The 113,782-nt window shown below is 68.5% G+C and carries 98 protein-coding genes, 1 tRNA gene, 1 other RNA gene and 5 pseudogenes (2 of these 105 running past the window's edge); 66 read left to right on the top strand and 39 right to left on the bottom strand.

Going from position 1 to position 113,782, the window contains the following annotated elements; all coding sequences use genetic code 11:
* The 8 genes and pseudogenes from ABH915_RS03730 to ABH915_RS03695 all read left to right on the top strand — a co-directional run.
* Window positions 1-467: the 3' portion of a LacI family DNA-binding transcriptional regulator gene (locus tag ABH915_RS03730; protein ID WP_018774297.1), read on the top strand. The gene continues 544 nt to the left of window position 1, outside the view; only the last 467 of its 1,011 coding nucleotides appear in the window; the start codon falls outside the window, past its left edge; its stop codon occupies window positions 465-467.
* Between the two features lie 25 nt (window positions 468-492).
* On the top strand, window positions 493-1,092 hold the full coding sequence (locus ABH915_RS03725) for an SRPBCC family protein (RefSeq protein ID WP_370117932.1): 600 nt from the start codon (window positions 493-495) through the stop codon (window positions 1,090-1,092).
* 158 nt (window positions 1,093-1,250) lie between these two features.
* The gene (locus ABH915_RS03720) at window positions 1,251-1,496 is read left to right on the top strand and encodes a hypothetical protein (protein ID WP_026539239.1); all 246 of its coding nucleotides are present in this window, start codon (window positions 1,251-1,253) and stop codon (window positions 1,494-1,496) included.
* Window positions 1,483-1,617: a hypothetical protein gene (locus ABH915_RS03715; RefSeq protein ID WP_275450882.1), complete on the top strand. Its 135-nt coding sequence runs from the start codon at window positions 1,483-1,485 to the stop codon at window positions 1,615-1,617. Before ABH915_RS03720 ends, ABH915_RS03715 begins: the two co-directional genes overlap by 14 nt.
* A gap of 143 nt (window positions 1,618-1,760) precedes the next feature.
* Window positions 1,761-2,393: a DUF4232 domain-containing protein gene (locus ABH915_RS03710; RefSeq protein WP_370117927.1), complete on the top strand. Its 633-nt coding sequence runs from the start codon at window positions 1,761-1,763 to the stop codon at window positions 2,391-2,393.
* Window positions 2,394-2,525: 132 nt separating this feature from the next.
* Window positions 2,526-3,185 (top strand): annotated as a pseudogene (locus tag ABH915_RS03705) (DEAD/DEAH box helicase); the annotation flags it as partial.
* Window positions 3,186-3,354: 169 nt separating this feature from the next.
* Window positions 3,355-7,674 (top strand): helicase-related protein, encoded by a 4,320-nt coding sequence (locus tag ABH915_RS03700; RefSeq protein WP_370117924.1) that lies wholly within the window; start codon window positions 3,355-3,357, stop codon window positions 7,672-7,674.
* Window positions 7,667-8,533: a DNA-formamidopyrimidine glycosylase family protein gene (locus ABH915_RS03695; protein ID WP_370117922.1), complete on the top strand. Its 867-nt coding sequence runs from the start codon at window positions 7,667-7,669 to the stop codon at window positions 8,531-8,533. The genes ABH915_RS03700 and ABH915_RS03695 overlap by 8 nt, the downstream gene beginning before the upstream one ends.
* Window positions 8,534-8,548: 15 nt before the next feature.
* Here ABH915_RS03695 and ABH915_RS03690 read toward each other — a convergent pair whose 3' ends face one another.
* Window positions 8,549-9,247: a YitT family protein gene (locus ABH915_RS03690; RefSeq protein ID WP_370117919.1), complete on the bottom strand. Its 699-nt coding sequence runs from the start codon at window positions 9,245-9,247 to the stop codon at window positions 8,549-8,551.
* A 61-nt stretch (window positions 9,248-9,308) separates the two neighbouring features.
* On the opposite strand from ABH915_RS03690, the gene ABH915_RS03685 reads away from it, so the two are divergent.
* Entirely contained in the window at window positions 9,309-10,862 is a 1,554-nt protein-coding gene (locus ABH915_RS03685) for a PLP-dependent aminotransferase family protein (protein WP_370117916.1), read from the top strand.
* 225 nt (window positions 10,863-11,087) lie between these two features.
* Here ABH915_RS03685 and ABH915_RS03680 read toward each other — a convergent pair whose 3' ends face one another.
* Together ABH915_RS03680 and ABH915_RS03675 are read right to left on the bottom strand one after the other, a co-directional pair.
* Entirely contained in the window at window positions 11,088-11,780 is a 693-nt protein-coding gene (locus ABH915_RS03680) for an SRPBCC domain-containing protein (protein ID WP_370117914.1), read from the bottom strand.
* Window positions 11,773-12,522 carry a helix-turn-helix domain-containing protein gene (locus ABH915_RS03675; protein ID WP_370117911.1) on the bottom strand — a complete coding sequence of 250 codons (750 nt, stop codon included), beginning with the start codon at window positions 12,520-12,522 and terminating at the stop codon, window positions 11,773-11,775. The genes ABH915_RS03680 and ABH915_RS03675 overlap by 8 nt, the downstream gene beginning before the upstream one ends.
* 384 nt (window positions 12,523-12,906) lie before the next feature.
* Between ABH915_RS03675 and ABH915_RS03670 the strand changes: the two genes are divergently transcribed.
* Both ABH915_RS03670 and ABH915_RS03665 read left to right on the top strand, forming a co-directional pair.
* Window positions 12,907-13,857, top strand: coding sequence for an RluA family pseudouridine synthase (locus ABH915_RS03670; protein WP_370124925.1), 951 nt, complete (start codon window positions 12,907-12,909; stop codon window positions 13,855-13,857).
* A 27-nt stretch (window positions 13,858-13,884) separates the two neighbouring features.
* The gene (locus ABH915_RS03665) at window positions 13,885-14,520 is read left to right on the top strand and encodes a DedA family protein (protein ID WP_370117909.1); all 636 of its coding nucleotides are present in this window, start codon (window positions 13,885-13,887) and stop codon (window positions 14,518-14,520) included.
* A gap of 12 nt (window positions 14,521-14,532) precedes the next feature.
* On the opposite strand, the gene ABH915_RS03660 is transcribed toward ABH915_RS03665, so the two are convergent.
* From ABH915_RS03660 to ABH915_RS03650, 3 genes and pseudogenes are all read right to left on the bottom strand, one after another.
* A complete protein-coding gene (locus ABH915_RS03660) occupies window positions 14,533-14,838 on the bottom strand; it encodes a hypothetical protein (protein ID WP_018774310.1) in 306 nt (101 codons plus the stop codon).
* Between the two features lie 136 nt (window positions 14,839-14,974).
* Window positions 14,975-17,789, bottom strand: a pseudogene (gene ppc / locus ABH915_RS03655) (phosphoenolpyruvate carboxylase).
* A 238-nt stretch (window positions 17,790-18,027) separates the two neighbouring features.
* Window positions 18,028-18,708, bottom strand: a complete 681-nt coding sequence (locus ABH915_RS03650; protein ID WP_026539250.1) for an NADPH-dependent F420 reductase — start codon at window positions 18,706-18,708, stop codon at window positions 18,028-18,030.
* A 164-nt stretch (window positions 18,709-18,872) separates the two neighbouring features.
* On the opposite strand from ABH915_RS03650, the gene ABH915_RS03645 reads away from it, so the two are divergent.
* The 4 genes from ABH915_RS03645 (at window position 18,873) to ABH915_RS03630 (ending at window position 22,077) form a co-directional block, all read left to right on the top strand.
* A complete protein-coding gene (locus ABH915_RS03645; RefSeq protein ID WP_370117904.1) occupies window positions 18,873-19,889 on the top strand; it encodes an aldo/keto reductase in 1,017 nt (338 codons plus the stop codon).
* Window positions 19,886-20,479 carry a TetR family transcriptional regulator gene (locus ABH915_RS03640; protein WP_370117902.1) on the top strand — a complete coding sequence of 198 codons (594 nt, stop codon included), beginning with the start codon at window positions 19,886-19,888 and terminating at the stop codon, window positions 20,477-20,479. Before ABH915_RS03645 ends, ABH915_RS03640 begins: the two co-directional genes overlap by 4 nt.
* Before the next feature lie 100 nt (window positions 20,480-20,579).
* The gene (locus tag ABH915_RS03635; protein WP_370117899.1) at window positions 20,580-21,200 is read left to right on the top strand and encodes a TetR/AcrR family transcriptional regulator; all 621 of its coding nucleotides are present in this window, start codon (window positions 20,580-20,582) and stop codon (window positions 21,198-21,200) included.
* A 16-nt stretch (window positions 21,201-21,216) separates the two neighbouring features.
* The gene (locus ABH915_RS03630) at window positions 21,217-22,077 is read left to right on the top strand and encodes a DUF1684 domain-containing protein (protein ID WP_370117897.1); all 861 of its coding nucleotides are present in this window, start codon (window positions 21,217-21,219) and stop codon (window positions 22,075-22,077) included.
* Between the two features lie 20 nt (window positions 22,078-22,097).
* Here ABH915_RS03630 and ABH915_RS03625 read toward each other — a convergent pair.
* Both ABH915_RS03625 and ABH915_RS03620 read right to left on the bottom strand, forming a co-directional pair.
* Window positions 22,098-23,280 (bottom strand): annotated as a pseudogene (locus ABH915_RS03625) (acyl-CoA dehydrogenase family protein).
* Window positions 23,281-23,366: 86 nt separating this feature from the next.
* A complete protein-coding gene (locus ABH915_RS03620) occupies window positions 23,367-24,179 on the bottom strand; it encodes an SDR family NAD(P)-dependent oxidoreductase (protein ID WP_370117894.1) in 813 nt (270 codons plus the stop codon).
* 194 nt (window positions 24,180-24,373) lie between these two features.
* Between ABH915_RS03620 and ABH915_RS03615 the strand changes: the two genes are divergently transcribed.
* From ABH915_RS03615 to ABH915_RS03585, 7 genes are all read left to right on the top strand, one after another.
* Complete coding sequence (locus ABH915_RS03615) at window positions 24,374-25,564, top strand: glycoside hydrolase family 76 protein (RefSeq protein WP_370117892.1); 1,191 nt, start codon at window positions 24,374-24,376, stop codon at window positions 25,562-25,564.
* Window positions 25,565-25,744: 180 nt separating this feature from the next.
* Entirely contained in the window at window positions 25,745-26,800 is a 1,056-nt protein-coding gene (locus ABH915_RS03610) for an iron ABC transporter substrate-binding protein (protein WP_018774320.1), read from the top strand.
* A gap of 110 nt (window positions 26,801-26,910) precedes the next feature.
* Window positions 26,911-28,410, top strand: coding sequence for an ABC transporter permease (locus ABH915_RS03605; protein WP_370124924.1), 1,500 nt, complete (start codon window positions 26,911-26,913; stop codon window positions 28,408-28,410).
* Entirely contained in the window at window positions 28,407-29,597 is a 1,191-nt protein-coding gene (locus ABH915_RS03600; protein ID WP_370117888.1) for an ABC transporter ATP-binding protein, read from the top strand. The genes ABH915_RS03605 and ABH915_RS03600 overlap by 4 nt, the downstream gene beginning before the upstream one ends.
* 195 nt (window positions 29,598-29,792) lie before the next feature.
* Window positions 29,793-30,074 (top strand): DNA gyrase subunit A, encoded by a 282-nt coding sequence (locus ABH915_RS03595; RefSeq protein ID WP_370117885.1) that lies wholly within the window; start codon window positions 29,793-29,795, stop codon window positions 30,072-30,074.
* 153 nt (window positions 30,075-30,227) lie between these two features.
* A complete protein-coding gene (locus ABH915_RS03590) occupies window positions 30,228-31,250 on the top strand; it encodes an LLM class flavin-dependent oxidoreductase (RefSeq protein ID WP_370124923.1) in 1,023 nt (340 codons plus the stop codon).
* Window positions 31,251-31,294: 44 nt separating this feature from the next.
* Window positions 31,295-33,235, top strand: coding sequence for a glycogen debranching N-terminal domain-containing protein (locus ABH915_RS03585; protein ID WP_370117882.1), 1,941 nt, complete (start codon window positions 31,295-31,297; stop codon window positions 33,233-33,235).
* On the opposite strand, the gene ABH915_RS03580 is transcribed toward ABH915_RS03585, so the two are convergent.
* Window positions 33,188-33,970 carry a phosphatase PAP2 family protein gene (locus ABH915_RS03580; protein ID WP_370117879.1) on the bottom strand — a complete coding sequence of 261 codons (783 nt, stop codon included), beginning with the start codon at window positions 33,968-33,970 and terminating at the stop codon, window positions 33,188-33,190. The two genes, ABH915_RS03585 and ABH915_RS03580, sit on opposite strands and share 48 nt — an antisense overlap.
* Before the next feature lie 89 nt (window positions 33,971-34,059).
* Window positions 34,060-34,659, bottom strand: a complete 600-nt coding sequence (locus ABH915_RS03575) for a YdeI family protein (protein ID WP_370117876.1) — start codon at window positions 34,657-34,659, stop codon at window positions 34,060-34,062.
* 92 nt (window positions 34,660-34,751) lie between these two features.
* Between ABH915_RS03575 and ABH915_RS03570 the strand changes: the two genes are divergently transcribed.
* The gene (locus tag ABH915_RS03570; RefSeq protein WP_370117873.1) at window positions 34,752-35,531 is read left to right on the top strand and encodes a VOC family protein; all 780 of its coding nucleotides are present in this window, start codon (window positions 34,752-34,754) and stop codon (window positions 35,529-35,531) included.
* A gap of 65 nt (window positions 35,532-35,596) precedes the next feature.
* Here ABH915_RS03570 and ABH915_RS03565 read toward each other — a convergent pair whose 3' ends face one another.
* The 5 genes from ABH915_RS03565 to ABH915_RS03545 are packed head-to-tail and all read right to left on the bottom strand — an operon-like array spanning window position 35,597 to window position 43,079.
* The gene (locus ABH915_RS03565; RefSeq protein ID WP_370117870.1) at window positions 35,597-36,859 is read right to left on the bottom strand and encodes a M20 family metallo-hydrolase; all 1,263 of its coding nucleotides are present in this window, start codon (window positions 36,857-36,859) and stop codon (window positions 35,597-35,599) included.
* A gap of 9 nt (window positions 36,860-36,868) precedes the next feature.
* Window positions 36,869-38,644, bottom strand: a complete 1,776-nt coding sequence (locus ABH915_RS03560) for an amidohydrolase (protein ID WP_370117867.1) — start codon at window positions 38,642-38,644, stop codon at window positions 36,869-36,871.
* Between the two features lie 20 nt (window positions 38,645-38,664).
* Window positions 38,665-40,092 (bottom strand): gamma-aminobutyraldehyde dehydrogenase, encoded by a 1,428-nt coding sequence (locus tag ABH915_RS03555; protein WP_370117865.1) that lies wholly within the window; start codon window positions 40,090-40,092, stop codon window positions 38,665-38,667.
* 12 nt (window positions 40,093-40,104) lie between these two features.
* Entirely contained in the window at window positions 40,105-41,745 is a 1,641-nt protein-coding gene (locus ABH915_RS03550; RefSeq protein ID WP_370117863.1) for a thiamine pyrophosphate-dependent enzyme, read from the bottom strand.
* On the bottom strand, window positions 41,742-43,079 hold the full coding sequence (locus ABH915_RS03545; RefSeq protein ID WP_370117860.1) for an MFS transporter: 1,338 nt from the start codon (window positions 43,077-43,079) through the stop codon (window positions 41,742-41,744). The genes ABH915_RS03550 and ABH915_RS03545 overlap by 4 nt, the downstream gene beginning before the upstream one ends.
* 223 nt (window positions 43,080-43,302) lie before the next feature.
* On the opposite strand from ABH915_RS03545, the gene ABH915_RS03540 reads away from it, so the two are divergent.
* From ABH915_RS03540 to tgt, 9 genes and pseudogenes are all read left to right on the top strand, one after another.
* Window positions 43,303-44,496: a PucR family transcriptional regulator gene (locus tag ABH915_RS03540; protein WP_370117857.1), complete on the top strand. Its 1,194-nt coding sequence runs from the start codon at window positions 43,303-43,305 to the stop codon at window positions 44,494-44,496.
* Window positions 44,497-44,629: 133 nt separating this feature from the next.
* Complete coding sequence (locus tag ABH915_RS03535) at window positions 44,630-46,018, top strand: MFS transporter (protein WP_370117854.1); 1,389 nt, start codon at window positions 44,630-44,632, stop codon at window positions 46,016-46,018.
* A complete protein-coding gene (locus tag ABH915_RS03530; protein WP_370117852.1) occupies window positions 46,015-46,473 on the top strand; it encodes a RidA family protein in 459 nt (152 codons plus the stop codon). Before ABH915_RS03535 ends, ABH915_RS03530 begins: the two co-directional genes overlap by 4 nt.
* A pseudogene (locus tag ABH915_RS03525) lies at window positions 46,404-46,697 on the top strand (hypothetical protein); the annotation flags it as partial. The gene ABH915_RS03530 and the pseudogene ABH915_RS03525, both read left to right, overlap by 70 nt.
* A gap of 16 nt (window positions 46,698-46,713) precedes the next feature.
* Entirely contained in the window at window positions 46,714-47,100 is a 387-nt protein-coding gene (locus ABH915_RS03520) for an RraA family protein (protein WP_370117849.1), read from the top strand.
* Between the two features lie 44 nt (window positions 47,101-47,144).
* Window positions 47,145-47,684, top strand: coding sequence for an NUDIX hydrolase family protein (locus tag ABH915_RS03515; RefSeq protein ID WP_018774344.1), 540 nt, complete (start codon window positions 47,145-47,147; stop codon window positions 47,682-47,684).
* Window positions 47,685-47,804: 120 nt separating this feature from the next.
* Window positions 47,805-48,890: a DUF6707 family protein gene (locus ABH915_RS03510; RefSeq protein WP_370117846.1), complete on the top strand. Its 1,086-nt coding sequence runs from the start codon at window positions 47,805-47,807 to the stop codon at window positions 48,888-48,890.
* Between the two features lie 52 nt (window positions 48,891-48,942).
* The gene (locus ABH915_RS03505; protein ID WP_370117844.1) at window positions 48,943-49,668 is read left to right on the top strand and encodes an SRPBCC domain-containing protein; all 726 of its coding nucleotides are present in this window, start codon (window positions 48,943-48,945) and stop codon (window positions 49,666-49,668) included.
* A 33-nt stretch (window positions 49,669-49,701) separates the two neighbouring features.
* Window positions 49,702-51,000, top strand: a complete 1,299-nt coding sequence (tgt, locus tag ABH915_RS03500; protein WP_370117841.1) for a tRNA guanosine(34) transglycosylase Tgt — start codon at window positions 49,702-49,704, stop codon at window positions 50,998-51,000.
* 155 nt (window positions 51,001-51,155) lie between these two features.
* Here the strand turns inward: tgt and ABH915_RS03495 are convergent, their stop codons facing one another.
* Both ABH915_RS03495 and ABH915_RS03490 read right to left on the bottom strand, forming a co-directional pair.
* Window positions 51,156-52,175, bottom strand: coding sequence for a sugar phosphate isomerase/epimerase family protein (locus ABH915_RS03495; RefSeq protein ID WP_370117838.1), 1,020 nt, complete (start codon window positions 52,173-52,175; stop codon window positions 51,156-51,158).
* Entirely contained in the window at window positions 52,172-53,350 is a 1,179-nt protein-coding gene (locus tag ABH915_RS03490) for a Gfo/Idh/MocA family protein (RefSeq protein WP_370117835.1), read from the bottom strand. Before ABH915_RS03490 ends, ABH915_RS03495 begins: the two co-directional genes overlap by 4 nt.
* Before the next feature lie 154 nt (window positions 53,351-53,504).
* On the opposite strand from ABH915_RS03490, the gene ABH915_RS03485 reads away from it, so the two are divergent.
* Together ABH915_RS03485 and ABH915_RS03480 are read left to right on the top strand one after the other, a co-directional pair.
* A complete protein-coding gene (locus ABH915_RS03485; RefSeq protein ID WP_370117832.1) occupies window positions 53,505-54,518 on the top strand; it encodes a LacI family DNA-binding transcriptional regulator in 1,014 nt (337 codons plus the stop codon).
* 201 nt (window positions 54,519-54,719) lie between these two features.
* Entirely contained in the window at window positions 54,720-55,661 is a 942-nt protein-coding gene (locus tag ABH915_RS03480; protein ID WP_370117830.1) for a type IV toxin-antitoxin system AbiEi family antitoxin domain-containing protein, read from the top strand.
* A gap of 182 nt (window positions 55,662-55,843) precedes the next feature.
* On the opposite strand, the gene ABH915_RS03475 is transcribed toward ABH915_RS03480, so the two are convergent.
* Together ABH915_RS03475 and ABH915_RS03470 are read right to left on the bottom strand one after the other, a co-directional pair.
* On the bottom strand, window positions 55,844-56,539 hold the full coding sequence (locus ABH915_RS03475; protein ID WP_370117827.1) for a queuosine precursor transporter: 696 nt from the start codon (window positions 56,537-56,539) through the stop codon (window positions 55,844-55,846).
* 285 nt (window positions 56,540-56,824) lie between these two features.
* Window positions 56,825-58,258 (bottom strand): MFS transporter, encoded by a 1,434-nt coding sequence (locus ABH915_RS03470; RefSeq protein ID WP_370117824.1) that lies wholly within the window; start codon window positions 58,256-58,258, stop codon window positions 56,825-56,827.
* 157 nt (window positions 58,259-58,415) lie between these two features.
* Between ABH915_RS03470 and ABH915_RS03465 the strand changes: the two genes are divergently transcribed.
* Entirely contained in the window at window positions 58,416-59,288 is an 873-nt protein-coding gene (locus ABH915_RS03465; RefSeq protein ID WP_370117821.1) for a hydroxymethylpyrimidine/phosphomethylpyrimidine kinase, read from the top strand.
* Between the two features lie 99 nt (window positions 59,289-59,387).
* On the opposite strand, the gene ABH915_RS03460 is transcribed toward ABH915_RS03465, so the two are convergent.
* The 3 genes from ABH915_RS03460 to ABH915_RS03450 form a co-directional block, all read right to left on the bottom strand.
* Entirely contained in the window at window positions 59,388-60,656 is a 1,269-nt protein-coding gene (locus ABH915_RS03460; RefSeq protein ID WP_370117818.1) for a serpin family protein, read from the bottom strand.
* A gap of 177 nt (window positions 60,657-60,833) precedes the next feature.
* Complete coding sequence (locus tag ABH915_RS03455; protein ID WP_370117815.1) at window positions 60,834-62,582, bottom strand: pyruvate dehydrogenase; 1,749 nt, start codon at window positions 62,580-62,582, stop codon at window positions 60,834-60,836.
* A 128-nt stretch (window positions 62,583-62,710) separates the two neighbouring features.
* On the bottom strand, window positions 62,711-64,195 hold the full coding sequence (locus ABH915_RS03450; protein ID WP_370117812.1) for a helix-turn-helix domain-containing protein: 1,485 nt from the start codon (window positions 64,193-64,195) through the stop codon (window positions 62,711-62,713).
* Between the two features lie 168 nt (window positions 64,196-64,363).
* Here ABH915_RS03450 and aceA point away from each other — a divergent pair, with 168 nt between their 5' ends.
* The gene (gene aceA / locus ABH915_RS03445) at window positions 64,364-65,707 is read left to right on the top strand and encodes an isocitrate lyase (protein ID WP_370117809.1); all 1,344 of its coding nucleotides are present in this window, start codon (window positions 64,364-64,366) and stop codon (window positions 65,705-65,707) included.
* A gap of 250 nt (window positions 65,708-65,957) precedes the next feature.
* Window positions 65,958-67,622, top strand: a complete 1,665-nt coding sequence (gene aceB / locus ABH915_RS03440; RefSeq protein ID WP_370117806.1) for a malate synthase A — start codon at window positions 65,958-65,960, stop codon at window positions 67,620-67,622.
* 219 nt (window positions 67,623-67,841) lie between these two features.
* Here aceB and ABH915_RS03435 read toward each other — a convergent pair whose 3' ends face one another.
* Together ABH915_RS03435 and ABH915_RS03430 are read right to left on the bottom strand one after the other, a co-directional pair.
* Window positions 67,842-69,026, bottom strand: a complete 1,185-nt coding sequence (locus ABH915_RS03435; protein WP_370117804.1) for a CynX/NimT family MFS transporter — start codon at window positions 69,024-69,026, stop codon at window positions 67,842-67,844.
* Between the two features lie 152 nt (window positions 69,027-69,178).
* Complete coding sequence (locus ABH915_RS03430) at window positions 69,179-70,390, bottom strand: ROK family transcriptional regulator (protein ID WP_370117801.1); 1,212 nt, start codon at window positions 70,388-70,390, stop codon at window positions 69,179-69,181.
* A 182-nt stretch (window positions 70,391-70,572) separates the two neighbouring features.
* Here ABH915_RS03430 and ABH915_RS03425 point away from each other — a divergent pair, with 182 nt between their 5' ends.
* The 13 genes and pseudogenes from ABH915_RS03425 (at window position 70,573) to ABH915_RS03365 (ending at window position 83,886) form a co-directional block, all read left to right on the top strand.
* Entirely contained in the window at window positions 70,573-71,670 is a 1,098-nt protein-coding gene (locus ABH915_RS03425; RefSeq protein ID WP_370117798.1) for a Gfo/Idh/MocA family protein, read from the top strand.
* The gene (locus tag ABH915_RS03420) at window positions 71,667-72,521 is read left to right on the top strand and encodes a hypothetical protein (RefSeq protein ID WP_370117795.1); all 855 of its coding nucleotides are present in this window, start codon (window positions 71,667-71,669) and stop codon (window positions 72,519-72,521) included. Before ABH915_RS03425 ends, ABH915_RS03420 begins: the two co-directional genes overlap by 4 nt.
* Before the next feature lie 114 nt (window positions 72,522-72,635).
* Window positions 72,636-73,961: an ABC transporter substrate-binding protein gene (locus ABH915_RS03415; protein WP_018774365.1), complete on the top strand. Its 1,326-nt coding sequence runs from the start codon at window positions 72,636-72,638 to the stop codon at window positions 73,959-73,961.
* Window positions 73,962-73,972: 11 nt separating this feature from the next.
* Complete coding sequence (locus ABH915_RS03410) at window positions 73,973-74,932, top strand: carbohydrate ABC transporter permease (protein WP_370117791.1); 960 nt, start codon at window positions 73,973-73,975, stop codon at window positions 74,930-74,932.
* A complete protein-coding gene (locus ABH915_RS03405) occupies window positions 74,932-75,825 on the top strand; it encodes a carbohydrate ABC transporter permease (RefSeq protein ID WP_370117788.1) in 894 nt (297 codons plus the stop codon). Before ABH915_RS03410 ends, ABH915_RS03405 begins: the two co-directional genes overlap by 1 nt.
* 81 nt (window positions 75,826-75,906) lie before the next feature.
* A complete protein-coding gene (locus tag ABH915_RS03400; RefSeq protein WP_370117785.1) occupies window positions 75,907-76,662 on the top strand; it encodes a sugar phosphate isomerase/epimerase family protein in 756 nt (251 codons plus the stop codon).
* Complete coding sequence (locus ABH915_RS03395) at window positions 76,659-77,801, top strand: Gfo/Idh/MocA family protein (RefSeq protein WP_370117782.1); 1,143 nt, start codon at window positions 76,659-76,661, stop codon at window positions 77,799-77,801. The genes ABH915_RS03400 and ABH915_RS03395 overlap by 4 nt, the downstream gene beginning before the upstream one ends.
* Before the next feature lie 9 nt (window positions 77,802-77,810).
* Window positions 77,811-79,005 (top strand): annotated as a pseudogene (locus ABH915_RS03390) (Gfo/Idh/MocA family protein).
* 1 nt (window position 79,006) lies between these two features.
* Window positions 79,007-80,002: a sugar phosphate isomerase/epimerase family protein gene (locus ABH915_RS03385; protein WP_370117779.1), complete on the top strand. Its 996-nt coding sequence runs from the start codon at window positions 79,007-79,009 to the stop codon at window positions 80,000-80,002.
* Between the two features lie 153 nt (window positions 80,003-80,155).
* A complete protein-coding gene (locus ABH915_RS03380; protein ID WP_370117776.1) occupies window positions 80,156-81,067 on the top strand; it encodes a TolB family protein in 912 nt (303 codons plus the stop codon).
* A gap of 27 nt (window positions 81,068-81,094) precedes the next feature.
* Window positions 81,095-81,631 carry an N-acetyltransferase family protein gene (locus tag ABH915_RS03375; protein ID WP_370117773.1) on the top strand — a complete coding sequence of 179 codons (537 nt, stop codon included), beginning with the start codon at window positions 81,095-81,097 and terminating at the stop codon, window positions 81,629-81,631.
* 55 nt (window positions 81,632-81,686) lie between these two features.
* Entirely contained in the window at window positions 81,687-82,433 is a 747-nt protein-coding gene (locus ABH915_RS03370; RefSeq protein WP_370117770.1) for a DsbA family oxidoreductase, read from the top strand.
* A 130-nt stretch (window positions 82,434-82,563) separates the two neighbouring features.
* A complete protein-coding gene (locus ABH915_RS03365; RefSeq protein ID WP_370117767.1) occupies window positions 82,564-83,886 on the top strand; it encodes a nicotinate phosphoribosyltransferase in 1,323 nt (440 codons plus the stop codon).
* Window positions 83,887-83,937: 51 nt separating this feature from the next.
* On the opposite strand, the gene ABH915_RS03360 is transcribed toward ABH915_RS03365, so the two are convergent.
* A complete protein-coding gene (locus ABH915_RS03360) occupies window positions 83,938-84,480 on the bottom strand; it encodes a transcriptional regulator (RefSeq protein WP_026539307.1) in 543 nt (180 codons plus the stop codon).
* A gap of 74 nt (window positions 84,481-84,554) precedes the next feature.
* Between ABH915_RS03360 and ABH915_RS03355 the strand changes: the two genes are divergently transcribed.
* Window positions 84,555-85,805, top strand: a complete 1,251-nt coding sequence (locus ABH915_RS03355) for an MFS transporter (protein ID WP_370117763.1) — start codon at window positions 84,555-84,557, stop codon at window positions 85,803-85,805.
* Here the strand turns inward: ABH915_RS03355 and ABH915_RS03350 are convergent.
* The 3 genes from ABH915_RS03350 to ABH915_RS03340 form a co-directional block, all read right to left on the bottom strand.
* Window positions 85,765-86,106 carry a hypothetical protein gene (locus tag ABH915_RS03350; protein ID WP_370117760.1) on the bottom strand — a complete coding sequence of 114 codons (342 nt, stop codon included), beginning with the start codon at window positions 86,104-86,106 and terminating at the stop codon, window positions 85,765-85,767. The two genes, ABH915_RS03355 and ABH915_RS03350, sit on opposite strands and share 41 nt — an antisense overlap.
* 87 nt (window positions 86,107-86,193) lie before the next feature.
* Complete coding sequence (locus ABH915_RS03345; RefSeq protein WP_370117757.1) at window positions 86,194-87,057, bottom strand: SDR family oxidoreductase; 864 nt, start codon at window positions 87,055-87,057, stop codon at window positions 86,194-86,196.
* Window positions 87,050-88,012, bottom strand: a complete 963-nt coding sequence (locus ABH915_RS03340; protein WP_370117754.1) for a helix-turn-helix transcriptional regulator — start codon at window positions 88,010-88,012, stop codon at window positions 87,050-87,052. The genes ABH915_RS03345 and ABH915_RS03340 overlap by 8 nt, the downstream gene beginning before the upstream one ends.
* Window positions 88,013-88,182: 170 nt before the next feature.
* Here ABH915_RS03340 and ABH915_RS03335 point away from each other — a divergent pair, with 170 nt between their 5' ends.
* Window positions 88,183-88,821: a TetR/AcrR family transcriptional regulator gene (locus tag ABH915_RS03335; RefSeq protein ID WP_370117751.1), complete on the top strand. Its 639-nt coding sequence runs from the start codon at window positions 88,183-88,185 to the stop codon at window positions 88,819-88,821.
* Window positions 88,822-88,844: 23 nt separating this feature from the next.
* Here the strand turns inward: ABH915_RS03335 and ABH915_RS03330 are convergent, their stop codons facing one another.
* Complete coding sequence (locus ABH915_RS03330) at window positions 88,845-89,522, bottom strand: LytR C-terminal domain-containing protein (protein WP_370117748.1); 678 nt, start codon at window positions 89,520-89,522, stop codon at window positions 88,845-88,847.
* A complete protein-coding gene (locus ABH915_RS03325) occupies window positions 89,515-89,814 on the bottom strand; it encodes a type II toxin-antitoxin system VapB family antitoxin (RefSeq protein WP_026266597.1) in 300 nt (99 codons plus the stop codon). Before ABH915_RS03325 ends, ABH915_RS03330 begins: the two co-directional genes overlap by 8 nt.
* A gap of 179 nt (window positions 89,815-89,993) precedes the next feature.
* On the opposite strand from ABH915_RS03325, the gene ABH915_RS03320 reads away from it, so the two are divergent.
* Window positions 89,994-90,908 (top strand): hypothetical protein, encoded by a 915-nt coding sequence (locus ABH915_RS03320; RefSeq protein WP_370117745.1) that lies wholly within the window; start codon window positions 89,994-89,996, stop codon window positions 90,906-90,908.
* A gap of 189 nt (window positions 90,909-91,097) precedes the next feature.
* Window positions 91,098-92,636, top strand: a complete 1,539-nt coding sequence (locus tag ABH915_RS03315; protein ID WP_018774384.1) for a stealth family protein — start codon at window positions 91,098-91,100, stop codon at window positions 92,634-92,636.
* A gap of 43 nt (window positions 92,637-92,679) precedes the next feature.
* On the opposite strand, the gene ABH915_RS03310 is transcribed toward ABH915_RS03315, so the two are convergent.
* From ABH915_RS03310 to ABH915_RS03295, 4 genes are all read right to left on the bottom strand, one after another.
* Window positions 92,680-93,621 carry a phosphodiesterase gene (locus ABH915_RS03310; protein WP_370117743.1) on the bottom strand — a complete coding sequence of 314 codons (942 nt, stop codon included), beginning with the start codon at window positions 93,619-93,621 and terminating at the stop codon, window positions 92,680-92,682.
* Window positions 93,622-93,865: 244 nt separating this feature from the next.
* Window positions 93,866-95,077: a formaldehyde dehydrogenase, glutathione-independent gene (fdhA, locus tag ABH915_RS03305; RefSeq protein ID WP_370117741.1), complete on the bottom strand. Its 1,212-nt coding sequence runs from the start codon at window positions 95,075-95,077 to the stop codon at window positions 93,866-93,868.
* Window positions 95,078-95,297: 220 nt separating this feature from the next.
* A complete protein-coding gene (locus ABH915_RS03300) occupies window positions 95,298-95,783 on the bottom strand; it encodes a glutathione peroxidase (protein WP_018774387.1) in 486 nt (161 codons plus the stop codon).
* A 139-nt stretch (window positions 95,784-95,922) separates the two neighbouring features.
* A complete protein-coding gene (locus ABH915_RS03295; RefSeq protein ID WP_370117738.1) occupies window positions 95,923-97,356 on the bottom strand; it encodes a M23 family metallopeptidase in 1,434 nt (477 codons plus the stop codon).
* Between the two features lie 285 nt (window positions 97,357-97,641).
* Between ABH915_RS03295 and ABH915_RS03290 the strand changes: the two genes are divergently transcribed.
* Window positions 97,642-98,553, top strand: coding sequence for an oxygenase MpaB family protein (locus ABH915_RS03290; protein ID WP_370117736.1), 912 nt, complete (start codon window positions 97,642-97,644; stop codon window positions 98,551-98,553).
* A 56-nt stretch (window positions 98,554-98,609) separates the two neighbouring features.
* Here the strand turns inward: ABH915_RS03290 and ABH915_RS03285 are convergent.
* Window positions 98,610-98,694: transfer RNA gene (locus tag ABH915_RS03285), tRNA-Ser, on the bottom strand.
* Window positions 98,695-99,567: 873 nt separating this feature from the next.
* Between ABH915_RS03285 and ffs the strand changes: the two genes are divergently transcribed.
* The 4 genes from ffs to ABH915_RS03265 all read left to right on the top strand — a co-directional run bounded on the left by ffs (window position 99,568) and on the right by ABH915_RS03265 (window position 105,296).
* Window positions 99,568-99,664, top strand: an RNA gene (gene ffs / locus ABH915_RS03280) — signal recognition particle sRNA small type.
* Window positions 99,665-99,691: 27 nt separating this feature from the next.
* Complete coding sequence (locus tag ABH915_RS03275; RefSeq protein ID WP_370117733.1) at window positions 99,692-102,832, top strand: DNA polymerase III subunit gamma and tau; 3,141 nt, start codon at window positions 99,692-99,694, stop codon at window positions 102,830-102,832.
* 51 nt (window positions 102,833-102,883) lie between these two features.
* A complete protein-coding gene (gene recR / locus ABH915_RS03270) occupies window positions 102,884-103,483 on the top strand; it encodes a recombination mediator RecR (protein WP_018774392.1) in 600 nt (199 codons plus the stop codon).
* A 460-nt stretch (window positions 103,484-103,943) separates the two neighbouring features.
* Window positions 103,944-105,296, top strand: coding sequence for an aspartate kinase (locus tag ABH915_RS03265; RefSeq protein ID WP_018774393.1), 1,353 nt, complete (start codon window positions 103,944-103,946; stop codon window positions 105,294-105,296).
* A 228-nt stretch (window positions 105,297-105,524) separates the two neighbouring features.
* On the opposite strand, the gene ABH915_RS03260 is transcribed toward ABH915_RS03265, so the two are convergent.
* Both ABH915_RS03260 and ABH915_RS03255 read right to left on the bottom strand, forming a co-directional pair.
* The gene (locus tag ABH915_RS03260; protein ID WP_043466742.1) at window positions 105,525-105,719 is read right to left on the bottom strand and encodes a hypothetical protein; all 195 of its coding nucleotides are present in this window, start codon (window positions 105,717-105,719) and stop codon (window positions 105,525-105,527) included.
* A 156-nt stretch (window positions 105,720-105,875) separates the two neighbouring features.
* Window positions 105,876-106,100, bottom strand: coding sequence for a hypothetical protein (locus ABH915_RS03255; RefSeq protein WP_018774395.1), 225 nt, complete (start codon window positions 106,098-106,100; stop codon window positions 105,876-105,878).
* Between the two features lie 175 nt (window positions 106,101-106,275).
* Here ABH915_RS03255 and ABH915_RS03250 point away from each other — a divergent pair, with 175 nt between their 5' ends.
* From ABH915_RS03250 to ABH915_RS03235, 4 genes are read left to right on the top strand one after another with little or no spacing between them, the layout of a single operon-like run.
* Window positions 106,276-106,725 carry a MarR family winged helix-turn-helix transcriptional regulator gene (locus ABH915_RS03250; RefSeq protein ID WP_370124922.1) on the top strand — a complete coding sequence of 150 codons (450 nt, stop codon included), beginning with the start codon at window positions 106,276-106,278 and terminating at the stop codon, window positions 106,723-106,725.
* Window positions 106,726-106,752: 27 nt separating this feature from the next.
* On the top strand, window positions 106,753-107,334 hold the full coding sequence (locus tag ABH915_RS03245; protein ID WP_370117729.1) for an SSI family serine proteinase inhibitor: 582 nt from the start codon (window positions 106,753-106,755) through the stop codon (window positions 107,332-107,334).
* Window positions 107,303-108,283, top strand: a complete 981-nt coding sequence (locus tag ABH915_RS03240) for a 3-methyladenine DNA glycosylase (protein WP_370117726.1) — start codon at window positions 107,303-107,305, stop codon at window positions 108,281-108,283. The genes ABH915_RS03245 and ABH915_RS03240 overlap by 32 nt, the downstream gene beginning before the upstream one ends.
* A complete protein-coding gene (locus tag ABH915_RS03235) occupies window positions 108,280-108,660 on the top strand; it encodes a serine protease inhibitor (protein WP_370117723.1) in 381 nt (126 codons plus the stop codon). Before ABH915_RS03240 ends, ABH915_RS03235 begins: the two co-directional genes overlap by 4 nt.
* Window positions 108,661-108,750: 90 nt before the next feature.
* Here the strand turns inward: ABH915_RS03235 and ABH915_RS03230 are convergent, their stop codons facing one another.
* Window positions 108,751-111,834 carry a S8 family serine peptidase gene (locus ABH915_RS03230; RefSeq protein WP_370124921.1) on the bottom strand — a complete coding sequence of 1,028 codons (3,084 nt, stop codon included), beginning with the start codon at window positions 111,832-111,834 and terminating at the stop codon, window positions 108,751-108,753.
* A gap of 407 nt (window positions 111,835-112,241) precedes the next feature.
* On the bottom strand, window positions 112,242-112,427 hold the full coding sequence (locus ABH915_RS03225) for a hypothetical protein (RefSeq protein WP_018776109.1): 186 nt from the start codon (window positions 112,425-112,427) through the stop codon (window positions 112,242-112,244).
* A 276-nt stretch (window positions 112,428-112,703) separates the two neighbouring features.
* On the opposite strand from ABH915_RS03225, the gene purS reads away from it, so the two are divergent.
* The 3 genes in view from purS to purL are tightly spaced (at most 1 nt apart) and all read left to right on the top strand, a layout consistent with a single transcriptional unit that may run on beyond the window.
* The gene (gene purS, locus ABH915_RS03220) at window positions 112,704-112,955 is read left to right on the top strand and encodes a phosphoribosylformylglycinamidine synthase subunit PurS (RefSeq protein ID WP_018776110.1); all 252 of its coding nucleotides are present in this window, start codon (window positions 112,704-112,706) and stop codon (window positions 112,953-112,955) included.
* A 1-nt stretch (window position 112,956) separates the two neighbouring features.
* The gene (gene purQ, locus ABH915_RS03215; RefSeq protein WP_370117719.1) at window positions 112,957-113,715 is read left to right on the top strand and encodes a phosphoribosylformylglycinamidine synthase subunit PurQ; all 759 of its coding nucleotides are present in this window, start codon (window positions 112,957-112,959) and stop codon (window positions 113,713-113,715) included.
* Window positions 113,712-113,782: the 5' portion of a phosphoribosylformylglycinamidine synthase subunit PurL gene (gene purL / locus ABH915_RS03210; protein WP_370117716.1), read on the top strand. Its footprint extends 2,263 nt past the window's final position; only the first 71 of its 2,334 coding nucleotides appear in the window; the start codon lies at window positions 113,712-113,714; the stop codon falls past the right edge of the window. The genes purQ and purL overlap by 4 nt, the downstream gene beginning before the upstream one ends.

The raw sequence follows: 113,782 nt of genomic DNA, 5'->3' as shown, positions 1-113,782 counted from the left end.
CGTTCGTCGGCGGACCGGCCAGCATCCGGCAGGTCGCGGACCGTTTGGCAGGGGCGCGGAAGGCCATCGATGCCGTTGCGGGTGCAACCCTCGAGGTCATCGCCACCGAATCCCTGACCGTGCTTTCGGGCCGGGCGGCCGGCGAGTCCATCCGGTCCCGCCCGGAAGCCGAACGCCCGGATGCGATATTTGCGGCCAATGACCTCCTTGCCGTGGGTGCCCTGCAGGGGCTGATGCTCATGGGCGGCGTCAAAGTGCCGCAGGAGATTGCGCTGATCGGCTACGACGACATCGAGTTCGCCGCCGCCGCCGTCGTACCGCTGTCCTCGATCCGGCAGCCCAGCGCCCTCATCGGCTCCACCGCCCTGGAACTGCTGCTCCGGGAAGCGGAGTCCGAGGATGGCTTTGCACCCAGCCAGGTGGTCTTCCCGCCCGAATTGATAGTGAGGGCCTCCACGCAGGGTTGACAAGCAGGGCTGAAAGGAGGCCCCGATGGGCAGCACAGATTACGAGTTCCGGACCGTCTGGCGGGTGGCGGGTACGCCGGAGGAGGTCGCGGCCGCCCTGGGCGACGCCACCACCCTGCCCCTGTGGTGGCCGTCCGTGTACCTCAGCGCCGAGCCGGTGGCCGGCAGCCCCGAACCCCTGCCCGGCATTCCGCGCCCCACGCGCCTGCACACGAAAGGCTGGCTGCCCTATACGCTCCGCTGGACCCTGACGGTCAAGGAGCCAGTCACGCCCCGCGGCTTCGCCCTCACCGCGGCCGGCGACCTCAACGGCACCGGCCGCTGGAGCTTTGAAGCGGACGGACCGGAAACGGTCATCACCTACGACTGGCACGTCCGTGCCGCGAAGCCCCTGCTGCGGCGGCTGAGCTGGCTGCTGAAGCCGGCCTTCGCCGCTAACCACCGCTGGGCGATGGCCCGCGGCCAGGAGAGCCTCGCACTGGAGCTGCGCCGGCGCCGCGCGGCAGCGCGGAGCACCGCGGGGAGCGCGGCGGGGAGCACGGCGCCCGGGGCGCCGGCTGTTCCACCGCCGCCGCCGCCCACCTTTGCCTGGCTGACCCGGCGCGCAGCCCGCACAGATACGTAGCCGGCCGCCTAGCGTCCGGACGTCTGCCCGGGCCCTCCGCCCTTGGACTTGTGCACAACGGGACGGGGGTGTCTCATACAATTGACCATTGAGGCCAGAGGGCATTCCACGGTTAGCTAAGTCACATCCTCGTTTCCCGTGACCGTTCAGGACTCCTCATGACCTTGCAGAAAAACCGGCCTTCCGGCAGCACCACCCACTGGGACGACGTCGAGATCGGCGACGCCGTCCACCTCCACCGGGGCGGGCGCCTTGAGCACGCGGGCCTCGTCGACAACCGCACGCCCGACGGCGACGTCGTATGGGTGCTCTCCGACGGCGGGCACCGGCAGCTGTTCCACGTTGCCGACGGCTTCGAACTGAGCGTGGCAGACCCCGAAGGAGCCGGCCATGCTGGCAACTGACCGGCCGACGGCCCTGGCGCGGCAGCCGGAAATCCTGTCCGGCTCCGCGGCCGGGACGGACCCCTGGGCCGCTTCCTGCCCCGACGACTGCCACTACTGCTCGGGACCCGAGACCGACTAAGGCAGCGGCTCTCCGGCTCCGGGAAACAGCACGCAACGCAGTTGACCTCGGCCGACGCCCGGGAAATCACAATCCGGACATCATTCGGGCTCCGTCGCAGTGGCATCGTTGACTAAGGCAACGGCGGGCATAATGGTTGAGCCATGAGGTCTCAACGAATGAAGCATGCACTGGTTGTGACAACGGCTGCCGCGGTGGCCCTACTCCTCAGCGGTTGCGGGGGCAGCTCGACGCAGGTCCAGTCGGCCACGTCCCCGCCCAGCCCGTCTGCCACCGAAACAAGCCAGCCGCCCGCGACGTCTGACGCCGCGCCGGAATCCCCTGCGGCCGCCGCACCGTCCACCGCCAAGGGCGGTCCCGAGCTGTGCAAGGCCGCAAGCCTGACCGGCACCACCGACGCCACGGGCGGCGGCGCGGCCGGCAGCATTTACATGCAGCTGATCCTGACCAACTCCGGCACCGCACCGTGCCTGCTGAAGGGCTTCGCGGGCGTCTCCCTCACAGCAGGGGCCGACGGTGAGCCGATCGGCGCCGCCGCCACGCGCGACGATTCGGGCCCGGTCACCGACGTCACGCTTGCCCCGGGCAAGGCCGGCACTGCCACCTTGCGCTACACCCAGGCCGCCAACTACCCGGACTGCACCCAGACGCCGGCGGCAGGATTCCGGGTCTACCCGCCCAACGACACAGCGTCGCTGTTCATCCCGCAGCCACTGGACGCCTGCACCAACACGGAGATCAACCTGTTGACCGTCGGTGCCTTCCAGCCCAAGTAACGCCGGTCCCGGCGTCTCTGCTCGGGCGTCTGCGCGCCCGTCCGTCCCGGGGCACCCGGCCGCTACGGGACCCGCCGGGGCCGAGGATCGGGCCCGGCTAATAGTGTCGGCGGGGTAGGGCATGATGGAGGAATGAAGGGGCAGGAGCTGACCGGAGGCACACTCGCGGCCGACGCCATGGACCGGTTCAGCCGGCCGACCCGGGACTGGTTCCTGGGCGCTTTTTCCGCGCCCACCCCGGCCCAGAACGGCGCCTGGAATGCCATCTCCTCCGGTGCGCACGCCCTGGTCGTCGCACCTACGGGCTCCGGCAAGACGCTCGCCGCGTTCCTCTGGGCGCTGGACCGGCTGCTCGTCTCCGCCCCCGCAGAGCCCGAGGCCCTGCCCGGTCTGGACCCGGCGGCAAAGGGCGGGCGCCGGAAAACTGCCCAGGGCAAGGCGCCAAAGCGCAAGACGCGGGTGCTGTACATTTCCCCGCTCAAGGCTCTTGGCGTCGACGTCGAACGGAACCTCCGCGCGCCGCTGATCGGCATCACGCAGACCGCCAAACGCCTGGACCTGCCCGCCCCGCTCATTACCGTGGGCGTCCGGTCCGGGGACACGACGGCGTCCGACCGCCGCTCGCTGCTCAGCCACCCGCCCGATATCCTCATCACCACCCCGGAATCGCTCTTCCTGATGCTGACGTCCAAGGCCCGCGAGACGCTCAGCGAGGTGGACACGATCATTGTCGACGAGGTCCACGCCGTCGCCGGAACCAAGCGCGGCGCGCATCTGGCGGTGTCGCTGGAACGGCTGGACGCGCTGCTGCCCAAGCCCGCCCAGCGGATCGGGCTGTCGGCCACCGTGGAACCCCAAGGAGCTGGTGGCGCAGTTCCTCGCCGGTTCGGCGCCGGTGGAAATTGTCGCCCCACCGTCACGGAAGAACTGGGACCTGACCGTCTCCGTCCCGGTGGAGGACATGTCCGACCTCCAGGGTGCCGCCGGGGCCTTCGACTCCGGCCCGGCCTCCGGGCTGCAGCCGCAGGCCTCCATCTGGCCGCATGTGGAGGAAAAGATCGTGGACCTGGTGCTCGCCAACCAGTCCACCATCGTGTTCGCGAATTCCCGCCGTCTCGCCGAACGGCTCACCGCCCGGCTCAATGAGATCTACGCCGAACGCCAGCTCCTGGCAGCCGGCGGCGGCTGGACGGATTTTGGCGCCGGCGCCCCGGACTTCAACGCCGTGCCGTCCGGCGGCGTCGCAGTGCCATCCGGCGGTGCTGCCGCGCAGCCCACATCCACCGCCACACCGGCCCACATGATGGCCCAGGCCGGGAGCACCGCCGGCGCCGATCCCGTGCTGGCCCGCGCCCACCACGGCTCCGTGTCCAAGGACCAGCGGGCGCTGATCGAGGACGACCTGAAATCCGGGCGGCTGCGCTGCGTCGTGGCCACGTCCTCACTCGAGCTTGGCATCGACATGGGTGCCGTGGACCTGGTGGTGCAGGTCGAGTCGCCGCCCTCGGTGGCCAGCGGCCTGCAGCGGGTGGGCCGTGCCGGCCACCAGGTCGGCGAAATCTCCCAGGGCGTCCTGTTCCCGAAGCACCGGGCAGACCTCGTCCACACAGCCATCACCGTGGAGCGGATGCTCGCCGGCAAGATCGAACGGCTGAGCGTGCCGGCCAACCCGCTGGACATCCTGGCCCAGCAGACCGTCGCCGCCACCGCCCTGGGCGCCATCGACGTGGAGGACTGGTTCAGCACGGTCCGGCGGTCGGCGCCGTTCGCCTCGCTCCCCCGCTCCGCGTTCGAGGCCACCCTGGACCTCCTGGCCGGACGGTACCCCTCGGACGAATTCGCCGAACTGCGCCCCCGGGTCATCTGGGACCGGAACGCCGGGACCATCGAGGGCAGGCCCGGCGCGCAGCGGCTCGCCGTCACTTCCGGCGGCACCATCCCGGACCGCGGGCTGTTCGGCGTCTACATCATCGGCACCGAAGTCGAGGGCACCGGCGGTGGCGGCTCTTCCGGCGGTGCCAGTGCGGACGGCAGGGCAGCCAGCCCGGCCGCCGCCGCGGCCAAGGGCGGGCGCCGGGTGGGCGAACTCGACGAGGAAATGGTCTATGAATCCCGGGTTGGCGATGTCTTCGCCCTCGGCGCCACTAGCTGGAAGATCGAGGACATCACGCACGACCGTGTCCTGGTCTCGCCGGCGTTCGGCCAGCCCGGCAAGCTCCCCTTCTGGAAGGGCGACTCCCTGGGCCGGCCGGTGGACCTGGGCCGCGCCCTCGGCGCGTTCATGCGCGAACTGGCGGCGTCCGACGTCGGGCCGGCAACTGAGCGGTGCAAGGCCAGCGGACTGGACGACTACGCCGCGAACAACCTGATCCAGTACCTCGCCGAACAACGGCTCGCCACCGAGGTGGTCCCCAGCGACACCACCCTCGTGGTGGAGCGCTTCCACGACGAGCTCGGCGACTGGCGCGTGGTGCTGCACAGCCCCTTCGGCATGCCCGTGCACGCACCGTGGGCCCTGGCCGTGGGCCAGCGCCTGCAGCAGCGCTACGGGATGGACGGCTCGGCCATGGCCGCCGACGACGGCATCGTGCTGCGCGTGCCCATGATGGAGGATGAGCCGCCGGGCGCCGAGTTGTTCCTGTTTGACCCGGAGGAAATCGAGCAGATCGTGACGGCGGAGGTCGGCGGCAGCGCCTTGTTCGCCTCCCGGTTCCGCGAGTGCGCGGCCCGCGCGTTGCTGCTGCCCCGGCAGAATCCCGGCAAGCGGCAGCCCTTGTGGCAGCAGCGGCAGCGCTCGGCGCAGCTGCTGGATGTTGCCCGGAAGTACCCGACGTTCCCGATTGTCCTCGAGACGGTCCGCGAGTGCCTGCAGGATGTCTACGACCTGCCGGCGCTGAAGGACATCGCCGCGTCGGTGGAGCGCCGCGAGCTCAGGATCGTCCAGACCACCACCCAGCAGCCCTCCCCGTTCGCGAAGTCCCTGCTCTTCGGCTACGTGGCCCAGTTCCTCTACGAAGGCGACTCCCCGCTGGCGGAGCGCCGGGCCGCCGCCCTGGCCCTCGATTCCACCCTGCTCAATGAGCTCATGGGCCGCGTGGAGCTGCGCGAACTGCTGGACGTGAAGGTCATCGAGGCCACCGAGCGCGAACTGCAACGGCTGGCCCGCGACCGCCAGGTGCGCGGGCTGGAAGGCGTCGCGGACCTCCTGCGCCTCCTGGGTCCGCTCGCGCCGGACGAGGTCGCGGCCCGCCTGGAGCCGGTGGCGGGCCCGGCCCAGGCCAGCGAAACCGCCGAGACCGCCGGGACCATTGAGACCGCCCAAGGGAGCCTGCCTGTCGAAACCCCGGCGACGGAGGCCGACGCCGCCGCCCACCTCACCGCGCTGCAGCGGGCCAACCGGGCGATCAAGGTCAACATCGGCGGCATCGAACGGTTCGCGGCCGTCGAGGATGCCGCCCGGCTCCGGGATGCCCTCGGCGTACCGTTGCCCATGGGTGTGCCGCTGGCCTTCATCGAACCGGTCGCGGACCCGCTCGGCGACCTCGTCTCGCGCTACGCCCGCACACACGGGCCCTTCACCGCCGCCGAGGCCGCCGCGCGGCTGGGACTCGGCGTCGCCGTCGTCGGCACGGCACTGAAGCGGCTGGCCGCGGACGGCCGCGTGGTGGAAGGAGAGTTCCGCCCGCACGCTGCGCCACCGGCAGTCACGGCGGGCAGCACGGCAGCCGGCGTTGAAGAGGCCGGTGTTGAAGAATCCGGGGTTGAAGAGGCCGGCGTTGAGGCGTTCCAGCCCGCTGTTTTGCCTGTTGTTCTGCCTGTCGTTTTGCCTTCGGCCGCCGTGAGCGAATGGTGCGACGCCGAGGTCCTCCGCAAGCTGCGCCGCCGCTCGCTCGCCGCGCTCCGCGCCGAAGTCGAGCCGGTGGACGCGGCCGCGTACGGCCGGTTCCTACCCGCCTGGCAGAACGTGCGGACCCCGGGCGGCCGCGGGCAGTCCGCGCTCCGCGGCCTGGACGGCATCATCACGGCCATCGACCAGCTCTCCGGCGTGCCCATTCCGGCCTCGGCATGGGAGCCGCTTGTCCTGGCCAGCCGCGTCTCCAATTACCAGCCGGCCATGCTGGACGAGCTCATGGCCGCCGGCGAGGTCCTCTGGTCCGGTGCCGGCTCGCTGCCCGGCAACGACGGCTGGGTGAGCCTGCACCTCGCCGATTCGGCCGAACTGACGCTGAACCCGTCCATCGACTTCGAACCGGGCGACGCGCAGCGACGGCTCCTCGAGCACCTGCAGAACAACGGCGGCGGCTACTTCTTCCGGCAGCTGACCGAGGTTGCCGGTGGCATGGATTCGGTGCTGAGCGACCAGGATGTGGTGGCCGCGCTCTGGGATCTCGCCTGGGCGGGCCGGATTACCGGCGACACGTTTGCCCCCGTCAGGGCCCTGATCGCCGGCGGCCACACCGCGCACCGGCAGGTGGGGCGCGCCCCGCGGGCCCGCGCGCCGAGGCTCAGCCGGCTCGGACGGGCGCACGGCACCGGCCTGCTCGGATCACCGGGACTCACCGGCGGCCGGTATGGGTCCGTGACCGGCACCGCGCCCGCTCCCCCGCTCGCCGCGGGGCGCTGGTCCGCGCTGCCGGCCCCGGAGCTCGATCCCACCATCCACGCCCGGGCCACCGCGGAGCTGCTCCTGGACCGCTACGGCGTAGTCACCCGCGGCTCGGTCATGGCAGAAAACATCCTCGGCGGCTTCGGCCTCATGTACAAGGTCCTGGCCCGGCTCGAGGAAGCCGGACGCTGCCGCCGCGGCTACTTCATCGAACACCTCGGCGCGGCGCAGTTCGCCGTCCCGGCCACGGTGGACCGGCTGCGGTCCTACGTCGAGGACGCCGAGCTGCACAAAGCCGAGCCGGTGGCCCTGGCCCTCGCCGCCACCGACCCCGCCAACCCGTACGGCGCCGCGCTGCCGTGGCCTGCGCTCAACGTCGACGCCGGCACCGGCCACCGCCCGGGCCGGAAGGCCGGGGCCCTCGTGGTCCTCGTCGACGGCGCCCTGGCGCTGTACGTCGAGCGGGGCGGCAAGACCCTGCTCGCGTTCAGCGACGACCCCGAAATCCTGGCCGCGGCCGGTTCGGCCCTGGTGGGCGTGGTGACCCGCGGCGCGGTGGACAAACTGATCATGGAAAAGGTCAACGGCCACGGCATCCTGGACACCCCCGTGGCGGCCGCCCTCGCCCAGGCCGGAGCCTATTCCACTCCAAAGGGACTGAGGATCCGTGCCTGAGGGCGATTCGGTCTTCCGCGCCGCCGCCCAGCTGCACGCAGCACTGGCCGGGAAGGAACTGGTCTCGTCCGACTTCCGGGTCCCGCGCTTCGCCACCTTGAAGCTCGGCGGCTGGACCGTGGCCGAGGTGGTGCCCCGCGGCAAACACCTGCTGATGCGCGTCCAGGGCCCGACGCCGAGAGACCGGCTCACCATCCATTCGCACCTGAAGATGGAGGGCAGCTGGCAGGTCTACCCGCCGGGGGGCCGCTGGCGGAAGCCCGGCTTCACGGCCCGCTGCGTGCTGCGGACCGCCACGGCCGACGCCGTCGGGTTCTCCCTGGGCATCCTTGAGGTGGTCCGCACCGACCAGGAAGACACCATTGTGGGGCACCTCGGCCCGGACCTGCTGGGCCCGGACTGGGATGCTGCCGAGGCCGAACGCCGGCTGCTCGCGGCCCCGGACGTTCCGATCGGCGTGGCCCTGCTGGACCAGAGCAAGCTGGCGGGCATCGGAAACATCTACCGGTGCGAGGCCTGCTTCCTCGCGGGGGTCCATCCGGCGTCGCCCGTCTCGGCGGTGCAGGATCTGGCCGCCATCATCACCGACGCCCAGGTCCTGCTCTCCGCCAACCTCGGGCCGGGCCGCCGGACCACCGTGCTCAACGCGCGCGGCGTGCCGGTGGGCCGCACCGCCGGGCGGCCCGGTTACTGGGTTTACCGCCGCGAGCACCAGCCGTGCCTCAAATGCGGCACCCCGATCCGCCGCGGCGTCCTTGGCAAGGACAACGGCGCCGGCACCTTCACCGAGGAACGGGACATCTACTACTGCCCCACCTGCCAGCCCCTGCTCGGCCCGGGAACAGAAGGCGCCAGCTGACGGGGCCCGCTGGAATCAATCGGCCGGGCCGCTGGCTGCCGCCGCGGGGACGGCCGTCCGGGCAACGGCGGCTTCCGTTTCAGCACCGGCCGCTTCAGTTCCGGCCGCCTCAGTTCCGCACGCCGGGACGGGACGCGCTTCCGGAACGGTGAACCGGGGCAGCAGCAACTGCACCAGGGGGCCGATGGCCAGCGCGTAGAGCACCGTGCCCACACCGACCGAGCCGCCCAGCAGCCAGCCCGCGCCCAGGACAACCACTTCAATGCCGGTGCGGCAGACCCGGACCGGCCAGCCCGTCCGCCGGGCGAGGCCCGTCATGAGCCCGTCCCGTGCGCCCGGGCCCAGGCGGGCGCCGATGTAGCAGGCGGAGGCGACGCCGTTGAGCAGCACGGCACCGACGAGCAGGCCGATCTGGCCGCCAAGATGCGAAAACTGCGGAATCAGGGCCAGCCCGACGTCCGCGAAGACCCCCACCAGCACGGCGTTGCACAGGGTTCCAACGCCGGGCCACTGCCGGAGCGGGATCCACAGCAGCAGCACCAGGAAGCTGACCACAACCACCACCGTTCCGAGGCTGAGCCCGGTCCTGGCCGCCAGCCCCTGATGGAGCACGTCCCACGGCGCCGTGCCGAGGCTGGCACGGATGACCATGGCGAGGGAGATGCCGTACAGGGCGAGGCCGATCAGGAGCTGGAGGAGTCTGCGGGTCAACATGGTCTCCATCCTCCACGAAAACTGGCCTTGCAATCCATAGCCAGTTTGAAATACTGGCTCTATGTCCGTCTCACTGACTCCGGGGTCGCTGGCCCGCCTGCTGGGCGAGTGGAACGTCGGCGCCGCCCCCGCTTACCGCGAGCTGGCCGACGTCGTCCGCCTGCTCATCCTCGACGGCCGCGTCGGGCTCGACGTCGCCCTGCCGAGCGAGCGCTCGCTGGCGGCGGCTCTTGGCATCAGCCGCACCACGGTGACAGCGGCCTACGCCCTGCTGCGCGAGCAGGGTTTCCTCAGCAGCGGCCAGGGCAGCCGGAGCCGGAGCTGCATCCCGAGCCAGGGGCCCGGGCATGCCGGCGGCCACGACGGCGCCCTGCGGCTGAGCGGCGCGCCCGGACTGGCCGTGCCGGAGGGCATCCTGGACCTGGCCTACGCCTCCCTGCCCGCCAGCGGCGAAGTGGTGCACCGGGCCTTTGCCGCGGCCCTGACCGAATTGCCGGCCCTGCTGCCGGGCTTCGGCTACGACGCCCTGGGCGTGGGCCCGCTCCGGGAAGCCATAGCGGCCCGGTACACCGCCGCCGGGGTCCCGACAACGGCCGCACAGATCCTGGTCACCTCCGGCGCCCAGCATGCCCTGAACATTGTGCTCCGCACGTTGGCCGGGCGGTCCGGGACCAAGGTGCTGGTGGAACATCCGAGCTACCCGAATGCCCTCGACGCGATCCGGGCTGCGGGCTGCCGCCCGGTCCCGGTGGCCATGCCTGCCGCAACCGCCAGCGGCGCACGCCCCAGCGGCAGAAGCCAAGGCGGCAGAGTCCACAGCGCCCCTGCCCGCAGCGGCACGGGCGGCTGGGACCTCGAGGCCATGGAAACGGCGCTGCTGCAGCAGCGGCCCGCGATGGCCTACGTGGTCCCGGACTTCCACAACCCCACCGGCCGGCTGATGCCCGATTCCGAGCGGCGCCGGCTCGTGAAGGCGGCCGCCGCGTCGGGCACTGTGCTGGTGGCGGATGAGACGCTGCGGGAGTTGAACCTCGACGGCGCCGCATCGACCCCCATGGCCGCTTTCAGCCCGGCGGTGGTCTCCCTCGGGTCCCTCAGCAAGTCGCACTGGGCAGGGCTGCGCACCGGCTGGATCCGCGCCAGCGAGCCCCTCATCCAGCGCTTCGCCGCTGCCCGCACCACCCTGGACCTGGGCGGGCCGGTGGTGGAACAGCTCGCCGCGGCACATCTGGTCAATGCCATGACGGAGCCGCTCCCCGCCCGGCTGGCCGCGCTGCGCGAGAACCGGGACGCACTGGTGGAACTGATGCGGACGCACCTGCCGGGCTGGGAGCCCGAATGGCCCGACGGCGGCCTGTCCGTCTGGTGCCGACTCCCGGCGCCGATCAGCACGGCCCTGGCAGTAGTGGCCCCCGACGTCGGGATCCGCCTCGCCGCGGGGCCACGGTTCGGCGTCGGCGGCGCGTTTGAGCAGTACTTGAGGTTGCCATTCACCCTGCCCCCGGAGCAGCTGGAGACGGCCGTACTGGCATTGCGTGCGGCGCAGGACCGGCTGGAGGCCGCGCCGCAGCTTCGCCGCAACCTGTCGGCCCCGCCGGCCGCGGCCATCGCCTGAGACTGGGCGCCCGCGGGCCCGACCTGCGGCACGCATAGGCCCTGGCGACGCCCGTTGATTCCCGCGACGCGCATGTGCCCTGGCGACGCCCGTTGAATCCTGCGACGCGCAACGTTTCCTGCGACGCGCGTTGAATCCTGCGACACGCATAGGCCCTGGCGACGCCCGGTTTCGGGTGTCGCCAGGGCGCATGCGCGTCGCCAGATGGGATCCGCGTCGCAGGACCTAGGCGTAGACCTTCGCCAGGAAGCCGGACCAGGCCTGGGCCGTCGCCCCGGCGTCCCCGCTGCCGCTGAAGTCGTGCACGGTCATGCCCACCGGCGCGCCAAAGGCGTTGCGCCCGAAGAAGCGGTACATCGTGTCCGCAGTCCGCAGGCCGAGGAAGTTCTCGTTGGCGAAGTCGACCTCGCCGGCCAGCGGCCCGACGCCGTCGAGCTCCAGCTCCACCGTCTCCCCCTGGGCGGCAGCGTCGACGCCAAGGGCCCTCTTCAGCCGGTCGAAGCCGTCCGGGGTCTGCGACGCCGCGGGTGCCTGGATGTCCGTGAAGACCACGGACTTGCCGTCGAAGTACTTCAGGTACTGGCCCAGGGTGTGCAGGTAGAAGGCCGTGTGCTTGCTGGCGCCGTCGTACTGTTCATCCCAGTTGTCCGCGAAGATGCCGCTGTGCACATAGTGCAGCCGGGCCCGGCCGCCGTCGAGCGGTTCCAGGACGTGCTCCAGCTGGTTGAACCAGCCGTCCGGACCGTCCATCCGGGACACCAAGTGGGAGGGGTATTCGTCCACGGTCCTGACCGCCGGCCATTGGTCCGTGGGGAACATCCAGGCCGGGGTGTCCTTGGTGACGGCCTCCCATACCCGTTCCGGGGTGCCGGGCAGTTCGGTGTCGTAGACGATTTCAAATTTCCGTTGGTCAGTCATTGTCCTGCTCCTTGGCTTGTCGGTTTGTTTGTGGGTCTGTTTGTGGGTTTGCTTGTGGACTGGCTGTTTGTGGGTCTGCGTGCGCTTCCTTGCGTTGCGGCGCCTTCAGCGACGGGTGCAGCGCGACGACCAGCCGGTGCTTGCGTCCCTCCGGCCGGCGACCGTGCGGCGCCCCCGGCGAATCTGCCGGGGAACCAGCCGGAGTTGCCGGGAGGTCGCGTCCGCCGTCGTGGTACTTGTCCACGAGCCGGGTCACGGCGACGCCGAGCTCCTCGGCGAAGGCTGCCCGGTCCGCCGCTGAACGGAAGGTGATCTCGCCGTCGATGGCAAACGTGGCGAGTTTCTGCCTTGCCGCTGCCGCCCCGGCGATCAGCTGCCCCATCTCCTGGACCATGCGGGCGGCGAGCGCCAGCAGCCAGAAGGCGGAAAAACGGTCCGAGAACCGGTGCGGGTCCGGCGCCACCGAGGCCAGCGCCGCCGGCGAAATCAGATACGACGCCGCCGTCGCCTGCAGGATGCGTTCGGTCATGTTGCCGCGCCGCCGCTCCTCGACGAGCTCGACGAGCCCATGCCGCTCAAGTGCTTTGAGGTGGTAGTTCACCTTCTGCCGCGGCAGGCCCACCTTCGCGGCGAGCTGCGTTGCGGAGCCGGGCTCGGCCAACTCGCGCAGGATCCGCGTCCGGATAGGATCCAGCGAGGCCTCAGCTGCGGCCGGATCCTCAATCACTCCGATGTCCAACATGCTTCAAGTTTGCCCGCCGACAATTTTATTTGTCAAGAACTTTTTTCTCGTCGGCTCTCTGGGTGGCGGGTGGGTGAGGCCTCGCGAGTTCGCCGGAAGCCTCCGAATTCGCCGGACGTTTCCGGCGACCTGGCACGCGTCCGGCGAACTGGGCCGCGATGTGCGGGGAGCGAGGTGCGGGGCGGGCGCAGGGCAGGGGTGGGGCGGGGCGGGGCGTGGGCAGGGGTGCCGCCTCGCGAGTTCGCCGGAAGCCACCGAACTCGCCGGACCTTTCCGGCGATCTGGCACGCGTCCGGCGACCTGGAGCTCGCGAGGGCGCGGGGGCGCGGGGGGACGGGCTCGGGGGCGGGGCGGAAGAGGCCGGGCCCGTAGAATGGTCGGGTGATGCAATCCCCCCTTCCCGTGCGCGACGGCGTCAACGCGACGCGCCTGCGCCTGCCGGACGAGGGCCCCTGGGAAACCGCACTGGACTACATGATGCACCGCTGGGGTCACATTGATCCGCAGGGCATCGAGGACCGGTTCGACGCCGGCGAGATCGTCGGCGAGGCGGGGATCGCCCTGGACCGCAGCACGCCGATGCAGGACCACACGTTCATCTGGTACTACCGCACCCTGCCGCCGGAGACCCGGATCCCGGTGGAGCTGGACATCCTGCACCAGGACGATCACCTGCTGGTGGTGGACAAGCCGCACTTCCTGCCCACCACCCCCGGCGGGACGTACATCCAGGAATCGGCCCTGGTCCGGCTCCGGAACCAGCTCGGCCTCCCGGACCTGATCCCCATGCATCGCCTGGACCGCATGACCGCCGGCATCCTGCTGCTCTCCACGAACCCCGAAACCCGGGGCAAGTACCAGGTGCTCTTCGAAAAGCGCCAGGTCCAGAAGGAATATGAGTGCGTGTCCGCCGCGGTGCCCGCACCGGGCCATCCCGCGGTGGACTTCCCCGTGGTGGTGCGGAACCGGATGACCAAGTCCCGCAGCTACCTGCTGGCCGAGGTGGTCGACGGCGAACCCAACGCGGAAACCCGGATCGAGCGGCTGCACACCTTCGACGGTTCCGGCGCGCCCGGCGTCGACGGCGGCCCCCACCGCCGCGCGCTGTACCGGCTGGAGCCGCACTCCGGGAAGACCCACCAGCTCCGCGTGCACATGGCCTCACTGGGCCTCGGGATCGTCAACGATGCGTTCTACCCGGAGCTGCTGGACAAGGCCCCGGACAACTACGCCAAGCCGCTGCAGCTCCTGGCCCGCGGGATCCGCTTCGTGGACCCCATCTCCGGGAGCCCGGTGGAATACCGCAGCAGGCTGGAACTCAGCGAGGCACGCTAGCAGCTGGAAGTGCGGTACCTTGTGCCCATGGACTTCGGAAATGCGGACAGCTGGGGCGCCGCGATCTATTTCTGGATCTTCCCCTTCGTGATCGGCGATGCGATTTTCCCGCCCGTCCCCTCGGAAATGCTGGTCATCACCGGCGGCGCACTGTCCGCGGAGGGCCGCATCAACGGTTTCCTCGTCGTGCTCCTCGCCGCCGCGTCCTCCTGGCTTGGTGACCTTCTCGTATTCCAGCTCTTCAAGCGCCGGCTGAGCCACGTGCTCGACCGCTGGAAATGGGGTCTGGGGTTCCACGCGGCCGTGCACGCGGCGATCGCGAAGGCCGGCCGGTCCTCCACCTACGGTGCGATCATCGGCCTCCGCTTCATCCCCGGCGGGCGGCTGGCCACGACGGCCGCGGCAGGCATCGCCAACGTCTCGACCCGCGGGTTCAGCCTCTGCGCGGCCCTCGGCGGCCTGCTCTGGGCAGTCTGGTCCGTGGCATTGGGCTATTTCATGGGCTCCGCCACCGGGCTGCCGTTCTGGGCGAGCTCCCTGATCGGCGTCGGCGTCGGGCTGTTGGTCGGTGCGGTCGTGGGCGTGATCGTGACGCGGCGCCGGGGCAGCCCCTCCCCCGTGGAGTCCGCCGCGGTCGACCCGGACGAGGAACTGGACTTCTAGACGCCCGACTTCTTATACAGGCGCCCAGCGGCCGCGGCTGCGGCGCAGCACGGTGAGCGCACCGGTGAGCGCAACGCGTTCGACGGCGTCGCGCATCATGGCTGCCGACTCCAGCGCCTGGCTGTTTTCGGCGCTGTAGGCGGTGGCATCGACCAGGAAGCGCAGGTTCAGCTGGGGTACGCCCCCGGCGAGCTCCAGCTGGTGCGACTCGACGTGGTGCCGCGTCCCGAGCGCCTCGATGGCCGCGGCCATGACGGCTTCAGGAGCGGTCCCCGGCTTGAGCCCGGTGATCTTCAGTCTGGTCTGGAACGACGGCATGGAACAACCCTAGCCGCCGCCACACCCTCCCGTTGCGCTATCATTCTTGGCTGCCAAAAGGCCGAAATGGCCGCCACAGATGATAGGGCAACGGAGGGGTGGGCAGAGGCTGGGCGCGCGGGAGCCAGGGCGCAGGTTACCCCGTGTTGCGCAGCCCGGCGGCGACTCCGTTGACCGTGATCAGCATGGCGCGCTGGAGCCGTTCGTCGATCTCGGCCCCGGTCATGCCCTCCGCGGCCTCGGCCCGGACGCGGCGCAGCAGTTCCACCTGCAGGTAGCTGATCGGGTCGAGGTACTGGTCCCGGATCTCGAGGGAGCGCTTCAGGGTGGGCTGGGCATCGAGGATCACGTGCTCGCCGGTGAGGTTCTGGATTTCCTCGACGGTGAGCTCGTATTCGGCCCGGATGGCGCGGAACAGGTGGTGCAGTTCCGCCGGCACCAGGGTGGAGACGTAGTAGCCGGCAATGTCCATGTCCGTCTTCGCCAGGGTCATCTCAACGTTGGAAAGCACCGAGCGGAAGAAGTGCCAGCCCTCGATCATCTCCTTGAGCTGGGCCGAGTTGCCGGCCTCGCGCGCGGCTTTGAGGCCGGAGCCCACACCGAACCAGCCCGGCACGATCTGCCGCGACTGCGTCCAGCCGAACACCCACGGGATGGCCCGCAGGCCCTCGAGGCCGGCGCCCGAATCGGGCCGCTTGGACGGGCGGGACCCGATGTTCAGGGACCCCAGCTGCTCCACCGGGGTGGAAGCCATGAAGTAGGCGGGCAGGTCGGGGTCATCAATCAGGGTGCGGTAGCGCGCAAACGCGGCGTCGGAGACGGTTTCCATGACGTGGCCGTAGCGCACCCGCTGGTCCTCCGAGGTGCGCGGCGTGCGGTGCAGGGCCGAGCCCTGCAGCACCGCGGCCAGGGAGAGTTCGAGGTTTTCCCGGGCCAGCTCCGGCAGGGAGTACTTGTCCGAGATGACCTCGCCCTGCTCGGTGAACTTGATCTCGCCCTCGAGCACGCCGTTGGGCTGGGCCATGATGGCATCGTAGGTCGGCCCGCCGCCGCGGCCCACCGAGCCGCCGCGGCCGTGGAAGAGGCGCACGCGGACGCCGTGCTTGGCGGCCACGTCGCGGAGCTTGCGCTGGGTCTTGTAGATTTCCCACTGGCTCGTCATGACGCCGGATTCCTTGTTGGAGTCCGAGTAGCCGAGCATGATCTCCTGCACGTCGCCGCGGAGCCGGACGAGTTCGCGGTAGGACGCATCAGAGAGCAGCCGGTCCACGATCTCGGCCGAGGCGCGGAGCTCGTCCACGGTCTCCAGCAGCGGTGCGAAGCCGATCTTGGCGTAGGGCGCCTCGCCGAAGAGGCTGACCAGGCCGGCCTCGCGGGCCAGCACGGCCGCGGCCAGGACGTCGTCCGCGCCCGCGGGTCATGGAGATGATGTAGGTCTCGATCACGTCGGGACCGTAGGTGCGCAGGGCCCGCCGGATCTCCCGGAAGACGTCGTAGGTGCCGTCGGCGACGCCGTCGAGCTTGATCGGGTGGCCGGAGAGCGGGCGCCGGGACGCGAGTTCGGAGCCCAGCACCTCGAGCCGCTCGGCGCGGCTGAGTTCCGCGTACCGGACACCGGGCCCGCCTAGGCGGTCCATGAGCTGCCCGACGGCGTCGTGGTGGTGGTCGGCATGCTCGCGGATGTCGAGGGTGGCCAGGTGCAGGCCGAAGGAGGCGATGGCGCGGCGGACCCGGGACAGGGCGCCGTCGGCGGCGAGGGCCGCGTGGTGGTTCCGCAGCGACCGTTCCAGCAGGCCGAGCTCGGCGAGGAGCTCCGCGGTGGCGGTGTAGTCGCGGCCGGGCTCGTGCGCGGATCCGGCCGCGACCCGGCGGCCGGTGTTGATCAGCTTGGCCTTGATGCAGGTGAGTTTGAGCCGGTAGGGCTCCTGCGCGTTCAGCTCGAGGACGCGGCGGTCCAGGCCAGGCAGGTTCCCCAGGTCGACGTCGATCGAGTCCAGGAGCTCCTGGTCGGCCCCCGCCAGCGCGGTCGAGTTCGACAGGATGGAGATGAGCCCGTCGATCAGGCCGATGCTGATCCGTACGGCGTGCTGGTTCTGGATCTGGAGGATTTCGCGGGTGACGGCGGCCGTGACGTTGGGGTTGCCGTCCCGGTCCCCGCCGATCCAGGAGCCGAAGCGGATCGGGGCTTTCTGCGGCGGCAGCGTGACGCCGTGCTCGGCGAGCAGCTCGGAGAGGTCCGAAAGCATTTCCGGCATGGCGTCGCTGAGGATCCCGGTGAGGTAATAGATGGCGTTCCGGGCCTCGTCCACGGGGGTGGGCCTGACCTGGCGCAGCTCGTCCGTCTGCCACATCTGGTCGATCACTTCGGACAGGTGGCGGTCCTGGCGGCGGCGGGCGGACGTGCCCTCGCCCGTGGACTCCGACAGGATGTCCGAGAGCCGGCGGATCTTATCCAGCACGGACCGGCGAGAGGCCTCGGTGGGGTGCGCGGTGAAGATGGGCCGGACGTCGAGCTCGTTGACGACTTCCTGCAGCACGGAGTTGCCGGCCTGGTCCGCGATCTCCTCCACGGCTTTGGCGAGCCAGCCGTCCTTCTCCTGCCGGGTGCGCAGCCCGCGGACCCGGTGGACCTGCTCGGCGGCGTTCGCCAGGTGGAAGTAGAACGCAAAGGCGCGGACCAGGTCGGTGGCCTGCTCCAGCGGCAGGGAACCGAGCAGTTCGCGGACCTGGGCGACGACGTCGTACGAGCTCCAGGGCCCGGTGGCGTCGGCGCCGCCGCGGGCGGCTTCCTTGGATTCCTTGGTCAGCAGGCGCACCTGCTCCACCAGGTCCAGGAGTTCGGGGCCGTGCTGGCGGACCAGGGATTCGCCGAGGAGGGTGGAGACCCGGCGGACATCGGCCCGGAGTTCGGCGGCAAGATCGGTGTCGGAATGCATTGCAGTGTCAGCCATGGAAACTATCTTTCGAGGGTTCGACGTGGCTCGTACACTGCGCTGGATACTGTGAGCCTGATTACTTCTTCCCATGGGATGTTACCCGCAGGCACTCCCGGCCGGAATTCCGTCTCAGATAGTGTCGGGCCCCGCCGCGGCGCCCCGACGTCTTTTCCCCCGACCCCAACCAGCCCGCAGCAGGGGCCGTTCTGAACACTCAGAACGGTCCCTGCTGCGGGCTTGGCGGGTGAAGCGGTTAGCGCGCGATCTTGAAGTTGAACTCGCCGGTGCCCAGCGCGCCCCAGAGCCGCAGCCAGATCGGCAGGATCATTTCCGCGCCGCGGGCACTCGTGATGTCGCCGAGGTCGATCACGTCGCGGTGGCCGAAGCCCTTGAGGATATCGGTCACGGCCGCCTTGGCGTCGGCGTCATTCCCGGAGACGAACACCGAGTGCTCGCCGCCGGCCACGCGCGCCGGATCCACCATCACTGACGCCGTCATGGTGTTCAGCGTCTTCACCACCTTGGCCTCCGGGAAGGTCCGCTGGATCTGCTCGCCCAGGCTGTCCGTGTTCACCGGGTTCAGCGACGGCGGCATCCCCTGCGAGAAGTCCAGCGGGTTGGAGATGTCCATGATGACCTTACCGGCCAGGTTTTCGGTACCAGCGGCGGACAGGGCCGCCAGCGAGCCGCCGCCGTTGGTGGCGTTGACGATCAGCTCGGCGCCGGCCGCGGCGTCGGCAAAGGCGGCGACACCGACTCCGGTGTTGGCGGCGTGCCACTGGGCGAACGGCCCGGTGCCCATCATGTCCGGCTCGGTCCGGGCCAGCGTTGCCTGCGGGTCGCGGGTACCGATCACGACGTCGTGACCCAGACCCGCCAGTGCGCCGGCAATTGTGCGCCCGACCATGCCGGTTCCCAGTACTGCAATCTTCATCGTGTCCTCGTTCTGAAGTCGTGGAGTAGACAGGTTCGTCTACGTGTGGCCTCGACGCTATCAGACAGATCTGTCTACGGCAATAAGCGCAGTTCCGCGACCTCTCGGACACCAGCGACTGACAAAGATTGAAATCTGTCATCTGATTGTTGTATCGTCATTCCATGACAACTTCCACTCTCGGCACCACCCGCACCCTGGGCTCCACCGGTCCCAGCACCGCCGCCATCGGCCTCGGCCTGATGGGCATGTCCGATCTTTACGGCCCCGCCGACGACGCCGAGAGCGTCGCCACGATCCAGGCCGCCCTCGACGCCGGCGTGACCCTGCTGGACACCGGGGACTTCTACGGCATGGGCCACAACGAAATGCTGCTGCGCGACGCGATCCGCGGCCGGCGGCGCGAGAACGCCCAGATCAGCGTGAAATTCGGGGTCCTGCGCGATGCCCGGGGCGGATGGAACGGCGTGGACACCCGACCCGCGGCCATCAAGAACTTCCTGGCCTACACCCTCCGCCGCCTCGGCACCGACTACGTGGACATCTACCGGCCGGCCCGCCTGGATCCGTCCGTCCCGGTGGAAGAAACCGTGGGAGCGCTGGCCGAGCTCGTGCAGCAGGGCCTGATCCGCCACATCGGCCTCTCGGAGGTCGGCGCCGACACGCTGCGCCGCGCCAACGCCGCCCACCCGGTCTCCGACCTCCAGATCGAGTACTCCCTCCTCTCCCGTGGCATCGAGCAGGACATCCTGCCGGCGGCCCGCGAACTGGGCATCGGCATCACGGCGTATGGTGTGCTGTCGCGCGGCCTGGTGTCCGGCCACTGGCCGGCCGCCGGCACTGGGAACCGGCGCGACTTCCGGGCCCACCTGCCCCGCTTCTCCGGCGAGAACCTGCAGCGGAACCTCGAGCTCGTCGAACGGCTCCGCGCGATTGCCGACCGCAAGGGCGCGACCGTCGCCCAGCTCGCCATCGCCTGGGTCCTGTCCCGCGGCGAGGACATCGTCCCCCTCGTTGGCGCCCGCCGGCGCGAACGGCTTGCCGAGTCCCTGGGCGCGGTCGACCTGCTCCTCTCCGCCGAGGACCTGGCAGCAATCGAGGCCGCCGTCCCCGCCGACGCGGCCGCGGGCGCCCGCTACGACGCCGGCCAGATGGCCATGCTCGACAGCGAACGCCGGTGACCCCTGTGGCCGTCGTCCTGACCGAGGAGCGCATCCTTGATGCCGCCGAGGATGTGCTGCGGCGCTTCGGACCGGCCAAGGCCACGGTGGTGGACGTCGCGAAGGCCTTGGGCGTCAGCCACGGCAGCGTCTATCGGCACTTCCCCACAAAGGTGGCGCTGCGGGACGCGGTGGCCCGGCGCTGGCTGGACCGCCTCGCGGAGCCGCTGGATCCTGCCCGCGATCCGGACGGCCCGGCCGCGGAACGCCTGCTCCGCTGGCTCGAACGCCTCGCGGCCATCAAGCAGGGCCTGGCACTGAACGATCCCGAGCTGTTTGCCACGTTCGGCCAGCTGACCGCCGAGGCGCGGGAAGTGGTGGCGGCCCACGTTGACCACCTGGCCGCAGCGCTCACGGAGATCATCGCCGACGGCGTCAGCAGCGGCGAATTCGCCGTCCCGGATCCGGTGCCGGCCGGCCGTGCCGTCCTGCACGCCACGGCGCGGTTCCACCACCCGCTGCACGCGGCGGAATGGGCGGACCCGGCCATCGGGTCCGAGCTGCGGGAGGTCTGGCGGCTGCTCGTGCGGGGCTTGGCCGCCCGCCCGTAGCCGCCTGATCAGCCGGGGGCGGGCCGGAGGTGCGTCATTCACGGGGTACGAAGCGAACGACAAAGCGGCATAGACAGACTTGTCTGTGTACGATTGAGCCATGACCTCGCCAGCAGCAACCGCCCCGCCGGCTGCCCGCACGCCCGCCGGGCACGCCCGGGAGAAGATCCTGGCCACTGCCTTCCGGCTCTTCTACGCGCAGGGCTTCCGGGCGGCCGGCATCGACACCATCATCGCGGAGTCCGGCGTCGCGAAAGCCACGTTCTACAAGTACTTTCCGGCCAAGGACGACCTCATCCTGGCCTACCTGGAGAAGGTGGACGGCGTCTGGACCGGGCAGCTGCACGCCGCCGCCGAGGCAGCCGGCGAGGACCCGGCCGCGCAGCTCGTGGGTCTGTTCGATGCCCTGACAGCTGCCTGCCGGCGCGACGGCTACCGCGGCTGCGCCTTCATCAACGCGGCCGCCGAGTCGACTGCCGGCACCCGCGTCCACGACCGGACCGTGGCCCACAAGCGGCAGATCCGCGCCTGGATCCGGGACCTGGCCGCACGCGCCGGTGCCCGGGACCCGGACCAGCTCGCCCGCAGCCTGACCCTGCTGCTCGACGGCGGCCTGGCCAGCGGGGTGCTCGACGGCGACCCGGACGCGGCCGCCGCAGCCGGAACGACCGCGGCCCAACTCGTGGCGGCCAGCCTCAACACACCGCCCACCCCCAACTGATCCCCTGGAGGTGCCCATGACTACGTCTGAACCTGGCACTGGCTCGAAGCCCACACCCGATGCAGCGCAGAACCCGCAGCTGGCCCGCTGGCAGCGCTTCCGGAACAGCCGCAACACGGCCCTCGCCAGCGAGCACGGCTGGCTCACGCTGACCTCCTTCCAGTGGCTCGAAGGCGAGCCGGCCGCCGTCGAGCTCGCCCCCGGCCTCTGGTCCACGGACGGCACCGCTGCCTTCCTCACCGCCGCCGCGTCCGACGGTCTGGCCCTCGTGGAAACCGGCGAACCCGTGGACGGGACCATCAGCGCCGTGCTCGCCGACGAGGAATCACTGATGTGGGTCCAGTACGGCGGCGACGACGGCCGCCAGGTGGTGGTGGAGCTCGCCATGCGGGCGGACAAGTACGCCATCCGCACGCGCGACTCCCAGTCGCCAGTGTTCACGGAGTTCGACGGCGTGCCCACCTTCGACTTCCGCCCGGACATGGTCATCGAGGCCCGGTTCGTGCCCTATCCCGAGCCCGTGGATGTCCCGATCGGCACGGCCAACCCGCTCGTGGACGGGGTCCACCGCTCGGTCGGCGAGCTGGTCTTCCGGCTGCCCGGCACGGACCACGAGTTCCACCTGCAGGCCGAGGAGGAGAAGCTCGGTGCCCTGACGGTGACGTTCCACGACGAGACCAACGGGGAAAGTACGGACGAGTGGCGGAAGGTGTCCACTGCAAGGCCGCGGCCAGACGGCTCCGTCATCCTGGACTTCAACCGGGCCATCAACTACCCCAGCGCCTTCACCCCGTACGGCACCTGCCCCATGCCGGTGCGGAACAACAGCCTCGACGCGAAGATCGAGGCCGGCGAGAAGGAACCCGGCCTCTTCTAAACGGTCTTCTAGGCGGCCTTCTAGACGATCGCGGACACGCCGGTGACGGCGCGTCCCGTGATCAGGGTGTTGATCTCGAACGAGCCCTCGTAGGTGTAGATCGCCTCGGCGTCAGAGAAGATCTTGGCCATCCGGTAGTCGGTGACGATCCCGTTGCCGCCCAGCAGGGACCGGGCCCATCGCCACGGTTTCGCGCATCCGGGCGCTGACATAGGACTTTGCGAGGGCCACCTGCGGCATGTCCGCGGCGCCGGCGTCCTGCAGCTGGGCGATCCGGACCATCATGCCCATGCTGGCCACGGCGTTGCCGAGCATGGTCACCAGCTGCTGCTGGACCAGCTGGAACTTCGCCAGCGGGCGGCCGAACTGCTGGCGTTCGACGGCGTACTGCCGGGCGACGTCGAACGCCGCGAGCTGCTGCCCCACGCCCTGCCAGGCCACCATGATCCGGGAACCGCGCAGGAGCTCGTTGGTGTCCTCGAAGCTGCTGATCCCGGCGAAGCGGTCCGTTTCGGCCACCCGGACGTCGGTGAAGACGATGTCCGCGTTCTGCACCGTACGCAGGGCAATCTTGTTCTCGATCCGGCGCCGGCTCACGCCCGGCAAGGTGGCGTCGACGATGAAGCCGCGGATGCCGCCGTCGGCCTCGTCCCGGGCCCAGACCAGCATGTAGTCGCAGAACGTCCCGTTGCCGATCCAGCGCTTGGCGCCGTTGAGCACCCAGGCGTCGCCGCCGCCGGCCGCGCCGCCGGGGACCCGCCGGGCCCGGGTTTCCATCCCGCCGGCAACGTCCGAGCCGTGGTCCGGTTCGGTGAGGGCAAAGGCGCCGGTGGTGCGCAGGCTTGCCGCGTCCTCGAGCAGGCGCGCCTTTTGCTCCTCGGAGCCGAAGCCGTAGAGCGATTCCACGAAGAGGTCATGGTGGACCAGGAAGAAGGTGGCTAGCGAGGTGTCCACCCGGGTCATCTCGGCGATGACGATCCCGGCGAACAGGTTGCTGTAGCCGCGCTGGGCCGGGGCGCTGAGCTCCAGGGCGGCCAGCTTGGGCAGGATGTGGGCCGGGAATTCGGCCTTGTTCCACCAGTCCGTGGCGAAAGGGGCGACCTCGGCGGCCAGGAACTCGCGCAACTGCGCCAGTTTGGCCCGTTCCGCCGTACTGAGCAGTGCTTCGTAATCGAAGAAGTCCGCCGTGGGCAGCCCCGCCACAGACGGTGCAGATACAGACGGCGCGGACACAGACGGCGCGGCCGCGGCCGCGGCGGCCGGCCCGGCAGCGGTCATCCCCGACCCGGTCATTTCGGGCCCATCCGGATGGCACCGTCGAGGCGGATCGTCTCGCCGTTGAGCATGGCGTTCTCCACAATGTGCGCGGCGAGGTTCGCGTATTCGGCCGGCCGGCCCAGCCGCGAGGGGTGCGGCACCTGCTGGCCGAGGGAGTCCTGCGCCTCCTGCGGCAGGCCGGCCATCATGGGGGTCTCGAAGATGCCCGGCGCGATGGTGACCACCCGGATCAGCGAGCGCGCGAGTTCGCGGGCAATCGGCAGCGTCATGGCGGCGACGGCCCCCTTGGAGGCGGCGTAGGCGGGCTGGCCGATCTGGCCGTCGAACGCGGCAACGGAGGCGGTATTGATGATGACGCCGCGTTCGGGGCCGCCGAGTTCCGTGGCGGCGGGCTCGGTGGCTGCCATGGCGGCCGCGGCGAGGCGGATCACGTTGAAGGTGCCCACCAGGTTGATCTGGATGACGCGGTTGAAGGCCTCCAGCGGGAGCACGCCGTCGCGGCCCAGGACCTTGCCGGGGGTCGCGATCCCGGCGCAGTTGACCACGATGCGCAGCGCGCCGAGGGCGGCAGCGGCGTCGACGGCGGCCTGCACCTGCGCCTCGTCCGTGACGTCGGCAGGGACAAAGACGGCGCTGCGCCCGTCCCCGGCGGCAGCGCCGGCAGCGGCTGATGCGGCCAGTTCGGCGGCAAAGGCGTCCCCGGCGGAACCCGGCAGGTCCACGAGGACCACCGACGCGCCGGCGTCGAACAGGCGCCTGGCCGTGGCCGCTCCGAGACCGGAGGCCCCGCCCGTGATCAGCGCGACAGTACCCTTGATGTCCATCCATCCTCCTTGATGTGGAACCGAACCCCGGCCGCGAAGCCTCGACGCGGGCGGGCGCCTGCAGAGGCGGCCCGCGGGGAACATTAGTTAGTGAATGTTAACTGGAATGCGGCCAATGCGCACCTTTGGGCCGCACCCGCCGGGGCGCGGTCACGGTCGCGGTCCGGACGGGCTCCCGCGATTAGGCTTGAGCCATGACCCGAGCCGACGCCTCCGCCCCCAACTGGTCCTTCCGCGCGGACGAGGCCGCCCGCTCGGTGACCAGGCTCTTCGGGCAGCGGCTCTTCTTCCTGCCCGGCACCCACATCGCCGCGATCCTCCGGCCCTCGGGCCGGCTGAAGAACCTCTCCCGGCCCTGGCACTACTGGTGGCAGGCACACTACCTGGACTGCCTCGTGGACGCCGGCCGCCGGGAACTGGGATCCCCCGGGAATCCGGGAGCCAAGTTCGACGGCGAGAACCGGCCCAGCGCCGGCCGGCTCGCCTCCCGGCTCGTCACGGGCATCCGGCTGCGCAATTTCCTCACGGTAGTCAACAACTACTACGACGACATGGCCTGGCTGGCCCTTGCCACGCTCCGGCTGGACAAGCTCGCCGAGGACACCCGCAAGCACACCGGCCGGGAACGCAACGCCAAGGTCCTGCAGAGCCTGACCCTGCAGTTCGACTCCGCCTCCACGGACGACCTGGGCGGCGGTACGTTTTGGAGCACGAAGCGCGACTTCAAGAACACACCCGCCACCGCACCCGTGGCCCTCTACTACGCGCGGACCGGCAACCGGGCCAAAGCGCAGTCCCTGCTGGACTGGCTGGACGCCAGGCTCTACGAGCCCGAACAGGGCCTCTACCGCGACGGCCTGCGGATTTCCGGGACGGGCGACGCCGTGCTGGAAGAGACCATCTACACCTATAACCAGGGGCCCGTCCTCGGCGCCCTGCTCGAACTCGGGGGCGAGTCCAACCTCGGGCGTGCGGCGGCACTGGTCGACGCCGTGGCGCGCAACCTGACGCAGCCGGCACCGCTGCTGGGCCGCACCGCCGCCGTGCTGCGCTGCGAGGGAACCGGCGACGGCGGACTCTTCACCGGGATACTCGTCCGCTACCTGGCCCTGGCCGCCGTCGCCGAACGCCTCCCGGCCGAAACCCGGGCCACGGCGGCGGCACTCGTGAACGATACGGCCGAGGCCCTCTGGGAAGGCCGCCGGATCCTCCCCGCGCACGACCGCCTCGCCCGCCCCGGCAGCCACCTGGTCTTCTCCGACCGCACCGACGCGCCGGCACGCCGCAGCTACCCGGAAGGCGCCGCCGTCGAACTCTCCACGCAGCTCCAGGCCTGGATGGTGCTGGAGGCGGCCGCATCGATCGCCCCGGCGCCCGCCCCGTAACCGGGCGACAATTACGTCACGCAACAGTATCGTAATTCATGTGATCCTCATCACTTAAACCAGCCTCAGGTTGGTCGCTTAGGTTTGGCTAACCTACAGTCTTTCTTAGTGAGCATGCCCTAACTTCCCCGCTCACGGGGGGCAGGGCACTACGACGACTTCCTTGAAGAAAGTAGCCCCATGAAGATCCGCACCAACGCGCTGGCGGGCATCGCCCTGGCCGCCACTGCCGCCCTGGGCCTGGCCGCCTGCGGCTCCGGTTCCTCCGCCCCGGCCGGCAGCAGCGCAGCCGGCAACGGCTCCTCCGCCGGCGAGATCACGGTCTATAACGCCCAGCACGAATCCCTGACCAAAGAGTGGATCGACGCCTTCACCGCCGAAACCGGCATCAAGGTGACCGTGCGCCAGGGCGACGACACCGAGATGTCCAACCAGATCGTCCAGGAAGGCCAGGCCTCACCGGCGGACGTCTTCCTCACCGAGAACTCCCCCGCCATGGCCCAGGTGGAAAACGCCGGCCTCTTCGCGGATGTGGACAAGGCCACCGTGGACCAGGTCCCCGCCGAATTCCGCCCCTCCACCAACAAGTGGACCGGCATCGCGGCCCGCTCCACCGTGCTGGTCTACGACAAGAACAAGATCAGCGACGACAAGCTGCCCAAGTCCATGCTGGACCTGGCCAACCCCGAGTGGAAGGGCAAATGGGCCGCCTCACCGTCCGGCGCCGACTTCCAGGCGATCGTCTCGGCCCTGCTGGAACTCAAGGGCGAAGCCGCCACTGAGGCATGGCTCAAGGGGATGAAGGAAAACTCCAAGCCGTACAAGGGCAACAGCACGGCCATGAAGGCCGTCAACGCCGGCGAGGTCGACGCCGCCCTGATTTACCACTACTACTACTACGGCGACCAGGCCAAGACCGGCGAGAACTCCAACAACGTCACGCCGTTCTACTTCAAGAACCAGGACCCGGGCGCCTTCGTCTCCATCTCCGGCGGCGGCGTGCTGAAGTCCTCGAAGAACGCCGCAGCGGCCCAGTCCTTCCTGAAGTTCATCACCGGCAAGAAGGGCCAGGAAGTGCTCCAGAAGGGCACCTCCTTCGAATACGCCGTCGCTTCGGACGTCCCGTCCAACGACAAGCTGGTTCCGCTCAAGGAGTTGCAGGCCCCCACCGTGGATCCCGCCAAACTCAATTCCGCCAAGGTCACCGAACTGATGACCCAGGCAGGACTGCTGTAGCAGCAGTGACTAACAAGCTGGCGGTCTCCGGTCCCTCTGCGGATTTGACGACTGACACGACGACGGCGGGCAGGGGCAAACGCCCCCGCCCGCCTTTCGGCGTCTCCGTTGTGTCCATCATCGCGGTCCTTATCGCCCTGTTTTCCCTGGTGCCCCTGGCCTACGTGGTCTTCATGACAGCCTCCACCGGCTGGGACACCGCCATGGCCCTGATCTTCCGGCCGCGCGTGGGCGAGCTCCTGCTGAACACGGTGCTGCTGACCGTGGTGACGGTGCCGCTGTGCCTGGTCCTGGGCGTCGGCGGCGCGTGGCTCGTCGAACGCACCAGCCTTGTGGGCCGGAAATGGTGGGCCGTGCTGCTTGCCGCCCCGCTGGCCATCCCCGCGTTCGTCAACAGCTACGCGTGGGTTTCCGCCGTGCCGTCCCTCGGCGGGCTGTGGTCTGGGGTCCTGATCGCCATCCTGTCCTATTTCCCCCTCGTGTACATCCCGGCCGCCGCGACGCTCAGCCGCCTGGATCCGGCGATCGAGCAGTCCGCCGCCTCCCTCGGCCTCGGCGCCTGGCGCGCGTTCTTCCGCGTGGTGCTCCCGCAGTTGCGCATCGCCATGACCGGCGGCGGGCTGCTGGTCGCCCTGCATCTGCTGGCCGAATACGGGGCCTTCGCGATGATCCGCTTCGACACCTTCACCACCGCGATCATGGTGCAGTACCAGTCCACGTTCAACGGCACCGCCGGGAACATGCTGGCCAGTGTCCTGGTGTTCCTCTGCCTGATCCTGCTGCTCGTGGAGGTCCGCAGCCGCGGCAGCGCCCGCTACGCCAGGATCGGCTCCGGGGCCCAGGCGCGCGCCTTGCGCCTGCCCCTGCACGCCTACCAGCTCCCCGCCCAGCTGTCCCTGATCGCCCTCACCGCGCTGGCTTTCGGGCTGCCGCTGACGTTTGTGCTGCGCTGGATCGTCGCCGGCGGCCCGGAAATCTGGGCTGCCGAGGAATTCATGCCGGCCCTCCTGCAGACCTTGGCCTACGGCCTTGCGGCGGCCGTCGCCACCACCGTGGTCGCGTTCCCCATGGCCTACCTGGCCGTAAGGCGGCCCGGCTGGTTCAGCAAGTCCCTGGAGCTGTCCAACTACATCACCAGCTCCATGCCCGGGATCGTGGTGGGCCTGGCCTTCGTGACCGTGAGCATCCGGATGGTGCCCAGCATGTACCAGACCTCGGCGCTGCTCATCGCGGCCTACGTGCTGCTGTTCCTCCCCCGGGCCCTCGTGAACATCCGCTCGGGGCTTTCCCAGGCACCGAAGGAACTCGACGAGGCCGCCCAGGTGCTCGGCAAGCCGCCGCTGCTGGCCTTCCTGCGCGTGACGCTGCGCCTCACGGCCCCCGCCGCGGCAGGCGGCGCGGCCCTGGTGTTCCTGGGGATTGTCAACGAGCTCACGGCCACCCTCCTGCTCTCACCCAACGGGACCCGCACACTCGCCACGGAGTTCTGGAGCAAGAGCAGCGAGATCGACTACGCTGGCGCCGCCCCCTATGCGCTGCTGATGATCCTGATCTCGGCGCCCATGACCTATCTCCTCTTCCAGCAGTCCAAGAAAGTAGCCGGACAGTGACCGATATTTACCCGTCGCGTGAGGCCCCCTCGCGTCTCCCCGAGCCGCGGGTCGCGGCTTCCGTGGCCACCAGCACCAACAGCCACCTGGAAATCGACGCGGTCACCAAAAACTTTGGGCCCCAGGCCGTCCTCAAGGGCGTCAACCTTTCCGTCGCCAAGGGCGGAACGACGGCGATCGTGGGACCCTCCGGCTCCGGCAAGACCACGCTCCTGCGCCTGATTGCCGGCTTCGAACACCCGGACACCGGCAGCATCTCGCTCAACGGGATCAAGGTGGCCGGGGAGAACGCCTGGGTCCCGGCCCACAAGCGGCACGTCGGCTACGTCGCCCAGGACGGCGCCTTGTTCCCGCATCTGACGGTCGGACAGAACATCTCCTTCGGGCTGGACGCCGCGCAGCTCCCCGGCGGGCGCCGCGGGGTCAAGGCGCGGGTGGGCGAGCTGCTGGAAATGGTTTCCCTGGACCCGGCGATGGCCAAGCGCCGTCCCCACCAGCTCTCCGGCGGGCAGCAGCAGCGGGTCGCCCTGGCCCGGGCGCTGGCCCGCAAGCCCGCGCTCATGCTGCTGGACGAGCCCTTCTCCGCCCTGGACGCCGGCCTGCGTGTGGCCACCCGCCGCGCCGTGGCCCAGGTCCTGAAGGACGCCGGCGTCACCACGATCCTCGTCACGCATGACCAGGCCGAGGCGCTGTCCTTCGCCGACCAGGTGGCCGTCATGCGCGGCGGCAAGCTGGCCCAGATCGGCAACCCGTTCGTCGTCTACACGCGCCCGGCGGACCGTGCCACCGCCGAGTTCCTGGGCGACGCCGTGATCCTGGATGCCTGGATGGAAGGCTCCCTGGCCACGTGTTCGCTCGGCGGGATCCCCGTGCGCCGCCCGCCGGCCCAGGGCCGGGTCCAGCTGATGCTGCGGCCCGAGCAGATCCGCATTTCCGAGGACGGCCCCATCCGCGGCACGGTGGTGGACACGGACTACTTCGGCCCCGAGACCACGGTGCGGCTCCAACTCCCCGTCCCGCCGGTCCTTGCCGCCGGCGCCGTCCCGGACCACCGCTACCCCGGCGGCGGGGAAATCATCACCATCCGGCACTGGAACGCCTCGATCGCCCGCCCCGGCACGGAGCTGCGGCTTCGCGTGGTGGGCGAGGCCGTCGCGTTCCCGATGGATGAGCAGCAGTCCCAATAGTCCGCTGCTTTAGGGAGACGTGGTCGTAGTGGTCAACGAGCCTGGCATCGTAATCGCTCACAGCTGGACCCAACCCACGAGCGACATACATCCGGAGCGTGCGTCCGATAGTCGATCGGCCTGCACATCACGTGCGCTGCGCCGCCCTCGGAGGTCCCCGCCGCCGGCAATAGCCGTGCATGGAAGAATCGCACCATGGATGCGGAGCAGCGGAGGCGTGTTGAGGACACCCTGAGTTTCGTGGACGCCCTCGTGAAGGCGATGGATCGGCGGGAGGAAGTCTTCCACGTGGTCGAGGACTCAAAGGACCCAGACGAAGCGATCCGTCGTCTGGTGGAACTCTTGGAGCTGGACGAACAGTCCTGCCGGAGAACCCTGTACCTGCAAGTCAGAAGATTCACACGCGAACAGCGCCTGGCTTTGGCTGCTGAAGCGGAAGAACTCAGATCGAGCCTGTCGTCTGGCGGGGAGCCATAGAAAGCCGTAATGCAGGGGCTCTCTGTTCCCGTGTGACCCGCTCGAAAATATGCCCCGCCCGAAAAACTGCCCGGTCAAGGTACCCGAAACGGGATGGGGCGAGGCTGAGGCCCCGCGGGAATAAGAACCGCGGCCACCATGTTCGTTTCCGGTGTGAAGAACATCGGATTCCTGTCCTTCGGCCATTGGACCGACCACCCGGATTCCGGCACGCGCACCGCGTCGGACGCGCTGTTGCAGGCGATCGACCTCGCGGTCGCGGCCGAGGAGCTGGGTGCGGACGGCGCCTACTTCCGAGTCCACCACTTCGCGCAGCAATACGCCTCACCGTTCCCGCTGCTCGCTGCGATCGGGGCCCGGACAAACCGCATCGAGATCGGCACCGGCGTGATCGACATGCGCTACGAGAACCCGCTCTACATGGCGGAGGACGCCGGCGCGGCCGACCTGATCTCGGGCGGCCGGCTGCAGCTGGGCATCAGCAGGGGTTCACCCGAGCAGGTCATCGACGGGTGGCGTCATTTCGGCTTCGCCCCCGCCGAGGGCGAGTCGGACGCCGACATGGGCCGCAGGCACACCGAGCGGCTGCTCGAGGTGCTCACTGGCAAGGGCTTCGCTGCGCCGAGCCCCCGCCCGATGTTCCCGAACCCTCCGGGCCTGCTGCGCGTGGAGCCGCACTCGGAGGGCCTGCGCGAGCGCATCTGGTGGGGCTCCGGCTCGAACGCCACGGCCATCTGGGCGGCGAAGCTCGGCATGAACCTGCAGAGCTCCACGCTGAAGGATGATGAGACCGGCAAGCCCTTCCACGTCCAGCAGGCCGAGCAAATCGAGCACTACCGGCAGGCCTGGAAGGAGGCGGGGCACGAGCGAGCGCCGCGCGTCTCGGTCAGCCGCAGCATCTTCGCGCTGACGGACGAGCGCGACTGGCACTACTTCGGCCGCGACCGCCACAGCTCCGACCAGGTGGGCAACATCGACGAGAAAACGCGCGCGGTCTTTGGCCGCTCCTACGCCGGTGCCCCGGACGAGCTGGCCGCGAAGCTGGCCGAGGACGAGGCGATCGCCGCGGCAGACACCCTGCTGCTCACGGTCCCGAACCAGCTCGGTGTCGACTACAACGCCCACGTCATCGAGTCGATCCTGAAGTATGTGGCGCCGCAGCTGGGCTGGCGCTAACCCCTCGCATTGAGACCGCCCGGTGCCCGGCATAGGGTAGGCGGATGACTGTTCAGCCAGGCCTGCACCGCCAACACTGCTCCGTTGCCGCCCCCACCCAGCTGTGGCTCGATCCTGACGGCCGCCTGGCCGGCGAGGTCAAACCGCCCGGCGCCGGCGACCCTGCTGAGCCGGCCGGGTTCACCGGGCTGCTCCACGGCGACACCCGGATGCTGTGCCGGGCGCTCGTGCGCGTCAACGGCCTGGAGCCCGAACCGGCGGCCGTCGAGACGGAGCCCGGCGGCGTCCTGCGCGTCCGGGGACTGGTCCGGGGCATCCCGGGACCCACGGAGGATCCCGCCGTCGAGCTCCTCCAGACCTGGACCGTGACGCCGGGCCTGGTGCGGCACACCCTGCAGCTGCGCACCTCCCTGGATTCCCTCGACGTCGAAGTCGACGTCGAGCTCGCCGCCGACTTCACCGACATGGCCCAGATCCGCCTCAGCCGCTTCCGTGACGTGTCCGGGCCGGTCTCTGCCGATGAGTCCACGCTGCGCTGGCAGGAGGGCGGCAAGACCCTGGCGGTCGCGGCCGCCGGCGCCGTCACCCCGGAAGGCCACCTCGCCTGGCGCGGAACCCTGGGCCGGGGCCGGCCGTTCGAGGCCGAATGGCAGGCCGTCCTGACCGATCATGAGGACGCCGTCGTGGCTGCCCGTCCGCCCGCGGCCCGGCCCACGCGGACCGGGCCGGTGGGGGCCCTGGGCCTGCTCCTGGATAACTCCCTCGATGACGTGGCCGGGCTCCGGCTGGCGACCCGCCAGCTGCCGGACGCCCCGTTCATCGCCGCCGGGGCGCCGTGGTACTTCACGCTGTTCGGGCGGGATTCGCTGTGGGCGGCGCGGCTGCTGCTGCCCTTGGACAGCGGCCCGGACAACGGGCTGGCGGCGGGCACACTGCGCGCGCTGGCGGCTTTCCAGGGCACCCGGACGGACGCGGCGGCCGCCGAGGAGCCCGGCAAGATCCTGCACGAGCTGCGGTCCAAGGAACTGGTGCTGGAGAGCCAGAACCTGCGCCTGCCGCCGGTGTACTTCGGGGCCGTGGATTCCACCCCGCTGTGGCTGTGCCTGCTCGGGGAACTCTGGCGCACCGGCCGGGACGAGGACGCCGTCCGGTCGCTGCTGCCGAACGCGGCACGCGCCGCGGAATGGCTGCTCGCCGCCGGCGCCCCCGGAACGGACGACGCAGCGGACGGCGCAGCCGGCAACGGCGGGTTCCTCAGCTACCGTGACTCCACGGGCCACGGCCTGAGCAACCAGGGCTGGAAGGATTCCCGGGACGCCATGCAGTTCCGCGACGGCCGGCAGGCGGAGGGGCCCATCGCCCTGTCCGAGGTGCAGGCCTACGCGTACCAGGCAGCCATGGAAACGGCCGACCTGTTCGACGCGTTCGGGGAACCGGGCGCCCAGGCGCTGCGCGACTTCGCCGCAGCCCTCCGGCTCCGGTTCCGGGAGCGCTTCTGGGTTGAGGACGACGGCGGGCCGTTCCCCGCCATGGCCCTGGACGGGCACGGGGTCCCCCTGGACATCCCGGGCTCGAACATGGGGCACCTGCTGGGCACGGGCATCCTGGACGCGGCCGAAGCCCGGATCGTCGCGGACCGGCTGGTGAGCCCCGAGCTGTTCTCCGGTTACGGCGTGCACACGATTTCGCGGCGGGCCGCAGGGTTCTGGCCCTTCAGCTACCACTGCGGCTCGGTCTGGAGCCACGACACCGCCATCGCGATCCGCGGCCTCCTGGCCGACGGTTTCATCGCCGAGGCACGGATCCTCGCCGACGGTCTGCTCGCGGCGGCGGCCTCCTTCGGGCACCGGTTGCCGGAGGTGTTCGCCGGGGTGCGGGCCGAGGACTCGGGCGTCGCGGTGCCGTATCCGGCGTCGTGTCACCCGCAGGCGTGGTCCTCAGCCTCGGCGGTGGTGATCGCCCAGGCGATGGGTGTCGGGCTCTGACGGTCCCGCTGCCGCTGGATGTTCCCCGGACGGGGCCGCGGCGGCGCGCAGCCCGTCGGCCAGGATGACGGCGCCGGTCACGGCGAGCGCCAGGCCCATGGAGGCGAGCACGTCGGTCAGCCAGTGGTACCCCAGGTACAGGCAGCTGAAGGCGACCACCAGTGTCCCGGCAGCCGCTGCCGCGAAGCCGAGCACCGACGTCGACCTTTTGCCTGTCCGCGTGCCGCGGGCCGCCAGCAGCAAGTAGCTGAGGACGCACAGGAAGACGCCGGCCCCGAAAGTATGGCCGGAGGGAAAGGACAGGGCGTCGTCCGGTCCCAGCATGAAGCCGCTGGCGGCGGGCCGGCTCCGGCCGACGTCGTGCTTCACCAGCGTGGACACCGCGAAGGTGGCCGCCATGGCGCCGACCAGCAGGGCGGGACGCCAGACTTCACGCTTGAAGACCGCCCAGGCCAGTGCCACGGCGCAGCCGATCACCGTCATCCACAGCGGCGACGCCACCGTGGTCACGGCCGCCAGGACGGCGGTGGCGAGGGGGTTCCGGGACGCCACGAGTCCGTCGTGTACCGGCGCGTCCAGGTCGGCCAGGCCGCTGTTCGACTGCACGGCGGCGAGCACGGTCCAGAAGATCGCCTCCCCGGCGATCAGCAGGCCCGCAGCCACGAAGAAGAGCCGCCGCTGGGACGGCAGCGGCAGGGGTGCAGTGGGTCGCGGGGCACGCTGGGCAAGGAGCATCGCCCAATCCTTCCAGCTTCAACTCCCTGCAGCCCGGAGGGCTGCTGGGAATTCTCTGGGATGCGCCCCGGGGCGGCTACCGTTCTCTGCTACGGTTTTCCGGGCCGCCTGGTCTGTGGGTACGGCGTTTCGAACCGGGCCAGCATCTCCACGAACCCGGCGATCTTCCGCTCCCGGGTCGAGGCCTGCTTGACCGAGTTGGTGCGGTAGATCAGGGCAAACCGGTTCACGGACGTCAGGACCTCGAACATCGCCTGCGCCCGCGGGTCCGCCGCGATGGCGGCGGCGAGGTCATCCGGGACTTCCGCCGTCGCCGAGCCCGAATAGGCGGCCTCCCAGCGCCCGTCCGCCTTGGCGGCGGCGACGGCCGCCTGCCCGGCGGGTGCCATCCGCCCCGCCGCCTCCAGGCGGTCAATCCGCTCCACGTTCCGGGCCGACCACACGCTCTTGGGTCCCCGCCGGGTCATCCGCTGGAACGAGCTTTCCTCGTCCCGGCGCCGCCCCTGCCCGTCGATCCAGCCGAAACACAGCGCCTCCTGCAGCGCGGCCTCGTAGTCGAGCTCCGTCACCGATCCGCCCTTCTTGTGCAGCACGAGCCACACGCCGGGACTCTGCGCGTGGTGTTGCTCCAGCCAGGCGCGCCACTCGGCGGCGTCCTTCACCAGCAGTTCCTCCAGTTCAACAGCCATGGGCCCATTGTGCCCTGCTGTGCTGACCGGAGGGGTGCTTTGGTGGCACCATGTCAGGAGGAGCCAAAAACCGTCCCTCGCAAGGAGATCCCATGCTGCGCGTCCGCCCGATCCACTACACCTCCCGCATGGACCAGTGGGAGGGCCTGCTGTCCGCCCTCGGCATGGTCCGGACGGTCGACGACGGCGACTGGCAGGAGTTCGACGCCGGCTCGGGCCGCCTCGCGCTGCACCGGGTGGCGGCGGTCGCCGCCGGGGCGGATGCCGGGGACGGAGCCGGTCAGGACGGCACTGCCCTGGATGGAAAGACGGACTTCGGCGTCGAGGTCGGGGATCTGGCGGAGTTCGCACGCCGCACCAACGCCGCCGGCGGGGAGGACGGGACCGCCCCGGCCGAGCTGGTCAGCGCCCGCCACGGCGATACCTGCCGCATCACGGGCGGGGACGGCTTCGCTTTCTTCGCGGACAAGGCCGCCCACGGCGCGCAGTGTGCGGACGCCGATCCTGCCCTCGCCGTCGTCGAAGTCTGGTTCACGCCGGACGCGGCCGCCGCCGCGCAAACCCTGCGGAACATGGGCGCCCGGCTGCGGCCGGCCCCGGACGATGACGAAACGGCGGATTTCACTGCGAAGAACGGCGGTGTGCTGATGGTCCGGCCCGCCAGCGGCGCCGCCCGGACCGGCCTGGGGTTTGAATACACCGGCGATCTCGCCGGCCTGCGGGACCGCCTCGCGGCCGCCGGCCACCGGGTCAGCCTGACGGAAGAGGCCTTCGGGCGGACCCTGCACGTGGCCAACCCGGACGCGGCCGACCTGCCGGAGAACCCCCACGGGGCGATGCTCTGGATCTCGCATAAGCCCGAAGGCGCTTGAGGCGGTCCTGGTCAGGCGCCTGGGGGTTCCGCCGCTGCGGCAGCGGAGGAACCCCGGGTCCTCGGTCAGTCCTCCAGCGCCCCGTTGCAGAGCCGGTTCACTACCTCGGTGAGCATCGCCAGGCCAGCCACGATGTCCTCGTCCGTGGTGTATTCGTGCTCGTTGTGGGAGATCCCGTCCACGCTGGGCACAAACAGCATGACCGTCGGGACGAGGTCCTTCATGTTGGTCGAATCGTGCCCGGCCAGGGTCATGACCTGCTTGTTGGCCAGGCCCAGGTCCGCCGCCACCTTGGCCGCGAGTTCCACGCCCTCGGGCTGGTAGGGGGTGACGGGCCAGGTGTGGGCGTGGTTGCGCTCCACTGTGACGTTCGCCAGCCGTTCGATCCCGGCGATCCGCTCGTCCAGCAGGGCGTCGGCCTCGGCAAGGACGGCTTCGTCGGCGCTGCGCAGGTCCAGCAGCAGGCTCACCCGGGACGGCACCACCACGGGCGAGTTGGGGTAGACGTTCAGTTGCCCCACGGAGGTGTGCAGCACGCCGGGGAAGGTGTCGGCGAGTTCCCGGGCGGCGACCACCATCATGGACGCGCCCAGCAGTGCGTCCTTCCGGTCGGCAATCACGGTGGAGCCGGTGTGGGCCTGCTCGCCGTGGACCACGAACTCGTATTTATTGGCCGCCCAGTTGGAGTTCACCAGGCCGATGGTGATGCCTTCGCGTTCCATGCTCCGGCCCTGTTCAATGTGGATTTCGGCGCAGTACGCGGCTTCGGGGCCCTCGTAGGTGCCCCGGCAGCCGATGGCGTCCAGTGCCTCGCGGACCGAGACTCCGGCCGCGTCCGTGGTGGCCAGCGCGGTTTCGAGTTCGAGCTTTCCGGTGTAGACGGAGGAGCCCATCATGGACGGCTTGAAGCGGGAGCCCTCCTCGTTGAACCAGTTGACCACCGCGATGTTGAACCGGGGCTGCCCGGCGTCTCCGGCCGCGGCCCACTGCTCCACGAGCCGGAACGCCGCGTGGGCTGCGGCGAGCACGCCGTACGCGCCGTCGTAGCGTCCCGCCGTCGGCTGGGAATCCATGTGGGAACCCACCACGACGAACGGGGCACCCGGCACGGCCTCGTACAGGCCCCACTGGTTGCCGGCCCGGTCGAACCGGACGGTGAAGCCGTTGGCCTCCAGCAGGCCGGTGAGCCATTGCCGCTGCTGGCCGTCCGGCACGCTGGCGGCCTGGCGTTCCACGCCGCCGTTCTCGGTGGCGCCGAATTCGCTCATGATGTGGAAGTCCCGCACGAACGCGGCGTCGCGGGTGCTGAAAGAGGTCTGAGTGGTCACGGTGTTCCCCTATGAACGGTTGGTGGCTGCGCTGAAGAATGGACCGGTTGCGGCCGAATCGACCGCAACCGGGGACGTGAGGCCGGGGCTCCGGAACGTGAAGTTCCCCCCGACGGCGGTGGCCAGCACCTGGAGTTCGGCGATGCTGGCCGCGGTGAGCGGGGACCCGGACAGGACGGCGAAGTCGGCGAGCTTCCCGGCGGTCAGTGAACCCTTGACGCCGGAGGCGCCGGTGGCTGCTGCGGCGCCGGTGGTGTAGGCCGCCAGGGCCTGGAGCGGGCCCAGCCGCTCGTCCGGGTTCCCGAACACGGCCCCGGAGGCGGTGCGCCGGTCCACGAAGGCCTGCATCCCGCGGAGCACGTTTCCGTCCGCCACGGGCCGGTCGGAGCTGCCGGCGAGGGTCACCCCGGCGGACAGGAACGACGCCGCCCGGTAGGCCCAGCCGAGCCGTTCCGGGCCGAGGGACAGCGTCATGCCGTCCCCGCCTCCGGCGAAGAAGCTCGCCTGCGGGGTGACGGCGATGTCCGCAGCGGCCAGCCGTTGCAGCTGTTCCGGCCGGGTCATCGAGGCATGTTCGATCCTGTTGGGCACGGCCCGGGGGCCGTATTTGGCGGCGCAGGCGGTGATGATGTCGATCGCGAGGTCAACGGCGCGGTCGCCGATGGCGTGCGCCGCGATCGACCAGCCGGCCGCGTAGGCGGCCTCGATCTTTGTCCGCAGCGCGTCCGGCTCGGCCTGGAAGTAGCCGGTGTTCCCGGTGTTGTCCGTCCCGCCGTGGCTGCAGTAGTCCTGGCTGACCGCCGCTGTTTCGCCGAGCAGTGACCCGTCCAGGAACACCTTCGCCGGGCCCAGGGACAGGAAGTCGCCGCCGAAGCCGCTGGCGATGCCCAGGTCCAGTCCGGCCGGCGCGGTGCCCGGCGGGTGCTGCCCGCCGAGCGGGTGCAGCACGTCCAGGACGGGCATCAGCTGCGCCCGGGCGTGGAGCCTGCCCGCGGCCGCCGCCCGCTGGTAGGCGGCCAGCTCGACGGGGCTGTGGCCGATCCAGCCGCCGCCGATCCCGGCCTCGGTGAAGCTCGTGATGCCCTCTGCGGCGTAGTGGCGGGTGGCCCGGTCCAGTGCGGCTTCGATCGCCTCGGACGGGTACGGCAGGATCAGCTGCTGGATCAGCTGTTGCGCGGTTTCCTGGACCAGCCCGGTGGGGCGGCCGTCGGCGTCGCGGACTATGACGCCGCCGTCGGGATCCGGAAACGACGCCGGTTCCGCGCCGGCCAGCCGGAGCGCGGCAGTGTTGACCACGGCCATGTGGCCGGAGTTGTGCCGTATGAACAGCGGCCGGCTCCCCGTGATCCGGTCCAGGACGGTGATGTCCGGAAACTCGCCGCCGTGCTGGGTCTGGCTGAAGCCGGTGGCCAGCAGCCAGCCCGGCGCCTGGCCGTCCCCGGGCTCCGGCTCAGCCCCTGCCTCAGCCTGTGCCTCTGGCTCTGCATTGCTGTCTGCCGCCATGCCGGCCTCCAGCAGGGCGTAGAGCTGGTTCAGTCCGCGCGCCCCGGAGACGTCCAGTTCACCAAGGCCCAGCCCGAACCAGGTGGTGTGGCAGTGGGCGTCGATGAAGCCGGGGGTCACGGTGGCGCCGCCGAGGTCCAGGACCTCGGCGGCCTCCAGCCCGTCCAGGTCATCGTCGAGGCCCACAATCCGGCCCTGCCAGACCCCCAGCGACGTGGCATGCGGGCGGCGGGCGTCCATGGTGATGATGTCCGCGTTGCGCAGCAGCAGATCGAGTTTCATTGGTTACCTAGCGTGGTTCTTTAGCGGTGGGAGGTGGTGACCGACTTGATCCGGGTGTAGTCCTCCAGGCCGAAGACGGAGAGGTCCTTGCCGGTGCCGGAGTGCTTGAAACCTCCGTGCGGGGCCTCGGCCGGGATCACCTGGTGGCAATTGATCCAGACGGCGCCGAAGTCCAGTTCGTTGGAGACCCGGGTGACCACTCCGTGGTTGTTGGACCAGACGCTGGAGGCCAGCGCGTACTTGGTCCCGTTGGCGAGCCCCACGGCTTCGGCCTCGTCCCGGAAGGGCTGGATGGTGACGACGGGTCCGAAGATTTCCTCGCAGACCACCTCGTCGGCCTGGAACACGCCGTCGATCACGGTGGGTTCGAAGTGGAAGCCGGCGCCCGTCCGCTTGCCTCCGGCCAGGACCCTGGCGTTCGCGGGCAACCGGGACATGAAGCCTTCCACCCGGTCCAGCTGGGCGGCGCTGTTCAGCGGACCGAGGTCCGCGGCGTCGCCGCCGACCTGCAGCGCTGCGGCCGCTGCGGCGAGCGCGGCACCGAATTCCTGGTGGATGGATTCCTCCACGAGCACACGGGTCACGGCGGTGCAGTCCTGCCCGGCATTGAAGAACGCACCGAGCGCAATCTCCCTGGCGGCCAGGTCAATGTCGGTGTCGGCGAACACGATTGCCGGCGCCTTGCCGCCGAGTTCCAGGTGGACGTCCTTGAGGGTCTTCGACGCCGCGGACATCACCTGCGCCCCGGCCCGGGTGGAGCCGGTGATGGACACCATTTCCGGGATCTCGTGATCCACCATGGCGGCGCCGGTCCCCCGGCCGCCGCAGATGACGTTGACGACGCCCGCCGGGTAGGCCTCCTGTGCCAGCTCGCCCAGCACCAGGGTTGACCAGGGCGTGGTGTCGGCCGGCTTCAGGACGAGCGTGTTGCCGGCGGCGAGCGCAGGTCCGATCTTCCAGATGGCCATCATGAACGGGTAGTTCCACGGGGTGATCTGGGCGACCACGCCGAGGGGTTCGCGCCGGACGGTGGAGGAAAAACCGCGGACATATTCGGTCTGCGCGGTCCCGGACACCACGCGGCAGGCGCCGGCGAAGAAGCGCAGCTGGTCGGCGCCGCGGAGGATCTCGATCTCGCGGGTGATCTGGCGGGGCTTGCCGGTGCAGGCCACCTCGGCGTCCAGGAGCCTGTCGACGTTGGCCTCGATGAGGTCGGCGAGTTTGAGCATCATGGCCTGGCGTTCGGCCGGGGTGGTCCGCTTGTAGCTCTGGAAGGCGGTGTGGGCGGCCTGGAAGGCGCGGTCCACGGTGGCGGCATCGCTGTCCGGGGCGGTGCCGAGCTGGACTCCGGTGGCGGGGTCGAAGAACGGCAGGGTGGCCGCGTCCGAACCGTCGGCGGCACTGCCTGGGACGATCTCACCGTTGATGATGTTGTGCAGGGTGATCATGACGGGCTCCGGTCAGTTGCTGGCGGTCTTGGGTGAGCGGGTGGCGGGGTCCTGCGGCAGGTGCAGGACAGCCGGCAGGCCGGAGTCGACGGCGCGGCGGAAAGCGGCACCGAAGTCCTCTGCCTTCTCGACGCGTTCGCCGTAGCCGCCGTAGGACCGGGCCAGTGCGGCGAAGTCCGGGTTGGTCATGTGGGTGCCCGAGGGCCGGCCCGGGTAGTGGCCTTCCTGGTGCTCACGGATCGTGGCGAAGATGCCGTTGTCCACCACGAGGGCGATGAATTTCCCGCCGTGGCCCATGGCGGTGGCCATTTCCTGGCCGTTCATCATGAAGCAGCCGTCGCCGGCGATGGAAATCACCTGCCGGCCGGGGTAGGCCAGTGAGGCAGCCACCGCCGCCGGGATCCCCATGCCCATGGCCCCGTTGCGGGGTGCCGCGAGTGAGTTCGCGGTGTTGTGCCTCAGGTAGCGGGCCGGCCACAGCGAGTGGTTCCCGGCCCCGTAGGTGATGACGGCGTCGTCGTCCATTTCCTGTTTGAGGATTTCCATGACGACGTCGAGGTCCACATATTTCGAGTCCACTCCGTTGCCGCTGTCCGGCTGCGCGGTGGAAAACTTCTCGTAGTCGGCGCGGGCCCCGGCCAGCCAGCCGGCCGCGGGATCCACCGCGGAATCGGCGGCGGCGAGTGCCGTGGCGAAGGACGCGACGTGGGCCGGGATGTGCTGGTCCAGCCGGCCGAAGTGGCCCAGCAGATCGGCGCCGGGGTGGACGACGACGGTGACGGCATCCAGTCCGCGCTTGTAGCCGTCGGAGAGCACGTCGGCGCGGACGCAGCCGACGAAGACCAGCAGGTCGGCCTCGTCGAGGCGGCGGGCGTTGGCGTCGCTGCGGGCGTAGCCGAGGTAGCCGGCGTAGGCGTCGCTGTTGTGCGGGACGGCGTCGTAGGCGCGGAAATCCGCGAGCACGGGGACTCCGTGGCGGGCGGCCCAGCCGGCCAGCGCGTCGGAGGATGCCTGGTCCCAGCCTTCGCCGCCCACCACGATCAGGGGCTTCCTGGACGCGGCCAGGCGTTTCTCGAGGCCGGCGAGATCGGCTGCTGCAGGTGCCGGGCGGGCGACGGTCCGGGGCTCCACCGTGGCGGATTCGATGGCGTGGACCAGCACGTCCTCGGGGAGGCCGATCACCACGGGACCCGGCCGGCCGCTGAGGGCTGTGAAGATGGCGTCGTCCACCACGCGGGCGGCGGAGGCGGCGTCGTCGAGCGTCACGACCTTCTTGGCGGTGCTGCCGAACCAGGCGTTGATGTCGAATTCCTGGAACGACTCGCGGCCGCGGTCCGCGACCGGGATGAGGCCCACGAACAGGATCATCGGGGTGGCGTCCTGGTGCGCGGTGTGGATGGCGATGAAGGCGTTGGCCGCGCCCGGACCCCGGGTCACCATGGCCACGCCCGGAAGCTCCGTGAGCCGGCCTTCGGTGAGGGCCATGAATCCGGCGCCGCCCTCGTGGCGGGTCACCACGGTTTCAATGGAGGATCCGTGCAGTCCGTCCAGCACATCCAGGAAGCTCTCCCCGGGTACGCCGTAGACGCGCTGGATGCCGGCTCGTTCCAGCTGGGCAACAATCAGGTGCCCGGCGGTGGTTGTGGTGCTCAATGCTTCATTCCCTTTTCTTCGATGCTCAGTGCGGGGAGGAACAGGCCGGACAGCGCGGTCAGCGCGGAGACCACCAGCAAGATGATGGCGCCGGGCCAGAACGAATTGCCGTTGGCGGCCACGAGGGCCGTCGCGATCAGCGGCACGAAGCCGGAGATGACGCCGGCGCTGTTGGAGGTGATGGCGACGCCGGTGTACCGGACCTTCGTGGCGAACAGTGCGGTCAGGGCCGTTCCGGACACGGCGTACGGGACGGACAGGGTGGACACTCCGACGATCATGGCCAGGATGACCAGGCCGGGGTTGGCGGTGTCGATGGCCAGGAAGACGGGTACGGCGATGACGGCGGAGGCGACGCCGCCCCAGAGGATGACCTTGCTGGCGCCGAACTTCTCGCCCATGCGTCCGGCCCAGACCAGCGCGAAGATTTCCACGACGGCGGCCAGCAGCGAGCCGAGCAGCAGCGTTTCGTAGGGCATCTTGAGCACCTTGGTGCCGTAGAAGACCACGAAGCTGGTGATGAGGTAGAAACCGCCGATGCCCAGCAGCGCGGAGCACATGCCCACCAGGATCTGGCGCCAGCTCTTCGTCAGGACGCCGCGGATGGGGGCGTGCTCGGTCTCGCCGGACTCCATGAGTGCTTCGAACTCCGGGGACTCGCTGAGCTTGCTGCGGATCCACATCGAGACGGCCAGCAGCGGGATCGCCGCGATGAACGGGATGCGCCAGCCCCACGCGTCGAAGTTGGCCTGGCCCACCAGATACAGCATTCCGAAGAACCCGCCGGAGGACAGGATGGTGCCGATCGGCGAGCCGAGCTGCGGGAGGGCGGCGTAGCGGGCGCGTTTGGCGACCGGGGCGTTTTCGACGGCGATAATCACCGCGCCGCTCCACTCGCCGCCGACGGCGAGGCCCTGCAGGATGCGCAGCGCGACCAGCAGGATGGGCGCTGCGACGCCGATCGTCATGTAGTTCGGCAGCAGGCCGATGAGACCGGTCACGAGGCCGATGCCCACGATGGTGACCATCAGGATCTTCTTGCGCCCCACCTTGTCGCCCAGGGCGCCGAAGATGAAGCCGCCGATCGGACGGGCCACGAAGCCCACGGCCAGGGTGGCGAAGGAGCTCATGGCCGAGACGAAGGGGTCCTGGGACACGAAGTACTGCGCGTTGAAGACGAGCGCCGCGGCGGTGGTGAACAGGAAGAAGTCGTACCACTCCAGCGCGGTGCCGACGAGGGCCGCGAGGGCGACTTTCTTGGCCACGCTCTCATCGACAACCCCGGGCAACTGCGGACTGGCGGTGGTAGTGGCGTTGCTTGCGCTGCTTGCCATGATTACTCCAAAGAAATGTGACTGGTCTTGACGGCGGCCCCTGTGCGGTCACCCCCATCCGGGGACAGTTCCGTCCGTGGCGATTCGGGCCGAGACGATTCGGGAGCCGACGCTTCCGGCGGGTGTGAGTGGGCTCACGCCTGGTGCTTCATTCCATTCTGCCAGTAGCTTTTTCCAAAATAACTAGCAGTGCGCCACGCTTTGTCGACCCTAGAATGTGAGAATGCACAATTTTGAATCGCCGGGCGACGCTTTCCGCTGGAGTGAGCTGGTGGACCAGCTCGAAGGCCGGCTGGACCTCCTGGCCCAGGCGTTCACCGCCCGGGTCCGGCAAATCCCGGAATACGGCGACAGCCAGGTGACTGTCTTGGAAATCCGGGACACTGCGCGGGAAACGTTCCGCCGGCTCATCCATGGGCTCCGGGGCGGCCCGGCGGACACAGCACGGGACGGGCTGCTCGCCTTTGCCTCGGACCTCGGGTCCAAACGGGCGAGGGCCGGGATACCGCCGGAGTCCCTGACGTCGGCGGTGCGGCTGGACTTCAGCATCCTGTGGGCAGACCTCTTGGAGATCGCCGCACCCGAGGATGCCGGGCTGCTGGCCTCCCGGGTGGACCAGGTCTGGCGGGTCGTCGACGAGTTCGCCACCCGCACCCACATGAGCTACCTGACCGAGCGCGTGCGCATGGCCCAGGAGGAGTCCAGCATCCAGCACGAATTCATCGCCCGGCTGTTCAACCAGAGCACGCCCTCGGCCGAGACGTCCGCGCAGGTTGGCTCCGCCCTGGGCATCGGGCCGGATGCCCGCTGCGGCCTCGTGGCTGCCAGCGGCGACGCCGGCGCCCGCCTCCGTGCGGCCGCAACCCAGTTCGGCGCCGCCCAGCGCCGGCAAAAGATCTTCCTGCACGAATCCGGTGGAAACACGTACCTGTTCTGGCCGCTCCTGTTGTGGACACCGTCGGGGAGGCCCGGGGACACGCGGAACGCGCCCCAGCCGCCGCCGCTCGTGGCGGATATTCCATCCGGCTATGTCCCGGAGGTGCACGGGCTGCGCGGCCTGCCCGCCGCCGCCCGGACCGCAGAGAGCCTCGCGGCCCTGTTGCGCCCCAGCGACGCCGGTCCCCTGTCCGCGGATGCCGCATGGGCCCGGTTTGCCCAGCAAAACCTCCAGGACGCCGGACTCGACCTCGCCGCCCAACTGGAGGAAGCCATGGAGGAATGCCGCGGCGGGGAACGGGAGCGCCTCCGGGAAACGGTGCAGCACTATCTCTCCACCGGCAACATCACGGCCACGGCGGAACAGCTGTTCTGCCACCGGAACACCATCCTGAACCGGCTCAACCGCTTCCAGGAACTGACCGGGATCGACCTGACCATTCCGGCCCAGGCCGCGCGGCTGGTGGTTGCCTGGGCCTGAAAGTTGTGTGAACACACACTGCGGGGCCTTTTTTGGTGGGGTTTTCGCCATTGAGCTGTGATCACCAACACAGAATAGTGGGCTACTACCTTGCACTGGACATTCGTCCCCGCACCCCCATCTGGAGATATTGATGGCTCAATCGGTAGAAACCACCTCCCACGCGGCTGCCCGTCTGGACTTGGCCAAGATGCGTAAGATCGCCCTTGCCAGCGTCATCGGCACCACCGTCGAGTGGTACGACCTCTTTGTTTTCGGCACAGCGTCCGCGCTCGTGTTCAATAAGATCTTCTTCCCCAGCTTCGACCCCATCGTGGGCACCATGCTCGCCTTCGGAACCTTCGCCTCCGCATACATTGCACGCATGGTCGGCGCCATCATCTTCGGCCACTTCGGCGACCGCCTGGGCCGCAAATCCATGCTCCTGATTTCACTGCTGACCATGGGCGCCGCCACGTTCGCCATCGGCCTGCTGCCGGACTACAACAGCATCGGGATCATGGCGCCGCTGCTGCTGCTCTTCCTGCGCGTCATCCAGGGCCTGGCCCTGGGCGGCGAATGGGGCGGCGCCGTCCTGATGACGGTGGAACACGCTCCCGCGTCCAAGCGCGGGTTCTACGGCTCGCTGGTCCAGGTGGGCGTGCCCGCCGGGACCCTGATCGCCAACGTGGCGTTCCTCATTGTCGCCTCGAGCGTCAGCACCGAAGAGCTCCTGGCCTGGGGCTGGCGCATCCCGTTCCTGGCCTCCGCGCTGCTCGTGGCCGTGGGCATCTACATCCGGCTGCACATCGAGGAAACCCCGTCCTTCCAGGCGGTCAAGGAAGCCGGCGCCAAGGCCAAGCTGCCGTTCGCGGCCCTCATGGCCAAGTACTGGAAGCAGGTCATCCTCGGCGGCGTTGCCACCCTGTCCACCGGCAGCACCTTCACCCTGCTCGTCGCCTCCGGCGTCTCCTACGGCAAGAAGGAACTGGGCCACTCGGAGGCCCTGATGCTGTGGGTCGTGCTGGCCGCCTGCGCCCTGTGCTTTGTCCTGATCCCCTTCTTCGGCCGGCTCTCCGACAAGCACGGCCGCAAGCCGATCATCTACGCAGGTGTTGCCGCCGAGGCAGCCCTGGCGTTCCCGATGTTCTGGCTCATGGACACCAAGTCCGTGCCGCTGCTCTTCGTCGCGTACCTCGCCATGATGACGGCCTTCGCCGCGAACTACGGCCCGATCGCCACGTTCCTCGCCGAGCTCTTCGGTTCCAAGGTCCGCTACTCGGGACTGTCCGTGGCCTACATGCTCTCCGGGCTCCTCGGCAGCGCCGCCACGCCGTTCATCACCACCTGGCTGCTGGGCATGACCCACCAGAGTTCCTCCATCGCGTGGTACATCATGGCCGCCGCCCTCGTCTCGCTCGGCGCCTTGTTCGTCCTGACCGAGACCCGGCACGGCAACATTGACGCCGTCGACTCCGCCCCCACCGACGCGGCTACCGACGCGAGCACGGGCCCGTCCGCCGAAGCGGTGGCCGCCAAATGACAGCGCCGCAGGCCGTGCTCCCCACTGTCGATCCCGCGGTTCATCCCGTAAACGGGGCGGTCCGCCGGATCGCGCAGATCCCGGGCGGCGCGGCCGCCGTCGGCCCCTTCTCCCAGGCGGTCGTCGCCAACGGGTTTGTGTTCACCGCCGGCCAGATCCCCGCGATCAGCGGGCTGGATGACCAGCCGGACACGTTCGAGGACCAGGTCCGCCAGACCATCATCAACCTCCGGTCCGTGCTTGAGGCGGCCGGGTCCGGCCTGGAGCACGTGGTCAAGGTCAACGGCTACCTCACGGATCCCAGCCAGCTCGAGGCTTACAACCGGGTCTACTCGGAGTTCTTTGGCGCGGCCAAGCCGGCGCGGACCACCGTCTGCGTGAGCCTGTGGGGCGTGGCGCTGGAGATCGAGTGCGTGGCCGTGGTTGCCGGCGCCACGGCGCCGGACGCTCCGTGAACGCGGTGAACGCCGGGCTTGCCGGCGGGCTCCGCGAGCGGCTCGCCGCCGTCAGTTATCCCACGATCGGGCACTTCCTGGAGGACGGATTCGTGGAGCCTGCCATCCGGTCGCTGCTCGACGGCGTCAAGGTGGCCGGCCCCGCGGTCACGGTTCGCATCGCGGACCACGACGCCTACGCCATGAACCGTGCCCTGCTGCAGCTGTACCCCGGCGCGGTGCTGGTGGTGGACATGTCCGGTGACCACCGGCACGCGCCGGTGGGCGCAGTCACCGCCCGCAGCGGCCACCGCGCAAGGCGCCGCCGGCGTCGTCGTCGACGGCGTGGCCACCGACATCCTGGAACTCCGCGCGACCGGCCTGCCGGTCTTTGCCCGCGGGACCTCGTGCCTGACCACGAAGCGGGTCCGCAGCGCCGGCTCCGCCGTCAATGTTCCGGTGCGGTGCGGCGGCGTCCAGGTCAATCCGGGCGACTGGGTGCTCGGTGACGACAACGGCGTGATCGTCCTGTCCGCGGAGGCGGCAGCCGATGTCCTGGGCCAGGCCCTGGCCTCGGACGCCGCCGAGCCGGCGCTGCTGGCACGGATTGCCGCCAGCGAGCCGCTGGAATCGGTGCTGGCGATCTGAGTGACGGCGCGGGGTTCGGGGACGGGATGGGGTAGAACTTAACCATGAATGTGCGCACCCCTGACCCGAATCCCGGCTGGCTCTCCGACGACGACCTGTTCGAAGCGCGGGGCAGGCTGCCGATGGTCTACGTCGAGGCCGTACCGGTCCGGCTGGACCCCCTCGGATTCGTGAACGAGGTCGGCACCCTCCTGCAGGCCGACGAGGACGGCACCATGGTCCGGTCCCTGGTCTCCGGCCGCGTGCTCTACCGCGAGACCATCCGCGCCGCGCTGCTCCGCCACATGGAGAAGGACCTGGGCCCGCTCGCCTTCCCGCAGCTTCCGGTCAGCCCGGTGCCGTTCACCGTGGCCGAGTACTTCCCGTCCCCGTCCCATACCGGCTTCACGGACGACCGCCAGCACGCCGTTGCCCTGGCGTACATCATTCCTGTGACCGGCGAATGCTCCCCGCGGCAGGACGCCCTCGAGCTGACCTGGATGACCCCGCAGGAGGTCATGAGCACGGACGTGCAGCTGGAATTCAGCGGCGGCCGGGGGGCCCTGATCCGGCAGGCGCTGGCTTTCGCGGGAGTCGGCAACTAGCCGGCACCCTGGGGTCCCGGGCCGTCCGGGGACGCTCGCGGCGTCCCCGGCGTCCCCGACTTCATGCACCCGATTTTGTAGACTGTTGGGCGGACCGCAAGAGAACTTTAAGGACTCCCGATGACCCACCCCCCAGCCTCCCGGAACTACAGTGAACAGCAGGCTGGATCTCTGCGGGCCGGCGACCACCTGATCCTGCCCGACGGAAACCGCTCCGCCGAGATCCATCGCGTGGATGTCGAAACCGACGATTTTGGTACTCCCGCCATGGTCTTGGCGACCCTCAGCGGCGGCGGTGTGCTGCGGATCGCGGCGGGATCACTGGTCCGCGTCACCGACGACGCCGAGCCCGGCACCCCAGCTTCCGACGGCGGCGCGCCCGGCCCCGTCGCCCCCGAACCCCCGGCGCCTGGCGCCCCCGAACTTCCAGCGTCCGGCCCGTCTCCCGAACCGGACGAGGCTGCCTCCGACACAACTGGGTCCGACGCAATTGGGTCCGCAAAAACTGAGCCCGACAACACGGCGGCCGCCGCCGTCGTCGTCCCTCCCCAGCCTGTTGCGCCGCCCGCGGTGAGCGGACCCAGCGAAGCGGACCTGGCACTCATCCCGGCCCCCGACGGCACGCCGGAGTCTGTGGTGGAGGCCGCGGCCGAGGCCCATCCGGGCGCCGTCGGAGTGCTCCTGCTCAGTGAACGGCTCGCCAAGGGCATCAACACCAAGTCCGGGAGCTGCCTGAAGGACCTCAGCGACCTCGCACATGAACTCTTCGTCACCCTCAAGGACCCCGACAACGCCCTGGCGGTCGCGGACCTGCTCAACGTCCTGCCGTTCGACGGCAACCCCGACCGCTGGGCTTCGGTGGAGGCAGCCCTGGCGCTCTCCAGCTACATCTGCCGCCAGCTGGGGCAGGACCAGCGCGCCGGGATCTACGAGAAACTGCTCCGGGCGCCCGAGGCCATGGAAACGGACCCGTTCAAGGCCAGGATCAACGCCAAAGTGCGCCAGCGCTCGCTCAACGAGCCCAACCTGTACGACAAGGAAATCTTCCGCTCGATCGACAACGCGAACCCGGACGCGGAACGCGACTGGCGCCTGCTGCGGCTGGAGGCGCTCCTGTTCCTGCGCGCGCACGGCGGCTCCGAAACGATTGGTGCGGCCGAGCTGGAACGCCGGATCGGCAACGAACTCGAATCAGTCCGCGCCTGAGGTCTTGCGTTGGGCCCTACCCGTGGCGGGCACGGAGTTGTAGATTCACCCCATGACGAACAATCTGAGCGTTGTGATCAATTCCGACGCGCAGCAAGTTTGGACCATGCTGCGCGAACCCGCCAAAATCGCCCAATGGCACGGCTGGGTGGCCGATGACCAAGAGGCCGAAATCAACGAAATCTACTTCGGCCCCAATGTGGTCGAAGGCGCCGACCACACCTCCCTGGTGGTCGACGGCGGCGACGTCTTCACCTTGAAACCTGTCCCCACGGGCACGGAGGTCAGCGTCACCCGGGCGGCAATCGACCACAATTCCGAGTGGGCGGCCTGGGACGAGGACATCACCCAGGGCTGGCTGACGTTCCTCCACCAGTTGCGGTTCGCCCTGGAACGGCACCCGCACGGCAAGCGCCGGACTTTCTTCTTCTCCGTGCCCGGCTCCGGCGGGTCCGCGATAGAGAAACTGGGGCTCAGCGATGTCCCGTCGCCGGGGGACCCGTATTCGCTCACCCTGCCCACCGGCGAGGAAATCTCCGGCAAAGTGTGGTTCCGCAGCAACCACCAGGTGGGTCTGACCGTCCACAACTACGCCGAGCACGGGGACGGCCTGCTGATCGTGGCGGACCAGCCCGCCATCGCCGACGTCCGGCCCGACGGCGGATCCCTCGCGATCGTCTCCACCTACGACCTCGGGGCCCACCAGCTGGAGGCGGTCCGCAATTACTGGGACAAGTGGCGGGCTGAGAACTACCCCACATCGGATCCCGTCCACTGAGTCTTGGGCAGGGTTAGCTGGCACACTTGAACCGTGCCAGCCAATCCTGACTTCCCGTCTTCGTCCCCCGCGCCTGCCCGGCAGTCCGAGTTCTCCTTCCGCGTGGGCAAACGCCTGAGCGAGGCGTGCCCGCCGTCGGCCGGGCAGATTGCCGCCAACGGCGGTGAGTTCCTGGGCCGGACCGGCACCATCGCCACCCCGCACGGGGAGATCCAGACTCCGGCGTTCATCGCCGTCGGCACCAAGGCCACGGTCAAGTCCGTGCTGCCGGAATCCATTGCCGAACTCGGCGCGCAGGCGGTGCTGGCCAACGCCTACCACCTATACCTGCAGCCGGGCGCGGACATCCTGGACGAGGCCGGGGGCCTGGGTGCCTTCATGAACTGGCGCGGTCCCACGTTCACCGATTCCGGCGGTTTCCAGGTGATGAGCCTGGGCTCCGGGTTCAAGAAGGTCATCGACATGAAGTCGATCGACAATTCGGGGCCGGACGACGCCGTCGCCCCCGGCAAAGAACGCCTGGCCCACGTGGACGAGGAAGGCGTGTGGTTCAAGAGCCACCTCAACGGCGACCGGCACCGCTTCAGCCCCGAGATCTCCATGAACGTCCAGCACCAGATTGGCGCGGACATCATGTTCGCGTTCGACGAGCTCACCACGCTGCAGAACTCCCGCGGCTACCAGGAGGAGTCCCTGGAGCGGACCCGGCGCTGGGCCGAACGGTGCATCACCGAGCACTTCCGGCTCACGGAGGAGCGCGCCGGCAAGCCCTACCAGGCCCTGTTCGGGGTGATCCAGGGCGCCCAGTACGAGGACCTGCGGCGCAAGGCCTGCCGCGACCTCGGCGCCATGAACTTCGACGGCTTCGGCATCGGCGGAGCGCTGGAGAAAGAGAACCTCGGCACGATCGTGCGCTGGTGCAACGAGGAGCTGCCGGAGAACAAGCCGCGGCACCTGCTGGGCATCTCCGAACCGGACGACATCTTCACGGCCATTGAGAACGGCGCGGACACCTTCGACTGCGTCTCCCCCACCCGGGTGGCCCGGAACTCGGCGTTCTACCACCCCACCGGCCGGTACAACCTCTCCGGCGCCAAGTACAAACGCGACTTCGGCCCGCTGCAGGAAGGCTGCGACTGCTACGCCTGCCTGAACTATTCGCGGGCCTACATCCATCACCTGTTCAAGGCCAAGGAGATGGTCTCGGCCACCCTGATCTCGATCCACAACGAACGCTTCGTGGTGAAGATGGTCGACGACGCCCGGCTCGCCATCGAGGCCGGAAACTTCTTCGAATTCAAGGCCGAAACCCTGGCGAACTACTACTCGTAGGGCGACCCGGCGTCGGGGCGTCCCGGCGTGGGGGCGTCGGGGTCGCCGGAACCGTGCCAGATCGCCGGAAGTTTCCGGCGATCTGGCAGCTTTCCGGCGACCTCGAATTTCCAAGGTACGACGGCGCAGAAGTCGGTTGCCGGGTCGCCGGGCCGTCAGTTTGTGAGGTGCAGCGACGCCGCGAGTGCCGAATCGGCGTCCCGCAGGACCTTGGCCGCCACCTGGAGGCCCTCGATCCGGCCCAGGGAGACGTCCTCGTGCTCGATATTGACCAGCATGTCCGGGTCCACCTCGTAGAGCGCTCGCAGGAACTCGGTCCAGTAGGTGGTGTCGTGCCCTCGGCCCAGGGCCACAAAGTCCCAGGCAGAGTCCTTGGGCCATTCATTGGCCCACTCGTCGCCGCCGAGGTTCGTGCGGTTTTCGTCCGGGGAGAGCCGCCGGAAGCTGTTGTCGAGGACACCGTAGAGCGCTGCGTTCGCGGTGTTGACGCGGACGTCCTTCGCGGCCGCCTGGAAGACCAGCGGGCCGAGTTCGCGGACCACCGCGACCGGATCCATCTGCTGCCAGAACAAGTGCGAGGCGTCCAGCTCGACGCCGACGTGGGTCGCGCCGGTGAGCTCGATGAGCTTGCGGACATCGGCGGTGTTGAACACGATGTTCTGCGGGTGCAGCTCGAGGGCCACCTTCACGCCATGGTCGGCGGCCAGGCGGTCGGTTTCCTTCCAGAAGTCCGCCGCGATGCCCCACTGGTAGTCGAGAACGTCCAGGGCCGCCGAGTTCCAGGCGTTGACGACCCAGTTGACCGTGGTGGCCCCGGGTTCGCCGCCGGGCAGGCCGGACATGGTCACCACACGGTCCTGTCCCAGCCGCTGCGCCAGCCGGATGGAGCGGCGGATGTCCTCGGCATGCTTCTCGCCGATCTCACGCTTGGGGTGCAGCGGGTTGCCATTGCAGTTCAGGCCGGCAATCGAGACGCCGGTGCCCTCGAAAATCCCGAGGTAGTCATCGCGGGCCGCATCGCTTTGAAGGATCTGGTCCATGGTGGGGACATGGACGGCCGGCAAGAACCCGCCCGTGTTGATTTCGATGCCGGTCAGTCCCAGGTTGGCGATGACCTTGAGGGCCTCGGGAAGGGGCCGGTCGTGCAGGATTGCGTTGTAGACGCCGAGTTTCATAGCGTGATTTTCTTTCCGTTGTTGAGGGCGGATTCGGTGACTGCGCCGAGCAGCTCCATGTTGCGCACGCCCTCCTCGAACGTGGCGCAGCGGGGCAGGGAGTCCGCCTCACTGAGGCCGGCGACCTCCTCGAGGAAGGCCCGGGCCTGGTAGCCGAAAGCGTCGTTCTGGCCGAAGCCGACGCTGGGCGCGTCCATGGCCAGCCCGCCCGCGATATAGGGGTGTCCGGGGCCGAGGATGACCTGGCGGTAGCCGTTTTCGTTGGCCGGGCCGTCGTTGAGGAACAGCTCGATCTCCGCGGGGCGGCGCTGGTCGAACCGGGCGGCGCCGTTCTCGCAGAAGACCTCGAAGATGAGGCTGTTGGCGTGCCCTGCCGCGACCCGCGAGACCTCGAAGCCGCCGGCGCCGTTCTCGAATTCGGCGGAGAACACCGCGTAGTCGTCGTTTTCGACCGGCTCGAAGGTGTCGCTGACCGCGGCATGGTCGTGGCCCATGACGGCGCCCAGCGGCAGCGGGCGCTTGCCGATCACGGTGCTGAGCCGTCCGCCGCTGATGGACTTGATGTCGCCGCAGAGGAACTCGGCGACGTACGTCAGGTGGCTGCCGACGTCGGCCAGCGCACCGGAACCGGGGCCGCCCTTGTAGCGCCAGCTCATCGGCGCCGAGGGGCTGAATCCGTAGTCGGTCCAGTAGCGGCCGCTGAAGTGCAGGACGTTCCCCAGCACGCCGGTGCGGATGAGGTCGCGGATGTAGGCGATGCCCGGCGTGCGGCGGAAGGTGAACCCGATGCGGGCAATCGAGCTGGCGTTGCGGGCCGCCTCGGCCATGGCGCGGGCGTCCTCGATCGAGTCACTCAGCGGCTTCTCACACAGCACGTGCTTGCCGGCGGCCAGCAGGCCTTCCACGACTTCGCGGTGGAGGGAGTTCGCGATCACGACGCTCACGACGTCGATGTCATCGGCCTCGGCGATCGCCTGCCACGAGGTGTCATTGCGTTCGTAGCCGAAACGCTTCGCGGCCAGGGAACCGAACTCGGCGTTGACGTCGCCGATGGAGACCAGCCGGATAGGAGGAAGAACCGGGCTGTAGAGCGCCGATGCCGTGCGGTACGCGGCCGCATGCGCTTTTCCTGCCATTCCGGCGCCGATTACGGCAACTCCCAAACTGTCAGCCATCGATTTCTCCTTTGAAATTCGGCCAGGCCGACGGCCCGACGCTAGAAAATTGGAGCGCTACAAAAACTGGCGCTGAACAAAAGCGTAGCTATGTGCATATGTCCTGTCAATGGTTGACCGGTTATCCTCGGATGAGACGTGAAAGGCCCTCCAGATGTCGTTGAATACCCCCAGAACCCGCCGCCCGACGATCTACGACGTCGCCAAGAGCGCCGGCGTCTCCCCGTCGCTGGTCTCGCTCGTGCTCCAAAACCCGTCCAAGGTCAGCGAGAAGCGCCGGGAGGCCGTCCGGGCGGCCATGTCGGAGCTGGGGTACCGTCCCAGCCGGGCGGCGACCACGCTGGCCAGCAGCCAGACGAAAAGCATCGGGCTGGTCATTGACGACTTCCGGAACCCCTGGTTTGTGGACCTCCTGCGCGGCATCGAATCCGTGCTCTCACCCCACGGCTACCAGGTCACCCTGGCCGATTCCCGCCCGGGCGAGAACCGCATCACGGAGGCCGTGGACGGCCTGCTGTCCATGCACGTGGAGGGCCTGGTCATCGCCGCCGAGCCGAGCGAGTCGATGATGGCCGGGACCTGGGTTCCCGCCGTCGTTGCAGGCTGGCGGAACGGGGTTCCCGCCGGCGCCGGGCTCATCACGAACGACGACGACGGTGGCGGCCGCATGGCGGCGGAGCACCTGATCGGGCTCGGCCACACGCGCATCGGACACCTCTCGGGCTCCGGCGGCGCCGCAGCCCACCGGCGGGAGGGCTTCCGCGGCCGCATCCTGGAGGCCGGCGTCGAGGTCCGGATCGCCGGCGAGTCCCACGGGACCTCCGAGGAGGACGGCTACGCGGCAGCCTGCTGGGTCCTTGACCACCACCCCGACACGACCGCCCTGTTCGCCGCCAACGACACCATGGCCCTGGGTGCCTTAGCCGCAGCCAAGGCCCGGGGCCTGTCCGTCCCGGAAGAGCTCTCCGTGATCGGCTACGACAACTCCCCGCTGGCCAAGTCGCGGTACCTGGACATGACCTCGGTGGACAACCGGAGCGACATTGTCGGCTCCGGCGTCGCAAGCGCCCTGCTGGCACGGATCCAGGACCCCACCCTCGAACCTGAGCGCAAGCTGATCGAGCCGGACCTCATCGTCCGCGGCACCACCGCCCGCGTTTCCGGCTGACGCCCCGCCCACTCCTACCGTCGAAATCGCGGGAAACCACCGAGTTCGCCGTAAGTTTGCGGCGATTCCGCCGCTGTCCGGCGAAGTGGGCGCTGTCCAAGGCAGCCGTCCCCGAAAAAGCCTAGGTGCAGCGCCCTCGTGTTTTCCACATGGCGACGGCGGGGCCTCCCGCCCGCTCCTACGGGGGCCGAAGCTGGTGGCATGACGCATAACCCCCCGCTGCAGCTGCCGCCGACCGGTAACCTCTGGCGCACCGAACAGCTCCTGGATCTCGGCTTCGGCTCGCGCGCCATCCGCTCGCTCCTCGATTCAGGCACCCTCGTCCGGCTCCGCCATGGCTGCTACATCCGCGCCAGCCTCTGGAACGCCCAATCCGCCACCGTCCGGAGCAGGCAGCTCATCTACGCGCATGCCCACGGAACACTTACGACGTCGACAGCCGCCTTCCACTACAGCCACACCTCCGCAGCGCGCCTCCGCCTCCTCTACCTGTGGGATGTGGATGACACGATTCATGTCCTCCAGAAGGTGCGCCCCTCGAACGAGCGTCACGGCAGGGACGTCCGCTGCCACACGCGTCCCTTCGCCGACCACGACGTCGCCGTGGTGAACGGTCTCCGGACCACTTCCCTGGAGCGCACGACGGCCGACTGCGCCATGCTGCTGCCCTACAGGCAGGCGTTGATCCTCACCGACCACGCGCTTCGGCTCGGCGCGGACGCGGTCGCCCTGCAGGCATTGGCAGATGGTCTGGACGGCCGCCGGGGCATTCGGACTTTCCGCCGCGTCCTTGCCGCGGCCGATCCGCGCTCCGAATCTCCCGGCGAGACCTTGGCCCGCGACCTGATCCTGCGGCTGCGGATCCGACCCCCTGAGCCGCAGGTGGAGGTGTCCAGCCGCGCCGGGCGCCATCGCCTGGACTTTGCATGGAAGGAGGAGAAGGTCGCCCTCGAGTTCGACGGCAAAATCAAGTACTTCGACTACAGTCCCACGGCCGAGGTGCTCTTCGAGGAACGGCGCCGGGAGAAGGCCTTGGTTGAAGAGGGCTGGCGGTTCGTCCGCGTGGAGTGGAAGGACCTCTTCCGCGAGCAGGAATTCAAAAGCCGCCTGCTTCGTGCACTGGCCGGCCGCCGGCACCCCTGAGCGTCGAATGCGCTGCGGCGGCCGGCACCCCCGACCCCACACCCCGCACCCGGACCCCCGCGTCGAATTCGTCGGTAGGCTGCCACGTCGTCTGAAACTTACGGCGACCGCGCAGGCTTCCGGCGAATTGGGCGGGCTGCTGCTTGGATACGGACGCTTCCGGCGACGGAGGAGGATGAGTCCTAGGCGCCGTAGCTCGGTTCGCGCTTCTTGACCCAGCCGATGGCGAGCGTGGTCAGCGGCACGAAGGCGAACTCCACGAGGGTCTTGTAGAGGAAGCCCACGAGGACGTAGTTCACGAACATCGCGGCGTCGGTAATTCCGATCACGGATGCGGCGATGCTGCAGAAAATCAGGGTGTCCACGAACTCACCCGCCACAGAGGAGCCCATGATGCGCGCCCACAGAGACCTTTCCCCGGTCCGCGCCTTCATCTTCACGAGGATCCACGAGTTGATGGTCTGGCCGGCGAGGAAGGCCAGCAGCGATGCCAGCACAATCTGCGGGACCGGTCCAAGTGCGCCTTCCAGGGCTGCCTGCTTGGACGAACCGTATTCGTCGTCGAACCCCGGCAGGGCGATGATGACCCAGTAGCAGAGCGACGCGAAGCCGGACAGCGCAAAGCTGGTGATGATGGCCTTGCGGGCCACCTTGAAGCCGTAGACCTCGCTGATGACGTCGCCCAGGATGTAGGCCAGCGGAAAGAGGAAGAAGCCGCCGTCGGTAATGATGGGGCCGATCGCCACGCCCTTGGACGCACCGATGTTGGACAGGATCAGCACCACGGCCATGACGGCGAGCATGATGCCGAAATATGGGGAGCCGATCGAGGCGAACCTCGGCGCGGCTGACGCCGGGAAGGTCTTGGCGGAAGTCATGGGCATTCCATTCATAGTGGTTCGCTCGGCGGCCCGCACCCGCAAGGGGAACACGCTGGGCGGCCGGCTGTATTAGCACTGGACGGCCCCGGTGACACAAGCCGCCGGAACCGCCTCCATTCTCGCACCCGGCGGTGCGTGCCCGGCGGACAGGGCGCCGGTGGTCTGGGGCAGGGTAAGCCGCGGGTTCGCCGCAAACGCGCCGGGTCGCCGTAAATATACGGCGACCCGGCGCGCTTCCGGCGAATTCGAGGACGAGGCCCTGACAGCGCCGCGGCCGAGGCCCTACCGGCGAGAGGCGTCGATGAGGTCCTTGTCCTCGTCCCTGCCGCCGTCGCCCGGACGAGCAGCCGCGCCCGGACGAGCAGCCGCAGCCGCACCTGGCGCCCAGGCGTGGCCCTGCTCGTGGTCCAGGTGCGTGGACTTCTTGTTCTTCAGCGCGAAGATGTAGACCAGCAGGGAGATGCCGATGGCGACGGTGACGTAGGTGAAGAACAGCTCTTCCTGCCCGGCCTTCTGCAGGGCCGCGCCGATGAGCGGGACGGTGCCGCCGAAGAGCGAGTTGGCGATCGCGTAGCCCAGGCCCACGCCGAGGGCGCGGATGGATGCGGGGAAGAGTTCGGCCTTCACCAGGGCGTTGATGGAGGTATAGCCGCCCACGATCAGCAGACCGCCCATCATGAGCAGGAACGCGGTCATCGGATCCTTGGTCCCGGCAAGAGCGGAAAGGAGCGGCCAGGTGAACAGGACGCCGGTGATGCCGAACCACAGCAGCAATGGTTTGCGGCCCACCTTGTCCGAGATGATGCCGTAGACCGGCTGGAGCAGCATGAAGATGAACAGTGCCCAGAAGTTGATCACCGAGGTGTCGGTCTTGGCGATGCCCGAGGTGTCATTCATGAACTTCAGGATGAAGTTGGTGTACGTGTAGAACGCCACCGTGCCGCCCAACGTGATTCCGATGCAGATCATGAGCGGCTTCCAGTAGCTGGTGAACAGCAGCTTCATGGTTCCGGGCTGGGCCTGGCCCGCAACGGCAGGGGCCTTGGCGGCCTCGATCTGTTCGGCCGAGACCGTTTCTTCCATGGAGCGACGCAGCCACAGGACCACAAGGGCCGCGACGCCGCCGATCGCGAACGGGATCCGCCAGCCCCATTCGCCCAGGTCTGCCTTGGGCATGGCGTTCTGCAGGACCACGAGGACCAGCAGCGCCAGCATCTGTCCGCCGATCAGGGTGACGTACTGGAAGCTGGAGAAGAAGCCGCGGCGCTTGGAGGTGGCAGCCTCGGACATGTACGTGGCGCTGGTGCCGTACTCGCCGCCCACGGAGAAGCCCTGGATCACGCGGATGAGGACCAGCAGGATCATGGCCCACAGGCCGATCACGTCCTGGGTGGGGAGCACCGCAATGGCGAAGGAGCCCGCGGACATCATGGTCACGCTCAGCGTCAGCGCGGCCTTGCGGCCCTTGCGGTCGGCGTACCGGCCGAAGAACCAGGCACCGATCGGGCGCATCAGGAACGACGTCGAGAACACGGCCATCGCCTCGAGGCCGGCCTGGAGCTCGTCCTTGGAGTTGAAGAAGTGCGCCTGGAAGTAGGCCGCGAAGACGGTGTAGACGTAGAGGTCGTACCACTCGACAAGGTTGCCGGCCGAGCCTTTGAGGATGTTGCCGACGGCTTTCCGGGTTTGGGCCGCTTCGGTCAGTTGGGTGCTCATCAATGAACCTTCCTGGATCCGGCGCCGCCTGTAAGCAACACCGTCCGCCACCCTAGTCCGCGTGATCCGGAACACTCAGGTTTTGTTCATACTGTTCATGGAATGCTTGTTCATGAGCACAATGCGGGCGGTTTCGACGGAATGGCAGGATGGGACCATGACTTCTACCGCATTCGATTCCGCCGCCCTGGCAGTTGCCGACCCCGCCTCCTCCCCCGCCGTCGCGCTGACCATCGCAGGCTCCGAAGCGACCGGCGGCGCCGGCGCGCAGGCTGACCTGAAGACGTTCCAGGAACTCGGCGTCTTCGGGATAGCGAACCTGACCTGCATCGTGTCCTTTGACCCCAAGGACAACTGGAACCACCGTTTCGTCCCGGTGGACCAGCAGGTCATCGCGGACCAGCTGGAAGCAACGACGGCGGCCTACGGTGCCGCGTCCGGCGCGGCCGCTGTGCTGGACACCGTCAAGATCGGCATGCTGGGCAGCCCCGCGACGATTTCGACCGTGGCCGCGGCGCTGGCGGACGGGCAGTTCGCCAACGTGGTGCTGGATCCGGTGCTGATCTGCAAGGGCCAGGAGCCGGGCCACGCTCTGGACACCGACCAGGCGCTGAAGGCCCACATCCTGCCGCTGGCCACCTTCGTCACGCCGAACCACTTCGAGGCCGAGTCGCTCTCCGGGCTGGAGATCACCGACGTCGAGTCCCTCAAGGCGGCCGCGGTCCGCATCCACGAGATCAGCGGCGCCGCGGTGCTCGCCAAGGGCGGCGTGCGCCTGGTTGGCCCCGACGCCGTCGACGTTTACTACGACGGCGAAACCCTGGAAGTCCTCTCAGCCCCGAAGGTGGGTGAGGTGGCCGTCTCGGGCGCCGGGTGCTCGCTGGCCGCGGCGGTGACGGCCGAGCTCGCCAAGGGTGCGACGCCGCCGGCCGCCGCCCGGACTGCGAAGGCGTTTGTGACCGCCGGCATCCGGAACCGGGTGGCCTCGGGCGCCCCGTTCGATGCCTTGTGGCAGGGCGGCCCGCGCTAACTCTCCAAACCGCCGAGTTCGCCGGAGTCCCTCCAATTCGCCGGAATATTGCGGCGAATTGGAGGGCTTCCGGCGATCTGGGCCCCCGTGGGCCGCCCGTCAGCGCGGGTCCGAGACCTTCCCCATGAAGAGCGGGAGCCCGGTCTCGACGTGGACGATTTCGTATAGGAACGGCCGGTCGAAACGGATCATCTTCATCGGGACCGTGCCGCTCACCGCCTGCGCGTTGATCTGGGTCACGGCGGCGGCAACGGTGCCCTTCTCCGCGACGGTGATGCTGGCGGACTGCCCGGCCTGCGTGATCATGAGGCCGGACTGGATCGAATCGAAGTCGGACTCGGTTTGGAGCATTTCCCGCAGCCCCAGGGAACCGAAGACCTTTCGCAGCTCAAAGTTGCTCTTCTGGTCCCACCTCGGCAAGTAGAGCTGCGTCGGCGACGGGGCCGCGGAGTCAACGGCCCTGGCAGCATCCGCCAAGACCTCTGCCCCGGGCGCGGCAGCCCCGGAATCCGGCAGCACGAGCCGCATCACGAAACCCTCGGCGTAGGGCAGCTGAACCGCCTGCCAGCCCGCACCCTGAACTGAGACAACGTCCTGAACGCCGGACATGGTGGGGACGGAAACCTGCCTGCCGTCCGCCGTTGTGAAGGGCAACTCGGCGGTGTCGGCCGGGTCGAAGGGGACCTCCCAGGCCGAGGCGAAATACACCGCATTAAGCACGCTGAAGGTATTTTTGCGATCGTACTCCGCGGGCGCTTTCTTGATCCGTCCGCCGGTGTTCTTGTTTACCCAGGCGTCGATCGCGGGTTTGGTGGTGGCCTCGTCCATGAAATCCACCGGGTAGACGCCGGTCCCGTAATACCGGGCGAGGGAGCGCAGATAGCTCTGCCCGGTGGGCACACCCTTGTCCACGAACAGGCCGTTTGCACTGCGCAGGACCGGCCTGCGCGGAGGGTCCTTTTCGTCCACCGCGCCGGGATCGCCGTCGAAAGCGTTGAAGGATGCGAGCATCGCGTTCATGGCTTCGTCGCGGTGGTCCGCGGGGAGCCCCAGCACCTTGTCCATCTCAGCAGCCGTCTTCCCGGTCGCCCCGGCCCGCAGCATGGCCAGGGCAACCAGCAGACTGCCCGGGGACGCAACCACGTTGCCGATTCCGGGGTCGCCGCCGTCTGCCAGGAGGGCGGCGCCCAGCTTCCGCGCCGACACCCGAAGCTTGGCCAGCTCTGCCGGGTAGGCGGACCGTTCCACCGAAACTCGTTCGACGCCGTCGGCCTTCAACAGCGCCGGCGGCGATGCCGAGCAGGCCGTCAAGGACAGCGCCGCTGCGGCAACGGCCGCAACAATCCGTGCCGAAGACTTCTGTTTCATCCCGCTCCCCAAGGCCCGCACAACAGCGAAAATAAAACAGCGGGGGTCCGCCTAGGGCCAGTCAAGCACCGGGCCCGGCAAAGCGCGACCACGCATGAGTCACGATTTGACGGCGTTTCTCATAAAACGCCAGTCCCGGCCCGTCCACCTGCGTCGCGGTGCCCAGTTCGACCCGCGTCAGCGCCGGGGGACGTTCCGCAGGTTGCTCCGTGCCATGCTGACGGCCTCGCCGGCGCCCCGGTTCAGGACCACCTTGGACATGGCCGTGGCGAAGCCCAGGACCTGCGCGCCCTTGATCTTCGGCGGGAGGGACAGCGCTTTAGGGTCCGTGATGAGTTCCACGAGCGACGGGCCGGGGTGGGCGAAGGCTTCCCGGTACGCGGCCTCGATGCGGGACGGATCCGTGACGCGCTCGGCGTGGAAGCCCAGGGCACGGGCAACGTCCGCGTAGTTGGCGTCAGGGACGTCGACGCCGAAGTCGGGGAGCCCGTCCACCAGCATTTCGAGTTTCACCATGCCCAGGGTGGAGTTGTTGAAGACCACCACGTTGACGGGCAGCCGGTGTGCGGCGACGGTGATGAGCTCGCCCAGCAGCATGGACAGGCCGCCGTCGCCGGAGACCGAGACCACCTGCCGGCCGGGGTAGGCCAGTTGGGCGCCGATCGCGTGCGGCAGCGCATTGGCCATGGACCCGTGCAGGTACGAGCCGATCAGCCGGCGGGTGCCCAGCGGGTTGATGTACCGGGCGGTCCAGACATTGCACATGCCGGTGTCCGCCGTGAAGATCGCGTCCCTCGCCGCCACCTGGTCCAGCAGCGAGGCCGCGTATTCCGGGTGGATCGGCTGTTTCGTCCCGACGTTCCGGGTGTACGCTCCCACGGCCTTGTTCATGAGCCGGTCGTGCTTCTTCAGCATCGCATCCAGGAAACGGCGGCTCTTCTTGGCCTTGACCAACGGCATGAGGGCGGCAAGGGTGGGGAGGACGTCGCCGTGCACTGCAATGTCGACGTCGGTCCGCCGCCCGAGTTTGTGCGCGGCCCGGTCCACCTGCGCCGTCCGGGTTCCGGGGAGGAACTGGTCGTACGGGAAGTCGGTGCCCAGCAGGATCAGCAGGTCCGCGTCCTCGATGCCCTCGGCCGCGGCGCCGTAGCCCAGCAGCCCGGTCATGCCGATGTCGTAGGCGTTGTCGTACTGCATGAAGTCTTTGCCCCGAAGCGAGTGGCCGATCGGCGCCGCGATCAGCCCGGCGAGCGCAATCACCTCGTCGTGCGCGCCCTCGACGCCGGCACCGGCAAAGATGGCCACCTTGCCGGCGGCGTTGATGGCGTCGGCCAGTTCCTGCACACTCGCGGGGTCCGGCATCAGCGTCGCCGGCCGGAAGGTCGCCGGCGCCGGCGTCTCGGCCGTCGCCTCCAGGCCGGCGATGTCACCGGGAAGGGTCACGACGGCGACGCCCCTGAGGCCGACGGCGTGCTGGATGGCACTGTGCATGACCCGGGGCGCCTGCTCCGCGGTGCTGATCAGCTCGGAATAGACCGAGCACTCGTTGAAGAGCCGGTCAGGGTGGGTTTCCTGGAAGAAACTGCTGCCGATCTGCTTGCTGGGGATGTGCGAGGCGATGGCCAGCACCGGCGCGCCGGAGCGGTTGGCGTCGTACAGGCCGTTGATCAGGTGCAGGTTGCCGGGTCCGCAGGAGCCGGCGCACACCGCGAGCCGGCCGGTCAGCTGGGCTTCCGCCGCCGCGGCGAACGCGGCCGCTTCCTCATGCCGGACATGGATCCAGTCGATGCCGCCCTGTTGCGAGCCGCCGGTCTTGCGGACGGCGTCGACGATCGGGTTGAGGCTGTCCCCCACAATCCCGTAGATCCGCTGCACGCCGGCAGCCTGGAGTTGTTCGATGAGCTGGGTGGCAAGTTCCTTGGCCATGGGCGCACGCTCCCGCGAGATGGATCGATGAGCTGACACAGGCCAATATAGTCCGCCCTGCGCTCAGCCACGCCCAGGGAACGCCGCCCCAACTCCGGCTACGGATCCCGGGCGGGCCCCAAGGGAGGTCAGTTCCCCGAGTGCGCCTGCAGGAAGGAGTAGACCTCAGTCTCGTCCACGCCCGGGAAAGCGCCCGGCGGCATGGCGGCCAGCAGGTGGGAGTGGGCCCGGGCGGAGGGCCAGGCGTTCCCGGCCCATTCGGCGGTCAGCGATGCCGGCGGGCGGCGGCAGCAGCTTTCGTCCGGGCAGGTGGACTTGGACCGCTCCGTCGTGTCCCGGCCGCGGAACCACTTCACATGCGCATACGGGACACCCACGGAGAGCGAGAACTCCCCGTTCGCGGAGCGTTCCGTCCGGGCCGTGCACCAGTACGTCCCGGCCGGGGTGTCGGTGTACTGGTTGTAGGCGCTGAATTTGTCCGCGACGTCGAACACCACCCGGGACGTCCAGTTCCGGCACGAGAACTGGCCCTCGATCGCGCCGGTGTGGTCCTGCGGGAACGTCACGCCGTCGTTCTCGTAGGCCTTGTAGATGATGCCGCTCTTGTGCGTCTTCTGGAAGTGGGTGCGGATGCCCAGATGCTGCGTGGCGAGGTTGGTGAACCGGTGGGCGGCGGTCTCGTAGGACACGGCAAAGGCGTCCCGGATGTCCTCGACCGCGATTTCCTTGGCCTGCTTGGCCTCCTGCAGGAATGCCACGGTAGCCTGCTCGGGCAGCATCAGTGCGGCGGCGAAGTAGTTTGTGGCCACCCGCTGCATCAGGAAGTCCCCGTAGTTGTTGGGGGTCTGGTGGCCCAGGACGTAGTGGCCCAGCGCCTGCAGCAGCACCGAACGGGGGTCGTGGTCGCTGCGTGCGTTCTGCGTGAGATAAATTCGGCGGTTCTTAAGATCCGTCACCGAACGCGTGGAATGGGGGAGGTCCCCCACATGGTGGAGGCTGAATCCGAGGTGCCCGGCAATGTCCGAGATGACATGATGCGACAGCGGACCGCTCGTGTGGCCCACCGAGGCCAGGACCTTCTGCGCTTCAGCCTCGTACTCGGGGAAATAGTTGTTCCGCTCACGCATCATCGCCCGCAGTTCACCGTTCGCGCGGCGGGCCTCCTCCGGCGTCGCCACCTGCTCGTTGAGCCGGCGTTCCAGCTCATGCTGCAGCCCCACCATCGACTCCAGCACATCCATCGGAAGCCGCGAGCTGATGCGGATTTTCGGCAGGTTCAGGGACTCGTAGATGGGGCTGCGCTGGTACCGTTCCAGCTCGATTTCCAGTGCCGCGCGGCGGTTGGGCGGCTCGGCGCCGAGGAGCTCGTCGATGCTGACCCCAAGGGCCGCGGCGAGCTGCTGGAGCAGGCCGAGCTTGGGCTCGCGCTTGCCGTTTTCGATCAGGCTCAGCTGGCTCGGGGCGGTTCCGACGGCGGCGCTCAGGTCATCGAGCGTGAGTCCGGCGGCCTTGCGCAGGTGCCGGACCCGGCGGCCCATGCTGATGACATCCACCTCCGGCGCTGCGGGCACGGACGGAGAGAGAGCTTGGCGGTTCCAGCTGGCTGAGTGCATTTCTTGAGAATACGCGAAGAAGTGCGTTTCTTTCCATGGTTTTGGTCTAGTAACCCCTTGAAAAGTGAAGAAAAGTAGATCTCACGGAAAGATTCGCAACCGGAACAACCGGCCAGGCTCTGCAGAGACGCAGACTGGCCGGGCCCGGCCCCCACCAAGGAGACAAAGATGACTGCAGCATTTGAGCCCACCCAGCAGCCGTCCGGCCAGGACACAACAGAGCAGGCCGCCGCACTGGAGCTCGAGTGGGCCGCCAACCCGCGCTGGGAAGGTGTGACCCGGGACTACAAGGCAACGGATGTCATCCGCCTCCGCGGCCGCGTCTCCGAAGAACACACCCTCGCCCGCCGAGGCTCCGAAAAGCTGTGGAAGCAGCTCACCGAAGAGCACAAGACCGGCGGCTACACCAACGCCCTGGGCGCCCTGACCGGCAACCAGGCCGTGCAGCAGGTCAAGGCCGGCCTCCGCGCCATCTACCTCTCCGGCTGGCAGGTCGCCGCGGATGCCAACAACTCCGGCCACACCTACCCGGACCAGTCGCTCTACCCCGCCAACTCGGTCCCCACCGTGGTCCGCCGCATCAACAACGCCCTGCTCCGCGCCGACCAGATCGAGTTCTCCGAGGGCATCCAGACCGTCGAGGACTGGATGGTGCCGATCGTGGCCGACGCCGAGGCTGGCTTCGGCGGCCCGCTGAACGCCTACGAGCTGATGAAGTCCATGATCCAGGCCGGCGCCGCGGGCGTGCACTGGGAGGACCAGCTCGCTTCGGAAAAGAAGTGCGGCCACCTCGGCGGCAAGGTCCTGATCCCCACCCAGCAGCACGTCCGGACGCTGAACGCCGCCCGGCTCGCCGCCGACGTCGCCGGCACCCCGTCCGTCATCATCGCCCGCACCGACGCCGAGGCCGCCACCCTGATCACCTCCGACGTCGATGAGCGTGACCAGGAATTCATCCTCCGCGAAGGCGGCCAGCCGGTCCGCACTCCGGAAGGCTTCTACAAGGTCCGCAACGGGATCGAACCCTGCATCGCCCGCGCCAAGGCCTACGCCCCGTACTCCGACCTCATCTGGATGGAGACCGGCACCCCGGACCTCGAGCTGGCCCGCAAGTTCGCCGAATCCGTCAAGGCCGAGTTCCCGGACCAGATGCTCTCCTACAACTGCTCGCCGTCGTTCAACTGGCGCAAGCACCTGGACGACGCCACGATCGCGAAGTTCCAGCGCGAACTCGGCGCCATGGGCTTCACGTTCCAGTTCATCACCCTGGCCGGCTTCCACGCCCTGAACTACTCGATGTTCGACCTCGCCCACGGCTACGCCCGGGAAGGCATGAGCGCGTACGTCGAGCTGCAGGAGAAGGAATTCGCCTCCGAGTCCCGCGGCTACACCGCAACCAAGCACCAGCGCGAAGTCGGCACCGGCTACTTCGACGACATCGCCACCGCGCTCAACCCGAACGCGTCCACCCTGGCCCTGGTGGGATCCACCGAAGAAGGCCAGTTCCACTAATCCCCGCCCACGGTGAGCTGTTGATTCCGCTCACCCGAAGGCACGACGGCGGCCGGCACCCATGGCGCCGCTGCCACCGGGGGCCGGGAAAGGTAATCCGGAAGCGTGCGTAAAAGGGGCCCTGTCCCCGCCCGGCCGAGCTCTGCGAGGCCTGGGGCGGGGATGGGGAATAGCACGCGGAGGATTGCCTTTTTCGGCCCCAACCAGCCCCGATCGCCGTCGACCTTGCTTCTCCGAGGAGAGATTTGAAATGAACAGCTTCACTGACAACTTCACTATCAACGGGATCACGTTGACCGCGCAGCCGATTTGCCGGCAGAGCGAGGTCCTGACGCCGGACGCGCTGGCGTTTGTTGCCAAGCTGCACAAGGCCACGGCCGGGCGCCGTCGGGAGCTGCTGCAGGCACGGCAGGAACGCCGCCAGCAGATCTCCAAGGGCCAGGACCCTCGGTTCCTGCGCGAGACCGAGTCCGTCCGCAACGACCCGAACTGGCGCGTCGCTCCCCCGGCCCCGGGCCTGGAGGACCGCCGCGTGGAAATCACCGGCCCGGTCGATAAGAAGATGACCATCAACGCGCTGAACTCCGGCGCCAAGGTGTGGCTCGCGGACATGGAGGACTCCTCCACCCCGTCCTGGCGCAACGTGATCCAGGGCCAGCTGAACCTGACGGACGCGCTGGAACGCCGGATCGACTTCACTTCTCCGGAGGGCAAGGAGTACAAGCTGCGCCCGGCCGGGGAATTGCCCACAGTGGTGGTCCGTCCCCGCGGCTGGCACCTGCCGGAAAAGCACATGCTCATCGACGGCACGCCAGTTGCCGGCGGGCTCGTGGACTTCGGCCTGTATTTCTTCCACAACGCCCGCCGCCTGATCGCCCAGGGCAAGGGTCCGTACTTCTACCTGCCGAAGATCGAGAGCCACCTCGAGGCACGGCTGTGGAACGACATCTTCGTCCTGGCGCAGGACCTGCTGGGCATCCCGCAGGGCACTATCCGCGCCACAGTGCTGATCGAGACCATCACTGCGGCGTTCGAAATGGAGGAGATCCTCTACGAGCTCCGGGACCATGCCGCGGGCCTGAACGCCGGCCGCTGGGACTACATCTTCTCCCTGATCAAGAACTTCCGCACCCGGGGACCGCGCTTCGTGCTCCCGGACCGCGGCCAGGTCACCATGACCCAGCCGTTCATGCGCGCCTACACCGAACAGCTCGTCCGGGCCTGCCACAAGCGCGGTGCCATGGCGATCGGCGGCATGGCCGCGGCTGTCCCCAACCGCAAAGACCAGGCTGCCAACGCGATCGCCTTCGAGAAGGTCCGCGCGGACAAGACCCGCGAGGCCGGCGACGGCTTCGACGGCTCCTGGGTGGCGCACCCGGACCTGGTGCCGGTCTGCCGCGAGGTGTTCGACGCCGTCCTCGGCGAGCGCCCGAACCAGCTCGAGCGACTCCGCGAGGACGTCACGCCGGACGACCGCGCGCTCCTGGACATCTCCGCTACCACCGGAACCATCACCGAACAGGGCATCCGGAACAACATCGAAGTGGGGATCCGCTACATCGAGTCGTGGCTGCGCGGCAACGGCGCAGTGGCCATCCACAACCTGATGGAGGACGCCGCCACCGCGGAGATCTCCCGCTCGCAGCTGTGGCAGTGGATCTTCGCCCGGGCCATCACGGACCACGGCGATGTGGTCACCCGGGAGTGGGTGGAGGACATGCTGGACGAGGAATTCGCCAAGCTGGAGCGCTTCGAGGGGGACCGTTTCGCCGACGCACGGGACATCTTCGAGGAAGTCACCCTCAGCAGCGAGTTCCCGGCGTTCCTGACGCTGCCGGCCTACGACCGCTTCCTGCATGAAGGGCGCGACGGCGCCGACGTCGCCGCCGGGGACACCGCGCTGGTTCCGGCGTAGGACTCCGCGTCCCGGGCAACCGGGTCCGCACAGATTTCCGTTGGCTGGGCTGCCAGGCCCTTCGCAACAGGCACCCCGAAATCCGGGTGGCAGTCCGGCTACGGAATATCCCCGCGTACTCGACAACGGCGTCGAGACGACAGGTAAGGCCCATGTTCCTCGCGAACATGGGCCTCATCTGTCGTCTCGATTGAAATCACCCCGGCGCTCGACAGCGAATTAGTGTGGCTTCGGCACCCGGCGCAGGGACAGCGAGGTGCCCAGGATGAACGCGGCCACGGAGCACAGGATCATCAGCAGCGGTCCGGTCCAGGCGCCGGTGGTCCCATGGACATAGCCCAGCAGGGTCGGAGCCACTGCCCCGAAGGAGTATCCCGTGCCCTGGACGACGGCGGACATCCGGGCCGCCGAGGCCTGGTCCCGCGCCAGCCGGATAATGGCCAGGAAGATCAGGGTGATGCCGCCGCCCTGGGCCACACCTCCGAAGGAGCACCACAGCCACCACAGCTCCGGTGCGAGCAGCAGGCCCACGGGTACGGTGAGCCAGAGCAGCCCCAGGGCGAGGCCTACCGCCGTCGTACTGGCGAACCGGGCCGCCAGCGGCACGCCCAGTCCGCCCACAATGGCCAGGATCTGGAAGAGCGAGGACCCTGCCCCGGCGGCCGCGGGCGCCATGCCGAGTTCGTCCGAGAGCAGGCTCGGCAGCCAGGCGGTCACTCCGTAGTAGGAGAACGCCTGCCCGGCGAACCCGAAGGTCAGCGCCGCCGTGATCCACCGGGAGGTGAGCTTGCCGGGACGCCGCGGGTCCGCCGCGGGGACGGCGGCAGGAATGAAGGCCCGCCGGCCAACCGCGATCGCCCAGACGGCGGCGGCCGCGACCGCGAAGAGGCCACTCGCGGCAATCGCGGGCCGCCAGCCCAGGAGTTCAGCCAGCGGCGCCGACACCATGGAGGTCAGGAACGAGCCGATATTCAGCGCAGCGGTGTAGGTGCCCATTGCCGCGCCCTGCCGGGCGGGGGTGAAGTCACGCCGGATGATCAGCGGGACCACGATGTTGCCGATCGTGATGGCGACGCCGAGGATCACGGTGCCCAGCATGACCAGGGCTCCCCCGCCGGCCGAGCGGACCACGACGCCGAAGAGCACGCCGAGCAGGGTCAGGGTGATGGCGAACTCGGGCCCCAGCTTGCGCCCGGCCAGCGAGGCCAGCGGCGCGGCCAGGGCAAAGCACAGCACCGGGATGCCGGTCAGGAATCCCAATTCCACCGGGGTGAACCCGAGATCGTCCTCCAGTTGGGCGATCACCGGGGCGACGGCCACCAACGGGCCGCGCATGTTCAGCGCGATGAGTCCGATCGCGAGCATGAGGAGCCAGCCGCGCGGTTCCCGGGCCAGACTGCTCATGGGGTGGGCCGGTGCACGGCGGGCGGGCTGAAATATGATTTCATCAGTCCCATTGCTATCACGGGCACCTGCCGCGCCTGCGGAATGTGACGCTGCCGTAGGTGACGCTGCCCGGGACACCCCTGCCGGGCGCGCTGCTTCCCGGAACACCCCTAGCCCGTGGCTTGCAGGGTCGCTTCAATGACGGCGGGTGAAAGCACGTGCTGCGTGACCATCTGGCTGGCGCCGAGGATGGCGGCCTGGTCGCCGGCCCGGGACACGCCGATCCGAAGATGCGTCGTGGCGAGCGGCAGCGAGCGCCGGTAAACCACTTCGCGGACGCCGGCCATCAGATGCTCTCCGGCCTGGCCGAGGCTGCCGCCGATCACAATCACCGAGGGGTTCAGGAGGTTCACGACCGTGGAGAGGACGTCGCCGAGGTCCCGGCCGGCCTGCCGCAGCGCCTGGATGGCCTGCAGGTTGCCCTCCGCGACGAGGCGCAGCACGTCGCCGCCGTCGTGCGCCTGCAGGCCCTGCTGCGTCAGCGTCTTGGCGACGGCGGGCCCGGACGCCAGGGCTTCGAGGCACCCGTAGTTCCCGCAACGGCACAGCACGTCATCGCCGCGCGGAACCCGGACGTGTCCGAGGTCGCCCGCCGTCCCGTTCGCTCCGCGCTGGAGCTGGCCGCTGCTGATGATGCCCGCCCCGATGCCGGTGGCCACCTTGATGAACAGGAAGTTTTCGTCGTCGGGCCAGTGCGCCGTGCGCTCCCCCAGCGCCATGATGTTCACATCGTTGTCCACCAGGACCGGCACCGGAAGGGACCGCTGGACATGGCGCACGACGTCGAACCCGTCCCAGCCGGGCATGATCGGCGGCTTCACCGGCATGCCGGTGGCGTGTTCCACGGGTCCGGGTAGCCCGATCCCGGCGCCGGCCAGGTCCGCGGTGCCGCGGCCGGCCCCGCCGAGCAGCCGTAGCCCTTCCTCGATCACTCGGTCCAGGACAACCACCGGGCCGTCGGCGACGTCCTGTGCCAGCCGGCGTTCCGCGAGCACTTTTCCGTTGAGATCGGTGACGGCGATGATCACATGGGTGGCGCCGACGTCGACCGCCAGGACGACGCGGGCGGCGGGGTTGAAGGCAAAGCGCGACGGCGGGCGGCCGCCGCTGGAGCTCGCCTCCCCCGCGGGGCCAACGAGTCCGGAGACCATCAGCGCGTCGATGCGGGACGCAACGGTGGACCGGGCCAGCCCGGTGGTCAGGGCCAGTTCCGCGCGGGTCCGGGCCTTGCCGTCGCGCAGGAGTTGGAAGAGGTCGCCGGCGCGGGACAGGCTGCCGCCGGCTTCGGGGGCTGGGGGTTCGGTGCCGGGGGGCGTACTCATGAGTAAGTGATAGCACGAAGACCTTCTGCATGTCACGCTTCACAAAGTTTGACACGTAGTTTCCAACTTTTGCTTGACGCCCGGCAAAAGTGTCTCTAGCTTTGGCTGTGAGCCAGATCACCGGCCTGGGCAGCCTGGCTGCCAGTGGACGGTTCCGGGACTACGAAGGGGTATGAACGAACTTGTCGAGCCAAGAACATGCGTCGCCGGGGCCGCTGGGCGTGGGGATCCTGGGTGCCGGCCCCGTCACGCAGGCGATCCACCTCCCGTCCCTCGCCAGGCTGCGGGACATCCTGGAAGTCCGTCACATCATGGACGTCGACCCGGCGGTCGCCGAATCCGTGGCCGCCCGGGTCGGGGCCCGCTTCAGTACCAGCACGGAGGAGCTTCTGGCGGATCCCGCGGTCGAAATCGTCGCGATCTGCAGCCCGCACCAGTTCCACGCCGTCCAGGTGATCGCCGCCTGCCGTGCCGGCAAGAAGGCTGTCCTGTGCGAAAAGCCCTTCGCCATGAACGGCGAGGAAGCCGTGGCCATCGCCGCCGTGTCCGCCGAATCGGGGGTGCCGATCGTCGTCGGCGCCATGCACACCTTTGACCCGGGCTGGCTGGCGGCGGAAGCGGCGTGGGGCAACCTGCCGGAACAGGTCCACACCGTCCGGTCCTCGATCGTCCTGCCGCCCAACCCCCGCTTCGAGGACTTTGCGACCGAGATCGTGGGCCGCGGCCCCGCGGCGCCCTCCGCCGCCGGCAAGGCTTCCGGCACTGATTCGGCCGCCGTGAAGGCCATGCTGACCGGCGGCGTCATGGGCCTGGCCATCCACGACCTGCCCCTGGTCCGCCGGTTCGCCCCGGATTTCCGGGATGTCGAGGTCCTGCACGCGCAGACCGTCCTGCCGTTCGGCTACGTCATCTCACTGCGGGCCGGCGCGGTGACCATCGAACTCCGCGCCGCGATGAACGGCACCTGGGAACCGTCCTGGACGTTCGAGGCCATCGGTGACGACGCCTCCCTGTCTATCGACTTCACTCCGTCCTACGTCCACGCCGGCTCGGCGACCGCCCGGATCCGGACCGCCGCCAGCACCACGGTCCTTGGCCCCTTCGGCCACAACGGTTACGAGGGCGAATGGCGCAAACTCGCCGAAATCGCCAACGGCACCGGAACGGCCCCCCGCCCGGAGACGCTGATCCACGATCTGGAATTCGCCCTCGCGATCGCCGACGCCGCCGCCGCATGCGTCGATGCCGGCGACGCCGCCTACCAGGTGGCCAGCGCATGAGCGCCCCGCTCCTGGTCCAGGCCGGACCGGACGCCGAACGGGCCGGCACCGTCGGCCCCGTCATCGCATCCCTGCCGGTTTCCTTCGCCCCTGCCGACGGCGGGCCGGACGTCGTCGCCCTCGCCGGCACCGCCGGCTGGACCGCTGCCGCCACCGAAGCGGTCCGCAGCGGAGTCCGCGGCGTCGTCGTCGTTGATCCTGTGGCGGAAGATCCCGCGGCGCTGGCCGCGGCAGCCGCCGGGGCGGGCACCGCGGTGGTCCTTGACCAGACATGGGCGTCAAACCCCATCCTCGCGGAGTCCCAGGTCGCGGTCCGGACGGCCATCGCCGACGCCCTGGCCGACGCCGTGCTGCTGGACTCCGTGGCGTGGGGCGTCCCCGGAACCGACCCCGAGGTGCTGCTCACCCGGCATCTTGGCACGGTCCTGGCCGTCGGTGTCGAGCTGAAAGACCTTCGGGTCATCCAGCGCAACTCCAACGGCTACACCGTGATCGGCAGCCTCCCGGGCGGGGCGCCGGCGGCCCTGCAGGGCATCACCACGTCCTCGCTCCCCGCGACGGCCACAGTTTCGGTCCTGACCTCGACCGGACGGGCGGACATCACCCTCCCGGACGCCTCCGCAGGCTGGCCGGCGGAGGTCCGGTCAGTCACCGCCGCCGGGGCCGCCACGTTCCCCACCACCTACGAATCGGCCCACCGGCACAGCTGGAGGCGGCTCCGCGCCGCCGTCGACTCCGGCGCCCCGGAGGCCGACCTGGAACGGTTTGCCGCCTTGACGGAACTCGTCGGGCAGCTCCACGACTCACCGCGTTCACCGCGTTCACCGCGTTCACCGCAACAACCGCACTAACTGCCCCATCTGCACTGCCAGCCTCACCTGCACTGCCAGCAAGTCCTTCCGCATCAACTCACTGTCGAGAAGACCGTCCGCGACGCCGCGGCCCGGTCATGAAAGGAAATCATCGTGACGATCAAGTCCTCTGTTACTTCCACCGCATTCTCCCGCCGGGGATTCCTGGGCTTCGCCGCAGCCGCGGCCAGCGCCCCGCTCCTCGCAGCGTGCGGCGGCGGCTCCGCATCCCAGTCCGGGGGCGGCAGCGGCGTCATCAAGTTCTGGGACATGCCGTGGGCCACGCCGGCCTACAACGACGCCGCCAAGAAGATCGCAGAGGGCTACGCGCCGGCGTCGGGCAACCTCAAGGCCAGCTACCAGACCATCCAGTGGAACAACTTCTACCAGACGTTCTCCTCGGCCATCGCCTCCAAGACCGGACCGGCGGTGTCCACCGGCGGCGGCTTCCAGGCCTTCCAGTTTGAGCAGCAGGGCCAGATCGCCTACGCGGACAAGGTCGTGGAGGAACTGAAGAAGAACGGCATGTACGACGACTTCCTGCCGGGCGTCCTGGATCCCTTCAAGTCGGACAAGGGCTACGTGGCAGTCCCATGGCAGCTGGACATGCGCGTGTTCTGGTACCGGAAGTCGCTGTTCGAGAAGGCCGGAGTGGCCCTCCCCACCGACTGGCCGACCCTGCTGGAGGCGGGCAAGGCACTGAAGAAGATCGGCGCCTTCGGCTTCACCACCGGCTCCGGTGCCGGCAACAACTACGGCAACCACTCCATGATCATGATGATGGTGAACAACGGCGGCGGCGTGTTCAATAAGGACGGCGAACTGGACGTCATGAACGACCGCAACGTCGAGGCCATCGAGTTCGTCTCGGAACTCGTCTCCAACGGCATCGTGGACCCCGCCGCGGTCAGCTACACCACCGACAACATGTCCGCCCAGTGGAAGGACAAGAAGGCAGGCTTCGGCCTGTTCCAGGTCAACGTCCCGCAGCGCGTCGGCGACACCTCGGGAGACCTTCTTGTCGCGGACCCCATCACGGGCCCGCACGGGGACAAGGCCACGATTGTCTTCCCCAACAACATCATGATGTACACAAACACGCCCTCGCAGGCATCGTCCGAGGCCTTCCTGGTCGCCTACCTGGGGCAGTTGAAGCAGCTGTGGCAGCAGAAGCTGATGTCTGCCCTGCCTGTGTTCAAGTCCATCACCGAGCTCCCCGAGTTTGCCAACGACCCCAACAACGTCAAGATCGTCAAAGAATGGCAGCCCATCGCCAAGACGTTCGCCTCGCAGGGCAACACGCTCAATGCCAACCTTGCCGTGCTCGACGGCGGCCAGGCCCTCAACCAGTTCACGCAGACCATCCTCACGGGCAAGACCGACGCCAAGTCCGCACTGCAGACGTTCCAGTCCGGACTGCAATCCGTCCTGAAGAAGTAAGCGGGCCTTCCATGGCATTGACCACAGCCCAGACCGGCCTGAGCCGGGCCCGCCGGGGCGTTGCCCCCGGCGGCCCCGGCAAGCCCGCAAACCGCAAGAGCAAGCTCAGCTCGCAGACCCGCAAGACCTTCTTCTGGCTCCTGCTGCCCTCCGTCATCCTGCTCGTCCTGATCCACGGCTACCCGCTCGTGTACGCCGGGGTGCAGGCCACACATGACGGGTCCCTGATCGAGACCGGCGAATTCGTCGGCCTGGAAAACTTCGCCAACGTCCTGGCCTCCGACGCCTTCTGGAAGGCGGCCCGCTTCACGCTCCTGTTCACGATCGTGGGAGTCTTCGGCTCCTGGCTCCTCGGGCTGGGCCTGGCCCTGCTGCTGCGCACCAAAATCCCGGCCGGCGGACTCTTCAAGGTCCTCCTGCTCCTGCCGTGGGTGGTCCCGATCGTGGTGTCCTCCACCGCCTGGAACTGGCTGGTGGGCACGCCCGACAGTCTCGTCCCGAGCATGTTCCGGAACCTCGGGCTGGGAACCCCGCTCTTCCTGGCGGACCCGACCCTCGCGGGCATCACCGTCATGGTGTTCAAGGTCTGGATCAGCTTCCCGTTCATGATGATGATGACCTCGGCGGCCCTGGCGTCCGTGGACACCACCGTCTACGAGGCCGCCAGCATGGACGGCGCCAGCCGCTGGCAGCAGTTCAGCCAGATCACGCTGCCCCTGATCGCCCGGTCCACGTACATCAGCTGGATCCTCATGACGATCTTCTGTGTGAACGACTTCCCCACCATCTATCTGCTCACCGGCGGCGGACCCGTGGACGCCACCACTTCCCTCGTCGTGCTGGCCTACCGGACCGTGTTCCAGGACTTCCAGACCGGACCCGGCGTCGCAATCGCCTTCCTTATGACAATTACCCTCGTGGTGGTCTCGGTCATCCTGTACCGCCAGATCCGAAAGTCGAGCGTCGAATAATGAGCGCAGTAGTCCACGCCCACCCCCAGTCCGGCCCTGTCCTCGGCGTCGCCGATGCCGGCAAGCCCAACCGCTCCCTGTCCGACGCCGGCCTGCGCGGCCGCTGGTGGCGCTTCGTCCTGATCCTGGCCATCACCGCCGTCGTACTCGTCCCCATCATGGTCACCGTCGTACTCGCCTTCACCCCCGGACCCACCAGCACAGCCACGGGCTTCACGCTGGAGAACTTCGGCTCCGTGTTCTCCGAGACGCTCGCGTCGACCTGGCTGCAGAACAGCCTCATCACCACGCTCAGCACGGTGGTGGTCGCGGTGGCGGTCGCCGCCCCGGCAGGCTATGTCCTCTCCCGCGGCCGCAGCAAGGCAGTCTCCGGCTACTCGCTGCTCCTGTTCGTCATGCAGTCGCTGCCCATCATCACCTCGGTGGTGCCGCTGTTCATCCTGTTCGCCGGGATGGGCCTGGTGGACAACCTGATGGGCCTGACCATCATCTACGTCGGTTCGACCATGACCGTGGCCACGTGGATGATGGCCGCCTACTTCGATTCCATCCCCATCAGCCTGGAGGAAGCCTCCTGGATCGATGGCTGTTCGGTGTTCGGCAGCTTCACGAAGGTGGTGCTGCGGAACTCGCTCCCGGGCGTTCTGTCCACCGCGATCTTCGCCTTCCTGCTGGCCTGGAACGACTACCTGGTTGCGATCGTGTTCCTGCGCTCCACAGAAATCTTCACCCTGCCCATGGGCGTGCAGTCCTTCTTCCAGCAGAATCAGACTGACTGGACATCCGTCATGGCCCTGGCTGTGATCATGATGCTCCCGCCCATCATCGTTTTCGCCGCCCTGAACAAGTACTTCAGCGTCGGCGGCATCGGCGGATCCCTCGCCGGCCGCTAGGCACTGAACCCCGACGCCGGCCGGCTGACCGCCGGGCGGCCCACCTCCTTGAGAACTACTGACTCCCCGCAAAGGAACGAAATGTCCTACTCAATCCAGCTGTACACCCTGCGCAACGCCCTCCAGGAAGACCTGCCCGGCACCATCAGGCGAGTCGCCGAGCTCGGCTTCACCCAGGTTGAGCCCTACAACTTCGTGGCCACGGCCGCCGAGCTCGGCGCCGCCCTGAAGGAAAACGGCCTGACCGCCCCGTCCGGCCACGCCCCGCTGCTGAGCCAGGACCAGGACGGAATCTTCGCCGCGGCCAAGGAACTCGGCATCAGCACGGTGATCGATCCCTACCTCCCGGCCGAGCACTGGCAGTCCGCCGGGGACATCCAGGCCACCGCCGCGAAGCTCAACGCCGCCGCCAAGAAGGGCGCCGGGTACGGCATCCGCGTCGGCTACCACAACCACGCCTGGGAGCTGGAGTCCAGCATTGAGGGACAGACCGCCCTGGAGTACTTCGCCGGACTCCTGGACCCGGAACTGGTCCTGGAAGTGGACACCTACTGGGCAGCCGTCGGCGGCCAGGACCCGGTGCAGCTGCTGCAGCGCCTCGGCGACAGGGTCAGGTTCATCCACATCAAGGACGGCCCGGTCTCCACGGACACCAAGGCGCAGCAGCCGGCCGGGCAGGGCAAGATCGCCGTGTGGGACGTCATCGCCGCGGCGCAGTCCCTCGAAGTCGGCGTCGTGGAATTCGACGACTACTCCGGCGACATCTTCGAGGGCATCGCCCAGTCCCTGGGCTACCTGCAGAGCGGTTCCGCCAGCGCGCAGGGCGTGAACGCATGAGCGCCGCAGCGAACCGTGGACCGGCAACCCGTGTGACCGGCCGCGGCCCGGTGGGCGTCGCCGTCATCGGCGCCGGCAACATCAGCAAGCAGTACCTGGACAACCTGACCGTCTTCCCCGACCTTAAGGTCCACGTGATCGCCGACCTCTTCGAAGAGGCCGCCGAGGCGCGGGCCAAGGAATACGGCATCCCGGAATGGGGCGGGGTGGACGCGGCCCTGAACCACCCCGACGTCGAAATCATCGTCAACCTGACCATCCCAGCCGCGCACGTGGAGGTGGCCACGGCCGCCGTCAACGCCGGCAAACACGTCTGGACGGAAAAGCCGTTCTCGCTGGACCGCGAATCGGGTCTGGGCCTGCTGAAAACGGCCGACGCCGCCGGGCTGCGGCTCGGCTGCGCTCCGGACACGTTCCTGGGCGCCGGGCTGCAGACCGCCCGGCGGCTGATCGAACGCGGCGACATCGGCACCCCGCTGACGGCCATGACCACGTTCCAGACGCCCGGGCCGGAATCCTGGCACCCCAACCCCGCGTTCCTCTTCCAGCACGGCGCCGGGCCCCTGTTCGACATGGGCCCGTACTACCTCACGGCCCTGGTGCAGACGTTCGGCTCCGTGCGCCGCGTGGCCGCGACCGGGTCCAAGGCCAAGGAGGTCCGGGTCATCGGTTCCGGGCCCAAGGCGGGCGAGGAATTCACGGTCGAGGTCCCCACCCACGTCTCCGCCATGGCCCAGTTCGAGTCCGGCGCGTCCTCCCACAGCGTGTTCAGCTTCGAGTCCCCGCGGCTGCGGATGGGCTTCGTGGAGATCACCGGGACCGAGGCCACCATCTCGCTGCCGGATCCGAACTACTTCGACGGCGACATCAGGCTCTGGCGCGCCGGCGACGAGGAATGGACCGTCATCCCGGCCACCGGCCCCAGCCAGGGCCGCGGCATGGGCGTGCTGGACATGGCCCGCTCCATCCGCGCCGGCGTCCCGCACCGCGCCACCGGCAACCTCGCCTACCACGTCCTGGACACCATGGTCTCGATCTCCGAGTCGGTCGATTCCGGCACGTTCATCGATGTGGAAAGCTCCGCCCCCACCTCCGCAGCCCTCCCCGAGGACTGGGACCCCACCGCTTCCACACTCTAGGAACCAGCAATGAACTCCCAAGAAACCAGCCCCGGCCCTCCCCCTTTGGGTGTGGCCATGATCGGGTACGCGTTCATGGGCAAGGCCCACTCCAACGCCTGGCGGAATGTTGCCAGCTACTTCGATGTCCCGGCCTTCGAACGGCGCGTCCTGGTCGGCCGCGATCCCGAGGGGGTCGCCGAGGCGGCCGCAAAGTACGGCTGGGCCGAGTCCGCCACGGACTGGCGTGCGGTGATCGCCCGCGATGACATCCACATCGTCGACATCTGCGCGCCGGGGTTCATGCACGCGGAAATCGCCATCGCCGCCCTGGCCGCCGGCAAGCACGTCCTGGTCGAAAAGCCGCTGGCCAACACCCTGGCCGAGGCCGAGGCCATGGCGGCGGCGGCCCGTGCCGCCCAGGACAACGGAGTGCAGTCCATGATCGGCTTCAACTACCGGCGGGTCCCCGGCCCTGGCGCTAGCCCGTGAGCTGATCACGGAGGGCCGGCTCGGCACCGTCCGGCACGTCCGCGCGGCCTACCTGCAGGACTGGCTCGTGGACCCGGACTCGCCCATGACCTGGCGGCTGAACAAGAAAACCGCCGGCTCCGGGGCCCTCGGGGACATCGCCTCCCACGCGATCGATCAGGTGCTGTTCCTCCTGGGCGAGCAGGTCACCGAGGTCTCCGGCCGGCTGCGCACCTTCACCCCGCAGCGTCCCGGCGCTGCCGGGCTGGAGGACGTGACGGTCGACGACGCCGCCTGGGCCACGCTGACCCTCGCCTCCGGGGCCATCGCCTCCGTCGAGGTCTCCCGGGTGGCCACCGGGCGGAAGAACTCGCTCACACTGGAAATCTACGGCGAGAAGGGAGCCCTGCTGTTCGATCTGGAGGACCTGAACGAGCTCGGCTTCCTCGACGCCACACTGCCGGTCCGCGAACAAGGCTTCCGCCGGATACTGGTCAACGAACCCGGGCACCCCTACCTGGAAGCATGGTGGCCGCAGGGCCACGTGCTCGGCTGGGAGCACACGTTCACGCACGAGATCCGCGACTTCCTCGTCGCGGTCGGCAACGGAACCCAGCCTTCGCCGTCGTTCGAGGACGGCCTGAACGTCCAGCGGATCCTCGCCGCGGTGGAAGAAAGCGCCGCGGCCAAGAGTTCGCTCATCCAGCTCACCCCGTCCGCACCAACGACACAAACAGCTACCGAAAGGGCCTGACATGCCCCGCCCCTACACCCTGTTCACCGGCCAGTGGGCCGACCTGCCCTTCGAGGAAGTCGCGCGCCTGGCCTCCGGCTGGGGCTACGACGGCCTGGAAATCGCCGTCTCCGGCGACCATCTGGACGCCTGGCGCTGGGACGAACCCGGCTACGTCGACTCCAAGCTCGCCATCCTGGAGAAGTACAACCTCAAGGTCTGGGCCATCTCCAACCACCTCAAGGGCCAGGCCGTGTGCGATGACCCGATCGACTTCCGGCACGAGGCGATCGTCGGGGCCAGGGTCTGGGGCGACGGCGAGCCTGAGGGCGTCCGGGCACGCGCCGCCGAGGAAATGAAGCACACCGCGCGGCTCGCCAAGGCCCTGGGCGTCGACACCGTGGTCGGGTTCACCGGATCCTCCATCTGGCAGTACGTCGCGATGTTCCCGCCCGTGCCGGAGAAGGTCATCGAGGCCGGCTACCAGGACTTCGCGGACCGCTGGAACCCCATCCTGGACGTCTTCGACGACTGCGGTGTCCGCTTCGCGCACGAGGTCCACCCCTCCGAGATCGCCTACGACTACTGGACCACCGTCCGCACCCTCGAGGCGATCGGGCACCGCGAGGCCTTCGGCCTGAACTGGGACCCGTCCCACTTCATGTGGCAGGGCATCGACCCCGTCTCCTTCATCTGGGACTTCAAGGACCGGATCTACCACGTGGACTGCAAGGACACGAAGCTCCGTCCCACCGGCCGGAACACCGTTCTGGGCTCGCACCTGCCCTGGGGCGACCCGCGCCGCGGCTGGGACTTCGTCTCGGCCGGCCGCGGGGACGTGCCCTGGGAATCGTCCTTCCGCGCCCTGACCGCGATCGGCTACGACGGCCCCATCTCGATCGAATGGGAGGACGCGGGCATGGACCGGCTCCACGGCGCCCCCGAAGCCCTCGCCGCGCTCAAGAAGTTCGACTTCCCGGCCTCGAGCACCTCCTTCGACGCCGCCTTCAAGCAGTAGCAGGTCCGGATCCGCTACGTTTCAGGACAGCCGCGGCGAAACCGGTCCGGCGCACCGCGGATCCGCGCTGCGCCGGACCGATTGCGTGGCCCTGGTCCGATGTCGCAGCGAAAACCCAACCGTCCACAAAGTTGTCATCGTCAGGAGCTTCGAGTGCCGAAAATCCCGGAAAACACCATGGCACCGCGGGAACTGCAGCCGGGCCAGCGCTGCGAGGTCTGGATCGCATCCGTCACAGGTGAGCGCGAGCTCGTGTTCACCACCCGGGACGTGCTCCTGGAGGCGCCGAACTGGACACGTGACGGCGCCGCATTCATCCTGAACGGCGCCGGGAAACTGTGGCGCTTCGAGGTCGGGAGCCGGACGATCAGTCAGGTACCCCTCACCGGGGTCCCTGACCTGAACAACGACCACGTGCTGGCGCCGGACGGCACCGGCATCTACCTCTCGGCGAACGACGGCCACATTTACCGTGCGGCGCTTGGCGGCGGCGCGGCAACCCGCCTGACCGACGACGACGGGTACTTCCACTTCCTCCACGGTGTGAGCCCGGACGGTGACGAGCTGGCCTACGTGGGCATCGAGGCCGGCGATTTCGCGCAGCCAGGCAGGCTCATGATCATCCCGGCTGGCGGTGGCGACGCCACCCTGCTGAACGTGGACGGCCACTGTGACGGGCCGGAGTACGCTCCGGACGGCGACTGGCTCTACTTCAACACCGAAGCCTTCACGAGTTCCCCCGGCCACGCCCAACTTTCCAGGCTCCGCACCTCCGACGGAGGCGCCCCGGACCAACCCGCGCTGGAACAGCTACTGACGAGCGACACGGTCGACTGGTTCCCGCACCTCGCCCCGGACGGGCGTTGGGCCAGCTACATCCGGTTCCCCGGCGGCACGGTGGGCCACCCCGCGGACCTGCCGGTCGACGTCGTGCTGGTCTCAACCGGAGACTGGACCACACCGCTGCACTGCTGGCCCCTCTTTGGCGGCCAGGGCACCCTCAACGTCAACAGCTGGTCACCGGACTCCACCCGGTTCGCCTACGTCGCCTACCCCGTCGGCTGACCCGGCCGCCGGGGCTAGGGTTTAGTTATGACCCACATACTCCGGACAGCCACCGCGGACGACGCCGGGAGGCTGGCTGCGCTCGCGGCCGTCACCTTCCCGCTGGCGTGCCCGCCGGAGTCCCGGCCGGAGGACATCGCGGCCCACCTGGCCAGCACCCTGAGCGAGGCCAATTTCCGGGCCTATCTGGCCGATCCCGAGGTAACCGTGCTGGTGATCGACGCCGACGGCGAGCTCCGCGGCTACAGCCTGCTGGTGGCCCGCCCCGCCCAGGACCCGGAGGTGGCCGCTGTCCTGAGCGAACTGCCGTGCACCGAGCTCAGCAAGTGCTACGTCCACCCGGAGCACCACGGGCTCGGCGTCTCGGCCGAACTGATGCACGCCAGCATCGGTTCGGCAGCGGCGGCCGGCGCCCGCGGGATCTGGCTCGGCGTGAACAGCCAAAACGCCCGGGCCATCCGGTTCTACGAGAAGTCCGGTTTCCGCAAGGTCGGCACCAAGTCCTTCCGGCTGGGCGACACCGTGGAACACGACTTCGTGATGGAGCGCCCGGTCACACCGTGACGAAGCCGACAGGCCGCCGGGGAATGGACCCGGCGGCGGCACGGTTGTGGCGGGCATGAAGATTGAGATCTGGTCCGACGTCGCCTGCCCCTGGTGCTACATCGGCAAACGCCGATTCGAAACCGCCCTCGCGGCCTTCCCGCACCGCGATTCCGTGGAGGTGCAGTGGCGCAGCTACCAGCTGGACCCCTCGCTCCCGGAGCACTACGACGGCACCGAACTGGACTACCTCAGCACCCGCAAGGGCATGGCGCCGGCGCAGGTGTCGCAGATGTTCGAGCACGTGGCGGGCCAGGCCAAGGGCGAGGGGCTGAACTACCGGTTCGACGCCGTCGTGGTGGCCAACAGCTTCACGGCCCACCGGCTGATCCACCTCGCCGCCGCCCACGGCCAGCAGGACGCCGCGAAGGAACGCCTGCTCAGCGACCACTTCGAACACGGCCAAGACATCGGCAGCCAGGACTACCTGACCGCCCTGGGCCTGGACCTCGGACTCGACGCCGGCGACCTGGCGGAGCTGTTCAGCACGGACGCCTACGCCGACGACGTCCGCCACGACATCGCCGAGGCCCGCGCCCTGGGGATCAGCGGCGTCCCGTTCTTCGTGATTGACCGGAAGTTCGGGCTCTCCGGAGCCCAGCCCGCGGAGACCTTCAGCGCGGCCCTCGAACAGGCGTGGCAGGACAGCCACCCGCTGGTCATGGTGAGCGCCGCCGCGGGTGCCGCCGGCGGGACGGATAGTGCCGCCGCCGGAACGGATAGTGCCGCGGGCGCCTGCGGCCCGGACGGCTGCCCCGTCTGAGCCCGGCATCGTCGAAGTCGCCGGAAACTCCCGGATTCGCCGGAAATTTCCGGCGACTCGGGGCGATTCCGGCGAACTCCCGGCACTGGCGGCATCCTGCGGCTTCGGACGGCCCGGCCTAGAGTGAATCATGAACACTTCGGCCGGACCGGACGGGCCCCGGACCTCCCTGTTTACGGACCACTATGAGCTGACGATGTTCCAGGCGGCGCTGCACTCCGGTGCGGCAAACCGCCGGTCCGTCTTCCAAGCCTTCGCCCGGGGGCTGCCGGGCGGGCGCCGGTACGGGATCGTGGCCGGCACCGGCCGGCTCCTGGAGGGGATCGCGGGCTTCCGTTTCGAGGCGGACGACCTCGATTTTCTGGCCGGGGCCGGGGTAGTCCATGAGGACACGCTGGAGCACCTGGCCGCCTTCCGGTTCTCCGGCGACATCTGGGGCTATCCGGAAGGGGAAGCCTATTTCCCGCACTCCCCCGTCCTGATCGTGGAATCGACGTTCGCCGAGGCCTGTGTCCTGGAGACCTACGTCCTGTCGGTGCTGAACCATGACAGCGCCATCGCCTCGGCCGCTTCCCGGATGATCAATGCCGCCGGCGGCAGACCCTGCATTGAGATGGGCTCCCGCCGCACGCATGAGGAAGCGGCCGCCGCGGCGGCCCGCGCGGCCGTGATCGCCGGCTTTTCCGGCACGTCCAACCTGGCCGCCGGGCGGCGCTACGGCCTGCGGACCATCGGCACCGCGGCCCACTCCTTTACGCTGGTCCACGATTCCGAGCGCGAGGCCTTCGCGGCGCAGCTGGCCTCCCTCGGGTCCGGCACCACGCTGCTCGTGGACACGTACGACGTCGAGGCGGCGGTCCGCACCGCCGTCGACCTCGCCGGAGACAAACTCGGCGCCATCCGGCTGGACTCCGGAGACCTCGTGGCCCAGGCGCGGTGGGTCCGCGAACTCCTGGACAGCCTCGGCAACGTACACACCAGGATCGTGGTGACCTCGGACCTGGACGAATTCTCCGTCGCCGCGCTCCGTTCTGCCCCGGCCGACTCCTATGGCATCGGCACGTCGCTGGTGACCGGATCCGGGGCGCCCACGGCCGGGATGGTCTACAAGCTGGTGAGCCGGGCCGGGGACTCCGGCGAGCTGACTGCCGTGGCGAAGACCTCGAAGGACAAGCTCAACGTGGGCGGACGCAAGTTCGCCGTGCGCCGCCTCGACGACCGGGGCACCGCCACCCACGAGGTCCTCGGCGTGGGCCACCCGCCGGCCGCCGGAAGAAACGGACGTCCCCTCCTGCAGCAGTTCATGAAAGACGGCGAAATCCTGCCCGGCTGGACCGGCCCGGACGCGGTGGGGCGGGCGCGGGACCGGCACACGGCTTCCATGGCGGAGCTGCCCCGGGTGGTGGACAGACTGCAGCCCGGCGAGCCGGCCATCCCCACCATCTACGAATAGAGCCCGCTAAGGCGACGCAAGACCCAAATCCCGTTCCGAAAGGACCGGGACCTAGTCTGTCGTCCGGTGCAGGACAAAGATGCCGCCGTATGCGGGCTGGTCCGATCGCTGCCGATCGCTGTCGGTGTATTCGCTCAGCACAGCGTGGATACGCGTGGTGAGGTCCTCAACATCTTCCTCGGAGAGGTGCAGGACGAAGCGTGAGAGGCTGGCGAGTGCATCCGGCCCTGCTTCCGTCAGCTCTTCCCGGAACGCCTCGAGCGGTGCCAGCGGACCGGCGGGACCGGCTTCACCCAGTGCGGTGTCCAGCTTCCAGGACCGCCCCGTGGAACGATACGGCTTCTCCAGCGCGCCGCTCTCTCCGGTGCGGACCCCCGCGGGTTCAAGGAATCCCGTTGAGAGCAATTGCCGCACGTGATAGAGCACCGTCCCCGGATCCTGGCCCAGCCGGTCGGCGAGTTGTTTGTTGGTCAGTTCGTGGAGCCCGCACAGGCGCAGGATCCTCAGGCGCAGCGGATGGGCCAACGCCTTGATCTCCCGGGCGCTCGCGACGGGTCTTTGCTGGTCCGCGCTCGCCTGCTCTGCGTCCGTCATGCCCCCATCCTACAATCGGATGTACTAGATTCAACCACCTTGAATTTTCTCAATCGCTATGGAATGGTCCACGTATGACCAATCACGCTGTGCAGGCGAAGGAACGGCATCGTGCGCCGCTGGGTGCGTCCTACTGGAAGCTGTGGACCTCATCCGGGCTCTCCAACCTCGCGGACGGCGTCTTCAAGATCGCGCTGCCGCTGCTGGCCATTCAGTTCACCCAGTCACCCACCCTCGTTGCCGGACTGAGCGTCGCAGCGACGCTTCCCTGGCTCCTGTTCGCCCTCACTGCCGGCGCGCTGGCCGACCGGCTGGACCGGCGCAAGCTCATGTTATGGGCCAACCTCAGCCGGGCGATGCTGCCCGCCTTGCTGGCCGCCGTCGTTGTGCTGGATTTGGGCTCCATGTGGGATCTGTACGTTGTGGCACTGATGGTGGGTGTGGCTGAAACGCTCTACGACACCTCCGCGCAGTCGATCATGCCCCAGCTGGTGCACAGGGATCAGCTGTCGCGTGCCAACGGCCGGCTCTACGCCGTCGAACTCACCACCAACCAGTTCATTGGTCCCCCGCTGGGCGGGCTGCTGGTGGCCGTCGGCGCCGTTGCGGGCGTTGCCGTGCCGGCGGCATTGTGGCTTGCAGCCGTCGGCGGCCTGCTCCTGGTCCCCGGGGCTTTTCGCACAGAGCGTGAGCAGAAGACGACACTGCGATTCGACATTGGTGAGGGTCTGCGGTTCCTCTGGAACCAGAAGATCCTGCGCACACTCGCGGTGATGACCGGGGTGTTCAACTTCGCATCCAGCGCGTCATTCGCGGTCTTGGTGCTGTTTGCCGTGGGCCCGGCTTCACAGATGGGGCTGTCCGAAGTGGGGTTCGGCCTGCTCTTGACCACCTCCGCGCTCGGCGCCTTCGTTGGCTCCTTCATCTCCGAGCGGGTGGAGGCCAGGCTGGGCCGGTCGAAGTCCCTGATGCTCACGATCTTCGGGGCCGCGCTGTTCGTTGGTGCGCCCGCCATGACCGACAATCCCTATGTTCTTGGCCCAATTTTCTTTGTGGGCGGCATGCTGATCGTGCTTTGGAACGTCATCACGGTATCCCTGCGCCAGCGCATTACTCCCAACCGCTTGCTGGGCCGAGTCAACAGCGCCTACCGCCTGCTGGCCTGGGGCACCATGCCGCTCGGTGCGGCAGCCGGCGGCCTGCTGGCCCAATGGCTCGGCCTGCAGGTCATGTTCGGCATCATGGGAGTGCTGACCCTGGCGCTGCTGGGGATGATGCCCGTCCTCACGGACAAGGCAATTGCCGCGGCCGACGGCGAATCCTGAGTTGCTGCCTTCCGGAGAGGTCTGGGGCAGGACGGTTCCTGCGCCAGCAGCTTGTGAAGGCGAGTTGCGGATGGTGTTTCGAAGCGTCGTTGCGATGCACGGCGAACCCGACGACGACGGTGATGGACGCCGCTAGGAGGGCGGCGTACACCGAACGGGAGGAGAGCCGGCCGATCAGGATCGTGCCGACGAGTCCGCTGGCCCCGATCAGGAACAAGGTGACGCTGGTGACGTACTTCGGGACGCCCAGGTCCTCGAGATAGGCGTCGATGTAGGTCAGGACCACGAAGTGGGCGGGCATCAGCGTCCAGCGGGTATGTGCGGACCTGGTGGACGACGGCGGGAGGCTCCCGCCGTCGTCCGCTTGCGTAGGGGTCAGTCGTCGGTGTTAGGCGTCGTCGTGGGCGAGGTTGCTGGAGAGTTCGCGGTGGGCGTCGGCCTGGGCCTGGAGGTCCTTGGCCCGGGTCTCGAAGAGTCCGACGGCGTCGACTCCGGCGGCGAAGCGCAGCGGCGGTTCATCCAGTTCGGCCAGTTGAATGAGGGCGTTGGCGAGTTTGGCCGGGTCCCCGCCTTGCTGGCCGTTCATGCCCTTCCACGCGGTGACCGTCTGCTCGGTGCGCGCGGCGTAGTCCTCGATGGTGGATGCTGCGTAGCTGGTGGATTCCGGGGTGAGCAGCTCGGTGCGGAAGAATCCCGGCTCCACGATCATGGTGCGGATGCCGAACGGGGCGACTTCGGGGGCCAGGGACTCGGCCCAGCCTTCGACGCCGAACTTCGAGGCGGCGTAGGCAGAGAGGAACTCCCCGCCGGCGATGCCGGCGGTCGAGGAGATCGTGACCAGCAGGCCCGTGCGCTGGGCACGCAGGACGGGCAGGGCCGCGCGGGTGACGTTCATGGGCCCGAACATGGTGGTTTCGATCTGTTTCCGGAAGTCTTCCGGGGTGATTTCTTCGAAGAACCCGGCGTAGAAGTTGCCGGCGTTGTTCACGAGGACGTCGATCCGGCCGAACCGGTCGACGGCGGCCTGGATGGCTGCGGTGGCGTCGGCGGGGTCGGTGACGTCGAGTTTTACGCCCAGCAGGTCCTCGCTGTCGCCGATGGCCCGGATCACCTTGTCGGGGTTGCGGCCGGTGGCGACCACCGCATGGCCGGCGGCCAGGGCCGCCTTGGCGATGTCGGTGCCCATACCGCGGCCTGCCCCGGTGATGAACCAGACTTTCTGCTCGGCTTTGGCGTCGTTTTGCTCAGTCATGTTCTGTCTTTCCTGGGTTAGGGGTTCCGGGTCGTGCGAGGGAGCGCAGATCCGGGATGGAAGAGTCGCTGGTGGTGGTTGGGGGCGATGCCGCCCAGCTGGCAAGGAACGCCAGCGCGTTTTCGGACGCGGAGCCGGGCTCCGCGGTGAAGGTGAACAGGGTCTGTCCCTCGTCGCCGGGAAGGTGAAGCGTCTCGAACTGCAGCGACACGTCCCCTGCGACCGGATGGTGGAAGCGCTTGGTTCCCGTGGTGTGGATCCGTACGTCATGGCCTGCCCACAATGCGGCGAAGTGCCCGCTGCGTGTGGTCAGCTCGCCGACCAGCTCGTTCAATTCGCGGTCATGGGGATTCCGCCCCGCTTCCGAGCGGAGCATCGCCACTGTGGTGGCGGCGATTGCGCGCCAATCGGGGTAAAAGTCCCCGGCGCCCGGATCGAGGAAGAGATAACGTGCCTGGTTCGGCAACTGGCCCGGGACCTCCGGACGGGCGGCTGCTGTGGACGCGAACACCGGCCCGTACAGCGCGCGGCCCAAGGCATTGGCGGCCAGCACGTCCGAGCGTCCGTTTTGCACCAGGGCGACCGCTCCGGTCATCCCGTCCAGCAAACGCAGAACTCCCGGACGGACCCGCTGCTGCGGTGGCCGGCGCGCCGGACGCCGCGATGATGGCGTGTTGGCCGTCCTCGCCAGGTCCATCAGGTGCGTCCGCTCTGCCTCATCCAGCTGAAGGGCGGAGGCCACAGCGTCGAGGACCGAGTCCGAGACGCCGCGGATGCTGCCGCGTTCCAGCCGCGTGTAGTAGTCCGTACTTACCCCGGCGAGCTGTGCCACTTCCTCCCGACGCAGTCCCGGCACGCGGCGCAGCTCGCCGTAGCTGGGCAGGCCGGCCAGCTCTGGGGTGATCTTCGCCCGTCGCGAGATCAGGAAGTCTCGGATTTCGTCTTTTCTTTCCACATCCACCACGCTACGCAGGCCGGACGGGCGGTGGCAGTGTCTATCAGACACCCCCAGTTAAGGTGGTGGATACAGCCGTGGCCCCTCAGAACCGGTCGCCGTTTTATGGCCGGCCGTGTCATAGTCCGCCACCCGGCTGCTTTGGTGACAGATCGCGCTAAAGTGTCCGTATGCCTAGGATTTCGGCCGCGAGCAACGCCGCCCAACGTGCCGAGACCCAGCGCCGCATTCTGACCGCATTCGGGGAACTCCTCTTCACCCACGGGCTCCCCGGCCTGACCATGACGGACGTCGCGCGCCACGCCCAGATCGGCCGGACCGCCGTCTACAACTACTATGCGGACATCGAAGAGCTCCTCATCGCCTACGCCCTGGATGAGACCGAGCGGTTCCTGCTCGATCTGCGCGAATCCCTCGATGCACTGGAGAACCCGGTGGAGCGCCTGGCCGTCTACGTCCGGGCCCAGGTGGAGGACCTGAGCCGGCGCCACCTGCCGCCGGGGCCGGCCATGGCGGCGGTGCTCTCGCCGTCGTCGTTCGCCAAACTCGCCGACCACGTGGGTGAGCTCAGCGTGCTCCTGCGGGGCATCCTGCGCGACGGCATGGCCCAGGGGTACCTGCCCGAGTCGGACATTGGCCAGCTGGCCCAGCTCATCCACGGCACGCTCTCTTCTAGCGCTGCGCGTGGCGACGGTGCGGGCCAGGACGCCGAGGCCGAGGCTCGGCTCGCCCGGACGGTGCGGTTTGTCCAGCTGGGGGCCGGGGCCAGGTTTGACGACGCTGGCCGGCCGGTCCGCACCATCCGCTAGGCTGCGGCGCCGGAAGTCCGCGCCTAGCCCGTGCCGGGCGTCGCCGTCGGTACGGCGGGCAACGTGGCCTCATCCACGATGCGCCGGTTCTCGCGGGGGCAGCTGAGCTGGCCCGGCGTCTGGTCCACGAGTTCCGGCTTGGCCAGTTCCTTGAAGTCGCCCGTAATGATCACGTCCACACTCGGGTCCGCGCGGCCGTCCTGGACATAGTCCGAGCCGGGCACGTGGCGCTGGACACTGAAGGCGGCCGACTGGCCGGCAGCACCGGAGACCACCAGCGCCACGCCGCGGTAGCTCGACGTCGTGTTCCCCACGGCACCCACCAGGAACTTCCGGGCGGCAAGCTGGTCGGCCACGCTCCGGGCCAGTCCCGGCCGGCTCGTGGAATTGTAGATGTTGACGTGGACCTTCTCCGGCGGCGCGTAGTCGTGGGTGGCCGCCGGGCATACCGACACAGCCGCCTTGCTCCGCTCCGCCCCGGGGATCTTGATCTGGCCATTCATGATGGCCAGGGCCACCACGATCGCGGCCACGATGAGGCCGACAAGCATCACCAGGACAACGCCGTGCAGGATCCTGCGCCGCAGCCGAATGGGGTTCTCTGCCGTATTGTCCTGCTCCACGAACGTGGCCCGCAGCTCGGAGCCACTGATGACGCGGTGCCCGTGCAGGACTCTGACGTCTGGCGGCTTCCTAGCCATTTATCACGAGGACCCGCGCGTGGATTGCGGTGCGCTGGTGCAACGCGGTGCGGACTGCCCGGTGCAGGCCGTCTTCAAGGTAGAGGACGCCGCGATATTCCACGACGTGCGGAAAGAGGTCGCCGAAAAACGTGGAGTCCTCGGCCAGCAGGGCTTCAAGGTCCAGTGTGCGCTTCGTGGTCACCAGTTCATCAAGCCGGACAGGACGCGGCGGCAGGGCCGCCCAGTCCTTGGGCGTGGTGTAACCATGGTCGGGGTACGGGCGTCCCTCGCCCACAGCTTTGAATATCACCATGCCAGCCTAGGGAACTTCGACGCCCGAAGGAATGAATGTCCCCGGGCGGCGTGAGGTTGTGGCCAAACGGTAACCATTTGTCACACGACGCCCTGCCGCTTGTCACATCCGGCGCCGGGCCGTCGATCTGACGCACGGTTCGCCCAAACGACCCGTGCGGCTGACAGAATGGCCATATGACTTCACCCGAGACTGTCCCTGTTCCGTCGTCGTCGGCCCCCGTGCTGGCGCTGCTGCTCGACGTCGACGGTCCGGTCGCGAGCCCGGTCACCCGCGAGGTGCAGCCCGGCATCATCGCCGACCTGGTGGCCCTGGCCGCCGCCGGCGTGCCGGTCATCTTCAACACCGGCCGGTCGGACGCGTTCATCCGCGAGCAGGTCATGGAACCGATGATCGCTGCGGGGATGCCCCCCGGAACCCTGATCCACGCCATTTGCGAGAAGGGCGCCGTCTGGTTCAGCTACACCGCGGAAGGACCCGGCCCCGTCCACGTGGACCACGAGCTCGCCATTCCGCAGGCCTTCGGCGACGACGTCCGCCGCCTGGTGGCCGAGGACTACTCCGCCCACATGTTCTACGACGAAACCAAGCGGGCCATGGTCTCCGTGGAGCAGCACATTGCCGTCGCCAACCCGGACTACCGGGCCGAGCAGGAACTCTTCGACGCCGACGCCATGGGCATCATGGCCCGGCACGGGCTCGGCGTGGTGCGGCTGGACCACCACGTCCCCGATTCGGATGACCAGATCGACTTCCGCGTCGATCCGACCATCATTTCCACCGATATCGAATCGGTCCGGCTGGGCAAGGACCTGGGCGCGAGCCGGGCCGTGGAGTTCCTGGCCGCGCAGGGCATCACGCCGCGGGCCTGGCGCACGGTGGGCGATTCCCGCACGGACTACGCCATGGCCGACTGGCTGCACCACAACGACCACGCCGTGAAGCACGTCGACGTCCGGCCCGCGGACGGCATCCCGGTCAAACCCTACGAGGTTCTCACCGCCGCCGATCTGGGGCTCGGCGAAGACGTGATCCACGACGACGCCGGTGCCGCCTTCCTGCACCACTGGCTGGCCGTCGTCACCGGCTAAGGCCCCGCTCCGCCGTTTTTGCCCTTGGCGTTTCGCTGGCACGTCCGCCGCGTGGCGGCCGGTTTTCCGCGGCAATTTTGAGGCCCGCGTTATCATGCAAGTAGACACCAACGCACTGATAGAAGCGGGAGCTCAGACATTACCGAAGCAGCGATCCAAGACGAGATTTACTATGGCAGCCAGGCATCTGTGGACGCCCACGCCGAGGTCACGTCGGCGGCCGCGGTCGCCAGATTCAGGACCCGCTCCGACGTTGTCCGCCACCGCGGCCGCTATGCGCTGATCAACGAAAACCGCACGCCGTACCAGGCCATGGTCGAGGACCTGATGTTCTTGCGTTCCGTCCTGGCCGGCGCCGGCATCGGCTACCTGCTGGTCCGCGGCAACAACCACCGCCCTGTGGTCGCCGTCGACTGGAAAGACCGCAAGGAACTCCGCGACGCCCTCGTGGAGGCGTGCCGCGACGAGCCGTTGTATTCCATGAGCGTGGACGCCAAGAAGAAGTCCTCCGTGCTGGTGGCCGACGGCGAGCTGTCGCCGAACCGCCAGGCCCGGATCTTCCGGCTCTACCGGCCCCGGGTGGAACCCGAAGGCGGTTTTGAATTCGGGGCGTCCGCCGGCGTCCAGCTGGAGCTGTGGAGCTTCGAAGGCGATCAGCTGATCCTGCCGATCGAGAACTCCCTGACGCGCCGCACCATGCTGGCCCAGGACGCAGTGCGCGGCACCGTGGAACGCTACGGCCACACGTGGCCCACCATCGAGAACATGTTCGCGGACCACGCCAGCGACATCAGCTTCGACATCGACCTGGTGTTCTCATGGGTGGACGGCAGCTCCCCCGAGTACATCGCGGCCCGCCGCGCCCGCATGGCCGGCGTGGTGGTGGGCGAGGGGGATGACCACGAGGCCCGCTTCCGCCAGATCGATGAGCTCAAGTACGCCCTGCGCTCGGTGTACATGTTTGCGCCGTGGGTCCGCCGGATCTTCATCGCCACGGACTCCCCCGCACCGTCATGGCTGGCCGACCACCCGAGTGTGACGATCGTCCGGAGCGAAGAGTTTTTCGCCGACACGTCGGTTCTGCCCACGCACAATTCGCAGGCCGTGGAGTGTCAGCTGCACCACATCGAGGGGCTCTCCGAGCACTTCCTCTATTCGAACGACGACATGTTCTTCGGCCGTGCCGTGGGCCCGGACATGTTCTTCACCCCGGGCGGAATCACGAAGTTCATCGAGGCCGAGACCCGGATCGGGCTGGGCGACAACGACGCCGAACGCAGCGGCTTTGAGAACGCCGCCCGGGTGAACCGCAAGCTGCTCTGGAACCGCTTCGGCCGCATCACCACCCGCCACCTGGAGCACACGGCGGCCCCGCTGCGGCGCAGCGTGGTCGAGCAGATGGAGCAGGAGTTCCCGGCCGAGTTTGCCAAGACCGCCGCGAGCACCTTCCGGGCAGCGGACAACATCTCCGTGACCAACTCGTTCTACCACTACTACGCGCTGCTCACTGGCCGGGCCGTGACCCAGACGGCCGCCAAGGTGAGATATGTAGACACGACGGCGCGGGCCGGCCTGAACTACCTGCCCAAGCTCCTGGCCAAGCGGAACATGGACTTCTTCTGCCTCAACGACGGAAGCTTCCCCGAGGTCCCGGCGGAAGAGCGGGCCGAACTGGTCACGGACTTCCTGGAGAAGTACTACCCCATCAAGGCACCCTGGGAGAAGTAACGAACCGTGACCAAAGCGGGCGCCGCGTCAGCCAGGGAGTGAATCAGTTCAGGGTGGTGTACCTGCGGTGCGCCGGCGTCCGGGACGGGGCCTCAAGCTTGGCCTTTTCAGGAATATAGATCCCTGCGGCCGCGAGCCGGCGCTGGACTTCCTCGGGAGAGACCAGCTCCCCCACCGCCGGGGTGTCGCCGAGCAGCACCACGGAATGCACGATCGTGTGTTCGTAGACGTGGACCAGGTTGAACGCCTGCCCGCCGTCGCGGCCTCGGGTGCCGCCGACAGGAACGTTCAGGTCCTGGGTGTAGCAGGTGGCTGAAGCCACGGACACGGGGATGCCCGCGAACGTTGCCGTCGTCGAATAGTGCAGGTGGCCGCCCAGGATGGCGCGGACATCGGAATTGCGCAGGACGCCGGCAAGCGCCGACTGGCCCCGGAGCTCCACGAGCACGGCAAGATCCAGCACGGACGGGACCGGCGGGTGGTGCAGGGCAAGGATGGTCCCGTCCGGGGCCGGTGTGGCCAGCTCAGCAGCGAGCCAGTCCAGCTGGTCGTGGCTCAATTCGCCATGGTGGAAGCCGGGCACCGAGGTGTCCAGGGTGATGATGCGCAGCCCGTTGACGAAGTAGCTGTGGTCCAGTGGCGCGTCATTGTCGGCCTGGTCCAGGAGCCCGGCCCGGAAATTGGCCCGGTCGTCGTGGTTGCCCATCGCCCAGATGACCTTGGCCCCCAAGGCCTCGCACGCCGGATCCACGATGGCGCGGAGCTTGGCATACGCTTCGGGTTCCCCCAGGTCAGCCAGGTCGCCCGTGAAGATCACGGCTTCGGGGCGTGCCCCCGAGGCATGGACCTCCTCGAAGAGTTGCCTGAGCAGGGCTTCGCTGTCCACGACGCCGTGCAGGGGTTGCGGACCCCCCAGCAAGTGGGGGTCGCTCAGGTGAAGTAGGAAATGACGTGGCCGGGGGTGCTCGGCCTCGATGCGCTCCATTGCTGCCTTCTTGGTTGGGTGGAAGCGGTGCCTCCAGTGTCCCTCTCAGTAACAACTATCCAACCAGACATTAGGCAAACAATGTAAAAACTGCGACAGGCATATTGGAAAAGTGGGCGTTAACAGGTGGGCCCACCCTCACATGCACTTGTCGGCATATATAAGGCCCGGCCGCCCGGCGGCACTCCCGATTCCCCGGGTCAACGGGGCGGGACGGACAGTGCCGCCGGGTTCACGGTTTCCGCTAGCTCAGGTACCCGTTGGGGTTAAGCACGAACTTCGTCGCCGCGCCGGCGTCGAATTCCGCGTAGCCCTTCGGCGCGTCCTCCAGGGAAATCGCCTTCGCGTTGACGTTCTTGGCGATGTGCACCCTGTCGTGCAGGATCGCCATCATCAGCTGCCGGTTGTATTTCATGACCGGACACTGTCCCGTAGTGAAGCTGAGCGACTTGGCCCAGCCTGTTCCGAGGCTGAGCGAGAGCGAGCCCTTCTTCGCGGCCTCGTCCACGCCGCCCGGGTCCCCGGTGACGTAGAGCCCGGGGATGCCCAGGGCACCGCCGGCGGCCGTTACTTCCATCAGCGAGTTCAGGACAGTAGCGGGGGCTTCGTGTGCTCCGGCCCCGTGGCCCTTGGCCTCAAATCCCACCGCATCCACGCCGCAATCGACTTCCGGGACGCCGAGGAGCTGCTCGATTTGCTCGGCAGGGCCGCCCTTACTCAGGTCGATGGTCTCGCAGCCGAAGCTGCGTGCCTGTGCCAGGCGGTCCGCGTTCATGTCACCGACAATCACGACGGCGGCACCCAGGAGTTGGGCGCTGGTCGCCGCGGCCAGGCCCACAGGCCCTGCGCCTGCCACGTAGACGGTGGACCCGACGCCGACGCCTGCGGTGACCGCACCATGGAATCCGGTCGGGAAGATGTCCGAGAGCATCGTCAGGTCCATCATCTTTTCGAGGGCCTGGTCTTTGTCCGGGAACTTCAACAGGTTCCAGTCGGCGTACGGCACAAGGACGTAGTTGGCCTGGCCGCCTACCCAGCCGCCCATGTCCACGTAGCCGTAGGCGCTGCCTGGCCGGTCGGGGTTGACGTTGAGGCAGATGCCGGTCTTGCGCTCCTTGCAGTTCCGGCAGCGCCCGCAGGCGATATTGAAGGGGACCGAACAGATGTCCCCCACTTTGATGAATTCAACATCCGGGCCCGCTTCGACCACCTCGCCGGTGATCTCGTGGCCGAGGACCAGGTCGGCGGGAGCCGTGGTGCGCCCCCGGACCATGTGCTGGTCCGAGCCGCAAATATTCGTGGCCACGGTTTTGAGGATTACGCCGTGGCGCACCTGCCGGCCCACGTTGGCGGGGTTGACCCCCGGCCCGTCCTTGAGTTCGAAGGTGGGGTAGTCAATGTCGATCAGTTCGACCTTGCCCGGCCCCTTGTAGGCAACGGCTTTGTTCCCTGTCATCTATTTCCTCCTGCTTTCACGGGTCCCGTGGTGGGCGCCCTAGTGTGATTCACGAAGTTCTTTGATGCGCCCTCCGCAGGAACACCCGGCCACACTGCCGACGGCGGCCAGAGTTGATTGCGCCGTGGGATGCCCGGAATGTTTGGAGGGTCCGGCCAGTCTAGGCGCTAAGCATGCTTAGGGATAGGGCTGAGTTCCTCTGGACCCCGGGCCGGTCGGGTCAGTCGAGGGCGGACTGAACAGCTTCGATGATCTCCGGCGCGTCCGGCTCAACGGTGGGCGCAAAGCGGGCGATGACCTCGCCGTCGCGGTTCACGAGGAACTTCTCGAAGTTCCACTTCACGAGGCCGGGCAGGATTCCGGTTTTGAACTTGGTGAGCTCGGCGTAGAGCGGGTGCTGGTTCTTTCCCCGGACGTTGGCCTTGACCGTCAGCGGGAAGGTCACACCGAAATTGCGCTGGCAGAACTCGGCAATCTCGGCGTCGCCGCCGGGCTCCTGCCCGGCGAACTGGTTGCAGGGGACGCCGAGGACCTGGAAGCCTTGGCCCCGGAACTTGTTGTGCAGCGCCTCGAGTCCAGCGTACTGGGGTGTGAAACCGCACTCGGACGCCACGTTGACCACCAGGACCACCTCGCCCTTGAAACGGCCAAAATCGGTCTCGGTTCCGTCGATGAGGGTCAGGGGAATGGAGTGCAGAGCTGTCATGGGGCGCGTCCTTGCGGTGTCGATGGTCCGGAGCAGGGAATCTGAACTGGTCACTCCATTATTCGGCACCGGGGCGTGCGGGTATGGGTGTGCCTCCCGGACAGGGCGCCGGAACGGCGGCCTGGGGGCGCGGCGGGGGCTAGCCGCTGGGCGTCGTCGAGGGTTTTGTTGTCACTGCCGTGGTGGCCGACTGCGTGGCCGTCCTTGGCTTCGGCGTTTCGGCTGGCGCGGTGACCGGGTCCGGCTCCACAGTGATCGGGGCCGGCACCGGGGTGGCCGTCTTGGCGGCAGCCTCCGTCGCGGTTGCGGAGGCCGACGCAGGCGCGGAGGGCGGCGGTGCCACCGGCGGCGGGACCGACAACGGTGCTGATGGCTTGGCGGAGGCTGTGCCCGTCGACGTCGGCGTCGGCGTCGGGGTGGCAGTTGCCGACGGCGTTGGCGTGGCAGTTGCCGACGGCGTTGGCGTGGCAGTTGCCGACGGCGTCGGGGCGGGTGCGGCGGGCGTCGTCGGCGTCCCGGTCGGCGGGGCAGGTGCCGTCGTCGTGGCAGTCCCGGTCGGCGTCGGAGTTGGGGTTGCAGTCGCCGACGGCGACGGCGTCGCTGATGCACTCCCGGTCGGGGTCGCGGTGGCGGAAGGAGTCGCCGACGGTTTGTCGGCGGCGGCTTCGGTAGCAGCAGGTGAGGCACTCGCCGTTGGCTTGGCGGCCACCGCGGCAGGCTGTTCCTGAACGCCGCCAGCCACCACGTGGGTCAGGTCCTCCCGGACAGGAATCGCCCAGCCAATCCCCGCATTGGTGGCCTTATCGGCGTCGGGTGAGTAGCTGGTCATTTCGATGGGCCCGAGTTGATCCACCTGCTTGATGGGGAGCAATGTCCAATCGCGCGGATCAGTGTGGGAGCCGTTGAGGATGGTTTCGAAGTGAAGGTGGCAGCCGGTGGAAGATCCGGTGGTACCTACCCGGGCAATAACTTCCCCCACCCGTACTGAGTCGCCCTTCTTGACCGCGATCGCCTCCAGATGGTTGTACGTGGTGATGAGACCGTTGCCGTGATCGATTTCCACCCGGTTTCCGCCGCCCCATGGGTGCCACCCAACGGCCCGCACCACACCGGCGTCGGCGGAGTACACGCGCGTGCCGCAGGGAGCCGCGAAGTCCTGGCCCCAGTGGAATTCGCCCGCAAATCCCGTCAGGGGGCTGGTGCGCAGCCCGAACGGGGACGATGGCACCAGCGATTCCAGCGGAGCCATGAGGAAACCCGGCGCGGGCCGGCTCAGGGCCGCCGAGGCCACATTGAGCTCGCCGCGCACCCCTTCCCGGGTGGCCGTGTCCACCGTGCTCCGGCTGAAGGCCACGAGCGCCTGGGCGTCGGCGGTGACGGTGCCGGGAGTCCCCGCGGGCGCGGTCGCCGCGGAGTGGGCCAGCGGGTCCAGGGCTTCCGGTCCCACGTCCCCGACGGGCGGCATGGCGGCCGTCGGGACAGCGGTGGGCGCGCCGTAGGACGCAAAGGCGCTCAGTCCCTGAAAGCCACCGAACGCCAGCACGGCCAGGGACAGGCACAGGCCTCCGGACACGCAGCGCACGGCAATCGTCCGTGCCCTCGCTGACTGCTCACTCGATGAGTTTCCCCAGTGTTTTCCCACGACGTGACTCCCGCAATATGTCCGCCAGACCCCAATCTTCACGGACTTACCTCCCTATGTGACCACAGACGGCCGGGTCTGTGAACCGTCAGCGCGCTCCTTTTGCGGGACCAACCGGCGATCCGCGGATGTCCCCAGTAGCTTGCCGGCGGCGGCCCAGTAGTTCTCCGCACCGTTGCAGGTGCCGCGCGCCGCCGGGCCGGGTAAGAATAGAGGATGCGCAATGTCCTCAGGGAATGGCAGGCCGAACTCAAACAAACGTTCACGGGGACGCGCGATTCCGTGCCCGAGTGGGTGCCAAGCCTCGCCGCGGGGGACGACGCCGGTTACCACTTGCCCGGCTCGGCCGTGTGGGCCGTGCACGGGGACATGCCCACCATTGTGGCGGGAATCCGGGCACTACTGATGCAGGCGCTCCATCCCGGCGCGCTGGCCGGAGTCCACGATCATTCCCGTTTCCGCGAAGACCCGCTGGGCCGGCTGGCTGGCACGATCCGTTGGATCTTCACCGTGACCTATGGCTCCACCGGTACGGCCAAGGCGGCGTCGGACTGGGTCCTTCGGCTGCACCGGACGGTGCGGGGAGAATTCGTGGACGGCCACGGCATCAGGCGCAGTTACGCGGCCAACGATCCCGAACTGCTCCGGTGGGTTCACATTGCCTTCACAGACGCTTTCCTCTCTGCCCACAAGCTATGGGGACGGCCGATTCCTGGCGGACCGGATGCCTACGTCCGAGAGTGGGCCCAGGCCGGCCGGCTGATGGGCGTCGAGGCCCCGCCGCTAAGCGAAGCGGAAATGCGGCAGCAGTTGGACCGCTGGTACGACGACGGCGAGCTCCGCTGTGACGAACGGGTCACCGAGACGGTGGCGTTCATTCGCGACCCACCCCTGCACCCCGCGCTCAAGCCTGGCTACCGGGTGCTGTTCGCGGCCGCCGTGGCAAGCCTCGAGCCCAAGTACCGCGAGCTTCTAGGTCTGCGGACCGCGCGGCTGGGCCCGATTCCGCTGCCGGTAACCCTGGCCACCCGGGTCACGCTCGGCGTGGTGCATGTGGCGCTGGGCCGGACGGGTCCGAGCGAGCAAGCTGCCCGGGCCCGGCTCCGCCGGCTGGGCTACCGGGCCTGAGCCAGCGGTGGCCCGGGAACGCAAAAAGGCCCCGGTCCGAGGACCGGGGCCAACCGCGGAGAATGGGGGATTTGAACCCCCGAGGGCGTTAACCCAACACGCGTTCCAGGCGTGCGCCATAGGCCGCTAGGCGAATTCTCCAGTTGCTTCTGAATCAAAAGCAGATACTAGAATACCTGAACTTTCCAGCTTCGCCCAATTGAGCCTCCCCGCCCCCGCCTGCGGCTCCTCCGCGGGACATGCCCCACGGCCCGTTTGAGGGCTGGACATAGCGCCAAATAGCCCGCTCTTTCGCGCGAAAAATGGGCATGCTCCTCGCTGCCCCCTCCCGCCACTGGACATGCCCCACAGCCCCCTCGAGGGCTGTACAGGGCCCCAACCAGCCCACACCTTCGCGCGAAAAATGGGCATGCTCCTCGCTGCCCCCTCCCGCCACTGGACATGCCCCACAGCCCCCTCCAGGGCTGGACAGGGCCCCAACCAGCCCACACCTACCCGCACTGCCCTGTCCCACCTCCACTCCTGCCCGCCAAAAATGGGCATGCCCCACGGCCCGCCCGAGCGCTGGACATAGCCCCAACCAGCCCGTTCCTTCCCGCCAAAGATGGGCATGCCCCTCGCTGCCCACTCCCACCACCGGACATGTCCACCGGCCCGCCCGAGCGCTGGACATAGCCCCAACCAGCCCGTTCCTTCCCGCCCAAGAATGGGCATGCCCCTCGCTGCTCCCTCCCACCACCGGACATGCCCCACAGCTCCCTCCAGGGCTGGACATGGCCCAACCAGCCCACACCTACCCGCACTGCCCTGTCCCATCCCCGTTCTTGCCCGCCAAAGATGGGCATGCCCCTCGCTGCCCACTCCCACCACCGGACATGTCCACCGGCCCGCCCGAGCGCTGGACATAGCCCCAACCAGCCCGTTCCTGCCCACAAAAAATGGGCATGTCCCGCCAGGGATGAGGAGCCAAACCGGGCCAATTCGAGGCACACCCAATCGTCAGGTAATATTGCTGACGGCCCCTCATGTGGCGTCATCCTGTTGAACTCCCCCAGGACCGGAAGGTAGCAAGGGTAAACGGGCTCTGGCGGGTGCATGAGGGGTCTTTTATGTCTGTGCCGATTGGTAGGGTTTATCTGTGACTGTTACTACCGCCCTCTACCGTCGATACCGCCCCGATTCGTTCGCGGACGTTATCGGGCAGGAGCACGTCACTGACCCCCTCATGACGGCCCTGCGCAAGAACCGCGTCAACCACGCCTACCTCTTTTCCGGCCCCCGCGGCTGTGGCAAAACCACCTCGGCCCGCATCCTGGCCCGCTGCCTGAACTGCGCCGAGGGCCCCACGGACACCCCCTGCGGCAAGTGCCCCAGCTGCGTGGAACTCGCCCGCGGCGGCTCGGGCTCCCTGGACGTCATTGAGATCGACGCCGCCAGCCACGGCGGCGTGGACGACGCCCGCGACCTCCGGGAACGGGCCACCTACGCCCCCGTCCGGGACCGCTACAAGATCTTCATCATTGACGAAGCCCACATGGTCACGTCGGCCGGATTCAACGCCCTGCTCAAGATCGTCGAAGAGCCGCCGGAACACATCAAGTTCATCTTCGCCACCACGGAGCCGGACAAGGTCATCGGCACCATCCGCTCCCGCACGCACCACTACCCCTTCCGGCTGGTGCCGCCGGAGCCACTCATGGCATATCTGGAGCTGCTCTGCACCCAGGAGAACGTCCCCGTGGCGCCCGGAGTGCTCTCGCTCGTCATCCGCGCGGGCGGCGGTTCGGTTCGCGACTCCCTCTCCGTGCTGGACCAGCTCATGGCCGGCGCCGGACCAAACGGACTGGACTACGAACTTGCGGTCGCCCTTCTGGGCTACACGCACGCGTCCCTGCTGGATGACGTCGTGGAGGCCGTCGCCGCGTCGGATTCCGCCACGGTGTTCCGCGCCGTGGACCGCGTCATCCAGACCGGGCACGATCCGCGGCGCTTCGTCGAGGACCTGCTGGAACGCTTCCGCGACCTCATCATCGTCCAGGCCATGCCCGAAAGCGCCCAGTCCATCCTCCGCGGCATGCCCGCGGACCAGATCGCCCGGCTGCAGAACCAGGCGCACAACCTCGGGGCGGCCGAGCTCTCCCGCGCCGCGGACGTCACCAATACCGCTCTCACTGACATGACCGGGGCCACCTCGCCGCGCCTGCACCTGGAACTGCTGTGCGCCCGCATCCTGCTGCCCAGCTCCGAACAGACCGAGCGCGGCATCGCGGCCCGGATCGACCGCGTCGAGCGTCGTTTGAACTACGCCGGGAACGACGTCGGAGCTCCCCTCGCCGGCGCCCCCGCACCTGCCGCCGTTTCGCCTGCACCCACGGAGCAGGCAGCCGCACCACAGCTGCCTGCAGCGCACGTGGCCGCCGCGCCGTCACACGCGGCACCGGCTGCCGCAGCCACCACCGCCCCACCCGCCCTGCCCCGGGGCGAGCAGACGCCAGCCGCGGCCACCGCGCCCGCTCGGCGGGACGAGCCCGTCCGTGAACCGCTGACGGCACCACGGGTCAGCACCAGCGACTGGCCGGTGGACGAACCCGCGGCGGCCAGCCGGCTCGCCCCCGCTGCAGGTCCCGCAGCCGCGGCTCCGTCCCTGCCCGCGTCAGGGACTGCCCCGGTGGCTGCCGCCCCGGCAGCCGAGCCCGCACGTATGGCTACACCGGAGGCGGCCCCGTCCGCCGCCGCATCTTCCGCCGCCACGGCACCTGCCCCCACGCCCGCCATCCCTGCGCGGCCCGAACCTGCCGAGCCGGGCAGTGCGCCTGCCGCTGCTCCCGGCCCTGCCGCCGGCCCCGGAGCAGACGTGGAGGTTTTGCGCCGTGCCTGGCCCGAAATCCTGCAAACGCTGACCAAGATCAAACGCAGCACCTGGGCGCTGGTGGAACCCAACGCCCAGGTGGGCCATTTCGAAGACCACGTCCTGACCCTCGCGTTCACCACCACCGGGCTGGCGGGTGCCTTCGGCCGGGCCGACCACGCTGAGAACCTCCGGCAGGCGATCCACAAGACGATCGGCATCGATTGCCAGATCCGGGCCGTGGCCGGCGGCAGCAACAGCCCAGCGAGCTCTGAGCCAAACCCAAAAGCGCCGGCTAGCCCGGACACCCCGGCATCGTCTGCGACGCAGGCAACATCGGCCGACGTCGCCTGGGGCCTGAGCCCGGCACCCCAGCAGCCGGCATCCCCGAACAACGAAACTGCTGAAGCCGTCCCCTCGGGGGTTGCCCAGGCCCACGTTCCCGCCGCCCCGGTGCCATCGGCGCAACCCACTCCGGCCCCCAGGGGAGCCGCGCCGGCAGCGGAACCGCACGCGCCCGCCCCCGCGGCCCGGGTCCGCGCAGCCGGGCCGGCAGCGGAGCCGCAGGCGCCCGCCCCCGCGGTCCAGGTCCGCGCTGCCGTGCCGGCAGCCGAATCGGACGGCCCTTCGGAGCCTTCCGGGTCCTATGCCGACCCTGATGACGACTGGGGACCGCCCCGGGACGAGGACGCACCTCCGCTCGACGAAGAACCGCCGCTGGATTGGGACCCGTCACCCGCCGCCCCGCCGCGCCGCGCCGAGTCCGCGGCTGCGCCCGCGGCTCCTGCCCGCAAGTCCCCGGCCGCGCAGGCATCCAACCCTGCCCGCTCCCTGGCCGGGACCTCGCCCGCAGGCGCTGACGCGTCGGCTGACGCGTGGGCCCGCGCCGTCGAGCAGTCACCCGGCGTCTGGACGGTCGGCACAGATTCGAACCTCGGCCGGTACCCGACGCCGGAAGTCGAGCCCGCGGCACCCGAGCCCGAACCGGCTCCGGTGCACTACGAGCCGGCGGCGGCACAGATCCCGGAGTATGCCGGCGTCGTGTCCGCGCCATCGGGACTGTCCTCGGAACACCCTGCCCGGGCCGAAGCGGCTGCGGCCGTGGCCGAGCCTGCTGCGCCGCGGATGGCCCCCGCTGCCGTTGCGGAGGCTGTTGCGGTGGTCGCCGTTCCGGAGGCTGCTGCCCCGACGAGCCGGCAAAGCCTGTACCAGCGGCTGTCGAACAGCCCCGAGGCCGAGGCCGGGCGGGCGAAAGCCCCCGCCCGCGCTGCTGCCGCGACCACCGTCTACGTACAGGACATCCCGAGCGCCGACGACGAAACGATCGAGGAGTCGGGCGTCTTCGGCCGGGCCGCCGTCGAACGCATTCTGGGCGGGAAACTGGTGGAGGAACGCTCCCTGGACGGAAGCCCCCTGCCGCCCCGCTTCTAGCAGACCCCCAGCCGGCTGGCACCGGCCCCACTCCAAACGAACGAGGACATTGTGTACGAAGGCGCAGTTCAAGAGCTGATCGACGAGCTCGGACGCCTTCCCGGGGTGGGGCCCAAGTCAGCCCAGCGGCTGGCCTTCCACATCCTCGAGGCCGATCCCCAGGACATGAAACGGCTTGTCGATGCCATCACCACCGTGAAGGAACGGGTCAAGTTCTGCACCGTTTGCGGAAACGTGACGGAGCAGGAACTGTGCAACATCTGCCGCGACCCGCGCCGGGATCCGACGGTGATCTGCGTCGTCGAAGAATCCAAGGACGTTCTGGCGGTCGAGCGCACGCGGTCCTTCCGCGGCAGGTACCACGTACTCGGCGGCGCGATTAATCCGATCGCCGGGATCGGTCCGGAACAGCTCCGGATCCGTGAACTGCTGACCCGGCTCAACGACGGCGCCATCCAGGAAATCATCATCGCCACCGACCCCAACCTCGAGGGCGAGGCCACGGCGACCTATCTGGCCCGGATGCTCAAGTCGATCGGCATCGCCGTCACCCGGCTGGCGTCCGGCCTGCCCGTCGGCGGGGACCTGGAATACGCCGACGAAGTAACGCTCGGCAGGGCCTTCGAGGGCCGCCGCAACGCCCTGAGCTGACGGACTCGTGGCAGCCACCGGCAGCGACACCCCGGCCCACCCGGCCCGATGGACATGTCCAGCGCCCGCGCCCGGCAATGGACATAATGCCCTCATGTCCACTCCCGCCCGCCAAGAATGGGCATGTCCCACGGGCGACGGTGAACCTGCCCGCCCCCTGGCCCGCACTCCCCCACCCGGCCCGGCGGACATGTCCAGCGCCCGCGCCCAGGAGTGGACACAATGCCCTCGTGTCCACTCCAGGCCGCCAAGAATGAGCATGTCCCACGGAACCAGTGAACATGCCCACCCTTTGCCCCCAGCACTGGGCATGTCCCGTGGAGACAGACCGGGCGTGTCTGCCATTCGGTCACAATTCAACGGCGCGGGCAGCACGGCGATAAACTGGGGTGAGAAGTTACGCCGTCGCGCCGTTTGGTTGCCTGGCCCAGAACCCCGATGATCCAGTGAGGGTGCGCGAATGAGTTTGCCCACTACCGAAGTCCAGCCCGGATCGCAGACGCTGCCCGTCTCGGCCGCCGCCACCAAGCACCTTGTCGTGAAGAAATTTGGCGGGTCCTCGGTGGCGGACGCAGAAGGCATCAAGCGCGTCGCCCGGAGGGTGGTGGACGCCCAAAACGCCGGCGACGAGGTGGTGGTGGTGGTTTCCGCCATGGGTGACACCACTGATGAGCTCCTTGACCTCGCCGGCCAGGTCACCGATTCCGCGCCCGCCCGCGAGATGGACATGCTCCTCTCCGCCGGCGAACGAATCTCCATGGCGCTGCTGGCCATGGCCATTAACAAGTTCGGCGCCTCGGCCCAGTCCTTCACCGGGTCCCAGGCCGGCATGATCACCGACGGCATCCACGGCAAGGCCCGGATCATCGACGTCGACCCGCACCGCATCCGCACCGCCCTGGACAAGGGGCACATCGCGATTGTGGCCGGGTTCCAGGGCATGAGCCACACGACGAACGAGATCACGACGCTCGGGCGCGGCGGTTCGGACACGACGGCGGTGGCCCTCGCCGCGGCGCTCGACGCCGACGTGTGCGAGATCTTCACCGACGTCGACGGCGTCTACACGGCCGATCCGCGCGTGGTCGCGTCGGCCCGGAAGATCGACCGCATCTCCAGCGAGGAAATGCTGGAACTGGCCGCGTCCGGCGCTAAGATTCTGCACCTGCGCTGTGTCGAATACGCCCGCCGCTTTGGGGTGCCCCTGCACGTCCGTTCCTCATTCAGCCAGAACGAAGGCACCTGGGTCCTGCCCGGCGCCGACGACAAGATCACGACTCAAGAGGGAGTTGCCTTGGAGCAGCCAATCATCTCCGGTGTTGCACACGATCGGTCCGAAGCCAAGGTCACGGTTGTCGGCGTACCTGACATCCCCGGCAAGGCAGCGGCGATCTTCCAGGTCATCGCGGACGCGCACTCGAACATCGACATGATCGTCCAGAACGTCTCCACCCACGGCACGGGCCGGACCGATATCTCCTTCACCCTCCCGATCGTCGAGGGGGCCGAGGCCCTGGCCGCGCTGCACGCCGCCCAGGACCGGATCGGCTTTGAGAGCATCGAATACAACGAGAAGATCGGCAAGCTTTCGCTGATCGGCGCCGGCATGCGCTCGCACCCGGGCGTGTCCGCCCGCTTCTTCGCGGCCCTCTCCGAGGCCGGCATTAACATCAACATGATCTCCACCTCGGAGATCCGCATCTCCGTGGTGACCCACGCGGATCTGCTCGACGATGCCGTCCGCGCTATCCACAGGGCGTTTGACCTCGACAGCGAGGACGAGGCCACGGTCTACGGCGGCACGGGCCGCTAAGGCGCACCTCAACCTGGGCGGAATCCGGACCGCACAGGCAGCAAACAGGCAGCAAACAGGAATGGGGAAGGGAGCGGCAGGTGCCGCTCCCTTCCCCATCTCCGCACGTCGTCGGCCGCGTCCCCACATCTCCTGGCCGAATTCCCACGTTCCCGGCCGCTTACCACGCGGCCGCCCAGAACGCCCCCGGGTCCCCCGGAACCGCCGGAATCGGCGAAGCGGGTCCCGTCAGACCTCTTCTTTCCAGAGATCCGTCTTCCGGACTGCGTAGTGGTGTCCCTGCGCGTCCGTCTCGACCTCGAAGCCAGCCAGATCGTCTTCCGAGGCGTGCTCGAAGTCGTCATGCCGGTGAACTACAGGCGCCGCGGTGTCGCCCCTATTTGCCGGCCCGAACAGGAGCCTCAACTTGTCGGTCTTGTCCATGAAAGCCCTAACAGCACGTGTCACTAGTCCCACCCCCTTTCCTCGTCCCGGGTGGTTCAGGATGCTGCACTGCGGTGTGTCAGTGCCCTCATTTTACGCCCGACGGCGGGAAATGGCCCGGGTGGGGTGCCGCCAAAAGGGATCCAGCGCAGGGATCTAGCGCAGGGATTTGTCGTCAGGGTTCCGGGGCACCACATAGGTGCTGCCATCGGGCCGGTGCAGCGTCTCCCACTGTTCCGTCTCGGCCTGCCGCATCGCCAGCAGCCGCTGGTTCTGGTCGGTCATCTCGTGGCCGAGTGAACTGCGGTTGGCCGGCCCGAACACCGCCCGCAACTTACCGGTTGCCCGCATGAACCTCTCGGCGGCATTCTCCTTGGCCATGGCTATCCTTTCCTGGGAACAAGACAATGCTCCCAGTGTACGCTAATCATTAGTGCACTAATCATTCGAAGGAGTCGGTGTGACCGAGGGAACCCCAGCAATCCAGGACAAGCGAGTGAGGTCGGGAGCACCGGACTCCCCGGCCGCACAGGAAGCACAGGAAGCACAGGCTGCACTGGACGATCTCCTGCTGGAACAACAGCTTTGCTTCGCCCTGACGGTGGCCTCCCGAAGCGTCGTGGGCGCTTACAAACCCGTCCTGGACAGGCTCGGCCTGACCCACCCGCAGTACCTCGTCATGTTGTGCCTGTGGGAAGCGAGCCCGCGGTCGGTCCGGGACATCAGCGAGGCCCTGGCCCAGGAACCGGCAACCATCTCGCCCCTGCTGCGCCGGCTCGAGGCTGCCGGTTTCATCACCCGCCAGCGGATGGAAGGCAACGAGCGCACCCTGGATGTCCGGCTGACGCCGCGCGGAACCGCCCTTCGGGAGCAGGCCACCGAAGTCCCTGGCATCATGATGGCCCGGCTCGGCCTGACCCGCGAACAGGTCGGGCAGCTGCATGCGTCCATGATGGACCTCATCGCTGCCACGCGGCCAGGCCCGGACGACGCGCCCCGGCGGTAGACTGGGCAAAACAGAGGAGGACTGCTGATGCGCACGCAATCGGGCCGCCCGGCACTTGTTCTGGCGACCGTCCTGATGGCCGTGGCCGGATTGACCGCCTGCACGCCGAACGGCGGACCCACCCCTTCTCCCTCCTCCGGCACCACAACGGGCACCCCCTCCAGCCCGTCACCCACAGCACCGTCCGGTTCCCCGTCCCCGGAGACGGAGACGACCTCGCCGGCCCCGTCCCCCTCCGCGGTCCCGCTGCCGTCCGGCCCGGGCCAGGGCAACGCCGAGCTCGCCATCATGGTCAAGCCGTCCGAAACCGGCACCGCGGCCAACCTCACGCTGGTCTGCCAGAACGGGGTTCCGGCGGCCGAAAGCCAGCATCCCAACCCCGCCGCCGCGTGCATCGCCATCAAGAACAACCCGGCCATCCTCAGCCCCGCCCCGCCCGCCAAGAACCAGACCTGCACCCAGCAGTACGGCGGCCCGCAGGTGGCCACCGTCACCGGCGTCGTGGATGGCAGGGCGGTTCAGGCGAGCTTCAGCCTGACAAACGGTTGTGAAATCGCCGCGTGGAACGCCGCCAAAGATGTTCTGGGCTCATCCGGCGGGGCGAGCTAAGCCCTTGCACCTCCAGCAGGAAGAGTGGCTGCCGCGCCAGGCCGCCCACGTCCAACGTGTCCGCCGCTACGCCGACCCCTACCTCGAGCGGCGCTCCGCCGGCCGGAAGCACCCGGTGGAGGATTTCCTCTTCACCTACTACACCCAGAAGCCCGGACAGCTGCTGCGCTGGCACCCGGGCGCCGGCGTCGTGCTCTCCGGCCCCGAGGCTGCGGCGCGGACCGGGTGGAAGTATTACCGCGCGGCCGGCGCCGCGGAACTCGCGGCCGCCGGGCTGCCGGCGGAGTCGTCGGCCGTGACGGTCGACGTCGACGCCTTCCTGAGGGAGCGCCGGGAGGCACTGCAGTTCGCAGGGATCATCCTGGCCGGGACCGCCGCGCGGCCGGCCCAGTTCGGCTGCTTCGGGCTGCACGAGTGGGCCATGGTCTACCGGCAGGACAAGTTCGATCTCCGGCACGAGTACCTGCAGCTGCGGCTGGGGTCCGGGCGCACCGACGAGGTGGTGGAGGAGAACCGGATCCGGTGCTCGCACTTCGACGCCTTCCGCTTCTACACCCCGGACGCCGTTCCGCTGAACAGCATGGTTCCCAGCCGGGAGAACCAGCGCGCCATGGAGCAGCCGGGCTGCCTGCACGCCAACATGGACCTTTACAAGTGGGCCTACAAGCTGTCCCCGCTGCTGCCCAGCGAGCTCGTCATGGCCTGTTTCGAACTGTCGTGGCGGATCCGCGCCATGGACATGCAGGCCTCGCCCTATGACTTACAAGAGTGGGGGTATCCGGCGATCCGGATCGAGACACCGGAGGGCAAAGCTGCGTACGTTGAGCACCAGCGGGCTTTTTCCGCCGAATCACAAGAACTGCGGCAGCGGCTGTTGCAGGAGCTTTCTCCCCTGCTCCAGTCGCTGGGTTCCGGCCCTGCCCCCGAACGCACGGAAGGACAGCAATGAACGCTACGCACGAGCGTCACAGCCGCCACGACATCGATCTCACCGTCCGGTTGACGGAGGCCCCGGAAGCGCCTGAGTACACCTTCCGCTTGGCGGCCGACGGCGGCAGCGTCGCCCCGGCGTCCACGCTGCCGGATTCGGCGGCCGCCCTCGCGGCGGTAACGCAGCACGGCGAGGCCATCTTCTTTCCCAAGCCGGGACCACCGAAGATGTGCACGCAGCAGTACGGCGGTCCGCAGGTCGCCGTGGTGACCGGCTGGTTCATGGGCCGGGAAGTCCACAGCACGTTCAGCCGCACCGATGGCTGCGAGATCGCCCGCTGGCGGGCGATGGCGCCGCTGCTGGGCGGGGTTACAGGTTCCACCGGGGCAATCTGAGCCACACGTAACCTCACAGGCGTCACGAAACAGCAATGGCCGGCGGTGCGAACCGCCGGCCATTGCCTTTGTTGTCAGGTTGAGCTGCGCCTAGATGGCGTTGTTGGGACGCTCAAGCTCCTGGTTCTGGAACTTGGACTGCGCGGCCGCGCCTTCCGAGGTCGGCGCCACCGAGGCAACCCCTGCAGCGTTCACGACGACGCTGACGAACGTCGGCTCGCTGGCACCGGCAAAGGTGATCCGTCCAATGTAGGAGCCAGGCTTAAGACCGGTCCAGTTCAGCGTAATCTTGCCCGTTGCACCGTTCGGCAGCACCAGAGGGTTCGGCGAGATGGTCGCATTGTTCTCGTTGGCACCGAGAATCGCGGCATCAACGCTTGCCTTCGTGGCCTGGCCGCCCGGGCTGGAGTACAGGTTCGCGTAGATCGTGTACGTGCCGGCAGCGGGATTCGCAATCGAGAGCGTCTCGCTGGACGACGACGTCGCCACCTGTTCGACGCCCTGTGGCGTGACGACCCACATGTCGAAGTCCGCGTTCGGGTCAGAGGAGATGACCGAGAACTTGGCCAGCGGAGCACCCGCCGGGACGTTCACGGTTTTGACGAACGTCGAGGCGTCGGCGCGGCCCGCGAAGGGACCGGGAACCAGCTCCACGGCAGAAGAATCCGCCTTGGACAGGCCGTCCAGCGTCATGTTTACGGGCAAGTTGGTGCCGGACACAACGCTGATGTCGCCCGAACCGGTGCCGGATTCGGTGCTCAGGAAGACATCCTTCGCGGCGACGACAGACTGCGGCCGGACTGCGATCGGCGAGGTGACGGTCTTGCCTGCACCCTCCCAGCTCAGTGAACCCATGGCGAACTTGCCCAGGGCCGCGCTCTTGTTCTCAAAGCTGACCTTGAAGGTCTTCTTCTCGCCGGCGGCCTTGAAGTTCAGGGCCGCCGGAGCCACGTTGACCTGAATTCCGGGTACATTGGCTTTGACCTTGTAGACGCCCGGAGTCAGGGCGGTCAGGGTCCGGGTCACGGTGATCTTGCCGGTGAGGTTGCCCAGCGAGAAGGACGGGACGTTCATGTCCCGCGGCAGGGTGCTGGACGCCAGGCCGAGGTTGATCCCCGTGCCCTGAATGAACTTCCAGTAGTCCTCCTCGTTAGCGTCGTAGACAAGACCCGGGTCGACCATGCGTGCCGGATCCACCTGGCCGGCGCCGGTGGCGTGGACGTCGGTGTTCTTGGAGCCGTCGGCGTTCACCACATTGCCTGCCGTGGTCATCATGGCGGACTTGACCGCAGCCGGGGACCAGCTCGGGTTCTTGCCCAGGAGCAACGCGCCGAAACCGGCAACGTGCGGTGCCGCCATGGAGGTGCCGGACAAGAATCCGAACTTTGCACCATCAGCGCCAATCGGCGACACACCGGCCAGGACTGCAACGCCCGGCGCGGTAACGTCCGGCTTCAGCAGGTCCGAATCGGTGGCCAGCAGCGGGCCCCGGGAGGAGAACCCAGCAATCTGCGGCTGCGCCTCCAGAGGCAGTCCGGTCGTGTCCTTGTTGACAAGGGACACCTTGATATCCGGGGTGGCGGTTACCTTGGCCTTGATGGCCTCGGTGGCCGGCGGGTTCACGTGCACGGTCGGGACCGCGTGCTGATCGGTGTCCAGCGAGGAATTGCTCAGGTTCACCAGGATCATGCCGACGCCGCCGCCACGGGCAACCTCGGCGCTCTTGGCGACGCGGTCGACAACGCCGCGGTCGCAAACGACGACCTTGCCGGCGACCTTCGCCGGGTCCAGGGTGCCGGGCCCGCACAGTGCGGGGCTCGACGGCGGGGTCGCCACGGCAGCGTTGGCAGCAAGCACCACGCCGGCGTCCTTGACTTCCTTGTTCATGATGCTGGCGCCGCGGAACTTGGTGCCGTCCGCGAATTCAACAGTGCCCTGAAGCTCCTGGGAGAAGCTGCTGGCCGCAACCGTGGTGACCCAGGGGCCCCCGTGGTTGACGGTGCTCGCCGTCGGACCGGAGTTTCCGGCCGATGCTGCGACGAAGATGCCTGCGGAAGCAGCATTCAGGAAGGCAATCGAGACCGGGTCGATGACTGACGTCGCAGAACCGGAGATCGAGTAGTTCAGCACGTCGACGCCGTCCTTGACGGCCTGGTCGACGGCGGCAACGGACGAGGAGCTATAGCAGCCGCCCGTGTCGGGGTCGGTGTCTTCCCAGCAGACCTTGTACACGGAGAGCTTGGCGGCCGGCGCGATGCCGCTGGTCAGGCCGAAGCTGCGCCCGTCGACGAAGGTCTCGACATTGGCGTTGCCCGCCGAGGTGCTGGCCGTGTGGGTGCCGTGGCTGGCGACATCGACCGGGGACAGCAGTTCTTCCGGAGCACGGTCGCCCGGGGGTACGTACTTCAGGAAGTCCTCGGCGAAGTAGTGCGCGCTCAGGACCTTGGAGTTGCAGGCAGATCCGTCGAAGTCCTGGCCCTTCTGGCACTCACCGATAAAGGTGTCGCCGTCGGACTTGAGCATTGCGATTTTGCCGTCCGCCATCCTGTACGGCACACCGACGACGGGCTTCCCGACGAGGGGCTTGACCTCTTCCCCGGCGAAAAACGCACTGGACGGGGTGTAGCCGGTGTCGATGACGCCGACGACGACGCCCTTGCCGGCGCCGTCCTGGCCGCCGAACTTCGTGTTCCAGGTTCCGTTGGGCCCGCTGAGCTTCAGGAAATCGGTGCTGGAGTAGTCCGGAGCGTTTTCCGTGTCAGGGGCAACTGTCAGCACGCTGGGGTCCTTGGCCAGTTTGATGGCCTGATCCGCGGTGAGATTTGCGCTGAATCCGTTGAGGGCAGCGGTGAACTGCCGATTGATCTTGACGTTCTGCTTGCCTGCTACGTCGGCCTGCTTCTTTTCGAGGTGCGCCTCGTACCTCTTCACCTCAGCCCTGTTGGCATCCAGCTTCTTCCCGGGCGCGGGCTTGGTGGCCGGCATGCCTGCCGTCCCGCCGGCATACGTCGCAGCCGGTTTTTCGGTCAGGACAACGATGTAGCGGCCGTCCTTGTAGTTGTTGGGATCAACATTCTTCTGCGCGACGCCGGCCACGGTCTGGCCTTGCGCCGGGGCCGCGTTGGCCGGGGCGATCGCGATGCTGGACAGAAGAACCGGCAAGCCCAGGGTCAGTGCCGCGGCCCTCCGGAGTCCCCCGCTTCGAAGGAAGCTCTTTCCTGGTGATGTCACGAGTGTTTGAACCTTTCGTAAAGGAACGGCCCGGCTGCAACACCGGGCCCAACGGACTGGCGGGAACTCACCGGGCGGTCGCCCGGCCCGCCCCCACGGATACCAGCCGATTCATACAGTACAGACTGAGAGCGAGATATGACATAGACCACAAGGGGGTATTTAAAATTTGTCACGCAATGCGACACGACGCGACGGCGACGTCGCTGAACTGCGTCAATTGGAAGTTCCGGCCGCGTGCGGCCGCACCCCGGCGGCACCTCGGCGCGCAGGGAGCCGGCCCGTCATGGTCCCGGGGCCCGCCGCCGGCCGGCTCGTGACCTCTCGTGGCCCGCTCGTGACCCGCTGGCCTATTTTCGGGGAGTCCGGACCACGTCGCTGATCCATGCGCGGGTCTTCTCATCCAGGGGCCCGGCCACCTTGGTAGCCTTCGCCGCACGGTCGGCCTTGATCTTCTGCAGGACCATCCGGCCCAGCCCGGCGAACACTGCGACGGCCACAACAGACAACACCACGGATTTCGGATTCTCAGCCATGCGCACATCCTACTGACCCGCGGCAAGCCCGACCATAGGACGCAGCCGCCCCCGCGGCGCCATTTCTCCAGTTCAAGGACCCGCCGGGGAGGCCGCGTTCACACTCCCAGCCCGAATACGGCCGGACGCGCCGTGGCCGGTAGAATGGGCATGCAAGCTCGCGGAGCGCCCTTTCACGCTGCATTCACCAGGCAGTCCTCAACACACAGCGGATCGGCGTGAGACGGCACCACTCCGCTGCGCCCTTACCCAACGCTCACGCACAGGAGTTGCCGGATGCCCCGGATCGTTGTCGACGTCATGCCCAAGCCCGAGATTCTGGACCCGCAGGGGAAGGCCATCGTCGGTGCTCTGCCCCGGCTGGGCTTCACCGCTTTCAGCTCTGTCCGCCAGGGCAAGCGCTTTGAACTCACGGTCGACGGCGAGGTGACCGAGGAGATCCTGGCCCAGGCCCGCGACGCCGCGGAGACCCTGCTGTCCAACCCGGTCATCGAGGACGTCGTCAACGTCGAGGTCGTTGAGGCCTGAAATGACTGAACTCCCCCTGATCGGCGAGGCCGTCGCCGTCGCCGCCAACCCCCGGCTGGCCGGTGCGAAGATCGGCGTCGTCACCTTCCCCGGCACCCTCGACGACCGCGACGCCGCCCGAGCGGTCCGTCTGGCCGGCGCCACCCCGGTGGAGCTCTGGCACGCCGGCACCACCCTGGGTGACGTTGACGCCGTCGTGATTCCCGGCGGGTTCTCGTACGGCGACTACCTCCGCGCCGGCGCGATCGCCCGCTTCGCGCCGCTGATGTCCAAGATCATCGACGCCGCCAATTCCGAGGCCAGGCTGCCCGTTTTGGGCATCTGCAACGGCTTCCAGATCCTGACCGAGTCGCACCTGCTGCCCGGTTCCATGATCAAGAACGACCACCTGAAGTTCATGTGCCGCGACCAGGTGCTGCGCGTGGAGAACAACACGACGGCCTGGACCGGGGACTATGCCGACGGCCAGGAAATCACCGTGCCGCTGAAGAACCAGGACGGCCAGTACATCGCCGACGAGAAGACCCTGGATGCGCTTGAGGCCGAAGGCCGCGTGGTGTTCCGTTACGTCGGTTTCAACCCGAACGGCTCCCGCCGCGACATCGCCGGCATTTCCAACGCCGCCGGCAACGTGGTGGGCCTCATGCCGCACCCCGAGCACGCCGTGGAGGCCGGATTCGGCCCCGAGCTCGGCTCCGGCACCGAGGGCCTCGGGTTCTTCACCTCTGTCCTGAACAAGATCGTGGGAGACAACAAATGACGGAGACACCCGCAGTGGCGGCGCCCGCGGAGACCGCCCGGAAGTTCAACATCGACACCGTCGAGAA

Origin of the sequence: Arthrobacter sp. MW3 TE3886 (assembly GCF_041262145.1) — a bacterium.
In the GTDB taxonomy this organism is placed as follows: domain Bacteria; phylum Actinomycetota; class Actinomycetes; order Actinomycetales; family Micrococcaceae; genus Arthrobacter.
Note: the sequence above shows the minus strand (reverse complement) of the source record. Positions and strands in the feature narration are given on the sequence as shown.

Coding starts and splice junctions, on each gene's coding strand:
- ABH915_RS03725 (WP_370117932.1), top strand. CDS start 493: ATGGGCAGCACAGATTACGAGTTCCGGACCGTCTGGCGGGTGGCGGGT.
- ABH915_RS03720 (WP_026539239.1), top strand. CDS start 1,251: ATGACCTTGCAGAAAAACCGGCCTTCCGGCAGCACCACCCACTGGGAC.
- ABH915_RS03715 (WP_275450882.1), top strand. CDS start 1,483: ATGCTGGCAACTGACCGGCCGACGGCCCTGGCGCGGCAGCCGGAAATC.
- ABH915_RS03710 (WP_370117927.1), top strand. CDS start 1,761: ATGAGGTCTCAACGAATGAAGCATGCACTGGTTGTGACAACGGCTGCC.
- ABH915_RS03700 (WP_370117924.1), top strand. CDS start 3,355: ATGTCCGACCTCCAGGGTGCCGCCGGGGCCTTCGACTCCGGCCCGGCC.
- ABH915_RS03690 (WP_370117919.1), bottom strand. CDS start 9,247: ATGTTGACCCGCAGACTCCTCCAGCTCCTGATCGGCCTCGCCCTGTAC.
- ABH915_RS03685 (WP_370117916.1), top strand. CDS start 9,309: ATGTCCGTCTCACTGACTCCGGGGTCGCTGGCCCGCCTGCTGGGCGAG.
- ABH915_RS03680 (WP_370117914.1), bottom strand. CDS start 11,780: ATGACTGACCAACGGAAATTTGAAATCGTCTACGACACCGAACTGCCC.
- ABH915_RS03675 (WP_370117911.1), bottom strand. CDS start 12,522: ATGTTGGACATCGGAGTGATTGAGGATCCGGCCGCAGCTGAGGCCTCG.
- ABH915_RS03670 (WP_370124925.1), top strand. CDS start 12,907: ATGCAATCCCCCCTTCCCGTGCGCGACGGCGTCAACGCGACGCGCCTG.
- ABH915_RS03665 (WP_370117909.1), top strand. CDS start 13,885: ATGGACTTCGGAAATGCGGACAGCTGGGGCGCCGCGATCTATTTCTGG.
- ABH915_RS03660 (WP_018774310.1), bottom strand. CDS start 14,838: ATGCCGTCGTTCCAGACCAGACTGAAGATCACCGGGCTCAAGCCGGGG.
- ABH915_RS03650 (WP_026539250.1), bottom strand. CDS start 18,708: ATGAAGATTGCAGTACTGGGAACCGGCATGGTCGGGCGCACAATTGCC.
- ABH915_RS03645 (WP_370117904.1), top strand. CDS start 18,873: ATGACAACTTCCACTCTCGGCACCACCCGCACCCTGGGCTCCACCGGT.
- ABH915_RS03635 (WP_370117899.1), top strand. CDS start 20,580: ATGACCTCGCCAGCAGCAACCGCCCCGCCGGCTGCCCGCACGCCCGCC.
- ABH915_RS03630 (WP_370117897.1), top strand. CDS start 21,217: ATGACTACGTCTGAACCTGGCACTGGCTCGAAGCCCACACCCGATGCA.
- ABH915_RS03620 (WP_370117894.1), bottom strand. CDS start 24,179: ATGGACATCAAGGGTACTGTCGCGCTGATCACGGGCGGGGCCTCCGGT.
- ABH915_RS03615 (WP_370117892.1), top strand. CDS start 24,374: ATGACCCGAGCCGACGCCTCCGCCCCCAACTGGTCCTTCCGCGCGGAC.
- ABH915_RS03610 (WP_018774320.1), top strand. CDS start 25,745: ATGAAGATCCGCACCAACGCGCTGGCGGGCATCGCCCTGGCCGCCACT.
- ABH915_RS03595 (WP_370117885.1), top strand. CDS start 29,793: ATGGATGCGGAGCAGCGGAGGCGTGTTGAGGACACCCTGAGTTTCGTG.
- ABH915_RS03585 (WP_370117882.1), top strand. CDS start 31,295: ATGACTGTTCAGCCAGGCCTGCACCGCCAACACTGCTCCGTTGCCGCC.
- ABH915_RS03580 (WP_370117879.1), bottom strand. CDS start 33,970: ATGCTCCTTGCCCAGCGTGCCCCGCGACCCACTGCACCCCTGCCGCTG.
- ABH915_RS03575 (WP_370117876.1), bottom strand. CDS start 34,659: ATGGCTGTTGAACTGGAGGAACTGCTGGTGAAGGACGCCGCCGAGTGG.
- ABH915_RS03570 (WP_370117873.1), top strand. CDS start 34,752: ATGCTGCGCGTCCGCCCGATCCACTACACCTCCCGCATGGACCAGTGG.
- ABH915_RS03560 (WP_370117867.1), bottom strand. CDS start 38,644: ATGAAACTCGATCTGCTGCTGCGCAACGCGGACATCATCACCATGGAC.
- ABH915_RS03555 (WP_370117865.1), bottom strand. CDS start 40,092: ATGATCACCCTGCACAACATCATCAACGGTGAGATCGTCCCAGGCAGT.
- ABH915_RS03545 (WP_370117860.1), bottom strand. CDS start 43,079: ATGGCAAGCAGCGCAAGCAACGCCACTACCACCGCCAGTCCGCAGTTG.
- ABH915_RS03540 (WP_370117857.1), top strand. CDS start 43,303: ATGCACAATTTTGAATCGCCGGGCGACGCTTTCCGCTGGAGTGAGCTG.
- ABH915_RS03535 (WP_370117854.1), top strand. CDS start 44,630: ATGGCTCAATCGGTAGAAACCACCTCCCACGCGGCTGCCCGTCTGGAC.
- ABH915_RS03530 (WP_370117852.1), top strand. CDS start 46,015: ATGACAGCGCCGCAGGCCGTGCTCCCCACTGTCGATCCCGCGGTTCAT.
- ABH915_RS03515 (WP_018774344.1), top strand. CDS start 47,145: ATGAATGTGCGCACCCCTGACCCGAATCCCGGCTGGCTCTCCGACGAC.
- ABH915_RS03510 (WP_370117846.1), top strand. CDS start 47,805: ATGACCCACCCCCCAGCCTCCCGGAACTACAGTGAACAGCAGGCTGGA.
- ABH915_RS03505 (WP_370117844.1), top strand. CDS start 48,943: ATGACGAACAATCTGAGCGTTGTGATCAATTCCGACGCGCAGCAAGTT.
- ABH915_RS03495 (WP_370117838.1), bottom strand. CDS start 52,175: ATGAAACTCGGCGTCTACAACGCAATCCTGCACGACCGGCCCCTTCCC.
- ABH915_RS03490 (WP_370117835.1), bottom strand. CDS start 53,350: ATGGCTGACAGTTTGGGAGTTGCCGTAATCGGCGCCGGAATGGCAGGA.
- ABH915_RS03485 (WP_370117832.1), top strand. CDS start 53,505: ATGTCGTTGAATACCCCCAGAACCCGCCGCCCGACGATCTACGACGTC.
- ABH915_RS03480 (WP_370117830.1), top strand. CDS start 54,720: ATGACGCATAACCCCCCGCTGCAGCTGCCGCCGACCGGTAACCTCTGG.
- ABH915_RS03475 (WP_370117827.1), bottom strand. CDS start 56,539: ATGACTTCCGCCAAGACCTTCCCGGCGTCAGCCGCGCCGAGGTTCGCC.
- ABH915_RS03470 (WP_370117824.1), bottom strand. CDS start 58,258: ATGAGCACCCAACTGACCGAAGCGGCCCAAACCCGGAAAGCCGTCGGC.
- ABH915_RS03465 (WP_370117821.1), top strand. CDS start 58,416: ATGACTTCTACCGCATTCGATTCCGCCGCCCTGGCAGTTGCCGACCCC.
- ABH915_RS03460 (WP_370117818.1), bottom strand. CDS start 60,656: ATGAAACAGAAGTCTTCGGCACGGATTGTTGCGGCCGTTGCCGCAGCG.
- ABH915_RS03455 (WP_370117815.1), bottom strand. CDS start 62,582: ATGGCCAAGGAACTTGCCACCCAGCTCATCGAACAACTCCAGGCTGCC.
- ABH915_RS03450 (WP_370117812.1), bottom strand. CDS start 64,195: ATGCACTCAGCCAGCTGGAACCGCCAAGCTCTCTCTCCGTCCGTGCCC.
- aceA (WP_370117809.1), top strand. CDS start 64,364: ATGACTGCAGCATTTGAGCCCACCCAGCAGCCGTCCGGCCAGGACACA.
- aceB (WP_370117806.1), top strand. CDS start 65,958: ATGAACAGCTTCACTGACAACTTCACTATCAACGGGATCACGTTGACC.
- ABH915_RS03435 (WP_370117804.1), bottom strand. CDS start 69,026: ATGAGCAGTCTGGCCCGGGAACCGCGCGGCTGGCTCCTCATGCTCGCG.
- ABH915_RS03430 (WP_370117801.1), bottom strand. CDS start 70,390: ATGAGTACGCCCCCCGGCACCGAACCCCCAGCCCCCGAAGCCGGCGGC.
- ABH915_RS03420 (WP_370117795.1), top strand. CDS start 71,667: ATGAGCGCCCCGCTCCTGGTCCAGGCCGGACCGGACGCCGAACGGGCC.
- ABH915_RS03410 (WP_370117791.1), top strand. CDS start 73,973: ATGGCATTGACCACAGCCCAGACCGGCCTGAGCCGGGCCCGCCGGGGC.
- ABH915_RS03405 (WP_370117788.1), top strand. CDS start 74,932: ATGAGCGCAGTAGTCCACGCCCACCCCCAGTCCGGCCCTGTCCTCGGC.
- ABH915_RS03400 (WP_370117785.1), top strand. CDS start 75,907: ATGTCCTACTCAATCCAGCTGTACACCCTGCGCAACGCCCTCCAGGAA.
- ABH915_RS03395 (WP_370117782.1), top strand. CDS start 76,659: ATGAGCGCCGCAGCGAACCGTGGACCGGCAACCCGTGTGACCGGCCGC.
- ABH915_RS03385 (WP_370117779.1), top strand. CDS start 79,007: ATGCCCCGCCCCTACACCCTGTTCACCGGCCAGTGGGCCGACCTGCCC.
- ABH915_RS03375 (WP_370117773.1), top strand. CDS start 81,095: ATGACCCACATACTCCGGACAGCCACCGCGGACGACGCCGGGAGGCTG.
- ABH915_RS03370 (WP_370117770.1), top strand. CDS start 81,687: ATGAAGATTGAGATCTGGTCCGACGTCGCCTGCCCCTGGTGCTACATC.
- ABH915_RS03365 (WP_370117767.1), top strand. CDS start 82,564: ATGAACACTTCGGCCGGACCGGACGGGCCCCGGACCTCCCTGTTTACG.
- ABH915_RS03360 (WP_026539307.1), bottom strand. CDS start 84,480: ATGACGGACGCAGAGCAGGCGAGCGCGGACCAGCAAAGACCCGTCGCG.
- ABH915_RS03355 (WP_370117763.1), top strand. CDS start 84,555: ATGACCAATCACGCTGTGCAGGCGAAGGAACGGCATCGTGCGCCGCTG.
- ABH915_RS03350 (WP_370117760.1), bottom strand. CDS start 86,106: ATGCCCGCCCACTTCGTGGTCCTGACCTACATCGACGCCTATCTCGAG.
- ABH915_RS03345 (WP_370117757.1), bottom strand. CDS start 87,057: ATGACTGAGCAAAACGACGCCAAAGCCGAGCAGAAAGTCTGGTTCATC.
- ABH915_RS03335 (WP_370117751.1), top strand. CDS start 88,183: ATGCCTAGGATTTCGGCCGCGAGCAACGCCGCCCAACGTGCCGAGACC.
- ABH915_RS03330 (WP_370117748.1), bottom strand. CDS start 89,522: ATGGCTAGGAAGCCGCCAGACGTCAGAGTCCTGCACGGGCACCGCGTC.
- ABH915_RS03320 (WP_370117745.1), top strand. CDS start 89,994: ATGACTTCACCCGAGACTGTCCCTGTTCCGTCGTCGTCGGCCCCCGTG.
- ABH915_RS03310 (WP_370117743.1), bottom strand. CDS start 93,621: ATGGAGCGCATCGAGGCCGAGCACCCCCGGCCACGTCATTTCCTACTT.
- fdhA (WP_370117741.1), bottom strand. CDS start 95,077: ATGACAGGGAACAAAGCCGTTGCCTACAAGGGGCCGGGCAAGGTCGAA.
- ABH915_RS03300 (WP_018774387.1), bottom strand. CDS start 95,783: ATGACAGCTCTGCACTCCATTCCCCTGACCCTCATCGACGGAACCGAG.
- ABH915_RS03290 (WP_370117736.1), top strand. CDS start 97,642: ATGCGCAATGTCCTCAGGGAATGGCAGGCCGAACTCAAACAAACGTTC.
- ABH915_RS03265 (WP_018774393.1), top strand. CDS start 103,944: ATGAGTTTGCCCACTACCGAAGTCCAGCCCGGATCGCAGACGCTGCCC.
- ABH915_RS03260 (WP_043466742.1), bottom strand. CDS start 105,719: ATGGACAAGACCGACAAGTTGAGGCTCCTGTTCGGGCCGGCAAATAGG.
- ABH915_RS03255 (WP_018774395.1), bottom strand. CDS start 106,100: ATGGCCAAGGAGAATGCCGCCGAGAGGTTCATGCGGGCAACCGGTAAG.
- ABH915_RS03245 (WP_370117729.1), top strand. CDS start 106,753: ATGCGCACGCAATCGGGCCGCCCGGCACTTGTTCTGGCGACCGTCCTG.
- ABH915_RS03240 (WP_370117726.1), top strand. CDS start 107,303: ATGTTCTGGGCTCATCCGGCGGGGCGAGCTAAGCCCTTGCACCTCCAG.
- ABH915_RS03235 (WP_370117723.1), top strand. CDS start 108,280: ATGAACGCTACGCACGAGCGTCACAGCCGCCACGACATCGATCTCACC.
- ABH915_RS03225 (WP_018776109.1), bottom strand. CDS start 112,427: ATGGCTGAGAATCCGAAATCCGTGGTGTTGTCTGTTGTGGCCGTCGCA.
- purS (WP_018776110.1), top strand. CDS start 112,704: ATGCCCCGGATCGTTGTCGACGTCATGCCCAAGCCCGAGATTCTGGAC.
- purQ (WP_370117719.1), top strand. CDS start 112,957: ATGACTGAACTCCCCCTGATCGGCGAGGCCGTCGCCGTCGCCGCCAAC.